The organism is Caballeronia sp. ATUFL_F1_KS39 (genome assembly GCF_023630985.1).
GTDB lineage: Bacteria > Pseudomonadota > Gammaproteobacteria > Burkholderiales > Burkholderiaceae > Caballeronia > Caballeronia zhejiangensis.
Map to the genome: position 1 here is coordinate 1 of NZ_JALQDZ010000003.1, position 113,853 is coordinate 113,853.

Below are 113,853 nucleotides of genomic sequence, written 5' to 3' on the forward strand. Positions count from 1 at the left end.
TGATGCGCGACGGCACAACTTGGAATCCCCCAAAACCATGATCCTTACCAACTCAACCCTTGACGCTCAATACAGTTGCTTTCTTTGCAGCAGCAAAGAAAGTGACTGCCGCCCCGCACAGGGGCAACGCTAATAGACCGACATGAAAACGGGGATCCGGCGAAGAGAAACAAAGCGCCAAACCCCGCACCGCCCACAAGCTTCATAGAAGCTCAATACCAATACAAAATCAAGCCAACCGCGGCCGCGCCGAATCGAACAACGGCCTCACATGCTGATACAGCTCCCGAAACCCCTTCAACCGCTGCCGCAGCAACGCATGCCGTTCGGAATTCGGCGTGAATTCCTGCTTGATCTCGGGCTTCGCGAGCACCGTCGCCGGATCGCCGCCCGCCGCAAGCCACCCGAGCCGTGCCGCGCCGAGCGCCGCGCCGGTCTCGCCGCCGCCGTGCGTGCGCGTCGGGGTATGGAAGGCATCGGCGAACATCTGCGCCCAATACGCGCTACGTGCACCGCCCCCGAGCATCGATAGCGCGCGCGCCTGCGTGCCCGCGGATTGAAGCGCATCGAGGCCATCGGTCAAGGAGAGCGTCACGCCTTCGAGCACCGAATAGCCGAGCAACGCGCGATCGGTCGCGTGCGTCATGCCGAAGAACACGCCCTGCGCATACGGATCGTTGTGCGGCGTGCGCTCACCACTCAGATACGGCAAAAACAACGGCGCAGACGACAAAACATCGACAGGCAAAGATTCGATTTCCGCGAGCAGCGTCGGCTCATCCGTCGATGTCAGCTTGCACACCCAGCGCAAACAGCTTGCCGCCGACAGCACCACGCTCATCTGATGCCACCGATCCGGAATCGCGTGACAGAACGCGTGGACGGCCGAAGCCGGGTTCGGCCGAAAGCGATCGCCGATGACGCACAGCACACCCGATGTGCCCAGCGACAGAAAACCATCGCCCGGATCGGTCGCGCCGATGCCCACCGCGCTCGCGGCATTGTCGCCGCCGCCCGCCGCGACGATCACGCCTTCGCGCAAGCCGAATTCGCGCGCGAGCTCGGGCCGCAAGGTGCCCGAGGGCGCGCTGCCTTCCGCGAGCGACGGCATCTGCCGGCGCGACATGCTGCACGCGGCAAGCAACTCGTCCGACCAGTCGCGGCGCGCGACATCGAGCCAGAGCGTGCCCGCGGCATCGGATGGATCGGACACTTTCGTGCCCGTCAGATGCATCCGCAGATAATCCTTCGGCAACAGCACGCACGCGGTCTGACGGAAGACATCGGGTTCGTTGTGCGCGACCCAGAGCAGCTTCGGCGCGGTGAAGCCAGGCATCGCCAGATTGCCGGCGATCTCGTGCAGGTTCGGCGCGCGCTCGTAGAGCTCGGCGCATTCCTTGTCGCTGCGCATGTCGTTCCACAGGATCGCGGGACGCAGCACCTTGTCCTGCGAATCGAGCAGCACGGCGCCGTGCATCTGACCGGACAGACCGATGCCGCGCACCTGCGCGAACTCATCGGGGAATTTCTCGCGCAGCTTGAAGAGCGCGGCGCGCGTGCCTTCCCACCAGTCGAGCGGATTCTGCTCCGACCAGCGCGGCTTCGGACGCGAAACGGTGAACGGCGTGCCGGCCGTGCCGACGACGCTGCCGTCGCTCGCGAGCAGCAGCACTTTCACTTCGGAGGTGCCGAGGTCGATGCCTAAGTACATGAACGGACCCTTTGTCGTTGCCGGAATCGAACTTGGTCAGAAACCAGGCGGGACGCCATATCGGCGGGAGGCGCTAATTTAACGCCACGCGCGACGCCGCGCCATGAGCACATTACCCGAGCGGCGCGGCTTGCAGTTTCGCGATGCCATTAACGCGGCGATAACAGCGGGCTTATGGCCGCTTATGGCCGCTTGCCGCCTACGGCCGATTGGCGAGCCATGCATCGACTTTCGCAATCGCGCTGCGCATCACGCGTTCGAGGCCTTCGGTCTGCGCCATGCTGCCCCACAGGAGCTTGTCGCTCGTGAAGGCCTTGACCGGATCGGGCGACGTGAAGAAGCCGTGCGCCACCGCCGGATCCATCACGCCATCCTGATAGGCATACGGCAGCTTGCCCTCGTGCCAGCGTTCGAGAAAGCGGAAGAAGAGCGCAGGCAGGATCGCGGTCGAATCGGGATCGACCTTGCGCGCGAAGCATTCCGAGAGCGTCGGCGCGATGAAGCCCGGCAGCTTCGAGAAGCCATCCGCCGCGACGCGCTGGTTCGTGTCCTTGATGTACGGATTGCTGAAGCGGTCGAGCACGACATCGCGATATTTCTCGAGATCGATCGGGCTCGGCGTGAGGCAGGGAATCACGTCGTCGGTGACGTAGGCGTCGGCGAGCGCGCGGATTTCCATGTCCTGCGTGCCTTCATGAATGTATTGCAGCCCGACGAGCGTGCCCGCCCACGCAATGCAGCTATGGCTCGCATTGAGGATGCGGATTTTCGCCTCCTCATACGGATGCACCGATTCGACCATCTCCGCGCCGACCTGCTCCCACGCGGGCCGCCCGGCGATGAAGCTGTCTTCGATCACCCACTGGATGAACTTTTCGCCCATCACGGGCGCTTTGTCGTCGAAGCCGGTCGCGGCCTTCACGCGTTCGGCGACGTCGGGCGTCGGGCGCGGCGTGATGCGATCGACCATCGCGTTCGGACACGACGTGTTCGCGATCATCCACTCGCGCAGCGCGGTCTCGCCGCGCCGTTCGAGAAATTCGAGCATGCCCGCCTTGAAGCGGTCGCCGTTGCTGCGCAGGTTGTCGCAGTTCTGCAGCGATACCTGGCCCGCGCCATTCTTCATGCGCGCATCGAGGATCGCGGCGAGCGCGCCGTAGATCGTGGTTTTTGCGCCCTTGAGGTCGGCGGCGAGATCGGGGTTCGCGGTGTCGAGCTTGTCGTGCTCGTCGAGGTAATAGCCACCTTCGGTGACGGTGAACGACACGATCTTCGTCTTCGGGTCCGCGCCCACGGCGACGAGTTCGGCAAGATCCGCGGACCACGGCACGACCTCTTTGATCGCCCGGATCGTCTCGTATTCGCGCTCGCCCTTCGGCGTGACCGTTTCGAGCGTGTATTCGCCGTTCTGCGCGGCGAGGGCATTGAGCACGGCGTTCATGTCGCCGCGAATATTTCCGACCGCGAGCGACCAGCTTTTGTCGCCCGATTCGTTCAGTCGATGCAGATACCACGCCTGATGCGCGCGATGAAAAGACCCGGCGCCGATGTGCAGGATCACGTTGGCTTCGTTCGTCATGTCGTCTCTTCCTCTGAATGGCGGCGCGCCCGTTCTTCGCGGGCGGCTGGTCGCTTTGGCGCCACGACGGCGGCGGTCAAGGCGGTTTGAGTGAACATTTGCTCGTTCGATGATCGAATGATCGTATTCGGTTCGGCGAAAGTCAAGGTGCGAGGTGGGGTGGGGTTTGCCGCAATGCGGCGCAATTCGCGCGCCTTTGAGCGTTGGGAAGGCGAGTGGTGGAGCGCTCGCGAGCGGCGTTGCAGTGCAACAAGCGATGCGGCAGCGGGAGATCGGGAATAACCCGTAGCGGTGATGCTTTCGGCACTAAGCGAGCCAGATGCCTTCGGATCGGGGGCGGTGTTCGAGCCGATTTCCCAGCGCGTGGATCTGCGCCTTCATGAAATCCTGTCTTCGCGTCGGTCTATTTGCACTGCCCCTGTGCGGGGCGGCACCTACTTTCTTTGCTGCTGCAAAGAAAGTAGGCAAAGGAAGCAGCTTTTCAGGCCCGCGGTCACACGCAATTTGGGTAGTCCTCTCGTCACAGGCGGCACTCGCCTAAAGAGTGCCCTCAAACACCTAATCGGGCTTGGCTCGCGCACGGTCTGACGAGCTAGTTTTCCAAGGACACTGGTTCAGCACGAAACAGCATCGGCACAGCGCTACGCGCTGCCGCCGGGTCTGCAAGGGAAACCATCGGTTTGCGCGCGCAGTGCGCTAAAGATGTTAGGAGCGAAGCGCCTGCCTCCCCGATTGACCGGTCGGCCGCGAAGCGGGCCGGAGCTATTTTGTGCTGAACCCGTTTGGCGTGTGGTGCGATGAGACGGACCGTGCGCGATCCAAGCCCGATTAGGTGTTTGAGGGCACTCTTTAGGCAGCCCACGAACGACGAGAGGACTACCCAAATTGCGTGTGACCGCGGGCGTATCGGAAGCTGCTTTCTTTGCTTACTTTCTTTGCAGCAGCAAAGAAAGTGAGTGCCGCCCCGCACAGGGGCAGTGCTAATAGACCGACACGAATACGGGATCCGACGACAACCAAGACCCCGAAAAAAACACGTCACCGCGCATGCAAACTCGGATGCGCATCAAACACCGGTCCTTGCACGAAATGCACATCGAACTGCTGAAGCGCATTGAACTGCGCCTCATCGCAGACATTCGAAAAGATGAGCGGAATCCTCAACCGATGTGCATACGCCACGAGATGCTTCACCACCGAATCCCGTAAAGCCTGCGCCGCATCCATCTTGATGAAATCGAGCCGCGCCATATCCGACACTGCCATGATCTGCCCGGCATTCGGCAGATTCCCCGCGACCTTGAATCCGTAATGCTGATAGCTCTTCGTGAGATACCCAAGAAACGTCTTGTGCGCGACCGCCGCCGCAGGCAATTCGATCACCACCCGCGACGGGTTCATCCCGAACTCCATCAGGACGGAAGAGAAGTGCAGTCCGTGGTCATACTTCACGCTCTTCAATAGCCGCTCATGCACGCGCAGAAACAAAAGCCCCGGCCGATGCGGCCCGAAGAAATTGAACGCATGCAGCGCGCGCGACAGCCGGTCCAGCACGACCAGCTCGCGATCGTCTTCCAGTTGTCCGAACGGATCGCGCGGCGCATCGCCCTGAATGAGCGTCAACGCCTGCACGCCGAGTTCGTCGCCGAAACGCTCCGCGCTCTCCGGCGATGCGCTCAAAGTCTGCGGAAAGCTGTGCGTGCCGACATCGAAGATCGGCTCGTAGGCGCTCGAAATGCACAGATCGCGGTAATGCGCGATCGCCTGACCGGCGTGCTCGTTCTCGCCAAGCACGACATGCGCGCCAAGAAACGGATGTTCCGCGGCGCGGGCGACGAGTTCAGGCAAGGACGGGGCGATCATGGATGGAGCGTCGAGTTCGTGAGGCGTGCCGTACCGGGCAATTTTCATTCGAATGGTCGATGGTATCAGCGCGCAACGCCGCGTCCAGCACCAAATTCACATATTGATATGCGCGGCGAGGCCCGTCGATTAAGGGTATACGATGGATTTCACTAATCGTAATTGGTTTTACCATCCGTAAATTGCAGCGACGACATGCCGCGCACGGCGCCGTCGCCTGAACCGTCGCACTTTTCGTCGAGGATTCCGACCATGCCAACGTTCGAGACGCACACGGACGCGAACCAGCACTATCAATCGGGTTTCGCCAACGACTTCGCCACTGAGGCGCTGCCGGGCGCGTTGCCGATCGGCCGCAACTCGCCGCAACGCGCCGCTTACGGCCTGTACGCCGAGCAGCTTTCGGGCACCGCGTTCACCGCGCCGCGCGCGCACAATCGCCGTTCGTGGCTCTATCGGATACGTCCGGCGGCCGTGCACAAGCCGTTCACGCGCATTCCCGCCGACACGCTGCGCGCCAAACTCGTGGCCAATTTCGCCGATGTTCCACCGACGCCGCCGAACCAGTTGCGCTGGGATCCGCTGCCGATGCCCGCCGCGCCGACCGATTTCATCGACGGCTGGGTGACGATGGCCGGCAACGGCGCCGCGGAATCGATGTCCGGTTGCGCGATCCATCTCTACGCCGCGAACCGCTCGATGCAGGACCGCTTCTTCTACAACGCCGACGGCGAATTGCTGATCGTGCCGCAGCAGGGACGTCTCGCGATCTTCACGGAACTCGGCAAGCTCGATATCGAGCCGCACGAAATCGCGGTGATTCCGCGCGGCGTGCGCTTTTCGGTGACGCTGCCCGATGGCGAAGCGCGCGGCTACATCTGCGAAAACTTCGGCGCGCTGCTGCAATTGCCCGATCTCGGTCCGATCGGCTCGAACGGGCTGGCGAATCCGCGCGACTTCCTCACGCCGAACGCCGCGTATGAAGACCGCGAAGGCAGGTTCGAACTCGTCACGAAGATGAACGGCGTGCTTTGGCGCGCGGACATCGGTCATTCGCCGCTCGATGTCGTCGCGTGGCACGGCAATTACGCGCCGTACAAGTACGATCTGCGCCACTTCAACACCATCGGCTCGATCAGCTACGACCATCCGGATCCGTCGATCTTTCTCGTGCTTCAATCGCCGAGCGACACGCCGGGCGTCGATTCCGTCGACTTCGTGATCTTCCCGCCGCGCTGGCTCGCCGCGGAAGATACGTTCCGGCCGCCGTGGTTTCATCGCAATGTCGCGAGCGAGTTCATGGGACTCGTGCACGGCGTCTACGACGCGAAGGCCGAAGGCTTCGTGCCCGGCGGCGCGAGCCTGCACAACTGCATGTCGGGGCACGGGCCGGATGCGGAAACGTTCGAGAAGGCATCGAAGAGCGATACGTCGAAGCCCGCGAAAGTCGACGCCACGATGGCCTTCATGTTCGAGACGCGCACGCTCATCAAGCCGACTCAGTTCGCGCTCGAAACCGCGCAGTTGCAGGCGAATTATTACGAGTGCTGGCAAGGTCTCACGAAACACTTCAACCCGGAGCAACGATGATCGACGCGCTGAAGGCCACACTCGCGCCCACTTTGAAGAGCTGGATCGAATCCGCGAACGATCCCGCGAGCGACTTCCCGATTCAGAACCTGCCGTTCGGCATATTCAGCGACGCGGTGAACGCGCAGCCGCGCGCGGGCGTCGCGATAGGCGACTGGATCGCCGATCTCGCCGTGCTCGAAGACGCGCGTCTGATCGATGCGCGCGGCACGTTCCACGCATCGCGCCTGAACGACTTCATCGCGCTCGGACGCGAGACGTGGCGAGGCGTTCGTATCGCGCTGTCCGCGTTGCTCGCGCACGGCAATGCGACGTTGCGCGACGACGAAGCCTTGCGCCGCCGCGCGCTCGTGCCGCGCTCCGATGCGACGATGCATCTGCCGGTCGAGATTCCTGGCTACACGGATTTTTATTCGTCGAAGGAGCACGCGACGAACGTCGGCTCGATGTTCCGCGATCCGAAGAACGCGCTTCTGCCGAACTGGTCGGAATTGCCGGTCGGCTATAACGGGCGCGCGTCGTCGGTGGTCGTGAGCGGCACGCCCGTGCGCCGCCCGAACGGTCAGATCAAGCTGCCGAACGAAGAGCGCCCGATCTTCAGCGCGTGCCGCAAGCTCGATATCGAACTGGAGACGGGCTTCATCATCGGGCGCGGCAATGCGCTCGGCGAGCCGATCGCGTGTGAGGACGCGGAGGCGCATATCTTCGGCATGGTGCTGCTCAACGACTGGAGCGCGCGCGATATCCAGCAATGGGAGTACGTGCCGCTCGGCCCGTTCAACTCGAAGGGCTTCGCGACGACGATCTCGCCGTGGATCGTCACGCTCGATGCGCTCGAACCGTTTCGCACCGCGACGCCCGCGCAGGATCCGCAACCGCTCGCGTATCTGCGTCACGAAGGCGATCACGCGTTCGATATCGAACTGGAAGTCACGCTGCGTCCGGAAGGCGCGCACACGCCGACGACCATTTCACGCACCAACTTCAAGCTGATGTACTGGTCGATGGCGCAGCAGCTCGCGCATCACACGGTTGGCGGATGCAATACGCGCGTCGGCGATCTGATGGGATCGGGCACGATAAGCGGGCCGACGCCGGATTCGTGCGGCAGCCTGCTCGAAAGCACCTGGAACGGCCAGCGGCCCGTGAAGCTGGAAGAGGGCGGCGAGCGCGCGTTTCTACAGGACGGCGATGAAATCACCCTGCGCGGATGGTGCCAGGGCGAGGGATATCGCGTGGGCTTCGGCGAATGCGCGGGGCGGATTTTGCCGGCGCGCGGGTGAAACACCGCGGCCGGTCGTTGCGGGTCAGGCTTTCCTGACGAACTCGGTCTTGAGGCTCATCGCGCCGAAGCCATCGATTTTGCAGTCGATGTCGTGATCGGCGTCGACGAGCCGGATGTTCTTGACCTTGGTGCCCATCTTGACGACGCCACCGCCGCCCTTGAGCTTCAGATCCTTGATGACGGTGACGGTGTCGCCATCGTGAAGAACGTTGCCCGCGGAATCGCGATAGACCTTCGCGGCGGGCTCCGATGCGGTATCTGTCTGCGCGGACCATTCGTGCGCGCATTCGGGACAGATGTACATGCCCGCATCTTCAAAGGTGAATGCCGACTGGCATTGCGGACAGGGAGGTAAAGCGCTCATACGTTTCCTTGATGCCTCGTAGCGGAATTGAAGGCCGGAAAAGTATACCGCCGACCTCGCGCCGAACGACACGCTCGAACTCCTAACCGCGCCGCTCCCACCACGCCGCAGCGAGAAACGCGCACGCGGCCGCCGTCAGCACGCCGATGAGCGCATCGGCGCCGACGCGCTGCATCAGCGTGCCCGCGACGATCGGTCCGCCGAAACTCGCGACGCTCCACGAAGCCCCGACAATCGCCGTCGCCGAGACCAGCGACGGTCCGCGAAAGCGTTCGCCGCACGCGACGAGCGACAGCGTGTACACGCTGCCCGCCGCCGCGCCGGTCACGAAGAGCAGCGGCCAGCAGATCCACGGATACGCGATCGCCCAAGGCAAAAGCGGCAGCAGCAGCGCGACGACCACGCCCGCGCCCGCATGCACCTTCGCGCGCCCGATGCGGTCGGCGAGCCAGCCGATCGGGAACTGCATCGTCGTATCGCCGAGCAGGATCGCCGATGCGAACAGCACGCCGATATCCTCGCCGACGCCGTGCGACATCGCGAAAAGCGGCATCAGCGAGAGCGCGAGCGTGTCGAAGAGCGCGAAAAAGCCCGTGCCGATCACGAGCGCGGGCATGCGCGGCAACACGCTGCGCCAGTCGCCGTGCTCGCCTTCTTCCGATGCCAGCGCGTGCGGCGCGCCGCGTATCGATGCGAGCGCGGGCAACGCCAGCAGAAAGATCGCCCCGCAGATGGCAAAGCGCATCGACGGCAAGCCGCCGATCACGCTGACGAGCACCGGGCCCGTCATCTGGAAGAGCGTGAAGTTGGTCGCGTAGATCGCGACGACGCGGCCGCGCGTGGAGTCGTCGGCGAGTTGCGTGACCCATGCTTCGCCGATCGTGAAAAGCAGCATCAGCGCCGCGCCGCACAGAAAACGCAGCACGGCCCACAGCCACAGGTTCACGGTGAACTGCATCGCGATAGTCGAGAACGCCGCGACGATCACCGTGCCGACGATCGTCTCGCGCGCCCCGAAATGCCCCGCGAAGCGGCTCGCCACCGGCGCGACCATGAGCCCGCCGAGCGCCTGCGTCGCCGTCATCCAGCCGACGATGTCCGTGCCATAACCCGATTGCGTCAGCGCGAGCGACGTCAGCGGCAGCGTCGCGCCGAGCCCCAGGCCGACAACCGCGACGCTCAGAATCAGCGCGAGAAAATCGCGCGAGAGAATGCCTTTCATGCAACGTACCGCCCGAAGCAACTCAGGCGGGTTGTCCGATCGAAAGACGGCGCGCGCGCTTGTCGAGCGTCGCCGAGAGCAGCGTCAGGCCGAACGCGCTCACCGCCATCAGTACGCCGACCCACGGCAGCGACGTGAGCGGTGCGCCCGCGCCGATCACGCAGCCGCCGAGCCACGCGCCCGTCGCGTTGCCGAGATTGAACGCGCCCTGGTTCAACGTCGATGCGAGATTCGGCGCATCGCTCGCGCGGTTCACGATCAGCATTTGCAGCGGCGGCACGATCGCGAAGGCGAGCACGCCCCAGAAGAAGATCGTGATCATCGCGGCGACCGGCTGATGCATCGTGCCGGCGAAGATCGTCAGAACGGCGACGATCGCGAGCAGGAAGGACAGCAGCGAACGCAGCAGCTTCCAGTCCGCGAGCTTGCCGCCGAGCGTGCTGCCGACCGTCAGGCCGAGACCGAACAGCAGCAGCACATACGTGACCGCGTGCGGCGAAAGGCCCGTCACGTCTTCGAGAATCGGCGTGATATACGTGAACACCGAGAAAAGACTGGCCGACGCGAGCACGCTGATGCCGAGCACCATCAGCACTTGCGGGTTCTTGAGCACGTCGAATTCGCGCAGGATGCTGGTTTCCGGCATCTCGATGTGCTTCGGCAGGCACACATGCAGCGCGCCCGCCGCCGCGACGCCGATCAGCGTGACGACCCAGAACGTCGAGCGCCAGCCGGCCGCTTGGCCGAGCGCGGTGCCGAGCGGCACGCCGAGCACGTTGGCGAGCGTGAGGCCGGTGAACATCAGCGCGATGGCCTGCGCGCGGCGGTTCGGCGCGACGAGATCGGCCGCGACCACCGAGCCGATGCCGAAGAACGCGCCGTGACAGAACGCGGTGACGATGCGCGCGCCCATCAGCACCCAGTAGTTCGGCGCGAGCGCGCACAGCAGATTGCCGACGATGAACACGCCGATCAGGCTCATCAGCGCCTTCTTGCGCGGCATCTTCGCGGTGACGACGGCGAGAATCGGCGCGCCGACCGTCACGCCGAGCGCATAGCCGGACACGAGCATGCCCGCCGCCGGAATCGTCACCGCGAGATCGCGCGCGACGTTGGGCAACAGGCCCATGATGACGAATTCCGTCGTGCCGATGCCGAACGCGGCAATGGCGAGAGCGAAAAGAGGCAGAGGCATGGCGGAAGAGAAGGAGATGTCACGTCTGGGCGCATCGTCGGATTGAGCGATGCAGGCGCCGAGGCGGAGTTGAAGGCTCGAATTGTACCGAAACGTCATTTTCGACGCTGGTATAAACCCTTATTCCGATCGGCCGATCCATGCTCCGGCCCGAACGGATATTCTTTCTGACGCGGCAGCGGCGCACGACTCTTGCAAACGCTGCGCCGCCATGCGTCAGATGTTTCCGGTAACACGCTCGCGGCCTCGCATTCCTTGCGCGTCGGGGGCGCCGCGCAGTGTTGGTCGCAGTGTTGGTAAAACGCAGCAACTTTTTGAACGAAAGATGTCACTGACAAAATTCTGTATTCACGCGGCAGCCGCCGGCACGCTGTTCATCGCTACGCTTGCGTTCGCCCAGAGCGACGCCGCCGGGCCCATCGCAACGCAGGCGGGAACGCTGCACTTTCTCCGCGATGAATCCGGCATGGCCGCGGTCATCGACAAAGAGGTATTCGATCGCTTCGACGCGAAGCGCGTCGTCCATTTCGATGAAACTTCCGGCACGAGCGACACCGTCACGCGCATGCTCGTGCAGACCGGTTCAGGCCCGATCCTCTACGATTTCCGCCGCCATCCGCCGCTCGTGCAGCGCGCCGGCCAGCGCATGACGGTCAAGCGCGTGTTCTGGCAAGGCGAGGAGGTGGTGATGCAGTCGAATCTCGGCTGGTACCGCTTGCAGCGCGGCAAGCTCACGAAGCTGCAATCGTCGACGAACGTCTATCACTGAGCGGGAATACGCGCTCGCCCGCGATCACGTAGAGCGCTTCGCCGCGCACGCCGCCGTTGACTTCGAAGCCGCCCGTGAACGCGCCGAACGCCGGCAGCACGCCCGCGCGAGGGCCGAAGCGAAAGCACGGCAGACGCGCGCTGTCGACGCGCGTCGCGAGCCGGTACACCGGATGCTCGTGTCCCGCGAGCGCGTAAGCGCCATCGACCGTCTGCGGATGATGGCAAAGCGCCCACGGTCCGAGCGCGTGCGGTTCCTTCACGACATCGACGCCGAACAGCGCGGGCAGCGCGCCCGCGTGCCTGTCGTGATTGCCTTCGACGAGCACGAGCGCGAGTTCGCGATGCTTCGCGCGCCACGCGGCGAGGGCGTCGAGCGTCTCGTCGGCGTGGGATTCGCGCGCGTGCAGCAAGTCGCCGAGAAAGACGATCGATTCCGGCCGATGAGCCGCGACGAGCGCATCGAGCCGCGCGAGGCTCTCGCCGGTCGTGCCGACGGGCACCGGAATGCCGCGCGCGCGGAACACGGCGTCCTTGCCGAAGTGCGCATCGGCGATGAAAAGGCTTCGGGCGTGCGGATCGAACGCCGCGCGATCGGCGGATAGGACGAGCGCGTGGCCATTCACATCGATGGTCAAAGCTTCCATTTATGTCTTCGCCGCCTTCTCCAGATCCGCGAGCATGCGCTCGACGCGATCCGAGAGCTTCTCCGTGCTCACCTTTTCCCGCAAGCGCGCGACGATCAGCGGAAACGCGAACGGCGTGGGCTTCTTCGGCGCATGCAGCGCGAGGCGGCTCGCGCTCATGCGTTCGAGCGCCGCGCGGATGCGGCCGAGTTCGAGTTCCTGCAGCATCACTTCCTGATCGGCCTGCGCAAGCAGCAGATTGCTGCTGTCGTGCTTGCGAAAGACTTCGTAGAACAATCCGCTCGACGCCTGCAATTGCCTCGCGCTTTTCTGCTGTCCCGGATGCCCCTGATAAATCAGCCCCGACACGCGCGCGATTTCGCGAAAACGCCGCGCCGACAATTCGGATGCGTTGAGGCTCGCGAGAATGTCGTGCTCCAGATTCTCCGGGGAAAAAAGCCCTTCCGCGATGAGCGTCTCCCAGTCGAACGGTTTTGCCGACAACAGTTCGAAGCCGTAATCGTTCATCGAAATCGAAAACGTGCTCGGCTGATCGCGTGCGACGCGCCATCCGATCAGCGATCCCAGGCCGATATGCGCCATGCGCCCAGCAAACGGATAGCAAAAGAAGTGATGACCTTCGCGCGAGCGCACGCGTTCGACGACGAGCACGCCCGGCCCCGGCAGCGCGGACCACTTCGCCTGCAAATCGAGCAGCGGTTTGACGGCGCGCATTTCCGGCTCGTCGTAGATGCCGTCGTTGGCGCGCGCGAGCATCACGAGTGCGGCATCGGCCAGTTCGGACGACAGCGGCATCTTGCTGCCCGCCCATTGCGGCATCGCCCCGCGCGATGAAGTCGCGCGTTTCACATACGCGGTCATGTCGCGCACGCGCACGAGTTCAAGCGCGCGTCCGCCGAAGGTGAAGACATCGCCGGGCTTCAAGCGCGAGATGAACGACTCCTCCATCGCGCCGATGCGCCCGCCCGTCATATAGGCGACGTTGATGGTTGCGTTTGCAACTATCGTCCCGACGTTGTTGCGATGCCTGCGCACGAGGTCTTCGCGCGGCACGCGATACACGCCGTCATCGTCCTTCACTACGCGATGAAAGTCCGGATACGCCGCGAGCGATGCGCCGCCGCGCTCGACGAAAGCGAGCGCCCAGTCGAATTCCCGCTGCGTCAGATCGCGATACGCATACGCGCTCTTCACTTCGTCGAGCATGTCGGCGGGCGTGAAGCCGCCGCCGATCGCCACCGTCACGAGATGCTGGACGAGCACGTCGAGCGGCTTCAACGGCATGTCGCGTCCTTCGATGCGCCGCTCTTCGATCGCCCAGCGCGCCGCGGCCGCTTCGACGAGTTCGAGCGCATGCGTCGGCACGATCGTCACGCGCGATACGCGCCCCGGCGCGTGCCCCGAGCGTCCCGCGCGCTGCATCAGACGCGCGACGCCTTTGGGCGAGCCGATCTGAAACACGCGATCGACCGGCAGAAAATCGACGCCCAGATCGAGACTCGACGTGCACACGACCGCCTTCAGTTGCCCGTTCTTCAAGCCTAGTTCGACCCAGTCGCGCACTTCCTTGTCGAGCGATCCGTGATGCAGCGCGAGCAAGCCGGCCCAGTCGGGCCGCAATTCGAGCAGCGCGCGATACCAGATTTCCGATTGCGAACGCGTGTTGGTGAAGACGAGCGAGCTTTGCGCGCGCTCGATTTCGTCGGCGACGGGACCGACTTGCCGCACGCCGAGATGGCCACCCCACGGGAAGCGCTCGATGGTTTCGGGAATCAGCGTATCGACGACGAGCGTTTTCGGCTGCGCGCCACGCACCACGACGCGCGGCGTCTTCACCGGATGCAGCAACGCATCGTGCGCGAGCGCGAGATTGCCGAGCGTCGCGGACAAGCCCCAGATCTGCAGATCGGGACGCCAGCGCGCGAGCCGCGCGATCGCCAGTTGCGTCTGCGTGCCGCGCTTGTTGCCGAGCAGTTCGTGCCATTCATCGACGACGATCATGCGCAGATGCTTCAGTTCTTCTTGCGCGTTGGCGCGCGTGAGCATCAGCGTGAGGCTTTCGGGCGTCGTGACGAGCGCGGACGGCATCCGGCGACTCTGACGCGCGCGTTCCGTCGATGACGTGTCGCCGGTGCGCAGCCCGACCGTCCACGGCACGTTCAGCGCAGTGACGGCGCTTTGCAGCGCGCGGGCGCTGTCGGCGGCGAGCGCGCGCATCGGCGTGATCCAGAGGAGGGTGAGCGGCGCGGGATTCTTATCGGCTTTCGATGACCGCGCGAAAGCCGCGAGCGCCCCGAGCCACACGGCCCACGTTTTGCCCGCGCCCGTCGTCGCGTGAAGCAGGCCGCTCGCGCCACGCTCGATCTCACGCCACGCTTCGCGCTGAAACTCGAAAGGCTGCCAGCCGCGCTCGTCGAACCAGCGCGCGATGCGTTCGTCGATTGGCTTTGCAGCTTCGTTCGCGTCGTACGCGAAAGGCGCGGGCGTGAAGGATTCGGGGGCGGCATCGAGTTTTGCCTGCGCCGCACGCGTGCGCGGCACGCGTCGAGGTCGCGGCGCGCGGCGCCTGCGCTCGCCGGCCGATTCGGACTCGCTCATGCCGTGGCCCCGTTCAGAAAGCCCTTGAGGATGTCGAGCGTATCGGCGTCTTCGATTTTTTTATCGGTGCGCCAGCGCAGCATGCGCGGAAAGCGCACGGCGATGCCCGATTTGTGACGCGGGCTCGCCTGTATGCCTTCGAAGCCGATCTCGAAGACGAGCGTCGGCGTGACGCTTCTCACCGGCCCGAATTTCTCGATGGTCGTCTTGCGCACGATCGCATCGACCTGGCGCATTTCTTCGTCGGTCAGTCCTGAATACGCTTTTGCGAAGGGCACGAGCGTGCGCGTGCCGTCGGCTTCGTCCCAGACGGCGAAGGTGAAATCCGTGTACAAGCTCGCGCGCCGGCCGTGACCGCGCTGCGCATAGAGCAGCACGGCGTCGATCGCATACGGATCGATCTTCCACTTCCACCACGTTCCCGACGCCTTCGTGCGCCCGACGCCGTACATCGACGCGCGTTCCTTTAGCATGAATCCTTCGACGCCGCGCGCACGGCTTTCGTCGCGCAATTTCGCCAGTGCAGTCCAGTCGGATGCCGTCACGACCGGCGACACGCGCAAGACATTCACCGCAAGCGACGACGCGAGCGCGTCGAGTTGCGCGCGCCGCGCGTGCAGCGGCTCCATGCGCAGATCGCGGCCATCGATTTCGAGCAGATCGTAGGCAAGCAGCGCGGCGGGGGAATCGGCCAGCACTTTCTTCGTGAGCGACTTGCGCGTGATGCGCGGCTGCAGTCGCGCGAAGGGCAAGGGCGCGTTCGCGCCCGGTTCCCACGCGAGGATTTCGCCGTCGATCACGGTGCCGTCGGGCAACGCTTCGCCGAGCGACGCGAGCTCCGGAAAGCGCTCCGTGACGAGATCCTCGCCGCGCGACCAGATCCATACGCGGCCCGCGCGCTTCACGAGCTGCGCGCGTATGCCGTCCCATTTCCATTCGACGATCCAGTCGTCGGGCGAGCCGAGCGTCGCCGGATCGGCCTGCAGCGGATGCGCGAGAAAGAACGGGTACGGCAGGCCGATATCGCTTTCGTGCGGCGTGTCGACGTCATCGCCTTCTGCTGCGGGCGCGATCAGCCGAAGATAGCGCGCGGCGCTCGGTTTCTCGCGCGAATCGGTCCAGCCGACCATGCGTTGCGCGATGCGCTTATGATCGACGCCCGCGACCTGCGCGAGCGCGCGCACGACGAGCTGCCGCGCGACGCCGACGCGAAAGCCGCCGCCGATCAGCTTCGTCAGCAGGAAACGCTCGCTCCAGTTGAGTTCGTCCCAGTAACTCAGAAGCCGCTCGCGCAATTCGGACGGATCCGCGCCGCGCAGCGTGAGGATGCGTTCCTCGATCCATTGCGCGAGTCCGAGCGACGATTCTCCCGACGCCGGCGGCAAAACGTGCGCGATGGTTTCAGCGAGATCGCCGACCGCCTGATACGACTCTTCGAAGAGCCACTCCGGCAAGCCCGCGCGTTCGCGGGCGAACTCGGTGAGCAGACGCGTCGGCACCGACTGGCGCGGCTTGCCGCCTGCGAGAAAGTACGACGCCCACGCGGCGTCTTCGGCTTGCGCGCCCGAGAAATACGCGATCAGCGCTTCGAGCTTTTCGTTCGTCGATGTCGTCGCGTCGAGCGCGGCGTAGAGCGTCGCGAAGCGCTTCATGATGTTTGCGCCATATCGGCTTCGATGGCGTCGTCGCCGTATTCGGTCGTGAACGCGCCCGCATCGAGGCCTTGCTCGTTGAGCCAGCGCACCATCGGCTCGATCTGTCCGTGCGTGACGATCACGCGCTCGGCGCCGCTCGCACCGATGGCGAGCTGCAGGCCGGGCCAGTCCGCGTGATCCGATAGCACGAAGCCGCGATCGACGCCCTTGCGGCGCCGCGTGCCGCGCAGACGCATCCAGCCGGACGCGAAGGCATCGCTGTATTCGCCGAAGCGGCGCATCCAGGTGCTGCCTTGCGCGGACGGCGGCGCGACGATCAGCGCGCCCTTGAACGCGGCCTTGTCTTTCGCGGCGATCTCGCTGACGAGGCGCGTCGGCGGCAACGCGACGCCCGATTCGCGATACGCGCGATTGAGCGGCTCGACCGCGCCGTGACAGAAGATCGGACCGATGGCGGCATCGACGCCCGCGAGCACGCGCTGCGCCTTGCCGAACGAATAGCAGAGCAGCACCGACGCGCGGCCTTGCGCCGCGTTATGCCGCCACCATGAGTCGATGCCGTCGAAGACATCGCGCGAGCTGTCCCATCGATAGATCGGCAGCCCGAACGTCGATTCGGTGATGAACGTATCGCAGCGCACCGGCTCGAACGGCGCGCAGGTCGGATCGGGCTCGACCTTGTAATCGCCGGACGCGACCCACACGCGGCCCTTGTGTTCAACGCGCACCTGCGCCGATCCGAGCACGTGCCCGGCAGGATGCAGCGACACGCGCACACCGTTCACGACGATTGCTTCTCCGTAAGCGAGCGCTTGAACATCGATGCCCGGCAGCCGCGACAGCAACACGCCGACGCCCGGCTCGGCCGCCAGGTAATGCGTGTGCCCGAAGCGCGCGTGATCGGCATGCGCGTGCGTGATGACGGCACGTTCGACAGGCCGCCACGGGTCGATATGGAAGTTGCCCGGCACACAGAAAAGACCCTCGGGCCGCGCGACGATGAGATCGGAAGAAGTGTCCACGAGTCGTTGATCGGTGCCGTGAATGAAAGTCACATGACAAGCGATCTCGCAGGCTATGTCCATGTGTTCGATTCTGGCAACAAAAGCACATGCCGTGCCCGTCATGGCGCTTTCACGAATTGCGTCTAGGGTGTAAAAGTTTGTTTAGCCCGAGCGCCTGTTCAGCGGCGGTCGTTCAGGCTGCTTGTCAGCGAAACACGCGCGCACGGGGCGCGCGCCGCAGTCTTCCTCCTATGCCGAACATGGACACGATGGTTGCGCCGACCGCCGCAGAAGCGGTCTGGATCGTCAGATTGCAGAGCCATCCGCAGTACGACTTCGTGCGGCTGAAGCGGGTGTTCACCGACCATGGCTCGCGTCATCAGGTCGTGCTCGTCGACGTGAGGAAGCTCCTCGCGTGCGCCGATCGCGACGACACCGACTACGTGCTCAAGGCCGTCGACGACTGGCACGCGGGCAAGGTGCGCGGCATCCGCGAGTTTCTCGATCCGGACAATCCGCGCGTACCCGAAATGCCCTACGTGACGATCAGCGTGCGCCGCTCGCCCGGGCTGCTCGGGTTGCTGGGCGTGCATCGGGAAGGTGTCGTGGCGTTTCGCAACGGCCAGCATCGCGCGCGCTACATGGCCTATGCCGGCGCCTTGTTGATGCCGGTTGAAGTGCACGAGCGCGAGGCGTCCTTGCTGCGCGAGATGTGCGCGGCGCCGGATGCGTCGAATGCGGAGTACGGGGAGGGTTGAGCGCCGCCCGATTCGGCGCTGGACGAAGCTTAGTTGTGCGGTGCGATCGGGAGATTGGGTCAGACGGCGGTAAAACGCCGTGCTGGCCCTTGTGCTTGCTATGGCTTCAGTTGGCGGTCGCGGTCGCGTTGCGCAACGCCTGCATCGGCATCATCGCCGGCATGGTCGGGCGGATGATTTCGTCGGGACGCGTGCCGCCTTGCGCGGTGAATTCCCGGCCGAGATAGTCCAGCGCATAGTCGATGAAAAAGCGCGTCTTCGCGGGCAGATATTGCCGCCCCGGATATACGATCGACACTTTCATGTCGGGGTCGTCGATCGAATAGCCGTCGAGCAGGCGGACGAGCGTGCCGCTTTCGATGTCCGCCCGCACGATGCCTTCGGGAAGAATCGAGAAGCCCATGCTTTTCAGCGTGGCGAGACGCACCATCAGCGCGTTGTTGACCGTGTAGACCGGCGCGAGGGTGACCTGATCGGCGGCGCCGTGACGATGCCGGAAATGCCAGGTCTGGCTGCGCATTTCGTTCGGCAGTCCGACGGACGGCAACGTTTGCAGATCGGTCGGCGTGGCGGGCGTGCCGTGCTCGGCGACGAACGCGGGCGTCGCGACCGTCACGAGCGCGCTTGTGCCGACCGGCCGCTCGATGAGCGCGGTGCTCGACACCATGAACGCCGTGACGATGCCGACGTCATAGCCGTCCTCGACGAGATCGACATGGCGCTCCGCGAGCGTGAGCCGCACGTTGACCTTCGGATACACCTTGCGGAAGCCGTCGATGAGCGGCGTCAGCGTGAGCAGCGAAAGCGCGCTGGATGCAACGACGCGCAAAGTGCCGCTCGGCTCGCCTTCGGTGTGCGTGACTGTGGATTCCAGATGATCCAGTTCCTCCAGTAACGCGCGGCAGCCCTCGAGATAGCGTGTGCCCGCTTCCGTGAGAGACAGATTGCGGGTAGTGCGGTTGATGAGACGTGTTCGCAAATGCGCTTCGAGCATCGCGATTGCCCGAGTCACGAGCGCATTCGAGACATCGAGTTGTTGAGCAGCGCGGCGAAAACTCTCCGTGTCTGCCACGCGCACGAACACACGCATTGCATGGATCTGATTCATCATTCAGCCCTCTCAGGTTTTACCACACGGGCCGGACATGTTGTTCTAGGACAACTTTGTGTCCGGGTCTTGAATCTCGCGTTAAGTCGATAATATTTAGAGCTAACCAAATTTGCAATATCAAATTTCCATTGAGCGATAAATTTACCGCATCGTTATTGCCGCTGTTAATAGCGAAGACGCATGTTTCGAAAACTAATTTAGCGCTGTTCGAAATGCAATATGTACGAAATGCAGTATTTCGTAAATCTTTCTCGGATTAGGACTGTATGGTTAATTTGCTTAAAAAACGGCATTTTCTGCGCGCTTTCCGCGTGCCAACGCATCGAAGTAACACTCAAGGCCGAAAGAGATTTTATATATCGCCCGGTAAATGCCGATTAAAACTTTTGATGCAAACCCGTTTCTCTTTTCGGATATTGATGGATATATCGATGCCGCGATTACGTTCGAAATTCGAAAACACGGGTTGACGTCATGATTTGGACTCTGCTTGCGGCGCATCCTGAAATCGCCCTATTTTCGAGCCTCGCTATTGGTTATCTCGTCGGGTCCGTGAAGCTCGGCCCCATTCAGCTCGGCGGCGTTTGCGGCACACTCGTCGTCGCGCTGATTCTTGGACAAAGCGGCGCGCGCATTTCACCCGATCTCAAGAACATCGCATTCGCGCTCTTCATCTTCGCGCTGGGTTTCACCGGCGGCCCGCAGTTCTTCGCGAACATCGGGCGCGGCTGGCGTTACGGCGCGTTGTCGATCGTCGAGATCGTCGTCGTGGTCGCGCTCGTGCTCGGCGCCGCCGTCATATTGAAACTCGACGCGGGAACGGCGGCCGGCTTGCTTGCCGGCGGCGCGACGGAATCCGCGGTGATCGGCACGGCGTCGGAGGCCATCGGGCGGCTCGGCCTGTCCACGACAGATACCGCGCGGCTGCAGGCGAACATCGTCACCGCTTACAGCGTGAGCTATCTGTTCGGCCTCGTCACGATCGTGCTGTTCACGAGCCAGTTCGCGCCGCTCATCCTGCGCGTGAATCTGCGCGACGAAGCGGAGCGCGTGTGGCGCAAGCTGGGCGGCGACGGCGCGCTCGGCACCGGGCAGACGCCCGCCACGCCGCCGCTCGCGGGCCGCGAGCTAAGGGTGACGGCCGCCGCGGGCCTCACCGTCGGCGACCTGGAGAAGCGCTTTCGCGACAACATCAGCGTGCAGCGCGTGCAGCGCGACCGCTCGGTCATCAAGCCGCAAGCGGCGGTCATGCTGAAGGCGGGCGATCTCGTCGTGGTCGGCGGGCGGCGCGAGGCGCTGGTCGAGGCGATTCCCGCGATCGGCGAGGAAGTTTTCGGCAACGGCGTCTCCGATGTCTATGTCGAACGCACGGATGTGATGCTCACGCGGCGCGAACTGCACGGCCTCACGCTCGCCCAGGTGCGCGCCCGCGCCGCGCCCGCGCCGCGCCCGCCGACGCCCACGGCGTCTTCGTCGCGGCCGTGACGCGTCTCGACAGCACGATTCCCGCGCTCGCCGGCACGCAGGTGCATCGCGGCGACGTGCTGACGCTCATCGGCAACAAGGAGGATGTCGCGCGCGGCGCGGCCAGGCTCGGCTACATCATCCGCGCGACGCAGAAAACCGACTTCGTGTTCCTCGGGCTCGGCGTGCTGCTCGGCATCGCGGTCGGGCGGCTGTCGGTACATGCCGGCGACATCGATCTCACGCTCGGGACGGGCGGCGGCTGCCTGCTCGCGGGGCTGCTGTTCGGCTGGATCCGCTCGCGTTATCCGCTGACCGGCTCGCTGCCCTCGGCGGCGGCGCAGATATTGAAGGACTTCGGCCTGTGCACGTTCATCGCGGCGGTCGGGCTGTCGGCGGGCCCGGACGCGTTGCGGCTCGTTCGCGAATACGGCATCGCGCTGCCGGTCGCGGGCATCGTCATCACGCTCGTGCCGGCGCTCGCGTCGCTCTTCATCGGACGATGGCTGCTCAAGCTCGACGTGCCGATGCTGCTTGGCGCGATCGCCGGTCAGCAATGCAGCACGCCCGCGATCAGCGCGCTCGTCGGCGTGACGGGCAACGCGACGCCGATGATCGGCTACACGATCACGTATGCGCTCTCGAACGTGCTGTTGCCGCTGCTCGGCCCGGTGATCGTCGGGCTCGCGAGCAAACTGGGCTGACCGTATGGAATGGCTCCACGACATCTTCCAGAAAGCGCCGGAATCGGCGCTCTTTCTTTCGCTCGCGGCGGGTTATCTGATCGGCCAGATCAGCTTCGGCAAGTTTCAACTGGGCGGCGTGGGCGGCTCGCTGATCGCGGCGGTGATCGTGAGCCAGGCGGGCGTGCAGATCGACAACGGCGTGAAATCGGTGATGTTCGCCGTGTTCATCTACGCGGTCGGCTACGACTCCGGCCCGCAGTTTTTCAGCTCGATCAACCGCCGCACGCTGCGCGAAATCGCGATGGCGCTGTTCCTCGCGGTGACGGCGCTCGCGAGCGTGATCGTCTGCGCGAAGCTGTTCGGGCTCAACAAGGGCCTAGCGGCCGGACTCGCGGGCGGGGCGCTGACGCAATCGGCGATTATCGGCACGGCGGGCGATGCGATCGCGCGGCTCGGATTGCCCGCCGATCAGACCAAGGCGTTGCAGGCCGACGTCGCGGTCGCGTACGCGGTAACGTACGTGTTCGGCTCGCTCGGCGCGATCATCGTATGCGTGAACATCCTGCCGAAGTTCATGGGGCAGAGTCTCAGGGATGCGTCGATCGAAGCGGAGAAGGCGCTCGCGGGCGGGGCGTCCGGTCCCGGACCAGGGCAGATTTCGGCGTTGCCCGCGCTCGTCGGACGCACGTATCGCGTGACGCACGATGGCGCGGCGGGGCGCACGGTCGCGCACGTCGAAGTCGACGACCGGGACATGATCACCGTCGAGCGCATCCGGCGCGGCGGGCGCGCGCTGGAGCCTGCCGCGGACTTCGTATTGCGAGCGGGCGATATCGTGCTCGTCGTCGGGCGGCGCGAGGCGATGGCGGGCGCGACGGCGCACATCGGCGAGGAAATCGCGGACGCCGATGGCAGCAGCGTCGTCATGCAGAAGCGTCAGGGCGTGTTCACGAAGCGCGGGATGAACCACATGAGCATCGCCGATGTGCGCGCGACGGTCGATCGCGACATTCGGCACGGCGTGTATATCCACGGCATCACGCGTGCGGGGCATCCGTTGCCGGTGCTGCCCGAGACGACGCTCGATCACGGCGATGTCATCACGTTCTACGGCGCGCCGCAGGACACGAAGCGCGCCGTCGATGCCGCCGGTTACGAACTGCCGTATTCCGACAAGACCGATTTCATCTACATGGGCGTGGGTATCGTGCTCGGGTTGCTGATCGGGCTGATCGTCGTCGATGCAGGCGGCGTGCCGCTCACGCTCGGCTCGGGCGGCGGCTGCCTGCTCACCGGTTTGCTGTTCGGCTGGATGCGCGGCAAGCATCCGATGTACGGCGTGATGCCGCCGGCCGCATCGCAATTGCTGAAGGATTTCGGACTGGCGGCGTTCGTCGCGGTGGTCGGGCTGAATTCCGGCTTGCAGGCCGTCGTCACGGTGAAACAGAGCGGGCTGACGATCTTCCTGCTCGGCGTGTTCGTCACGCTGTTTCCGCTCGTGCTGACGATGCTCTTCGGCCGCTACGTCCTGCGTTACGACAACGCGGCGCTGCTCGCGGGCGCGCTCACCGGTTCGCGCAGTGCGAATCCGGCGTTCGGCGGCGTGCTCGACAAAGCCGAAAGCGCCGCGCCGACGGTGCCGTTCGCGATCACGTATGCGTTGGCGAACGTGCTGCTGACCTTGCTCGGACCTTTGGTGGTCGGGCTCGTCTGAAGCGGCGGGCGTGCTCCTTGCGCCATAATCGGCGGACCTGCAAGGAGACTTCTTCATGGCTCAATCCAATGCGGCAACCGTCACGCTTCCGTCCGGCGAAGCGATTCCGAAACTCGGCCAGGGCACCTGGGAAATGGGCGAGCGCCCGAACGCGCGCAAGAGCGAGATCGCCGCTTTGCGCGAGGGCGTCGATCTCGGCATGACGCTCATCGATACCGCCGAGATGTACGGCGAAGGCCAAAGCGAGAAGCTCATCGCCGAAGCGCTCGGCGACAGGCGCGACGAGCTTTTCATCGTCAGCAAGGTGTATCCGCATAACGGCAGCGAGCGCGGCGTGCAGAGCGCATGCGAGCGCAGCCTGAAACGCCTGAAGACCGATCGCATCGATCTGTATTTGCTGCACTGGCGCGGCGGCGAGGATCTCGAAGGCGTGATCGCGGGTTTCGAAAAACTGAAGGACGACGGCAAGATTCGCCACTGGGGCGTGAGCAACTTCGACACGGACGACATGGAAGAACTCTTATCGCTCGATGGCGGCGACGCCTGCGCGACCGATCAGATTCTCTTCAACGTCGCGCGGCGCGGGGCGGAGTTCGATCTGTTGCCGTGGCTGCGTGAGCACCGCATGCCCGCGATGGCGTACAGCCCCGTCGATCACGCGCGTCTGCCGCGCGGCGGCGCGCTGGAACAGATCGCGGCGGCGCGCGGCGTGTCGGCGTTTCAGGTGGCGCTCGCGTGGGTGCTACAGCAGCCGCAGGTATTCGCGATTCCGAAAGCGTCGGATGTCGCGCACGTTCGCGAGAATCGCGCGGCGCTCGATCTTCACCTGTCCGCCGACGAGCTCGCGGACATCGATCGGCAGTTCAAGCCGCCGAAGTCGAAGCGCCCGCTCGAAATGCTGTGAAGACGCGCCGGATCACGTGCACGCGTGATGCGCGTGCACCGAGCCGAGCACCGCGACTTCCGCGGGTGTGCGCCTCAGATCGGCTTCGTTGACCTGCTTCGCATCGGCGAGGAAGTCGTCGACGATCGACGACACGGTCGTGTCCGCGAGACACAGCGATACGCGCTTCGTCTCGCCATCGGGCAGCGAGGTGCGCTGCGACAGAAACAGCACGCCGTACTGATAACCGCGCACGATTCCGCGTACCGCGCCCACGCATTGTCCTTGCGCCGTGTTGTCGGACCTCGCGGCGCATTGCTGCGCGAGCGCGTAGGCCGAGAAAGTCGGATCGGACGCGCCGGGCGCCGGAGCCTGTGGTGCGGTCTGCGCCTGCGCGGCCGTCGCGACGCCGAAAGTCAGTGCGCAAAGCGCGGCGGAGAGGGCGGGTTTCATCGGTTGAATCCTCGTTGTTTTGAAGGTTGAACCGATGAGAGGCGCGCAACGCCGCTTTGGTTCCGACGAAAGCCTCAGCGCGCCTGACGCTGCAGCGTACGCAATTCGTCGACGGGAATGTGGCAATGAATCGCGTGACCGTCGCCGGCGTCGCGGCACGGCGGCGTTTCGGTTTCGCAGATTTCGCCGATCTTGCGCGGACAGCGCGTATGGAACACGCAGCCCGAAGGCGGATTCGCCGCGCTCGGCAACTCGCCCGACAGCCGGATGCGCTTCGCGTGCGTCCCGTCGATCGACGGCACCGACGACAGCAATGCTTCGGTGTACGGATGCTGCGGTCCGTCGAAGACGGCGGCCGCGCGCCCGATCTCCATGATGCGCCCGAGATACAGCACGGCGATGCGGTCCGACAGATAGCGCACGACATGCAAATCATGCGAGATGAACACGTAGGAGACGCGGCGCTCGCGCTGCAGATCGGCAAGCAGATTGAGGATCGCGGCCTGCACGGAGACATCGAGCGCGGAAGTCGGTTCGTCGCACACGACGACGCGCGGATCGCCCGCGAACGCGCGCGCGATCGCGACGCGCTGCTTCAATCCGCCCGACAGTTGCCGCGTGCGCGAGCTCAGATAGCGCTCCGGCAGACGCACCGCTTCGGTCAGCGTGTGCAGGCGCTGTTCCTTCGCTTCGCCGTGCAACGCGGCGAGCTTCGACAGCGAACGCGCGATCAGTTGCCGCACGGAATGCGCGCGATTCAGCGCGGAATCCGGGTTCTGAAAGACGATCTGCAGCGACTTCACCTGTTCTTCGCTGCGCCGGGTCACGCGCTCGGGCAGCGCGGCGCCGTCGAGTTCGAGCGACGCGCCTTTGTCGGGCGATACGAGGCCGAGCAGCAGCTTCGCGAGCGTCGTCTTGCCGCTGCCCGATTCGCCGACGAGCCCGAGCGTTTCGCCCTGCACGAGATCGAGCGAGACATCGTGGACGGCGCGCACGTCTTCATCGCCGACGCGGAATGTCTTCGAGAGATTGCGCGCGGATAGCGCGAGCGGCTGATCGACACCGTCGGCATCGGCGACGGGCACCGGCGCTTCGTCGGCCGAGCGCGGCAGCGTTTCCGCGCGTTCGTGATAGTGACAGCGCGCCATCTGATCGCCGTGCGCCGACGCCACGCGATACGGCGGCGGCGCGTCCTTCAGACAACGCTCGTCGGCGAGCTTGCAGCGCGGCGCGAAAATGCAGCCCTGCGTGATCGATCCGGGCAGCGGGAGGGAGCCTGGAATCGTGTCGAGCCGGCCCGTTTCCTTGGCGCGCCCCGCACGCGGCAGACAGCGCAGCAGGCCGACCGTGTACGGATGACGCGGCTTGGCGAACACGTCGGCGGTCGTGCCTTCCTCGACGAGCTTGCCCGCGTACAGCACGCCAACGCGATCGCACATGCGCCCGATCACCGCGAGATTGTGGCTGATGAAGAGCACGGCCGTGCCCAACTCCGCACGCAATTGCGCGATGAGGTCGAGCACTTCGGCTTCGACGGTGGCGTCGAGGCCCGTGGTCGGTTCGTCGAGAATCAGCAGTTCGGGATTGCACGCGAGCGCCATCGCGATGACCACGCGTTGCTGCATCCCGCCCGAAAGCTGATGCGGATAACTCTCCATCACGCGTTCGGGCGATGCGATGCGCACGCGTCTCAGCATGTCGGCCGTGCGCGACAGCGCTTCGTCGGCGGATGCGCCCGTGACTTCGAACGCTTCGGAGACTTGCCGCGCGATCGTCAGCGACGGATTCAGCGCGCGTCCGGGATCCTGATAGACCATCGACACGGCGGTCGCGCGCATGCCGCGCAGCGCGTCGGCGTCGAGCGCGGCGACGTCGCGCCCGGCGATCGACATGCGGCCAGCCTTCACGCGCCCGTTGCGCGGCAAGTAGCGCAGCACCGCGAGCGCGGCGGTCGACTTGCCGCAGCCCGATTCACCGACCAGCCCGTAGGCCTCGCCGCGCCTGACGCGCAACGTGACGTCCTGCAGCACTTCACGTTCGCGTCCGCGCGAACGGTACGCGACCGTGAGGCCGACGACCGTGAGCGCGTCGGCCTGATCGCCTTTCGCGGCGCCGAACGTGGGAAAAGCCGATGGCGGCGGTCCGTTCATCGGTCGAGCACTCCTTGCACGGCATCCGCGACGAGATTCACCGCGACGACCAGCGACGCGATCGCGGCGGCGTCGAAGACGACGGTCCACCACGCGCCGCCCGCCATCAGCGTATAGCTTTCGGACAAGGCGAGACCCCAGTCGGCGGACGGCGGCTGAATGCCGAAGCCGAGAAACGACAGCGTCGCGACGGCGAAGATCGCGTAGCCGAGACGAACGGTCGCCTCGACGATGATCGGCGGCAGCACGTTTGGCAGAATCTCCGCGAACATGATGTAGAGCGCGTTCTCGCCGCGCAATTGCGCCGCGAGCACGTAGTCGAGATGGCGCTCGCTCAGCACGGCGGCGCGCACGGTTCGCGCGGTGATCGGCGCGAAGGTGAGGCCGATGACGAGGATCACTGTCGTGTTGCTCGCGCCGACGGCGGCGAGCGCGAGCAGCGCGACGATCACGAGCGGCAGCGCGAGCAGCGCATCGATCACGCGGCCGATGGCGGCGTCGACCCAGCCGTCGAAATAGCCGACGACGAGCCCGAGCGCCGTGCCCGCCGCCGTGCCGAGCAAGGTCGCGAGCGGCGCGATCGTCAGAATGTCGCGCGAGCCGACGATCACGCGCGCGAACACGTCGCGACCGAGCTGGTCGGTGCCGAACCAGTGATCGCCCGAAGGCGCGACGAGCGAGTTGAGCGGATCGGACGCGTAGGGATCGTGCGGCACGAGCCAGTGGCCGAAGAGCGCGCACAGCACCCAGAAGAGCAGGATCAGCACGCCGATATCGAAGGTCGCGGAACGCACGAGCGCGCTCAACGCTTCGAAGCGGCGCGATTTCGGTGCGATAGCGGCCGCCGTGCTCATTTCGCTTCCCCGGTGCGCAGGCGCGGATTGAGCACGACGTAGAGCGCATCGGCGATCAGATTCGCCGCCGTATAGATCACGCCGATGGTCAACACGCCCGCTTCGAGCATCGGAAAGTCCTTCGCTTTTGCGGCGTTGTAGATCAGCGAGCCGATGCCCTGGTAGTGAAACAGCGTTTCCACGACGACGAGTCCGCCGATCATGTAGCCGAGCTGCGTCGCGGCGACGGTGACGGTCGGCAAAAGCGCGTTGCGCAGCACATGGCGCACGATCACGACGCGCTGCGGCAAGCCCTTCAGGATCGCGGTGCGCGTGTAATCGGCGTCGAGCGCTTCGACGGTGCCCGCGCGCGCCATCCGCGCGATGTAGCCGAAGAACACGAAGACGAGCGGCAGCACTGGCAGGATCAGATGTTCGAGTTGCGTGAAGAAGCCCGCGTCGGCAGGCGCGGTCGCTTCGATCGGCAGCCATTGCAGCCAGACGCCGAAGATCAGGATCAGCACGATCGACGAGACGAATTCCGGCACCACCGTCGCCGTCAATCCGCCGATGCTGATGACGCGATCGATCCATCGTCCCGAATGCAGCGCCGCGTACACGCCGCCCGCGATGCCGAGCGGCACCACGACGACGAACGCGAGCGCGCCGAGCTTCGCCGAATTCCACAGCGCGTTGCCGATGAACGGCGCGACGGGCGCGCGAAACGCGTAGGACTCGCCCATGTCGCCGCGCAGGAAATGGCCGATCCAGCTCGAATACTGCGTGAGAAGCGGCCGGTCGACGCCAAGCTGATGGTTGAGCGCGGCGACCGCGCGCGCGTCGGCGAGCGGGCCGAGAATCGCGCGGCCGACGTCGCCGGGCAGCAACTGGCCGCCCGCGAACACGATCATCGACAGAAGCCACAGCGTGACGAGCGCGAGCAAGAGCCGCACGCCGACGAAGCGCGCGATGCGCTTCATTCGGGCGAAGTCGGCGACGTGCGCCGTGGGCGTGATGGTGCTCATTCGCTTACGCCGAGATCGTCGCGCGGTCGAACCACATCTGCGAAATCGCGTTGAAGCGCACGCCGGAGACATTGGCGCGCGTGACGATCAGCTGGTCGTAGAAGTAGGGGATGACGACCGGCGTTTCGTCGAGCAGCAAATGCTGAATCTGCGCGGACAGCTTCTTCTGCGACGCGACGTCGAGCGCCGCGACGAACTGCGCGACGAGCTTGTCGTATTCGGGATTCTTGAAGTGCGCCGCGTTCCAGGTGCCGCCGCTCGTCAGCGGCGCGTTGAGGAACACGTTCGGCACGCCGCGATGCCCGTAATCGGTGATGCCGAGCGGCGAATCGAGCCAGTCCGACTTGCCGAACGTGCCCGAGCCGTAATAGAGGTCCTGACTCTCGACCTTCAACTGGATGCGTATGCCGATCGCCTTCGCCGCGTTCTGCACGACGACTGCGAGATCGGGGATCTCCATGTACTTTTCGGTCGTGAGCGTGACGTCGAAGCCGTTCGCGACGCCGGCATCGCTCATCAGCTGCTTCGCCTGCGCGATGTCGATCTTGCGTTGCGGCACGCTGAGATCGCTCGACGGAAAAACCGGCGCGAACGGGCTGTCGTTGCCGACTTGCGCGCGGCCGCGGAACAGGCCCTTCACGATGACTTCGCGATCGATCGCGAGCGCGAGCGCCTGACGCACGCGCTTGTCCTTGAACGGCGCCATGTCGCAGCGCATATGCAGTTGCCGATGCGAACTCGACTTCGTGCCGAGCACCTTGAATTGCGGATTCGTCAGCATCGCGACCCCGCCTTGCACCGTGAAGTCGCCCATCACGTCGGCCTGGCGGCCTTGCATCGCGAGAAGCTGCGCCTGTTGATCCGCGTAGAAGGAAAACTGCACGCGATCGGGCAGCGCTTTCTCGCCCCAGTAGTCGGGATTGCGCACGAACGATGCGCCCACTTTCGGCGTGTATTTCTCCAGCTTCAGCGCGCCCGTGCCCATGAACGTCTTCTCGTAAGGGCCGCTGAAATTCGCCGGGAGGATCACGGCGTTATACGTATCCGAGGAAACGTAATACGGGAAATTGCCATTGGGCGCGTCGAGATGAAACTCGACGGTGTGATCGTCGACGGCCTTCGCCGAATCCTTCGACAGCACGCCCTTCAGCACCGAAAGCGCAGCCGAGCCGGTCGCCGGATCGGACAGGCGGTTGAAGGTCGCGACGACGTCCTTCGCGGTCATCGGCTGGCCGTCGTGGAACTTCACGTTCGGGCGCAGCTTGAACGTCCACACGTCGCCCTTGGCATTCGACGACCACGACAGCGCGAGCGCCGGCTTGAGCGTCAGATGCTCGCTGTCGTCGTCGACGAGAAATTCGCCGGTCTGATTGATGAGCGCAAGCCCCGACGCATCCGTCACGGTGAGCGGATCGACGGCGCCCGCGGGCATCAGATGCGCGACGCGGATCGTGCCGCCCGGCTTGCCCGCGCCTTGCGCCCGCGCGCCCGGCATACCGAAGATGCCGCCCGCCGTGAGCGCGATGCCGAGCACGCTCGCATGGCGCAGCAACTCGCGGCGCGTGAGGCGTCCGGCCATGAACTCGTCGATCGCGTGATTGCCCAGTTCGCCCGCGCGAGGGCGGGCCAGTTCCAGAAGATGCGCGTCGGTCGAAGGTTTCTTCATCGTGTGCTTTTCCGTTGTCGTTGTTTGCTGGCCGTCGCCCACGCGCGATCGGCTCGACCGCGCCGTCGAGGTGCATTCGGGCATCGCTAGCAAGGAACGCGCCGCTCCATGACGCGCCCGTGCGCTTTTCAGTGATCGTGTGGATGCTTGTGAATCGGATCGACCCAATAGACTTCCTCGGGCTTCTCGACGGCATCGATGTTCAGATTCACCACCACCGCTTCGTTGTCGCTGCGCACGAGCACGCATTCGAGCGGATCGGCGGTGCTCGCGTTGATTTCCTGGTGCGGCACATAAGGCGGCACGAAAATGAAGTCGCCGGGACCGGCCTCGGCCGTGAACTCGAGATGCTCGCCCCAGCGCATGCGCGCCTGGCCGCGCACGACATAGATGACGCTTTCGAGCGCGCCGTGATGATGCGCGCCGGTTTTCGCATTCGGATGGATCGTGACCGTGCCGGCCCAGATTTTCTGGGCGCCGACGCGCGCCGCGTTGATGGCAGCCGCGCGGTTCATGCCGGGCGTCTGCGGCGTGTTGGTGTCGAGCTGATCGCCCTTGATGACCTTGACGCCGTGTTCGCGCCAATCGATGTGCTGATGTGGATCGCTCATGTCGCTCATGCCCGTGTATCGTCTGCGGATATGAAAAAGTCCGTTGCCGCCATCAAGGAAGCGAGCAACGGACTTCCGATACTACACGGTTCGATCGCGATTATTTCGCTTTCGAATTGATGATCGCTTCCGACACGTTCGACGGCGTCTCCGCGTAATGCTTGAACTCCATCGTGTAGGTCGCGCGGCCTTGCGTCAGCGAGCGCAGCGACGTCGAGTAGCCGAACATCTCGGCAAGCGGCACTTCCGCGCGCACGAGCTTGCCGCCGCCGCCCGCGATGTCCTCCATGCCCTGCACGATGCCGCGCCGGCCCGAGAGATCGCCCATCACGTTGCCCATGAAGTCCTCGGGCGTCTCGACTTCGACGGCCATCATCGGTTCGAGCAGCACGGGCTTCGCCTTGCGCATCGCTTCCTTGAAGGCCATCGAGCCCGCCATGCGGAACGCGTTTTCGTTCGAATCGACATCGTGATACGAGCCGAAGGTGAGCCGCACTTTCACGTCGACGACCGGATAGCCTGCGAGCACGCCGGCCTTCAGCGTTTCCTGAATGCCCTTGTCGACGGCGGGGATGAACTCGCGCGGAATCACGCCGCCCTTGATCTGGTCGACGAACTCGTAGCCCTTGCCGGGGTCCGGCTCCAGCGCGATCACGGCGTGACCGTACTGCCCGCGTCCGCCCGACTGCTTGACGAATTTGCCTTCGACATCCTCGACCTTGTTGCGCACGGTCTCGCGATACGCGACCTGCGGCTTGCCGACCGTCGCCTCGACGCCGAACTCGCGCTTCATCCGGTCGACGAGAATCTCGAGGTGCAGCTCGCCCATGCCGGAGATGATCGTCTGGCCCGATTCCTCATCGGTCGTCACGCGGAACGACGGATCTTCCTGCGCGAGACGGTTCAGCGCGATGCCCATCTTTTCCTGATCGGCCTTCGTCTTCGGTTCGACGGCCTGCGAGATCACCGGTTCAGGGAAGATCATCCGTTCGAGGATGATGACGTTCTGCGGATCGCAAAGCGTGTCGCCGGTCGTCGCTTCCTTGAGACCGACGGCCGCCGCGATGTCGCCCGCGCGCACCTCCTTGATTTCCTTGCGCTCGTTCGCGTGCATTTGCAGAATCCGGCCGAGGCGCTCCTTCTTGTCCTTCACCGGATTGAAGACCGTGTCGCCTGAATTCACGACGCCCGAATACACGCGGAAGAAGATCAACTGCCCGACGAACGGGTCGGTCATGATCTTGAACGCGAGCGCGGAGAACGGCTCGTCGTCGCTCGGATGACGCTCCGCTTCCTCGTCGTCTTCCGTGTGGCCGAGAATCGCGGGCACGTCGACGGGCGAGGGCAGGTAGTCGATCACGGCGTCGAGCATCGCCTGGACGCCCTTGTTCTTGAACGCGCTGCCGCAGAGCATCGGTACGATTTCGTTGGCGATCGTGCGTTTGCGCAGCGCGCCCTTGATCTCGTCCTCGGTCAGGCTGTTGTGGTCTTCCAGATACTTCTCGAGCAGCTCTTCGCTCGCTTCGGCGGCGGCCTCGACCATCTTCTCGCGCCACTCGTGCGCGAGATCCTTGAGGTTGTCGGGAATTTCCTCGTAGGTGAACTTGATGCCCTGGCTCTCGTCGTCCCAGACGATCGCCTTCATCTTCACGAGGTCGACGACGCCCTGAAAGTGATCTTCCGCGCCGATCGGAATCTGGATCGGCACCGCGACGCCCTTCAGCCGGTCGCCGATCTGCCGCTGCACGCGAAAGAAGTCCGCGCCGACGCGGTCCATCTTGTTGACGAACGCGATGCGCGGCACCTTGTACTTGTTCGCCTGACGCCACACGGTTTCCGATTGCGGCTGCACGCCGCCGACCGAGTCGTAGACCATGCACGCGCCATCGAGCACGCGCATCGAGCGCTCGACTTCGATCGTGAAGTCGACGTGCCCCGGCGTATCGATGATGTTGATGCGATGTTCCGGATAATTGCCGGCCATGCCTTTCCAGAAGGCCGTCGTTGCCGCGGAGGTAATCGTGATGCCGCGTTCCTGCTCCTGCTCCATCCAGTCCATCGTGGCCGCGCCGTCGTGCACTTCGCCGATCTTGTGCGTCACGCCGGTGTAGAAAAGGATGCGCTCGGTAGTCGTAGTTTTGCCGGCATCGATGTGAGCGCTGATTCCGATATTCCGATAGCGCTCGATGGGAGTCTTGCGGGGCACGTGAACCTCCTGTGGTTTGAGTCGGCGCGGCGTGTGAAGCCAACGCGAATGCGTCGCGCCGAATCTTTTTAGGATAGCGCGTCGGCAGGCTCTTTGCAGGAATCCTGCCAGCCCGGCGCAAGCGACTTCCCGGACGCAAAAAAACCGGCGTGTCGTGCGACGACGCCGGTTGTTCGGGCGGGCAAGAAGCGCGTTACTGCGCGCGCGGCAAGCCTTTGATCTGCGTGCCCGGCTTGATGCCTTTCGCGGCAAACCATCCCTTCGGCATTTCGAGCGCATACACGCCGTTGTTGCGCGGGCAGTGGTTGTTCTCGGTTTCGGCCTGCATCTCGTCGATGTCGGTGATCGTGCCGTCCGCGCGGATGAACGCGATCGACAGCGGGATCAGCGTGTTCTTCATCCAGAAGCAATGCACGGCGTTTTCATTGAACACGAAGAGCATGCCTTCGTTCGGTGCGAGCTGCGTGCGATACATGAGACCTTGCTCGCGATCGGCATCGTTCGCGGCGACGGCGGCGTCGATCACATACATGCCCGCGGTCAGCTTTGCACGCGGAAAGTCGGACGGCTGCTTGGCGCCGGGCGGCATCGTCTGCGCCTGTGCGAGCGGCAATGCGGCGAAGGGCAGGGCAAGCGCGATCACGCATGCGCGCGCGAGCTTGCCGAGGTTGATTTGTTGATTGAAGAAGCGCGAGACGAGATTCACGGCAAAGCTCCCTTTCTGATCGATGGCTTGCGCCTGAGCCGGACAAACCCCGCGCATGTTACTCGATGCGCAGGCACAAAACAAAAGGGCAGACGCCTTGCGGCCATCTGCCCTTTGAACGCCGTAAGGACGGCGGTAATGCTCGTTCTTGACTTCGCTATACCGCCTCTTACAAAAAACTTACTGAGCTGCCGAAGCGGCTGCCGGAGCCGACGCAGCGGCTGCCTTCTTGTGCGACTTCGACGACTTGTGCGACGTCTTCTTGTGAGCCGACTTGTGAGCCGACGAAGCAGCTGCCGGAGCAGCAGCGGCCGGTGCCGAAGCTTCTTGTGCGAAAGCAGCGGTTGCGAACAGGCCAGCGACGAGAGCAGCGATCAGTTTGTTCATCTGTGAATCCTCAGCTTGAGTTAATTAACCAAACGACCCGGTCATTGAGTCATGTCGGTAAACGAGCCACCTACCTTTCGGTTGACACTCGACATCGATAATTCAAATTCGATGCGACTGTGAACGCTTGAACCTTTCAAACTCCCTGGAGCACACAGGTAGTTGTAATCAGTTATTCGCTCATGCCGGATAGCTTTATGCGGCATCTGACGCCCTTAACGCGTCGCGTGAAGAGTCGGTTGACGCGATTTACAGAGAAAATTGCGCGGCGACAAAAAAATATCGGCGGCGCGATATGCGCTACTCGATCTCGATGACAGCACGTTTAAACACGTCGCACTAAACGATGCACACGGCCGATATTCAGGATAGTTGAATGCGATTCAACGAACGCGTTGCCACGGCGCGCGCGGGGCAACCTCGACGGTCTCGCCCGGCGCGAGGCCGAGCGTGAAGATATCGAGCGCGCCGATCGCGACGCGTACGAGCCGCAAGGTCGGAAAGCCGACTGCAGCCGTCATGCGCCGCACCTGCCGATTCTTGCCTTCGGTGATGGCGAGCTCGATCCACGTCGTCGGGATGGCGGCGCGATAGCGGATCGGCGGATTGCGTGGCCAGAGCGCTTCGATGTCGCGTTCGTCGACGAATGCGCTGCGGCACGGCTGCGTCACGTAATCGCCGAGATCGACGCCTTTCGAAAGACGCGCGAGCGCGGCTTCGTCGGGCGCGCCTTCGACTTGCGCCCAATAGCGCTTTACCAGCTTGTGACGCGGCTCCGCGATGCGGGCCTGGAGCGCGCCGTCGTCGGTGAGGAGGAGCAGGCCTTCGCTATCGGCGTCGAGTCGGCCCGCGGGATACACGCCCGGCGTCTTCACCCAGTCGCCGAGCGACGCGCGCGTCTCGTGCGCCGAAAACTGGCAGATGGTGCCGAAGGGCTTGTTCAGGGCGATAAGTGACATGCGAGGCGCGCGGCGTGGTCGGATGCGGCATCTTAAAGCATGCGCGCGGCGGCTTTCGGGCGCGCCGGGACAAGCCAGCATGGTTAGAATGATGAAGTGAACTTCATCGCGCGGGTTCATCGCCCGCGCATGCTGCATCGCATCGCTCTCTATCCAGTTTGCTTGCTTCCATTCAAGCCCGGCCTTATTTGGAGTCGACCATGCCGTATCAGCACATCAAGGTTCCGGAAGGCGGTGACAAGATCACCGTCAACGCGGACTTCTCGCTCAACGTCTCGGATCAGCCGATCATCCCGTATATCGAGGGCGACGGCACGGGCGTCGACATCACGCCGGTGATGATCAAGGTCGTCGATGCGGCGGTCGAGAAGGCCTACGGCGGCAAGCGCAAGATTCAATGGATGGAAATCTTCGCGGGCGAAAAGGCGACGCGCGTCTACGGCCCCGACGTGTGGCTGCCGGACGAAACGCTCGAAGTGGTGAAGGATTTCATCGTGTCGATCAAAGGGCCGCTCACGACGCCCGTCGGCGGCGGCATCCGCTCGCTGAACGTGGCGCTTCGTCAGCAACTCGATCTCTACGTGTGTCTGCGTCCGGTGCGCTACTTCAAGGGCGTGCCGTCGCCGGTGCGCGAACCGGAGAAGATCGACATGGTGATCTTCCGCGAGAATTCGGAAGACATCTACGCGGGCGTCGAATGGCCGGCGGATTCGCCCGAAGCGAAGAAGGTCATCAAGTTCCTGCGCGAAGAAATGGGCGTGAAGAAGATCCGCTTCCCTGATTCGTCGGGACTCGGCATCAAGCCCGTTTCGCGCGAGGGCACGGAGCGGCTCGTGCGCAAGGCGATCCAGTACGCGATCGACAACGATCGCCGCTCGGTGACGCTCGTGCACAAGGGCAACATCATGAAGTTCACCGAAGGCGCCTTCCGCGATTACGGCTACGCGCTCGCGCAGAAGGAGTTCGGCGCGGAACTGATCGACGGCGGCCCGTGGATGAAGGTGAAGAATCCGAAGTCGGGCAGCGATATCGTCGTGAAGGATGTGATCGCCGATGCGTTCCTTCAGCAAATCCTGCTGCGTCCCGCCGAATACGACGTGATTGCCACGCTCAACCTGAACGGCGACTACATCTCGGACGCGCTCGCGGCGCAGGTGGGCGGCATCGGCATCGCGCCGGGCGCGAACATGTCGGATTCCGTCGCGATGTTCGAGGCGACGCACGGCACGGCGCCGAAATACGCGGGCAAGGACTACGTGAATCCCGGTTCGGAAATTTTGTCCGCCGAAATGATGCTGCGCCATCTCGGCTGGTTCGAGGCGGCGGACCGCATCATTTCGTCGATGGAGCAGTCGATTCTTTCGAAGCGCGTCACGTACGACTTCGCGCGTTTGATGGAAGGCGCGACGCAAGTATCGTGTTCGGGTTTCGGAGAGGTGATGATCGAGAATATGTGAGGACTCACCTCGATTCGATGTGGTAAATAAAAACCCCGGAAGGCCTACGCCTTCCGGGGTTTTTATTTCGCGCACATGCCTCATATGCGTGCAACGCGCGAGGCATGAAAAAACCCGGCGCGAAGGCCGGGTTTCACGAGGCTAAGTCGATCGAACGGTCAGGCAGCGTCCTGAATGTTCGAAGCTTGTTTGCCTTTCGGTCCCTGGACGATCTCGAAGCTGACCTTCTGGCCTTCCTTGAGCGTCTTGAAACCGTTCATTTGAATCGCCGAGAAATGTGCGAACAGATCCTCGCCGCCTTCATCGGGCGTGATGAATCCGTAGCCTTTCGCGTCGTTGAACCATTTGACCGTACCAGTAGACATTCGTACTTCCCCTCTAACTCTTGTCGCACCCAGAGCACGCTCGAAAAGCTCGACGGCACACCCCACAATGTGAACCGCCCCCTCCTCACAAGCTCACCTCGGCCTCTTTTTTCGTCCGTGGTTGGCCCCCGGAAAAAAGTGCCAGTTTGATTGTTAAATCTCTTAAATCGGGTGTCAAGGAATTTTTGGGATAGCCGTTAAGCTCGTTGCAAAGAGCGCATTCGTAGGGTAATTCCTGCTTTGCGTGTGTGCTGCCGTCCAAGCAAGTCATCTTGAAAAGTCGCATAATCGACTCACTTGTGTGATACCCGGCGGCCCGCAGCGCTTGGTGCTCGGTTTGTTTTTTTTGAAGCTGTGCGATACTGGTTTCGACGAGGTGCAAGCGGGCCGCGCCGAAATGTTGGGCAGCGGCAGGATTCGATGGGCGACACCTGTGCGAGTGCGGTTTTCAGCGACACATTCCGACCGGGCGGTCGGTGCTGGAGCGGCGATTGCGAGGACGTCCGTGATGTTTAGAATGGGTGTATGGCGATCAATCCCAACAAGCAGGATGGCACGGTACTGGAGCGGCAGGAGCAGAAGCTCAAGAAGCCGGCCATGTACAAGGTGGTGCTGCTGAATGACGACTTCACGCCGATGGAATTCGTCGTGATGATCGTGCAGGAATACTTCAATAAGGATCGTGAGACCGCGACGCAGATCATGCTCAAGGTTCATCGCGAAGGCAGGGGAGTTTGTGGGGTCTACACGCGAGACATTGCGTCGACCAAAGTTGAGCAAGTCGTTAGCCATGCACGGCAAGCGGGGCATCCGCTGCAGTGCGTGATGGAGGAAGCATGATTGCCCAGGAACTGGAAGTCAGTCTGCACATGGCGTTTATGGAAGCACGTCAGGCGCGGCATGAGTTCATAACGGTCGAGCACCTGTTGCTCGCCCTGTTGGACAATCCGACCGCGGCTGAAGTGTTGCGCGCCTGCGCAGCCAACATTGAAGATTTGCGTCAGAACCTGCGCAATTTCATTCATGACAACACGCCGACCGTGCCCGGCACGGACGACGTCGATACTCAGCCGACGCTTGGTTTCCAGCGCGTGATCCAGCGCGCGATCATGCACGTGCAATCGACTTCGAATGGCAAGAAGGAAGTGACCGGCGCGAACGTGCTGGTCGCGATCTTCGGCGAGAAGGACTCGCACGCGGTGTACTACCTGCAGCAGCAGGGCGTCACGCGTCTCGATGTCGTGAATTTCATTTCGCACGGCATTGCGAAGACGAATAGCGGCGACGCCGCCAAGGCGAGCAGCGAAGCGAATCCGGAATCGGAAGACGCCGCTGCGCAGAAGGAAACGCCGCTCGCGCAGTTCACGCAGAACCTCAACCAGCTCGCGAAGGACGGCAAGATCGATCCGCTGATCGGCCGTGAACTCGAAGTCGAGCGTGTGGTGCAGGTGCTGTGCCGCCGTCGCAAGAATAATCCGCTGCTCGTCGGCGAAGCCGGCGTCGGCAAGACGGCGATCGCCGAGGGCCTCGCATGGCGCATCACGCGCGGCGAAGTGCCGGACATCCTCGCCGATGCACAGGTCTACTCGCTCGACATGGGCGCGCTGCTCGCCGGCACGAAGTATCGCGGCGATTTCGAGCAACGTCTGAAGACGGTGTTGAAGGAACTGAAAGAGCGTCCGCACGCGATTCTGTTCATCGACGAAATTCATACGCTGATCGGCGCGGGCGCGGCATCGGGCGGCACGCTCGACGCATCGAACCTGCTGAAGCCGGCGTTGTCGTCGGGTCAGTTGAAGTGCATCGGCGCGACCACGTTCACGGAATATCGCGGCATCTTCGAGAAGGACGCGGCGTTGTCGCGGCGTTTCCAGAAGGTCGATGTCACCGAGCCGTCCGTCGAACAGACGGTGGCGATTCTGCGCGGCCTCAAGACGCGCTTCGAAGAGCATCACGGCGTGAAGTATTCGTCGGGTGCGCTGTCGGCGGCGGCGGAACTGTCGGCACGATTCATCACGGACCGTCATCTGCCGGACAAGGCCATCGACGTGATCGATGAAGCGGGCGCGGCGCAACGCATCCTGCCGAAGTCGAAGCAGAAGAAGACCATCGGCAAGAGCGAGATCGAAGAGATCATCTCGAAGATCGCGCGCGTGCCGGCGCAGAGCGTGTCACAGGATGACCGCAGCAAGCTCCAGACGCTCGATCGCGACCTGAAAGCCGTCGTGTTCGGTCAGGATCCGGCGATCGACGCGCTGTCGGCGTCGATCAAGATGGCGCGCGCGGGTCTCGGCAAGCTGGACAAGCCGATCGGTGCGTTCCTGTTCTCCGGCCCGACGGGCGTCGGCAAGACGGAGGTCGCGAAGCAGTTGGCGTTCACGCTGGGCATCGAACTGCTGCGCTTCGACATGTCGGAGTACATGGAACGCCATGCGGTCAGCCGTCTGATCGGCGCGCCGCCGGGCTATGTCGGTTTCGACCAGGGCGGTTTGCTGACCGAAGCCGTCACGAAGAAGCCGCATTGCGTGCTGCTCCTCGACGAAATCGAGAAGGCGCATCCGGACATCTACAACGTGCTCTTGCAGGTGATGGACCACGGCACGCTGACTGACAACAACGGACGCAAGGCGGATTTCCGCAACGTCATCATCATCATGACGACGAACGCGGGCGCCGAGGCAATGGGCAAGGCGGTGATCGGCTTCACGTCGCGACGCGAGTCGGGCGACGAAATGGCCGACATCAAGCGCATGTTCACGCCGGAGTTCCGCAACCGTCTGGACCAGATCATCAGCTTCCGTTCGCTGGACGAGGAAATCATCCTGCGCGTGGTCGACAAGTTCCTCATGCAACTGGAAGATCAGTTGCACGAGAAGAAGGTCGATGCGGTCTTCACCGATTCGCTGCGCAAGCACCTGGCGAAGCACGGTTTCGATCCGCTGATGGGCGCGCGTCCGATGCAGCGTCTGATTCAGGACACGATCCGTCGCGCCCTGGCCGACGAGCTCCTGTTCGGCAAGCTGGTCAACGGCGGCCGCGTGACGGTCGATGTCGATGCGGACGACAAGGTGCAGCTGACGTTCGACGAAAACTCGGCGCCGCCGCGCAATCCGAATCCGGAAGCGATCGAAGTGGATTAACGCGTTTAAGGCGGGACGATAAGCGTGGACTCGAAAGAGCCCACGCTTTTTTTTTGCGCGTTTCACAACAAGCCGTTCCATGCTCAAGCATGTTTAATGTATCCGTGTCCCATCCCATGAGTCTCGAAGTCCAGATGATGCGCGCAAACGAGCAAGCGCGTTTCTGTTTGCGTCCTCACGGGTTGAGCGTTCCGACCATGATGTTGATCGAGCTGATGGTTACGATGCGCAAGTCTTTATCTCCAGTTGTACCTGAGAGCCGAAACTTGCCGTGTTCCCCGTTATTGCTGTGAAACGAGACTGCCGATGAGGGTTTTACGAAGTCCGGCGACACTCCGAATATGGTGAAAAATCTCCAGCCGATTCCTTGCATGCACGACGAATCGTGGTGATCGTCGGGGCTCGCCAGTACGGTTTCCAGGGGCGGGGGCGGAAGCGGGCCAAGGATGATTTCCTCGCAGTCATTGCCGTGTATGTCTGCATCTACTTGAATGGCGACAAGGTAGAACAGGCCGTTATACGACGTCGGAAACATTTGCGCGGTGTAGGTGTTGGAGTAGAAACTCACTTGAGCCACATCGAGCTTACTTACTACGGTAGAAGTTGTTTCGCCCAGAAGCGCCTGCCCATCACGGCCGGGGTTGCAGACTGATTGGACGCCAGCGTCATTGGAGTAAAACCAATGGTCATAGAATTTGAATCCGCTGGCAGGCGGTGCAAGGCCGGACAGCGAGACGGTGGGAAATTCCAGTGCGAGCTGGTAGTTGTCTGAAAACATACATTCTTGGGCCATGATGCACTCCTAGAGATATGACTGTGAATCCTAAATAAAGCGGCGCGGATTAATCCAATTGGATCGAGTATTGAAGCGGTCTACATGGCTACCTCCACGGGTTTATTAAGTCAGAGTCGACAACAAACGTTTGAATCGGAATTTCGCAGCGGAGACGTGCGTGAAAACATTGGGCTCATCGTCAAGCGATGAACTCGATGCTGTCTCGAGCAACGCGCCGAGATAGCTGCAGTTATGTTGATGGAGATAGTCCGCGCGTTCTTTTGCTGTAGGGAGTTATAGGTTTGTAATGTCAAAATAACTGTGAAGGTTTGTAATACGCGCAAGCGATTTGATTGCGAGAATTTTCCTATTTGAAAGTTCGATATTTTGGATCGTTAAACAAAAACGCGGATTATCTAAAAGATAATCCGCGTTTCATCGGTAATGGAACTGATCAGTGGGACGATCTATGTCTCGTCCCAGCGCGAGTGCATTCGCTTTCAGTGTTTCCCGGTACTTCCAAATCCACCAAGCCCGCGCTCGCTCGCTTCGAAATCATCGACGATATTGAACTGCGCCTGCACAACCGGCACGATCACCATCTGTGCGAGACGCTCCATCGGGTTCAGCGTGAACGCGGTGTCGCCGCGATTCCACGTCGAAACCATCAGTTGGCCTTGATAATCCGAATCGATCAGCCCAACGAGATTGCCGAGAACGATGCCATGCTTGTGACCCAGACCCGAGCGCGGAAGGATCACCGCGGCATAGCCGGGATCGGCGAGATGAATGGCGAGGCCGGTCGGCACGAGCACGGTCTGATGCGGCTCGATGACGAGCGGCGCATCGAGGCACGCGCGCAGATCGAGGCCCGCGCTGCCGGGCGTGGCGTAGGCGGGCATGAAGTCGCGCATGCGCGCATCGAGAATCTTGACGTCGAGTTTCATAAATCGAGGCGTTATTGAATGGAATGGCCGAGCTCGAAAGCATCGGCGGGAAGTCGATAGGAGCGCGTGCGCGCGGCGTCGAGTTCGGTCACGACAACAGCGTGCCGCCGGTCTTCGGCGCGCGTTTTGCGATCTCCGCGATCAGCGTGCGCGCGAGTTCCTGCTTGCCGGCGCGCGGCAGCGGTGTCGTGCCGCTTTCTTCGAACAGCACGACTTCGTTGTCGTCGCGTCCGAACGTGAGCTGTCCGATATTGCCGATCAGCAGCGGCACGTTCTTGCGCTTGCGTTTCTCATCGCCATGAACCTCGAGATTGCCGCTTTCCGCCGCAAAGCCGACGCAAAAAGGCGGATTCGGCAGCTTCGCCACCGACGCGAGAATGTCCGGATTCTCGATGAAGTTGAACGTCGGCAACGCGTCGGCGGTCTTTTTGATCTTCTGCTCGCTGACGTGATCGACGCGCCAGTCCGCCACCGCGGCGACCGCGATGAAGATGTCGGTGTCAGGGGTCGCGGCCATCACCGCATCGTGCATTTCCTGCGCGGTCTGCACGTCTTCGCGATACACGCCCCACGGCGTCGGCAGGGAAACCGGACCGGCGACGAGATGCACGTCCGCGCCCGCCTGCGCCGCCGCGCGTGCGAGCGCGAAGCCCATCTTGCCCGACGAACGATTGGTGATGCCGCGGACCGGATCGAGCGGCTCGAAGGTCGGACCGGCGGTAATCAGCACGCGCTGGCCGCCCAGAATCTTCGGCTGAAAGAACGCGCAGATCGCTTCGAACGCGGCTTCGGGCTCGATCATGCGGCCGTCGCCGACTTCGCCGCACGCCTGCGAGCCCGAATCCGGACCGAGCACTTCGACGCCATCGGCGCGAAGCTGGCTGACATTGCGCTGCGTCGGCGGGCTTTGCCACATCTGGCGGTTCATCGCGGGCACGACGAGCAGCGGGCAATCGCGCGCGATGCACAACGTCGAAAGCAGGTCGTCGCACATGCCATGCGCGAGCTTCGCCATGAAGTCGGTCGAGGCGGGCGCGATGACGATCGCATCCGCTTCGCGCGAAAGATCGATGTGCGGCATGTTGTTCGGCATGCGCGCATCCCACTGCGACGTGTACACGGGACGGCCCGACAGCGCCTGCATCGTGACGGGCGTGATGAACTGCGTGGCCGCTTCGGTCATCACGATCTGCACGGTCGCGCCGGCCTTGACGAGCAGGCGCGTCAGTTCGGCGATCTTGTAGCAGGCGATGCCGCCGGTCAGTCCTAAAACGAGATGTTTGCCCGCGAGTTCCAACTTGCCTCCATCGCAAAAGAACACGGCTCCGTGAGAGGAGCCGCGTCGTGAATATCAACGTGAACCGCGCACGCGCCGCAGTTCGTCGAAAATCAGCAGGACCGCGCCGACGGTGATCGCGCTATCGGCGAGGTTGAACGCCGGCCAGTGCCACGCGTTCACATGAAAATCCAGAAAGTCGATGACGTGCCCGTACGCAATCCGGTCGATGACATTGCCGATCGCACCGCCCATGATGAGCGACAACGCCGTGCAGAACATGCGCTGCCCCGAATGGCGCTTGAGCAGATAGCAAATCACGATCGCCGCGACGACGCCCAACGCCGTGAACGCCCAGCGCTGCCAGCCGCCCGCCATCGCGAGGAAGCTGAACGCCGCGCCGCGGTTGTAGACGAGCAGCAGATTGAAAAAGGGCGTGAGCGCATGCGGATCGCCATAGGCGAACACGCGCTGCACGGCGATCTTCGTCAACTGGTCGAACAGAATGACGATCAGCGCGACGCCGAGCCACGGCGCGAGCGAACCGCTGCTCGCGGTTCTAACGGAAGTTTGCTTTGCCATCGTTCGAGCCATTTATGCCGCGCCTCGCGTTTCGCCTGCGCCGAAGAGATTGGAGAAGCAGCGGCCGCAGAGGCCCGGATGTTCCGGGTGCGAGCCGACATCGGCGCAATAGTGCCAGCAGCGCTCGCACTTCATGTAGCTCGACGCGGCGACATCGACGCCTTCTTCTGCTTCGCTCGCCACCTTTTCCACTTGCGCCGACGACGTGATCAGCACGAAGCGCAATGCATCGCCGAGACTCGCGAGTGCGTCGTAACGCGCGCCGCTCGCACGAACCACGACTTCCGCCTGCAGCGACGAACCGATCTGATTGGCCGTGCGCGCTTCTTCGAGCGCCTTGGTGACGTCGCCGCGCGCGCTGCGGATGAGCGTCCACTTGTCGAGCAGATCGCCGCCGTTCGCGATCTCCGGATACGTCGCGAAGACTTCCGTGAAGATCGTTTCCTGACCGGGCTTGAGCACCTTGTACGCTTCTTCGGCCGTGAACGACAGATACGGCGCGACGAGACGCAACAAGCCGTGCGCGATATGGAACAGCGCGGTTTGCGCGCTGCGGCGCTCGCGCGAATCGGGCTTCGTGGTGTAGAGGCGATCCTTCAGCACGTCGAGATAGAAGCCGCCGAGGTCTTCCGAGCAGAATGTCGCGATCTTCGCGACGACCGGATGGAATTCGTACTTCTCGTAGTGCGCGAGGGCGTCGTCCTGCAGATTGCGCGTGAGCGCGATGGCGTATCGATCGATTTCGAGCCAGTCCTGAACCGGCAGCGCGTTCTTGTCGAAATCGAAGTCCGACAGATTCGCGAGCAGGAAGCGCAGCGTGTTGCGGATACGGCGATACGTCTCCGTCACGCGCTTCAGGATTTCCTCGGAGATCGCGAGCTCGCCCGAATAGTCCGTCGATGCGATCCACAAACGGATGATTTCCGCGCCAAGGCGATTGGACACTTCGTGCGGATCGATGCCGTTGCCGAGCGACTTCGACATCTTGCGGCCTTCGCCATCGACGGTGAAGCCGTGCGTGAGCAGCGCGTCGTAGGGCGCGCGGCCGTCGAGCATCGACGCGGTGAGCAGCGACGAATGGAACCAGCCGCGATGCTGGTCCGAGCCTTCGAGATAGAGATCGGCCGGAAACTGCAGCGAATCCTTGTGCGAGCCGCGCAGCACGTGCCAGTGCGTCGTGCCGGAATCGAACCACACGTCGAGCGTGTCGCGGTTCTTCTCGTACATGTTGGCTTCGTCGCCGATCAGTTCGCGCGGATCGAGCGATTGCCACGTTTCGATGCCGCCTTCCTCCACACGCTTCGCCACTTCTTCCAGCAACTCAAGCGTGCGCGGATGCAGCTCGCCGGTTTCCTTGTGCACGAAGAACGCCATCGGCACGCCCCACTGACGCTGACGCGAAAGCGTCCAGTCCGGGCGATTCGCGATCATGCTGTAAAGACGCTGCTTGCCCCATGACGGATAAAACGCCGTGTTCTCGACGCCTTCCAGCGCGATCTCGCGCAGCGTGCGGCCGCCGTCCTTCGGCTTCACGTCCATGCCGGCGAACCATTGCGAGGTCGCGCGATAGATGATCGGCGTCTTGTGGCGCCAGCAGTGCATGTAGCTGTGCGTGTACTTTTCGCTCTTGAGCAGCGATCCCGCGCCTTCGAGCGCTTCGACGATCTGCGGATTCGCCTTCCAGATCGAGAGCCCGCCGAACAGCGGCAACGATTCGATATAGCGGCCATCGCCCATCACCGGGTTGATGATGTCCGAGTCCGGCATGCCGTGCGCCTTGCACGACACGAAGTCTTCCACGCCATACGCCGGCGACGAATGCACGATGCCCGTGCCGCTTTCCGTCGTCACGTAATCGCCGAGATAGACCGGCGCCGTGCGCTTGTAGCCCGGATGCGCTGCCGCGAGCGGATGGTGGAAGCGCAGGTTCGCGAGCTTTTCGCCGGTCGTCGTCGCGATGACTTCGCCCGTCAGGCCGTAGTTCTGCAGGCACGCTTCGACGCGCTCCTGCGCGAGGATCAGGAGACCGCGCGGCGTATCGACGAGCGCGTAGACGATCTCCGGATGCACGTTCAGCGCCTGGTTCGCGGGAATGGTCCAGGGCGTCGTCGTCCAGATGACGATGCCGCCTTCCGTCTTCGGCAGCGCGGGCAGGCCGAACGCCTGCGCGGACTTCTCCGGTTCGGCGAACGCGAACATGACGTCGATGGTCGGATCGGTCTTGTCCTTGTATTCGACTTCCGCTTCGGCCAGCGCCGAGCCGCAGTCGAAGCACCAGTTTACCGGCTTCAGGCCGCGGAACACGAAGCCCTTCTCCATGATCTTGCCGAGCGCGCGGATCTCGCCCGCTTCGTTGGCGAAGTTCATCGTCTTGTACGGATTGTCCCAGTCGCCGAGCACGCCCAGGCGCCGGAAGCCGACCTTCTGTTTTTCGATCTGTTCGCCCGCATAGGCGCGCGCCTTCCGCATCACTTCGATGGCGGGCAGCGTCTTGCCGAACTGCTTTTCGATCTGGATTTCGATCGGCATGCCGTGACAGTCCCAGCCCGGCACGTAGACCGCGTCGAAGCCCGCGAGATTGCGCGCCTTGACGATCATGTCCTTCAGGATCTTGTTGACGGCGTGACCGAGGTGGATGTCGCCGTTCGCATACGGCGGGCCGTCGTGCAGGATGAACTTCTTGCGGCCCTTCGACGCCGCGCGGATCTTCTCGTAGATCTTGTTGTCCTGCCACTCCTTGACCCACGCGGGTTCGCGCTTGGGCAGGTCGCCGCGCATCGGGAAGGGCGTGTCGAGCAGGTTGACGGGATACTTCGAGGAGGCTTTTTCTTTCTTGTCGCTCATGGGTGACTCAGTGAATTCGGTGAGACGGCGCTCGTCTTTTAGCGCGCGGTGATTCGGAAGCGGGGCAGCGGACGGCACAAGAACGCGCCGCACGCTCACCTAATTCGGTCGGTCGCCGAGATGGCGAAGCCCGTCGCGCGGCTGCCGGCGTTGCTCGCGGGCGGCAGGCCGAAGTACGCGCGCGCGTTGTCGACGTCTTTCGCGATGGCGCGGCCGAGCGTTTCGAGGTCGACGTACTTCTCCTCGTCGCGCAGCTTTTTCAGGAATTCGACGCGCACGAGCTTGCCGTAGGCGTCGCCGTGCCAGTCGAGCACGAACACTTCGAGCAGCACGCGGCCGGAATCGTCGACGGTCGGGCGCAGGCCGAGGCTCGCGACGGCGGGCAGCGGTTCATCGGCGAGGCCGTGCACGCGCACGACGAAGATGCCCGCGAGCGCCGGCCGTTTGTGCGCGATCGGCAGATTCAGCGTGGGAAAGCCGAGATCGCGTCCGAGCTTCGCGCCGTGCACGACGTGACCGCTGATGACATACGGGCGCCCGAGCGCGACTTGCGCCGCGTCGAGATCGCCCGCGACGAGCGACGCCCGCACCGACGACGACGATATGCGCGTGCCGTTCGGATGCGCGACTGTTGCCATCTGCTCGACTTCGAAGCCGTATTTCTCGCCGGCGGCTTTCAACGACTCGAAATTGCCCGCGCGTTTCGCGCCGTAGCAGAAGTCGTCGCCGACCATGACCCAGCGCGCGTGCAGGCCATCGACGATGACGTTCTTCACGAACGTATCCGGCGATTGTCCCGCGAACGTCTTGTTGAAATGCTCGACCACCACGCGATCGACGCCGTTGGTGCGCAGCGCTTCGAGCTTGTCGCGCAGCATCGCGATGCGCGGCGGCGCGCCCGCCGGATTGAAGAACTCGCGCGGATGCGGCTCGAAAGTCATCACGCAGACCGGCAGGCCGCGCGCGTCGGCGGCTGCCCGCACATGCGCGAGCAGCGCCTGGTGGCCGCGATGGACACCGTCGAAATTGCCGATGGTCAGTGCGCAGGGCGCCCGGCTTTCGGCATTGGGGAGGCCGCGAAAGACTCTCACGATAGGCGATGGTCGGTGGGAGGGGCTGATGCTGCAAAGCGTTAGATTATAAACGCTCGCAAGGAGGACGGGCGCGAGCGCCCCGGCGCGATGCCTGACCGAACCCGTATGGCACGATTTTCGCACCCTTCGAATGATAAAATCCGCGGATGAAAAAAATCGTCATTCTGATCTCCGGACGCGGGAGCAACATGGAGGCCGTCGTGCGTGCATGCGCGCGCGAAGGCTGGCCGGCTCGCGTCTGCGCGGTCATTTCCAACCGGCCCGATGCCGCCGGGCTAGGCTTCGCGGCCGCGAACGGCATCGAAACGAAGGTGGTGGATCATCGTCAGTTCGACGGTCGCGAATCGTTCGATGCCGCGCTCGCGCGTGAAATCGATCGCTTCGAGCCCGATCTCGTCGTATTGGCCGGCTTCATGCGCGTGCTGACCGACGCCTTCGTCGCGAAATATGCCGGGCGCATGCTCAACATTCATCCGTCGCTGCTGCCGTGTTTTCCGGGCTTGCGTACGCATCAGCAGGCGCTCGACGCCGGCGTGCGCGTGCACGGCGCAAGCGTGCATTTCGTGACGCCGACGCTCGATCACGGGCCGATCGTCGCGCAAGGCGCGGTGCCGGTCGTCGCCGGCGACGATGCCGCCGCGCTCGCCGCGCGCGTGCTCAAGGTCGAGCACGACATCTATCCGCGCGCGGTGCGCTGGTTTATCGAAGGGCGTCTTTCTATCGAAGGGGAGCGCGTCGCGCTCACGCCGTCTGAGCCGCAATGGCTCTTTGCCGACATTGCCGGGGAGGGCGTATGAGGCTGCATGGATTTCTGATTGGACAAACCGAAACGCTGCTTGCGGACGTGCTCCGCTTTTCCGGCCCCGCCGATGCCGCGACGAGCCGCTTTTTCCGCGCGCATCCGAAGCTCGGGCACGGCGAGCGCGGCGTGATCGCCGAGGCGGTTTTCGCGGTGCTGCGCCGGAAGATGGAGTTTTCGCATCTCGCGGAAAGCGGCAGCGGCAACCAGGCGCGCCGTCTGGCGCTGCTCGGGCTGATGCAGACGGCCGGGCTCTCCGCGCTGAAGCCGTTCGTCTCGGCCGATGAGTATCAATGGCTCTCGCAAGTCTCGAAGATCGATCCGGCGAGCTTGCCGGTGCGCGTGCGGACCAACCTGCCGCAGTGGATCTACGACGCGATGGGCAAGCGCTTCGAGCCGGAGGAACTCGCGCAGCTCGCCGCCGCGCTGAACTATCCCGCGCCGCTCGATCTGCGCTCGAATCCGATCAAGGCGGATCGCAAGGTCGTGCTGAAGGCGCTGACCGAAGCGGGCATCGACGCCGGCGAAATGCCGTTCGCGCCGTTCGGCATCCGCGTGGACGGCAAGCCGGCGCTTACGCGTCTCGCGCCGTTCCAGGAAGGCTGGATCGAAGTGCAGGACGAGGGTAGCCAGTTGCTCTGCTCGCTGATGGCCCCGCGCCGCGGCGAAATGATCGTCGATTTCTGCGCGGGCGCGGGCGGCAAGACGCTCGCCCTCGGCGCGATGATGCGCTCGACCGGCCGTCTCTACGCCTTCGACGTGTCCGATCGCCGGCTCGCGAAGCTCAAGCCGCGGCTTGCGCGCAGCGGTCTGTCGAACGTGAATCCGGTGCTGATCGACAGCGAGCACGACGCGAAGATCAAGCGTCTCGCGGGCAAGATCGACCGCGTGCTCGTCGATGCGCCGTGCTCGGGCCTCGGCACGCTGCGTCGCAATCCGGATCTGAAGTGGCGCCAGTCGCCCGCGACCGTCGCGGAACTCACGCCCAAGCAGCTCTCGATCCTGTCGAGCGCCGCGCGCCTCGTGAAGACCGGCGGCCGTCTCGTCTATGCGACCTGCTCGATGCTCGAAGCGGAGAACGAAGACGTCGTGAAGCAGTTCCTCGAGACGCATCCGAACTTCCGCGTCGTGCCCGCGCGCGACGTGCTGGCGGAACAGCGCATCGATCTCGATACGGGCGAATTCCTGTCGCTGTGGCCGCACAAGCACGGCACCGACGGCTTCTTCGCGGCGGTGCTGGAGCGCGTGCCGGACGCCGCAAAAGCGCCCAAAGCGGCCGAAGAAACCGCGTAAGCAATGCAGAACCACTTCCTGAACGAACTCTCCGCGCGGCTCTTCCGCGATTTCGGCGAGCCGGAAGTGATCTGGCAGGTGGCCGCGCTCGTCGGCCTGCTCGTAGTGGCGTGGTGGTGCGCGCGTCTGCTTCGCAAGAAGCTCGATGCGCGCCGCCAGTCGCGTTTCGAAGCCGTGCGCTTCGGCGCGGAAAGTCTCAACAAGGCGCTGTTTCCGTTGCTCGGCACGGTTTTCGTGTCGATCGCGCAGGTCGTGCTCGCGCCCTTCATCCATACGTCGCTGTTGCGGCTCGCGCTCGTGCCGCTGTGCGGCATCACCGTCATCTACACGATGCTCTACGTCGCGCGGCGCGTGTTCAGCCGCGGCCAGACGGAGCACGAGGCGAACGCGCTGCTGTATCTCTTCGAGAAACTCGTCACCGTGATCGTCTGGGTGACGATGGTGCTCACCGTCATGGGCATTCAGGACGACGTCGTCCACTGGATGGCGAGCGTGCGCTTCAACTTCGCGAACGCGCACATGACGCTGCTCTCGCTCGCCTCGGGCGTGCTGTGGGTGTGCGTGACGCTGATCGTCGCGATGTGGGCGGGCGCGCTGCTCGACGACCGCCTGATGCGCGCCCGCTCGCTCGACGCGAATCTCAAAGTGGTGCTCGCGCGCGTCGGCCGCGCGCTGATGATCCTCGCCGCCATTCTGGTGAGCTTGTCGATCGTCGGCATCGACATCACGGTGCTCGGCGTGTTCGGCGGCGCGCTCGGCGTCGGGCTGGGCTTCGGCTTGCAGAAGATCGCGAGCAATTACGTATCGGGCTTCATCATTCTGCTGGACCGCTCCTTGCGGCTCGGTGACATGATCAATGTCAGCGGAAATCAGGGCACGGTCACGCAGATTCGCACCCGATACACGGTGGTGCGCGGCCTCGACGGCATCGAAACGCTGATTCCGAACGAAAAGCTCATCACCGACGTGGTGCAGAACCATTCGTCGTTTCTCACGCGCGGCAACGCGAAGATCGCGGTGCAGGTGAGCTATCGCTGCGACGTCGAACGCGCGATGCAGTTGCTCGTCGAAGCAACGCAGGGCGTCGAGCGCGTGTTGCAGGACCCGGCGCCCGCGGCACTGCTCGCGAGCTTCGGCGCGGACGGAATCAATCTCGAACTGAGCTTCTGGATCGAAGAGGCCGCCAAAGGTACAGGCGGCGTAAAGTCGCACGTAAATCGGGCGGTTTGGCGGTTATTCTGCGAGCATGGCATTGAAATCCCGTACGCTCAGCGCGAGATAAGGATTATCGACGGCGTGCCCCGCCCGGGCGGCGAATCGGTACTTAATGCCGGAAGCGGCGGTGAAAGCGCTGCGCCTGCCGCCTGATCGCTGATCGTCAGAACCAATCTTTCGATTTGGCGTCGGAATCAACACCAATTCGGGGCGTGAGTTTTTCCTCGTTTTGGTACGATTCAAAAAATTTCACCTTTAGGACAAAGACTTGGAACGCATGCAGTAGAATGCGATCGAACTTGCGCACGTTCCTTTCATGTGCCCAACGCGTTGTTCGAAGTCTGTTCGACCGGCCATTTTTCCCGAATTTCACAGCTACACAGGTAACTGCCTTGCTGAATTCTTCCCTTGAATTTCTCGCCAACGGATTGCTGGACTTCTCCTGGTGGCAGATTCTGCTGTTCACGCTTGCGATGACTCACGTCACGATCGCCGGCGTCACGATTTACCTGCACCGTTGCCAGGCGCATCGCGCGCTGGATCTGCATCCGGTCGCGAGCCACTTCTTCCGTTTCTGGCTGTGGATGACCACCGGCATGTTGACCGGCCAGTGGGCGGCGATCCACCGCAAGCACCACGCGAAGTGCGAAACCGAAGAAGATCCGCACAGCCCGCAGACGCGCGGCATCTGGAAGGTGCTGCTCGAAGGCGCGGAGCTTTATCGCGCGGAAGCGAAAAACGAAGAAACCATGCGCAAGTTCAGTCACGGCACGCCGAACGACTGGATGGAACGCAACGTCTACACGCGTTATCCGATCCTGGGCATCAGCATCATGATGGTCATCGACGTGGCGCTGTTCGGCATCGTCGGTCTGTCGGTCTGGGCCGTGCAGATGATCTGGATCCCGTTCTGGGCGGCGGGCGTCGTCAACGGTCTCGCGCACTGGTGGGGCTACCGCAACTTCAATTCGTCGGATGCATCGACGAACATCTTCCCGCTCGGCATTCTGATCGGCGGCGAAGAACTGCATAACAACCATCACACGTTCGCGACGTCCGCGAAGCTGTCGAGCAAGTGGTACGAGTTCGACATCGGCTGGCTGTACATCCGCATGATGTCGATGGTCGGCCTCGCGAAGGTCAAGAAGGTCGCGCCGACGCCGAAGCTCGCCGCCAGCAAGGCCGTCGTCGATCAGGACACGCTGCAGGCCGTGCTCGCCAACCGCTACGAAGTGATGGCGCGCTACGGCAAGACGCTCAAGCACGCCTACGCGCAGGAACTGGCGAAGCTGAAGGAGGCCGGCGCGCGCGAGAAGTATCAGTTGATGCGCGGTGCGCGCAAGTGGTTCCACAAGGAAGAAGACGGCCTGAACGAGCCGCAGTTGAAGCAACTGCCGGAGCTGACTTCGGATAATCAGAAGCTGCGCACGTTCATCGAGCTGCGCAAGGATCTGTCGGCAATGTGGGATCGCTCCAACGCATCGCGCGAGCAACTCGTCACGCAATTGCAGGACTGGTGCCATCGCGCGGAAGAAAGCGGCATCAAGGCGCTGCAGGACTTCGCGTTGCGTCTGCGCCGCTACGCCTGACGCGCGATATCCGTTAAAATTTAAGGACGTCACAAGACCCCGCTCTGGCGGGGTCTTTGTTTTTGTGCAGCCGATTCTTGCGTTACGTTGTTGGCACGGAGCAGGGGACAGGGACATGGAAGCGATCAGGAGCGTCGAGTACGACCGGCCGCAAGGCCTGACGTGTGGAGTGGGCGAAGCGTGGGCGCGCGTGCCGGACGCACCGTCGGCCGAACGGAAGCGCGAGTTGAAGGAGCGCATTCGCGCGTTGCTCAAGCGCGAAGAAGCCGTGCTCGTCGCGCACTATTATGTCGACGCTGAGCTCCAGGAACTCGCCGACGAAACTGGCGGCTGCGTTGCCGACTCGCTCGAAATGGCGCGTTTCGGCCGCGATCATGCTGCGAAAACGCTGGTCGTCGCGGGCGTGCGTTTCATGGGCGAGACGGCCAAGATTCTGAGTCCGGACAAACGCGTGCTGATGCCCGACCTCGACGCGACCTGCTCGCTCGACCTCGGCTGCCCGGCCGACGAATTCTCAGCATTCTGCGACGCGCATCCGGACCGCACGGTCGTCGTGTACGCGAACACGAGCGCGGCCGTGAAGGCGCGCGCGGACTGGATGGTCACATCGTCGATCGGGCTTGAAATCGTCGCCGATCTACACGCGCGCGGCGAAAAAATTCTGTGGGCGCCGGATCGTCACCTCGGCAGCTATATCCAGAAGAAGACCGGCGCGGACATGCTGCTGTGGCAAGGTTCATGTCTCGTCCACGACGAGTTCAAGGGCATCGAGCTCGATTTGCTGCGCAACGAATATCCCGACGCGAAAATCCTCGTGCACCCGGAATCGCCGGAAGGCGTCGTCGCGCTCGCGGATGTCGTCGGCTCGACCACGCAACTCATCGACGCCGCGGTGAAGCTGGACGCGAAGCGCTTCATCGTCGCGACGGACCTCGGCATCCTGCACAAGATGCGGCTCGCCGCGCCCGGCAAGATTTTCATCGAAGCGCCGACCGCCGGGAACAGCGCGACCTGCAAGAGCTGCGCGCACTGTCCGTGGATGGCGATGAACGGTCTCGCCAATCTCGCCGACGTGCTCGAACGCGGTCACAACGAGATTCACGTCGATCCGGCCATCGGGCAGCGCGCGCGCGTGCCGATCGATCGCATGCTCGACTTCGCGGCGCGTCACAAGAAACGCGTGCAGGCGAGCGGCGATCTCGCCAAGGACGGAACGCTGTTTTCGAACGTGGGAGCCGCGTGATGACGTATCCGGCGATTTTCGAGGAAGTCCGCAAGCAATACGGCGAAGCATTCGACGATGCGCTCGGCCGCAATGTCGTCGATGCGCTCGAAGAAGACGTCGGCACGGGCGATCACACCGGGCGCCTCGTGCCCGCCGACGCCCGCCGCACCGCGCGCATCATCGTGCGCGAGGAAGCGGTGCTGTGCGGCGCGCCTTGGTTCGACGAAGTCATGCGCCGCGTCGATCCGACGATCGAAGTCGAATGGCAGTATCGCGAAGGCGATCGCATGGCGGCCAACTCGACGGTCGTACTGCTGCACGGCCCGGCGCGCTCGCTTCTGACGGCGGAGCGCAACGGCCTCAACTTCCTGCAATTGCTGTCGGGCGTCGCGACCGCCACGCGCCGCTATGTCGACGCGATCGAAGGCGCGCGCGCACGGATTCTGGACACACGCAAGACGCTGCCGGGCTTGCGGCTCGCGCAGAAATACGCGGTGCGCGTCGGCGGCGGCGCGAATCAGCGCCTCGCGCTCTACGACGGCATTCTCATCAAGGAAAACCATATCGCAGCGGCGGGCGGCGTCGGCGCGGCGATGGATGCGGCGCTCGCGCTGAAGGCGGGCGTGCCGATTCAGATCGAGGTCGAAACGCTGGAGCAACTCGAGACGGCGCTCGCACATCGGGCCGAATCGATCCTGCTCGACAACTTCACGCTCGACATGATGCGCGACGCGGTGCGCATCACGGCCGGGCGCGCGTTGCTCGAAGTGTCGGGTGGCGTGAACTTCGACACGGTGCGCGCGATCGCGGACACGGGCGTCGATCGCATTTCCATCGGCGCGCTCACAAAAGACCTGCGCGCGACCGATTTCTCGATGCGTCTGCTCTAAAGGCTCGTGCGGCGCGCGGCCGGCGGCATCAGCACCGTCGGCAGCGCTTTCGGCAAGGTCGCGGGCCAGTCGCGGCTGTAGTGCAGGCCGCGGCTCTCGCGGCGCGAGCACGCGCTTTCGACGATCAGCGACGCCACATCGACGAGATTGCGCAGTTCCAGCAGATCGCGGCTCACCTTGAAGTTGGCGTAGTACTCGTGAATCTCGTCGCGCAGCAGCGCGATGCGATGTTGCGCGCGCGCAAGGCGCTTGTCCGTGCGCACGATGCCGACGTAATTCCACATCAGGCGGCGCAGCTCGTCCCAATTGTGCGCGACGACGACTTCCTCGTCCGGATCGGACACGCGGCTTTCGTCCCAGTCGGGCAGTTGGGCGTGACAACCATTCGAGAAGCCGTCCGCTTCGATCGCCTGCGCCGCCGCGCGCCCGATCACGAGGCATTCCAGCAGGGAATTGCTCGCGAGCCGGTTCGCGCCGTGCAGACCCGTGTACGACGTCTCGCCGACCGCATACAGCCCCGGACGATCCGTGCGCCCCGCGAGGTCCGTGACGACGCCGCCGCAGGTGTAATGGGCGGCGGGCACGACGGGAATCGGCTCCTTCGCGATATCGATGCCGAATTCGGCGCAGCGCGCGAGGATCGTCGGAAAGTGCTCTTCGAGAAACGCGCGCGGCTGGTGGCTGATGTCGAGATACACGCAATCGATGCCACGCTTCTTGATCTCGAAGTCGATCGCGCGCGCGACGATATCGCGCGGCGCGAGTTCGGCGCGCTCGTCGTGCGCGGGCATGAAGCGCGTGCCGTCCGGCAGACGCAGCACGCCGCCTTCGCCGCGCACCGCTTCGGAGATCAGAAACGACTTCGCATACGGATGGAAGAGGCACGTCGGATGGAACTGGATGAACTCCATGTTCGCGACGCGGCAACCCGCGCGCCACGCCATTGCGATGCCGTCGCCGGTCGCGGTGTCGGGATTGGTCGTATAGAGATAGACCTTGCCCGCGCCGCCTGTCGCGAGAACGGTGTGCGGCGCCTGGATCGTCACGGTGCGGCCCGAGTTCAGATCGAGCGCGTAGAGGCCGTGACAGCGATGGCCGGGCAGCCCGAGACGGTCGGACGTGATCAGGTCGATCGCGTAGTGATCTTCGAGGACGGTGATGTTCGGATGGTTGCGCACGCGTTCGGAAAGCGTCGTGACCACCGCGTGGCCGGTCGCGTCGGCGGCGTGGATGATGCGGCGATGACTGTGACCGCCTTCGCGCGTCAGATGGAAGCCGAGTTCGGCGGAGACATCGCGCGTGAAGGGCACGCCTTCGTCGATGAGCCATTCGATCGCGGCGCGCCCGTTTTCGACGATGAAGCGCGTCGCGGCTTCGTCACACAGTCCGCCGCCCGCGACGAGCGTATCGTCGACGTGATTGTCGACGCTGTCGGCGGAGTCCAGCACCGCCGCGATGCCGCCTTGCGCCCAATCGCTCGCGCCGACGCTCGCCGCGCGCTTCGCGAGAATCGCGACGCGCCGCGTCTCGGCCAGATTGAGCGCGACGCTCAGACCCGCGAGGCCGCTTCCTACGATCGCCACATCGAAATTCATGCTGCCGGTTCTCCGTCCGTGTTCTTCGTCGATAGCCGGCAAGCATAACGCGCATGAACATTCCGTGACAGCGAAAACCCCCGCACGATCGTGTGCAAAGCGTGTTAAAGCGGCGCCGGAAAACAAAAAGCCCCGCGAGGTGCGGGGCTTTCTGCTGTCTTCGTGCAGGCTACTCAAAAATCAAGCGGCTTACTTGATCTTGGTTTCCTTGTACTCAACGTGCTTGCGGACGACCGGATCAAATTTCTTGATCAGCATCTTTTCCGGCATGTTGCGCTTGTTCTTGGTCGTCGTGTAGAAGTGACCCGTGCCTGCGGTCGATTCCAGCTTGATCTTGTCGCGTGCGCCCTTGGCCATGTGCGTGCTCCTTAGATTTCACCGCGTGCGCGCAGGTCTGCGAGCACGGCGTCAATACCGTTCTTGTCGATCAGGCGCAGGCCGGCGTTCGAAACGCGCAGACGCACCCAGCGATTTTCACTTTCAACGAAGAAACGGCGATTCTGCAGGTTCGGCAGGAAGCGACGCTTGGTCTTGTTGTTTGCGTGGGAAACGTTGTTGCCCGACATCGGGCCTTTCCCAGTTACTTGGCATACGCGTGCCATGGTGACACTCCTAATACACGTTGAGTCCGAGACGAACGCTCGAATCGAAAGCACTCGCTTTCAGCTTCGATGCCTCTTATCGCCCAATTTGCCGATCGGGGACTTGGCAGCACGGTTATGCCAATGAGGGCCGCATTCGTTCAGAACAGGCGGGTTGAGAAAAGCAAACGAGGATTCTAACAGGAAAAACGCTGCAATATCAAACGTTTTATGCCGTCACAGCCAGCCATGCCGCGCGAACGAGAAGACCTCGTTCGCCGCCACGACGATGTGATCGAGCAGCCGCACGTCGATGAGCGTCAGCGCGTCCTGCAGCGTCTTGGTGAGTCGCCGGTCGTTCGCGCTCGGCTCGACGCCGCCCGACGGATGATTATGCGCGACGATGAGCCCCGCCGCGTTCAGCGTGAGCGCGCGCCGCACGATCTCACGCGGATACACGGCCACGCGCGTCAGCGAGCCGCGCGCCGACTCCTCGACATGCAGCAACTGATGGCGCGCATCCAGATACAGAGAGATGAACACCTCGTAGGGCCGCGTGCCGATCAAGAGCCGCAGATAGTCTTCCACCGCGCCCGGCGCGTTCAGCAGTTCGCGATCGCGCGCCTTCTCGGCGAGCGCGCGCCGGCACAATTCCGATACGGCGATGAGCGTCGCCGCCCGCGCCGGCCCGATGCCGCGCAGTTCGCGCAATTCCGCCGCCGACGCGTCCAGCACGCCGCGCAGCGACCCGAAACGCAGCAGAAGCTGACGCGCCACATCGACGGCCGTGGCCCCCGGAAGGCCGGTGCGCAGGAACAAGGCGAACAGTTCCGCGTCCGACAGCGACGCCGGGCCTGTATCGAGCAGGCGTTCGCGCGGCCGGTCCGCGCGCGCCCACTTGCGGATCGGCAGGAGAGGCGCGATCGCGGACAAACTGTCGCCGTCGGGTGCGACGAGCGGCGGCACGAGCCGCAGATCGGCGCTCATCGCGGTGCTCCCGGACCGCGTGTCGTGCGGGCAAGCGCACACGGGACTGAGCCGCGTGACGCGTGCTGCCACAACTCTGTCTTACAATAGCGGTTTTGGCGTCCGGTTCGCACGGGCGCCGTGCGGTTCGCTGCCACGCGCCGAAGAGCCGCCCCATGCGGGGCCTGCGCCCTGCCTTCAAACGAACGGCCACATCCAATACTCATGAGCATCATCGATATCTCCGAGGTGAAACCCGGTTCGCACGTCACGCTTCATTACCGGCTCGCGCTTGCCGATGGTGCTGACATCGTCAATACGTTCGCCGACAAGCCCGCGACGCTTCTGCTAGGCGCAGGGCAACTCGCCGAACCGTTGGAAGAGATTTTGCTGGGACTGAAGGTCGGCCACCATTCGACCTTTCAGCTAACGCCGGATCAGGCGTTCGGGCCGCGCAATCCGGAACTGGTCCAGTGGGTGTCGCTCGCGACGCTGCGCGAAAACAGCATGATCGGCGAGGATTTTTCTCCCGGCGATCTCGTCGAATTCAACGCGCCGAACGGCGGACGCTACGCCGGCGTGCTGAAGGAAGTCGGCGAAACGGCGGCACTGTTCGATTTCAATCACCCGCTCGCGGGCCAGGCGCTCGTCTTCGAAGTGAAAATCATCGGGATTCTGTAACCATGATTGAAAGCCTCAACGAAGTTCAGACCGACGTCGAAATCCTGCTCGCGCAGCCGCGCGGGTTTTGCGCGGGCGTCGATCGCGCGATCGAGATCGTCGAGCGCGCGATCAAACTGTTCGGCGCGCCCATCTACGTGCGCCACGAGATCGTGCATAACGCATATGTCGTCGCCGATCTGCGCAAGAAGGGCGCGATTTTCATCGAAGAGCTTTCCGACGTGCCCGAAGGCGCGACACTGATCTTCAGCGCGCACGGCGTCTCGAAAGCGGTGCGCAGCGAAGCGGAGGCGCGCGGCCTGCGCGTGTTCGACGCAACGTGCCCGCTCGTGACCAAGGTGCATATCGAAGTCGCGAAGATGCGTCAGGAAGGCTTCGACATCGTGATGATCGGCCACAAGGGTCATCCGGAAGTCGAAGGCACGATGGGCCAGTCGGGCGAGGGCATGCATCTCGTCGAGGATATCGACGACGTGCTGAAGCTCGATCTGCCCGATCCGCAGCGCATCGCGTACGTGACGCAGACGACGCTTTCGGTCGACGATGCCTCCGCGATCATCGACGCGCTCAAGAGCAAGTATCCCGAGATCAAGGAGCCGAAGAAGCAGGACATCTGCTACGCGACGCAAAATCGCCAGGACGCGGTGAAATTTCTCGCGCCGCAGTGCGACGTCGTGATCGTCGTCGGCAGCCCGAACAGCTCGAATTCGAGCCGTCTGCGTGAAGTCGCTGAGAAGCGCGGCATCCCTTCTTATATGGTCGATTCGCCGACGCAGATCGATCCGCGGTGGGTGGAAGGCAAGAAGCGCATCGGCGTGACGGCGGGCGCATCGGCGCCGGAAGTGCTGGCTCAGGCCGTGATCGCGCGTCTGCGTGAACTCGGCGTGCGCAACGTGCGCTCGCTCGAAGGCATCGAAGAGACGATCTCGTTTCCGCTGCCGCGCGGACTGTCGCTGCCGCAGTAACTAGCGGCCTTCCTCTAAAAAAGCGCCTGCGGGCGCTTTTTTTTTCGCGCTTGAAACCCATCGGGCGCCATCGAAACGGAACCCTCACGCGAGAGATGACACCAAGCGTAAGCACCGATATGGGGCGCGCGCCGCGACGAGCAATTTCGCCGAAAGCCTTCAGGGTTTCCCCGTAAATCGGATAAGCAAACGTAACCGTCGGAACCGATCGATTAAACCTGTTCCCGTTGTGGTGCAACTGCTGCACAAATGCGGATCGCAACCCGGTTGCGCTCTAGCCGGAAAATCGCTCGAAAATGCTGGTTGCAATGCTGGAAAACCCCGCCACGCAAGAATATTGCTCGTCTCATATTTAGCGTTACAATGCGCGCGTCTTGAGGCCAGAAGGGTTCACGACGACAGTTTTTAGAGGCGCAGGAGACCTATTTGATGCGATTCAAGTTTGCTCACGCCGTGTCCATCGCGGCTGCGGTTGCAATGGCAACCGCATGCGGCAAGAAGGATGAAGGCGGGGCGAGCACAGCGGCATCGGCAGCGAGTTCCGCCGCCGTGCCCGTTGCGTCCGCGCCGGCGCCAGCGCCCGCGAGCGAAGCAACTGTCGTGAAGATCGGTCATGTGGCGCCCCTCACGGGCCTGCAGGCTCACCTCGGCAAGGACAACGAAAACGGCGCGCGTCTCGCACTGGAGGAGATCAGCGCGCAAGGCTTGACCATCGACGGGCGTTCCATCCGCCTCGAGCTCGACGCCCAGGACGATGCAGCCGATCCGCGCGTCGGCACCGAAGCCGCGCAGAAGCTCGTCGATGACCACGTGGTTGCGGTGATCGGCCACATGAATTCGGGCGTGTCGATTCCGGCGTCGAAGATCTACAGCGATGCGGGCATCGCGCAGATTTCGCCGTCGACGACGAATCCCGAGTACACGAAGCAGGGCTACAAGACGACGTTTCGCGTCGTCGCGACCGATGCGTTGCAGGGCCCGGTCCTCGCCGGCTACGCGATGAAGACGCTGCACGCGAAGAAGATCGTCGTGGTCGACGACGCGAGTGCCTACGGCCGCGGCCTCGCCGACGAATTCACGAAGAGCGCGCAGGCCGGCGGCGTGAAGATCGCCGCGCGCGAAGCAACGACCGAGAAGGCGCGCAACTTCAAAGCGATTCTCACGAAGATCAAGCGCATCCAGCCGGACGTCGTGATGTACGGCGGCATGGACGTGACGGGCGGCCCGTTCGCCAAGGAAGCGGCGGCGCTCGGCATCAAGGCGAAGATTCTGGCGGGCGACGGCGTCTGCACCGACAAGGTGGCCGAGCTCGCGGGCGACGCGGTGCAGAACATCGTCTGCTCGGAGGCGGGGCTCGCGCTTTCGAAGATGGACAAGGGAGCCGACTTCGAGAAGAAGTACGAAGCGCGCTTTCACACGCCGGTGCAGATTTACGCGCCGTTCACGTATGACGCGATGTACGTGATCGTCGATGCAATGAAGCGTGCGAACTCCATCGAAGCGCCCAAGGTGCTCGCTGCGATTGCCACGACCGACTACAACGGTCTGACGGGGCATATCGCATTCGACGACAAGGGCGATCTGAAGGCGGGGACCATCACGCTGTACGACTTCAAGGACAAGAAGAAGGACGTACTCGACGTCGTCAAGCAGTAGGCAGTCTGGCGGCGCCAGCTATCCGGCGGCGCTGTTTTCGTATCCGTCCGTGAACCGCTCGCAGCCTCATCCGGCCGCGGGCGGACGATCGGCGCTCAACCCTTACCGGTTTTTTAAAAGTACGCGCAGTGCCGCTTCAGATTTCACTTCACACCGGTTTATCGGCCGGTGATAAAGGCGTTATCGAATCGCACGGGGCTAAGGAGCTTTAAATGGATATTTTCATCCAGCAGATCCTCAACGGTCTGGTGCTTGGCAGCGTCTACGCCATCATCGCGTTGGGTTACACGATGGTGTACGGCATTCTCGGCATCATCAACTTCGCGCACGGCGACGTGCTGATGGTCGGCGCGATGGTCGCGCTCTCCGCCATCGGCGTCATGCAGAATCACGCGCCCGGCTTGCCCGGACCGATCATGCTGACGATCGCGCTCGTTATCGCCGCGATCGTCTGCGCGATCGTCGGTTACACCATCGAACGCGTCGCGTACCGGCCGCTGCGCAAGGCGCCGCGTCTCGCGCCGCTGATTACCGCGATCGGCGTCTCGATCCTCTTGCAGACCATCGCGATGATGATCTGGGGCCGCAATCCGCTCGCCTTCCCGCAGCTTCTGCCGACCGATCCGATCAACGTTATCGCCGCCGACGAAACCCGTCCGGGCGCGGTGATCTCGATGACCGAAATCGTCATCATCGTCGTCGCGTTCCTCGTGATGGGCGGCCTGCTGCTCCTCGTGCACAAGACCAAGCTCGGCCGCGCGATGCGCGCGATCGCCGAGAACCCGGGCGTCGCGTCGCTGATGGGCGTGAACCCGAACTTCGTGATTTCCGCGACCTTCATGATCGGCTCGGCGCTGGCTGCGTTGGCGGGCGTGATGATCGCGTCGGAATACGGCAACGCGCACTTCTACATGGGCTTCATTCCCGGCCTGAAGGCGTTCACGGCGGCGGTGCTGGGGGGCATCGGCAACCTGGGCGGCGCGATGGTGGGCGGCGTGCTGCTCGGTCTCATCGAACAGTTGGGCGCCGGTTACATCGGCAATCTGACGGGCGGGGTCTTCGGTTCCAACTACCAGGACGTCTTCGCCTTCGTCGTGCTGATCATCGTGCTCGTGTTCCGTCCGTCGGGTCTGCTCGGCGAACGTGTCGCGGACCGCGCTTAAAGAACGTGTGAGGAGCTCAAAAAAATGACTTCGATTCAACCGATTGAGCCGTCCACGACGCTCATCCCCGAGAAGAACATGACGAAGACGCTCGTCATCGGCATTCTCACCGCTGTGTTCGTGATTGCCGCGCCGATGGTCATCGGCGCAGCGGGCGGCAACTACTGGGTCCGCGTGCTCGACTTCGCGATGCTCTACGTGATGCTCGCGTTGGGTCTCAACGTCGTGGTCGGCTTCGCCGGCCTGCTCGACCTGGGCTACATCGCGTTCTACGCGGTCGGCGCTTACACGGCGGCGTTGTTGTCGTCGCCGCAACTTTCGACGCAATTCGAGTGGATCGCGGCGCTCGCGCCGAACGGATTGCATGTGCCGTTCCTCATCATCGTGCCGATCGCGATGGCGCTCGCCGCGACCTTCGGCGTGCTGCTCGGCGCACCGACGCTGCGTCTGCGCGGCGACTACCTCGCGATCGTGACATTGGGCTTCGGGGAAATCGTCCGGATCTTCATGAACAACCTCGATCGTCCGGTCAACATCACGAACGGTCCGAAGGGCATCACGGGTATCGATCCGGTGCACGTCGGCGGCTACAGCCTCGCGCAGACGCACGAGTTCTTCGGCTTCAAATTCCCGTCGGTGTACCTGTACTACTACCTGTTCGTGCTGTGCGCGCTGTTCGTGATCTGGGTGTGTACGCGTCTTCAGCATTCGCGTATCGGCCGCGCGTGGGCCGCTATCCGCGAAGACGAAATCGCCGCGAAGGCGATGGGCATCAACACCCGCAACGTGAAGCTGCTCGCATTCGCGATGGGCGCGTCGTTCGGCGGTCTGTCGGGCGCGATGTTCGGTGCGTTCCAGGGCTTCGTGTCGCCGGAATCGTTCACGTTCTGGGAGTCGATCGTCGTGCTGGCGTGCGTGGTGCTGGGCGGCATGGGCCATATTCCGGGCGTGATTCTCGGCGCGGTGCTGCTCGCCGTGTTCCCCGAATTCCTGCGCACGACAATGGGTCCGCTGCAGAACGCCATCTTCGGTCATCAGCTTGTCGATACCGAAGTCATCCGCCAGTTGCTGTACGGTCTGGCGATGGTGCTGATCATGCTGTATCGCTCGGAAGGCCTGTGGCCCGCCGCGAAACACGAAGACAAGATCGCGAAGATCGCGAAGCGCAACGGCAAGAAGCCGGTGCGTGCTTAAAGGCGGGGGATTGAAAGATGAGCGATAAGCAAACACGACTTTCCGTCACGGGCGTCAACAAGCGTTTCGGCGGCTTGCAGGCGTTGTCCGACGTACGCCTCGAAATCAAGGAAGGCGAAATCTACGGTCTGATCGGCCCGAACGGCGCAGGCAAGACGACGTTCTTCAACGTGATCACGGGTCTCTACACGCCGGATTCGGGCGAGTTCAAGCTCGACGGCCAGGCGTACACCCCGACGGCGGTTTATCAGGTGGCGAAGGCGGGCATCGCGCGCACGTTCCAGAACATTCGTCTTTTCGGCGGCATGACGGCGCTGGAGAACGTGATGGTCGGACGTCACGTTCGCACGAAGCACGGTCTGGTCGGCGCGGTGTTCCAGACGCCCGCCGAACGCCGCGAAGAGCGCGAGATCAAGGAGCGCGCGCTCGAACTGCTGGAATACGTCGGCGTGCTGCAATACGCGGATTACACGTCGCGCAATCTGTCGTACGGGCATCAGCGCCGTCTGGAGATCGCGCGCGCGTTGGCGACCGATCCGAAGCTGCTCGCGCTCGACGAACCCGCCGCCGGCATGAACGCGACGGAGAAGGTCGAGCTCACTCGTCTGCTCGACAAGATCCGCGCGGACGGCAAGACGATTCTTCTGATCGAACACGACGTGAAACTCGTGATGGGATTGTGCAACCGCATGACGGTGCTCGATTACGGCAAGGTGATCGCCGAAGGTCTGCCGCAGGACGTGCAGAAGGACCCGAAGGTGATCGAGGCATATCTGGGTGCGGGGGTGCACTAAATGGCGACCACAAGCGCAATGTTGAAGATCAAGGGTCTGCAGGTGAATTACGGCGGCATCCAGGCGGTGAAGGGTGTCGATCTCGAAGTCGGGCAGGGCGAACTGGTTACGCTGATCGGCGCGAACGGCGCGGGCAAGACGACGACGATGAAGGCCATCACCGGCCTCAAGCCATACTCGGGCGGCGATATCGAGTACATGGGCCAGTCGATCAAGGGCGTGCCGACGCACGAACTGCTCAAGCGCGGCCTCGCGATGGTGCCGGAAGGCCGCGGCATCTTCGCGCGCATGTCGATTCTCGAGAACATGCAGATGGGCGCGTATCTGCGCAACGATTCGGACGGCATTCAGAAGGACACGGAGCGCATGTTCGGCTTCTTTCCGCGTCTGAAGGAACGTGCGTCGCAGTACGCGGGCACGCTGTCGGGTGGCGAACAGCAGATGCTCGCGATGGCCCGCGCGCTGCTGTCGCGCCCGAAGCTCTTGCTGCTCGACGAACCGTCGATGGGTCTCTCGCCGATCATGGTCGAGAAGATCTTCGAAGTCGTGCGGGAAATCTCGAAGGAAGGGCTGACGGTGCTGCTCGTGGAGCAGAACGCGCGTCTCGCGCTGCAGGCGGCGAATCGCGGTTACGTGATGGATTCAGGCACGGTGACGATGTCCGGCGACGCGAAGGTCATGCTCGATGATCCGAAGGTGAGGGCGGCGTATTTGGGTGAGTGAAGACTTAACCGTCCGATGCTCGAAAGGGAGCCGACTGTCGCGAGACAGTCGGCTTTTTTCTTTTCCGGGATTACGGGTGCTTCGCCAAATCGTTCTCGCTTTCTTGTCATCTGTCGCATTACCCGCTTTCTCAGATTCTTCCCACTATCGAAGCTCAGGATGCCGATCAAGAATCGGGGATTTTGCGCGATGTTCACCTCCAGTCTCAGCCAGCTGCCGAAGCGCGGCCACCTCCTCATCGCAGCCACGATGGCACTGACGGGCTGCGGATTGTTTCCGCAGCCCAGTCATAACGTGACCGTCGCGGCGCCGGAATACGATAGCGCGGTCTCTGCGCGTATCAGACTTCTCTCCGGCAACGGAACGCGCACTGCCTCGTACCTTCCCAATCACGCCTGTTATGGCGGTTCCGTCGAGGGAGCTGAATGGGTGGCCGGTGACGACGGTTTTTTTGCCAATTGGAAATATTCGTCGCGGAGCGAGGTTATCGGCATGCCGCCGAGCCCGCGCGAGTTCATGCGAGTCGACGGCCTGGAGTTCAAGGATTCCATCAGAGAGTATGTGGTGGCGGGCGGCCAGCCGATTGTCCTGAGCATGGGAACGAGCGGCAGTGCGGGTAACGCCCATTGATGGTGTACTCCACCGCGTGTGACTTTCAGTCCGGTTGCGGGCCGTGACTACGATGCGTTTCTCGAGATGAAGGGCAGGCAGTGCTGGATATCCGTTCGTCTTATCGACGGCCATGACATGGATGAACCCGTCGCTGTGACACGCGCTGCCAAATGTGCCGACGCGAGAGTTGACACGGATTCGAATTCAACTTCGCAATGATCGCGAGCCTTGCATCGCCTTTCGCTCGGCCATTCACATTCGAACCTCTCAGATCAGATAAGAATATATGCAACGCTTGAAAATCATACGTTGGCTCTTGGCTGCCTTCGCTTTCCTCTCGATAGCGACGGCGACAGGACAGACTCAACCGATCGCACCCGTATCCGCCGAGACGAGAGACTTGGCGGACTTCAACTCGCGGCTTGCATCATCAGGTATCGACCCGGATTCGCCGCAGGGCGCGATGCTGCGCCAATACTTTTCGAAGCTATGGCGAGGTGGTGCAACGCGGTCTTCCCGCTAAGGGCAGCCAGATTCTTCCCTACAAGCGACTGATCATCGAAGCAGATTGGGTCGATTCACGCTCACCACTGAAGCGTGTGCCCTTCACGTCAACTCTTGTGAACCGTCACGACAATGGTGTCGTTTCGGAGCAAAGCGTCACGACCGCTGGAGATAGTGCGGTTACATGGGCCTATTTCCGGACCTACTACCGAATGGCGGACCTGCGTTCTCAGGAACTGTGGGGCGATAGCCAGATCGGCATGGCGAACCTCAAGGATAGCACTGCGATCCGCGCGACCCCACAGACCCTGGTCAAAGGGGCGGAATTTGATATGTCCGTTCCTCAGCCTTCCCGAAAGGGCGAAAAGCGCATGCAGTGCCGGGTCGGAAACACAAAACCGGCGTTCGACGTGTTTGCTTCGCTCACCGGCTCCGCAGTCGAAACCCACTGCTCAGTAGCGACGCAGAGCGGATTCGTCGTGGAGTACGACGGCGTTTGGCTCACTGATTACAACGTAGACCTGACGCTGAAATACAGGGAAGAAAGCGGCACAACGGACGTGGTCTTTCGCAACATTTCGATCGAACCCAATCCGTCGTTCAAGGTGCGCGGCTCGTCGGTAGAAGATGCGGCGCGCAATCCGCAAAGAAAGCAAAGACGCGCAGCGGCCGTCGACGAGATGCCTCAAATCTGCTTTTCTTGTTGAACCTGGTCGACATCTGAGAAAGATAGCGGCCTTGTCGAAGCGTCCAGCCTGAGTTCGCGCGTCAAAGCCGCTTCCCCAAACTCACCACTTCATCCATCCGATACCCGAGCCTTTCATAGAACCCGCGCAGCTCCGTCTTGAACGACAAAATCTGCAGATTCACCTTCGGGCAGCCGAGCTTCGTCAACGCCGCTTCCGCGTGCTTCATCAACGCACTGCCGTATCCGCGGCCGCGCAGCGCAGGCGTGACAGCAAGCGAATACACCCAGCCGCGATGCCCGTCGTAACCGGCCATCACCGTGCCGATCACTTCGCCATCCATCGAGCCGACGAAGAACAGCTCCGGTTGCGTGCGCATCTTGTTCTCGATCGACAGCGCCGGATCGCGCTGCGGCCGCGATGCGTCCGCGTACTCCGGAAACACATCGCGCCACAGGGCGATCACGGCGTCGCGATCGCCTGCATCGAAAGTGCGGATGATCACAGCGAATCGAGCACCGAACGCAGCATCGTCATCATCTGGTCGATCTCGTCCTTCGTCACGTTGAGCGCGGGCATGAAGCGCAGCAAATTCGGGCGCGCCGCGTTGAGGAGGAGGCCGTCGGGCTGCATCAGACGCGCCTTCTCGACGATTTGCGGACCCTTGTCGCTGTCGAGCAGCAACGCGCGCAGCAAACCTTCGCCGCGCTCGCCCTTGAAGCCGCGCTCGTCCGACAGCTTCAGCAGTTCCTGCTTCAGATACTCGCCGCGCTCGCGCACGCCTTCGAGAAAGCCCGGCGCGACGAGTTGCGAAATCACCGAGTAGCCGACCGCCGTCATCAGCGGATTGCCGTTGTAGGTGCCGCCCTGATCGCCCGCATCGAAGCACGCGACGTCCGCCTTCGACAGGAGCGCCGCGAGCGGCACGCCGCCGCCGATGCCCTTGCCGAGCGTCATGATGTCCGGCTCGACGCCCGACAGCTCGTACGCGAACAGCGTTCCCGCGCGGCCGCATCCGCTTTGCACTTCATCGACGATGAGCAGGATGTTGTGCTTCTTCGTCAATTCGCGCAGTTGCTGCATGAATTCGCGCGTCGCGGGAATCACGCCGCCTTCGCCCTGAATCGGCTCGAGCATCACGCCCACGGTCTTCTCGTTGATGAGCTTCCCGACCGACGCGATATCGTTCAGATCGGCCTTCGGAAAGCCCGGCACTTGCGGTGCGTAGATCGTGTCCCAGCCGGCCTTGCCGCTCGCGGACATCGTCGCGATCGTGCGGCCGTGGAAGCTGTGGTCGAACGTGATGATCTCGTACGCGCCGTTCTTGAACTTCTTGCCCCACTTGCGCGCGAGCTTGATCGCGCCTTCGTTCGCTTCCGCGCCGCTGTTGGCGAAGAACACCTTGTCGAAGCAACTGTTCGCGGTGAGCAGGCCGGCGAGCTGCGCCATCGGCGCGTTGTAGAACGCGGGCGACGGGTTGATCAGCGTGCGCGCCTGCTTTTCCATCGCCTCGATCATGCCTTCGTTGCAGTGGCCGAGCGAGTTCACCGCCCAGCCCTGGATGAAGTCGAGATAGCGCTTGCCCGTGTTGTCGTAGAGCCAGGAACCCTTGCCATGCGTGAACACGATCTCGGGACGGTTCGTGATGTACATCAGCGAATCAACGGGGTACTCATTGAAATTCATGACAGCGGGCTCCACGAAGGCTAGTGCGAGAAAAAGAGGAAAACGATGCGGAAAAAAACAAAAGCCACGGATTTCCGTGGCTTCATTTCGTACGCTTCGACAAGACCGAACCGTGAGCGCAATGCGTGACGAGCCAGCGGCATCCCTAGGGAAGCGGCGAGCGGCGACGTCGAAGTGCGTTCAGGGTTTTGAGCATTCGCGAAGGATACGTTAAGCGGTTGCCGCCTGTAAACCGTGCACGTGGATTTTTTGTCCGCGTGCACGTTGTGTGCAAGCTCACACGGGATGCGCGAGATCTGCCGCGCTCGTGAACGAATCCGCGTAGAACTCGTCCTCCGGCAGCCGATGATGCTGCGTGAAGTCGCGCTGCGCCGATTCCACCATCACGGGCGCGCCGCACGCGTACACCTGATAGCCGCTCAAGTCTGGCAGATCTTCGATGACAGCCCGATGAACGAAGCCCGTGCGGCCCGTCCAGGCGTCGCCGGCGTCGGGTTCGGAGAGCACCGGCACGAACTTGAAATTCGGAATCTCGCGCGCCCACTGTTCGGCGAGCGACATCATGTAGAGATCCTTCTTGCGGCGGCCGCCCCAATAAAGCGTCATCGGGCGATTCAGATTCTTGAAGACCGCATGTTCGATGATCGCCTTGATCGGCGCGAAACCCGTGCCCGAAGCGAGCAGAACGATCGGCTTGTCGGACTCGTCACGCAGGAAGAACGTGCCGAGCGGGCCTTCGAAGCGCAAGATGTCGCGCTCTTTCATCGCGCCGAAGACGTGATCCGTGAACGTGCCGCCCGGCATGTGGCGAATGTGCAGTTCGAGCGGCCCTTCGTGATGCGGCGGGCTCGCCATCGAATAGCTGCGGCGCTTGCCGTCCTTGAGGATGAATTCGATGTACTGGCCCGCGTAATACTGCAGGCGTTCGTTCGCGGGCAGTTGCAGCTTCAGTTCGATGACGTCGTCGGCTTTGCGTTCGAGCGCGTTCACGCGGCACGGCAGCTTTTTCACCTGGACGTCGCCGACGCCCGCGACTTCGCGCACGTCGATGGTCAAATCCGTCTGCGCGGTCGCGCAACAGAAGAGGGCCATGCCGCGCGTCTTTTCGTCGTTCGACAGTGCCGACGACGAATGCGGCGCCTGCTCGACCTCGCCGCTCACGACGGCGCCCTTGCACGAACCGCACGCACCGTTCTTGCAACCGTACGGCAGGCCGATGCCCTGGCGCAACGCGGCGGTCAGCACCGGTTCGTCGGGTTCTACTTGAAACTGCCGGCCGCTTTGCCGGAGCGTTACGTTGAAAGCCATAGATCGATTTCTGCGATGTGTGGAGTTGTCTCGTGAGTCTTTTCGGACGCCGCACGCGGGTTTCAGGCGACGGATAAAATGCTCCGATGATCGCCACTCGAAACCTTCGCCGCGCGCGCGTCCTGATCGTCGGATGCGGCGATGTCGGCATGCGCGCGTTGCCGCTTCTGCATGCGCGCGCCGCTGCGCCCCGCGTCGTCGCGCTCACGCATCATCCTGAACGCGCCGGCGAATTGCGCGCGGCCGGCGCGACGCCCATTTCCGGCGATCTCGATGTGCGCCGCAGCCTCGCAAGGCTCGCCGGCCTCGCACGCGACGTGCTGCATCTCGCGCCGCCTCAGCGCGACGGCGACTCGGACCGCCGCACGCGCGCGCTGATCGCCGCGCTGCGCAGACCGCGCCGCTCGGTGGCGCGCGCCGCCGCAAGCCATTGGCTGCATGCGGATCGCGCCGGAAAAACATCTTTCATTGTACCCGACGGTCTTCGTGCGGCCGCGAAGCGCCGGGACGGGCAGCGCACGCGTTTCGTCTATGCGAGCACGACCGGCGTTTATGGCGATTGCGCCGGCGCGTGGATCGACGAAACGCGGCCTGCGCGGCCTGCGAACGAACGCGCGCGGCGGCGCGTGTCGGCGGAGCGGCAGTTGCGCGCGGCGGGCGTGAAAAGCGGCTGGCGGGTGTCGATCGTGCGGATTCCGGGCATTTACGCGGCCAACCGCCTGCCGATCGCGCGCATCGAAAAGGGCATGCCCGCGCTCGCCGAACCGGACGACGTCTACACGAACCACATTCACGCCGACGACCTCGCGGCCATTCTCGTGCGTGCGCTCGCGCGCGGGCGTGCGCAGCGCGTCGTGAACGCGTCGGACGACACGGATTTGCGCATGGCGGATTACTTCGACCGCGTGGCCGATGCCTACGGCCTGACGCGCGTGCCGCGCATTTCGCGCAGCGAAGCGCAAACGCGCCTGGAGCCGGTCACGCTTTCGTTCATGCGCGAATCGCGGCGGCTCGCCAACACGCGCCTGAAGCGCGAACTGGGCTACGTGCTGCGCCATCCGACGGTCGACGCGTTCCTAAAGCAGAACGCGCGGCGTTAGATCAGCGCCGGAATCGTTTCGAGCAGAACGAAGCACATCAACGCGCCGATCAATGCGCCGATGAGATTCGGCGAATACTTGTGGCGCATGTGCATGACGAAGCCCAGCACCCCGATGAGGACTGCGCACAGCGCGACGAACGCTACCAGCGCAACGGCCGATTGGGAGACCATGATGCCCTCCTGCTTTTTTCGTAATCATTTTGGTATCCGTTAGACCAGTATAAGAGTACGAAACGTGGAAGGCATGCTGCATCGCAGCGTCCGCCGGTGAGGGGATTCACCGATTTGCATGCTCAATGCGAAGTGTTTCGCAACGCGGCGAGATCGGCGTCTTCGAGCCAGCGCCATGCGCCTTCGACGAGCGTGTCGGGCAACGCATAACCGCCGACCCGCTCGCGATGCAGCTTCTCCACGCGGTTGCCCGCGGCCGCGACCATGCGCTTGACCTGATGGTATTTGCCTTCGAGCACGGTGAGTTCGAGCAGCCGTTCGCCGCGTTGTTTGGCGGCGAGCGCGGCGCTCGGTTTCGGCTCGCCGTGCAGCAGCACGCCTTCGCGCAACTTCGCGAGTTGCAGACCGTCGAGCGGATGACGCACGGTCGCGAGATAGACCTTCGGCACCTTGCGCTTGGGCGACGTGAACGCGTGCACGAACGCGCCGTCGTCGGAAAGCAGCAGCAGGCCGGTCGTGTCCTGGTCGAGTCGGCCGACGGCCTGCACGCCGCGCTCGGCGAGTTGCGGCGGCAGCAGATGAAACACGCTCAGATGATGCTGCGGATCGCGCGAGCATTCGTAGCCCGCGGGCTTGTTGAGCGCGATGTACGCCTTCTCGCGATACGTCCAGAGATGATCGTCGACTTCGAATTCGAGACCGGGCGTGACGGGGAGATGGGCGTGCGGATCGTCGCGCACGATGCCCGCGATGCGCAGGCGGCCTTCGGCCACGATGCCGCGGCACTGGCGGCGCGACCCGAAGCCTTGGGAGAAGAGGAGGGTTTCGAGGTCCATCGGATGAGCGGAGTTGAAGCGCGCATTCTAGCAAGCCGCGCTTTCGGTCCGCGCGCGCCGGCGCGCTTCGCATCGCCAAAAAAAGCGCCGCCCGAACCGCGGGCGGCGCCGAGCGTGGCGATGCGCTTTCGGACGGCCATGCGTCCGCGGCCAGCGTCATCGCCCAGGGAATCGTCGCGTGCGCGTCATTGCATGTCGATGCGGCCATACACGCCGTTGGCTTCGTCGTTCGGCCCGGCGGCGAAAAACAGCGTGTTCGACGGCTGCGCGTTCAGGTTGTTGCCGAACGCGATGCCCCACAGACCGTGCTGCACGAGCGGCGCGCCGCCGGTATCCGTGAGCGCGCCGACGAACGCGCCGGTATTCGGATCGAACGCGTTGATGGTGCCGTCGCCGAAATTGCCGATGAGGATATCGTTGCTGAACGTGCCGAAGTTTCCGGGCGCCTGCGCGATGCCCCACGGAGCGTTGAGCGGCCCGTTCGCCGCGAAGCGCTGCATCAGATTGCCGTCGATGTCGAACACGTCGACGAAGCCCAGGCCCGCGCCGGGCACGTCGTCCTCGGCGTCGCCGTCCTGCTTCGCGTAGGTGACGAATATCTTCGAGCCGATCGTCTGAATGCCGAAGGGCGCGAAACCCGCCGGAATCTGCGCGTCCCTGAAGCCGCCGGGCACGGCGATCTTCGTGAACGTGCCGTCGAAGACGTCGACCTTGTTGTTATGGAAATCGGTCGCGTAAAGGCGATGCGCGCCGGTCGACGTCGTGGCGATCGCGAGTCCCTTGTAGATCGCGCCCGACGCGCTCGAATCGACGGCGGTGAACGCGTGCGTCATGTCGACGGCGGGCGCCCACGCGGTGATCGAGCCGCCTTCTCCCGCGAAGACGAACGCGGCGACGCCCGACTTGCCGTTGCGCGAGAGCGTGAGATCCGGTCCCTTGTTGAAGACGATTCCGGTCGGTTTGGCGGGCCCGGACGCGCTCGGAGGGATCGATACGACCAGCGACTGAACGACGCCGTTGCCGTCGTAGAGCGTGGCCGTCTGCGTGCCGTTGTCGGCGACCCAAACGAAGCCGTTCGGGTTGAACGCCACGCCCCAGCCGTTCTTCAGATTCGGGTCGGTGTGAGGCGCGGACACGGCGCCATCGGAGACGACGATCGACATCTTGAAACGTGTCGCCGTCGGCATGTTGTCGTCCGAGCCGCCGCCGCACGAGGCGATGCCCGCGAGCGAGACGACCGCGGCGGCGCAAACCACCAGACGGCGCAACAATCCGGTTTGCATGATGGTGACTCCTTCGGCGCGGTTCGCCGGCAGCTCGTTCGTCACCTTTAAACGGATGTGCGTTGCGGCTTATTCCGTTTGCATCATGCTGAATGGCGCGTCAGTACATCAATGCGCGTCGCCGCGTCCCTTCGATACGGCCGGCACGCCCAGGCCGAAGAGCGTGAAGCGCGAATCGTCGTCATCCGGTATCCCCGAATGATGGGCGTGCGCGTTCCAACGGCCGTCGTAGGTCATCGTCGGGACGACCGGCTTCGGGATGCCGCTCGCCTGGCGGAAGTACTCGGTGTTGCTCTCGTTCTGCACAGCGAGCGCGCGGCGCAGCGTCGCCTGCGCCTGGCCGTTGCGCGGGTCGAGCGCGACCGCGCGGCGTGCGTTGCGCAACGCGCACGCCGCTTCCATGTTGGCGGCGCAGGCGCGCGCGTTCGCTATCGCGCCGTCGCGCGCACGTTCCTGACGCGACAATTCGGCCGCGAGCTGCTGGATTTCCGGACTGCGCGGCTCGCTCGCCGAGAGGCCGCGCATGTGACGGCGCGCCGCCGCGAGGTCGCGCCCGGCGAGCGCTTGCTGAGCCGCCGCGATGCTCCGCGCGACGGCTGCGGGAAGCGGCTCCGGCGCAGGCTGAACGGCGGGCGTGACGGGCGTGGGCGGTTTGTCGATCGAGGCGACCGTCGGCGTGCTGCGCGGCTGTTCGGATTGTCGGGCGACGGGCGCGGTATTTCGAGGCTGCTCGATCGCGCGAGCGACGGGCGCGGGCGCTTGCGTCACCGGTTTCGGCGGCACCGGCGCCGCTGCGGCGATCGTCGCGACCACGCGCGGTTCAGGCTTCTGCAGCGATGCGACGACCGGCGTCGTCGGCTTGGTCGGCGGCGCGACGGCAGCGACCGATGCGGCTGTCGCTGCGGCTGCGTTCGTCGTGGGAACGGGCGTCGCGGGCTTCGCAGTTGCGATCATGGCTGGCGACGCGTTGCTCGCCGGAGCCGCGTTCGCCGCAACGTGCGGCGTCGTCGCCAACATGCTCGATGCCGTGACGCGCGGCGCGACAGACGCGGTTTCCGCTATCGGCGCGGGATTCTTCGCGATCGTCGTTGTCGTCGTCGCTGACGGGACAGGCTGCGCACTCGGCGTATCCGCTTTGGAGCGCGCCAACGATGCGTGCCGCGCGGCATCGGCTTTGAGCGCGCCGGAGGCGCCGTCGCGAATCGATCCCGCCGCGCTGATACCGGGCTCCGCGCTCGGCGACGGCGCGTTGTCGTCCAGACGCGCATAGAAGTATCCGCCGACCGCGATGCTGGCGACCACCCCGCCGACCAGCATCGCCATGCCGGTGCGGGCGGGCTTGCGCTGATCCTGCGCATCGGGCTCGACGAAGTTCGGATAGGACGTCAGCATCCTGCGGCGCACGAGGCGCTGCAGCCAGTGGCTATCGTCCCAGTCGAGGATGTCGAGCGGCGCGGGCACCGGCGCCGCGGCGGCCACGGCGGCTTCGGCCGCGCGGCTCGTGAAAATCGCGCCCTGACGATCGGCGCCGCACGCGGGGCAGGTGTCTTCCAAGGCAGGGGAAACGGTGTTGCAGCGCTTGCAGATGACGGAGTCGAGAGACAGCGAGTGATCAGGTCGATTCATGTCGTACCTTTCTTCGAGTTATGGCTCGGCGCGTCGCGCGAGCGGGTCACGACATCGAGAGGGTCCTAAGCAACCCGAAATGCGGGCGCTGCGCGTGCGAGCATCCCCGCGATGCTCCGCGCGCCGGGGTTCCCGATGCCGATGGAGGCCATTTTTTGCTGACGCGGCAGTGCGCGTCTACGCGAGAGCGCACATAGCCGGACGGACGACTTACGCGCGCTCGCGTCATCGGCGAAATTGCGTGTCATCACGCACATAAGGACGATGACAATGCAATCGAAGGGCTTCGACGCGACGGCGCGGCAACTGATCGTCGGACTGCCGCTATTCATGGGCGCGATCGAATACATCTTGAGGGTGGCGCTGAAGCAGCCGGGCAGGGATGACTTCTTTCCGATTTCGCTCGTCGCGTCGAGCGTCAGTCTGAATCTTGCGTTGACGGTGCTGCCGGGTGAGCTTCGCCGCGGCGCCTATTCTCGATGGTTCTCCGAGCGACGAATCGCTCAAGCGTTTCTTGTCGCGAATCTGGGAATTTTCGCCTCTCTAATCGGGATGCTTCTCTGGATATACTTGCTCGTCGCTTCGTTCAGTGAGGAAGTTCGGGCGATTCTGCCTATGCATCCTCTTCGGGATGCTCTGGTCTACTATGTATTTTCGATCGCGGTGAATGAATGGAAGGCGTGGGTGGAAAAATGTTGAACTTCGTGCTGGGTTTCTTTCGAGAGTATTGGCCTGTCGTGTTGGCTTACGCGATCGCCAGGTTCGTCGTTCCGCCCGTCGTGGGCTGGATTTATCGGAAGACTGCCGGCGATGAGCCGCGCGTCGAAGTCGAGCGCGGTTCAGGCAACGTTCAAACGCAGATTGCCGCGAAACCCGGCGAGATGCCGAAATGACGCCGAAGCCGTGCCCCGAAATGACGCCGAAGCCGTGCCCCAAACGCAAAAAAGCCGCTCACAACGGAGCGGCTTTTTCAACAATCCTGGTGCCCAGGGCCGGAATCGAACCGGCACGCCTTGCGGCGGGGGATTTTGAGTCCCCTGCGTCTACCAATTTCACCACCTGGGCCTGAATCGACTCGTAGCGGAACAGAGCGAACCAACGAGCCAATCGAGTCGGCGATTATGACCGAAAACGCCGTCGCCGGCAAGCATCGACAGCAGCGTTTTCAGAACAAAGGACATTACTGCGCGAGATACGTAAATGCGCCGTTCTTGATGACGCCCATTACGCTCGCGCGCTGATCCAGACCGACGTGATCCGTCGCGCTCGTATTGACGACGCCGTTCGGCACGACCAGTTCGTGCGCATGCTCGAGTTCCGAGCGCAGCGCCACGCGAAACTCCTTCGTGCCCGGCTTGGCCGTCTTCAGCGCGCGCGCCACGGCGTCCTGAAGACGCGGATACACGCCCGCCGCATCGCCCGCGAACTGCGTCACGGTGCCCTTGCCGTACTTCTCCTCATACGCATTCGCGAACGCCAGCGCAGCCTTCTTCGACGGATGATCCGCCGGCAGCGTCCGCGCGACGACGACCGGCTGCGTCGGGAACAGGGTGCCCTCGACGTCCTTGCCGCCGAGCTTGATGAACTCGGGCGTCGCGATGCCGTGCGTCTGATAGATCGCGCCCTTGTAGCCGCGCTCGACGAGCGTGCGCTGCGGCAACACCGTCGGCGTGCCCGCGCCCGCGATCAGCACCGCGTCGGGCTTCGCGGCCATCAGCTTGAGAATCTGGCCGGTGACGCTCGCATCGGTGCGATTGAAACGCTCGCTCGCGACAATCTTGATATGCCGAAGATCGGCGAACTTGGTGAACTCGTTGAGCCAGCTATCGCCGTAGCTGTCCGCGAAGCCGATGAAACCCACCGTCTTCACGCCGTGATTGGCCATGTAGCGCGTCATGACGTCGGCCATCGCGCGATCGGTCTGCGCCATCTTGAACGCCCACACTTTCTTGCCTTCCTGCGGCTCCACGACCGATGCCGAGCCGATCAGCGTGATCATCGGCGTTTCGGATTCGGCGACGGGATCGAGCGCGGCGAGCGCCGCCGGCGTGATGTTCGGCCCGACGATCACATCGACGTGATCTTCGCTGATGAGCTTGCGGATGTTGCGCACGGCCGCGCCCGGATCCGAGCCGTCGTCGAGGATGATGTACTCCGCGCTCTGCCCGGCGATGGTTTTCGGCCACATGAGCATCGCGTTCTTGCTGGTGATGCCGATGGCGGCGGCCGGACCGGTGCTCGACAGATCGATGCCGACCTTCAACTGGGCGTGCGCGGCGGCGGCAACTACGGATAAGGCGACGCCGGCAGCGAGCCGGCGCGTGAACTTCGACAACGTCATCGGATGGTCTCCAAAAGGGCAGGATTTTCTAGGCGGCGGGCGCCGCCGATATTCAAAGCTCGTAACTCTCGTGCTCGCCGGACAGCGCCTGTTCGATCAGCTTGCGATTCAGCGACGGCGACAGCAGTTCGACGAGCGTATACACATAGCTGCGCAGGTACGCGCCCTGTTTGAGCGCGAGCCGCGTGACGTTCGTGCCGAAGAGATGTCCGACCGGCATCGCGCGCAAATGCCGATCGCGTTCCGGATTGAACGCGATATCCGCCAGAATCCCGACGCCGAGCCCCAGTTCGACGTAAGTCTTGATGACGTCGGCATCGATGGCTTCGAGCACGATGTCCGGTGTCAGATTGCGCAGCGCGAACGCCTGATTGATCTTCGTGCGCCCGGCGAACGACGCCTCGTAAGTGATGATCGGGAATTGCGCGAGATCGTCGAGCGTCAGCGTCTTGCGCTCCAACAGCGGATGATCCGGCAGCATGACGGCCAGATGCTGCCACTGGAAGCAGGGCAGCGACACCAGTTCCTTATAGTTGGCGATCGCTTCCGTCGCGATGGCGATATCGGCCTGATCGTGGATGACCATTTCGGCGACTTGCGTCGGACTGCCTTGCAGAATCGAAAGGTGGACCTTCGGGAAGCGCTTCTTGAATTCTGCGATGGCGGACGGCAGCGAATAACGCGCCTGCGTATGCGTGGCGGCGATGACGAGATTGCCCTGATCCTGCGCGGCGTAATCCTTACCGACGCGCTTCAGGCTTTCCACTTCCTGCAAGATTTTCTCGACCGACGCGAGAATGATGCGCCCCGGCTCGGTGAGCGACCTCACGCGTTTCCCGTGCCGCGTGAAGATTTCGACGCCCAACTCGTCTTCCAATTCGATGATCGCTTTCGAGACGCCCGGCTGCGACGTATACAGCGCCTTGGCGGCTTCCGTCAGGTTGAAGTTCTGCCGGACGGCCTCGCGCACGAAGCGAAACTGATGCAGATTCATTTATAGCCTTTGTTTATTACTACCGGGCATATCAAAGTAATTTTTCAGTCGTTTGCAATATATAGCAGGTTCTTTACTATCAGTCCAATTTTTCCAATATCCATATCTCTATCTGTCATAAGCAAATGAGCGTTCAGTCTGAACGGCTCGGGCAATAGCGACTCAATGGATATTCGATGGACGAGACGCGCCGCGTAACCTAGGACGCCGCGCTTTACACAAGAACTTGGGGCCCCCGAATGTACCAATACGATCAGATCGACCAACGTATCGTCGACGAACGTGTCGCGCAGTACGCCGACCAGGTCCGCCGACGTTTGTCGGGCGAATTGAGCGAAGAAGAATTCCGTCCGCTGCGTTTGCAGAACGGCCTGTACATGCAGCGCCACGCGTACATGCACCGCATCGCGATCCCGTACGGCAACCTGCGCAGCGACCAGCTCCGCATGCTGGCCACCATCGCGCGCGAGCACGACCGCGGCTACGGTCACTTCTCGACGCGGACCAACATCCAGTTCAACTGGGTCGAGCTCGAAGAGACGCCGGAAATCCTGCGCAAGCTCGCGTCGGTGCAAATGCACGCGATCCAGACGTCGGGCAACTGCATCCGCAACATCACCGCCGATCAGTTCGCGGGCGTCGCGCCCGACGAGCAGGTCGATCCGCGTCCGTGGGCGGAAGTTCTGCGTCAATGGTCGACGTTCCATCCGGAATTCGCGTGGCTGCCGCGCAAGTTCAAGATCGCGGTGAACGGCTCGGCGGAAGACCGCGCGGCCGTGCAAGTCCACGATCTCGGCGTGTATCTGAAGAAGAACGCGCAAGGCGAAGTCGTGATGGACATTCTCGCGGGCGGCGGCCTCGGCCGCACGCCGATCGTCGGCGCGATCATCAAGCGCGATCTGCCGTGGCAACACTTGCTTACTTATTGCGAAGCCGTGCTGCGCGTGTACAACCGCTACGGCCGTCGCGACAACATGTACAAGGCGCGTATCAAGATTCTCGTTAAGGCGCTGTCGCCGGAGAAGTTCAGCAAGCAGGTCGAGGAAGAGTGGCAACACTTGAAGGACGGCCCGTCGACGCTCACGCAGGAAGAAGTCGATCGCGTGTCGAAGTTCTTCGCGCCGCCTGTCTACGAGAAGCTCGCGGACACCGACGCTTCCTATGAAAAGCATCTGATCGACAGCAAGCCTTTCGCGCGCTGGGTCGAGCGCAACGTGCGTCCGCACAAGGTGCCGGGCTACGCCGCCGTGACGCTCTCGCTCAAGCAGCGCCACATCGCGCCGGGCGACGCCACCGATCAGCAGATGGACGACGTCGCCGCGCTCGCCGATGAATTCTCGTTCGGCGAAATCCGCGTGTCGCACGAGCAGAACCTGATTCTCGCGAACGTGAAGAAGCGCGATCTGCACACGGTGTGGGAACGCGCGAAGGCGCTCGGTTTCGCGACGGCGAACATCGGCCTGTTGACGGACATCATCGCGTGCCCGGGCGGCGATTTCTGCTCGCTCGCGAACGCGAAGTCGATCCCGATCGCGCTCGCCATTCAGGACCGTTTCAACGATCTCGACTACGTGCACGACCTCGGCGACCTTTCGCTGAACATCTCGGGCTGCATCAACGCGTGCGGTCATCACCACGTCGGCAATATCGGCATTCTGGGCGTCGATAAGGACGGCTCGGAGTGGTATCAGGTGACGCTCGGCGGCGAGCAAAGCTCGGGCGCGACCGGCGCGCATCTCGGCAAGGTGATCGGCCCGTCGTTCTCGGCCGAAGAGATGCCCGACGTGATCGCGCAAGTGATCGACACTTTCGTCGATAACCGCGTCGAAGGCGAGCGCTTCATCGAGACGTTCGGCCGCATCGGCATGGCGCCGTTCAAGGAGCGCGTGTACGCATCGCGCCAGGCTCACGCTTAAGGATCTGCAAATGACGTTGATTATCAAGAACCGCGCGGTCGTCGAAGACAGTTTCACCGTTGTGCGCGCCGCCGAAGACGGTACGTTGCCCGCCGTCGATGCGCTGCCGGCCGGCAAGATCATCGTGCCGTTTGCGCTGTGGAAAGAGCACAAGCCGGTGATCGTCGCGTCGCGCGCGAAAGAAGACATCGGCGTGTGGCTCGCGCCGGACGACGAACCCGCCGACATCGTCGCGGATTTCGCGCAGATTTCCGTGATCGCCGTCGATTTCCCGGTGTTCCGCGATGGCCGCGGCTTTTCCATCGGCCGCTTGCTGCGCGAGCGCTATCAGTGGACGGGCGAACTGCGCGCAATCGGCGACGTGCTGCGCGATCAGGTTGCATTCCACGCGCGCTGCGGCTTCGATGCGTTCGCCGTGCGCGCGGACAAGGACATCAACGACGCGCTCAACGCGTTCACCGAGTTCACGAATCTGTATCAGGGCGCGACCGACAATCCGGAACCGCTGTTCCGTCGTCGCGCGACGCTCGTCGCAGCGCTCGGAGCCTGATGTATGACGCCTGAATTGCAAGCCAAGGTTGAACGCCTGGATGCGCTGCTCGATTCGATTGCGGCGCGCCACCAGAACGTCAAGCTAGCCAGCAGTCTCGCCGCCGAAGACATGGTGCTGACGCACGCCATCCTTTCGCGCGGTGTGAAGATCGGCATCTTCTCGCTGAATACGGGCCGTTTGCACGCGGAAACGCTCGGCATGCTCGATACCGTGAAAGCGTGCTACGGCTACGACATCGAGCAGTTTCATCCGCAACAGGACGCGGTCGATGCCTACGTGCGCGATCACGGTCTGAACGCGTTCTACGAAAGCATTGATTTGCGCAAGAGCTGCTGCCATATCCGCAAGGTCGAGCCGCTCAATCGCGCGCTGTCCGATGTCTCCGCGTGGGTGACGGGACAGCGCCGCGAACAATCGGTGACGCGCGCCGAGCTGCACGAGGAAGAGCGCGACGAGCCGCGCAACATCGCCAAGTTCAATCCGCTCGCGGACTGGACCGAAACCGATGTGTGGGATTACCTGAAAGCCTTCGATGTGCCCGTGAATCCGCTGCACGCGCGCGGCTATCCGAGCATCGGCTGCGAGCCTTGTACGCGCGCGGTGCGCCCCGGCGAAGACAGCCGCGCCGGACGCTGGTGGTGGGAATCGCGCGATACGAAGGAATGCGGCTTGCACATCACGAATATCAAGATCGTCGAAGCAGCACCAAGCTCCGCGATCTAAGGCACTACCCCCTGTCACTGAACGCGGCGCTCATAGAAGCGCCGCTAGAAAAAGGATCGACGAACATGAGCACGACGCTCGACTCTAACGTCACCGCACCGGTCGTCAACAAGGCGACTCGCATGGATCACCTGGATTGGCTCGAAGCCGAGTCGATCCACATCATTCGCGAACTGGTCGCGGAATGCAGCAAGCCCGCGCTCCTGTTCTCGGGCGGCAAGGATTCGGTCGTCGTGCTGGCGCTCGCGCTCAAGGCGTTCGGCCTCGGCGGGGGCCGCAAGACGACGCTGCCGTTCCCGCTGGTTCACATCGACACGGGTCACAACTTCCAGGAAGTGATCGATTTCCGCGATCGCCGCGCGGCCGAGATCGGCGCGGAGCTCGTCGTCGGTCATGTCGAGGATTCGATCAAGAAGGGCACGGTGCGTCTGCGTCGCGAGACGGATTCGCGCAATGCCGCGCAAGCGGTGACGCTGCTCGAAACCATCGAGCAATACGGCTACACGGCGATGATCGGCGGCGCGCGCCGCGACGAAGAAAAGGCGCGCGCGAAAGAGCGCATCTTCTCGTTCCGCGATGAATTCGGCCAGTGGGATCCGAAGGCGCAGCGTCCGGAACTGTGGAGCATCTACAACGCGCGTCTGCACAACGGCGAGCATCTGCGCGTGTTCCCGATCTCGAACTGGACCGAGCTCGACGTGTGGCAGTACATCGCGCGCGAAAAGCTCGAACTGCCGAACATCTACTACGCGCATGAGCGTGAGATCGTGCGCCGCAACGGCCTGCTCGTGCCGGTAACGCCGCTCACGCCGGTGCGCGAAGGCGAGACCGCCGAGATCGCGCAAGTGCGTTTCCGCACCGTCGGCGATATCAGTTGCACGTGCCCGGTCGCGAGCGATGCCGATGACGTCGAGAAGATCATCGCGGAAACGGCCGTGACGGAAATCACGGAACGCGGCGCGACGCGCATGGACGATCAGGCTTCCGAAGCCGCGATGGAACAGCGCAAGAAGCAAGGTTATTTCTAAGCATCACGCCACAGGAAGAAACGAGTCATGAGCATCTATCAAGCTGAAGATCTGGGCGTGTTGCGCTTCATCACCGCGGGTTCCGTCGACGACGGCAAGAGCACGCTGATCGGCCGTCTGCTGTACGACAGCAAGGCCGTCTTGTCGGATCAGTTGTCGGCGATTTCGCGCGCGAAGAACAAGCGCACGGTCGGCGATGAAATCGACCTCTCGCTGCTCACGGACGGCCTCGAAGCCGAGCGCGAGCAGGGCATTACCATCGACGTCGCGTATCGCTATTTCGCCACGGCGAAGCGCAAGTTCATCATCGCCGATACGCCGGGCCACGAGCAGTACACGCGCAACATGGTGACGGGCGCGTCGACGGCGCATGCGGCGATCATTCTCGTCGACGCAACGCGCGTCACGTTCGAGGACGGCGTCGCGCAACTGCTGCCGCAGACGAAGCGCCACAGCGCGATCGTCAAGCTGCTCGGTCTGCAGCACGTGATCGTCGCGATCAACAAGATGGATCTGGTCGAGTACAGCGAAGCGCGCTTCAACGAGATTCGCGATGCGTACGTCGTGCTCGCGCGTCAGCTCGGGCTGTCGAACGTGCGCTTCGTGCCGGTGTCGGCGCTGAAGGGCGACAACATCGTGACGGCGAGCGAGCGCATGCCGTGGTACGCAGGCGAGCCGCTGCTCGATCTGCTGGAATCGCTGCCGGTCGCGCAGCCGAACGATCAGGCGCTGCGTTTCCCGGTGCAATGGGTCGCGCGTCAGGACGGCTCGCAAGCCGACGATTTCCGCGGCTACATGGGCCGCGTCGAAGCGGGCGAAGTGCGCGTCGGCGATGCGCTGACCGTGCTGCCCGCCGGCCGCGAAGCGACGGTTGCCGAGATCATCGCGCCGGTGCCGGGTGGTGTCGCGCCGGTGGATCGCGCGTTCGCTGGCCAGACGGTGACGATTCGCCTGACGGAAGACGTCGACGTGTCGCGCGGCGATACCTTCGTGCCCGCCGCGGCGAAGGTCGAGCCGGCGAAGAAGCTCGAAGCGGACCTCTGCTGGTTCGACGAAGAGCCGCTTTCGCCGCAGCGCAAATATCTGCTGAAACAGACGACGAACACGGTGTTCGCGCGCATCGGCGCGGTGAAGCAGGTGCTGGACGTGCATACGCTGTCGCATTCGGTCGATCGCAGCACGCTCGCGATGAACGATATCGGCCGCGTGGCGCTCACGTTGCAGAAGCCGATCGTCGCGGACGAGTACGATACGCATCAGGGCACCGGCGCGTTCGTGCTGATCGATGAAGCGACGCATCACACGGTCGCCGCCGGCATGATTCGTTCGATCGCGGCTTGATCGACATTTAGCGACGGATGATTGCAATGGGTAAGGTCTATCTGATCGGAGCGGGGCCGGGCGCGGCGGATCTCATCACCGTGCGCGGCATGCGCTTGCTCGAGCAGGCGGACGTCGTGCTGCACGACGCGCTCGTCGAACCGGCGATGCTCGACTACGCGCCCAACGCGAAGAAGATTGCTGTCGGCAAGCGCTGCGGACAGCGTTCGACGGCGCAGCACTTCATCAACAAGCAGATCGTCGATGCCGCGCTGGAACACGGTGTCGTGGTGCGTCTGAAGGGCGGCGATCCGATGCTCTTCGGCCGCGCCGACGAGGAAATGCGCGCGCTCGAAGTTGCGGGCATCGAGTTCGAAGTGGTGCCGGGCATCACGGCGGCGCTCGCGAGCGCGGCGACGCTCAAGCGCTCGCTGACCTTGCGCGGTGTGGCGCGCAGCGTCGCACTGGCGACGCATTCGCGTGCGGCGGACAGCGACGAGATTCGCGAGCAGGCGAAGGCCGATTCGCTCGTGTTCTACATGGGCCGCGACAGCGCGCCGGACATCGCGCAGCAGTTGATCGATGCAGGACGTCCCGGCTCGACGCCGGTGGCGATCGTCGAGGCGTGCAGCACGCCGCGCGAACGCACGCTGACGTTGACGCTCGCGCGCATGGCGCTGGGCGAGGCGCAGGAGTGGCTGGATCCGTCGCAGCCGAGCTTGCTGATGATCGGTGAGGCGTTTCGCGAACGGGCGTCGGCGGTGAAGCCGAAGGTGCATTTGAAGGGGATGCAGGCGGCGGCTTGATGTCGTTCGACAGGCTCAAAGTAAGGAGCGCACCGGAGACGGTGCGCTCCTTTTGCTTTGGATCTCGGAATTCAAAAGTCGACGAGCTTGATTTTCTTCTTTTTCGAGTTGTTGGCGCGGGAATGCGTACTGCGAGGCTATTGCCCACTTGGAAATGAGCAGGTTCATACGGAGCCCAATCGGATATACGGAAAAGTCAATCCAAGTAGAGGCGCTCGATTCGGAGGGTGCCATTCGGCCGAACGGCCAGCGATGAACTACGCGCCCATCTGCCGCAAACAATACCCCGCGACCGCTTCCAGCACCGCGTCATCTTCCCCGACTGCCGTCGCGCAGGAAATCGCAACGTCGGGATGTGCCTTCCGGCACTTCTCGACGATCTCCGGCAAGTCGCGACGCACATGCCCGCCTTGTCCGAAAAACACGGGCACGACCGTAATGGCATCGCATCCATCGGCGGCTTGCCGCGCCACTGCGGCCGGCAAATCCGGCGACATCAACTCGAGAAACGCCAGCGCCACCGGCTGATCGCCGCGCGAACCACGCAACTTCTGCGCGAGCCGCTCGAATGGCTCGGCCCAGCGCGGATCGCGCGCGCCGTGACCGAACAGGATGATGCCGTGCTTCTTCATCGCGCGTTCTCCGTCAGAGAAGAAACGTCAGTGCCGCTCGACCCACTTCAGTCCGATCAACCCGACCGCCAGATAGGCGAGCGCGGGCGCGGCCGCCGTGAGCGGCGCGGGCCAGGTATTCAGATTGCCGATATGCGAGAACAGCGTGTTGAACAACTGGAAGCTCATGCCGATCATGATGCCGCCGAACACCTTCACGCCGACCACGCCCGCGCGCGTATGCAGGTACGCGAACGGCAGCGACAGAATCAGCATCACGAACACCGCGAACGGATAAAGAATCTTGCGCCAGAACGCGATCTGATAGCGCTGCGCGTCCTGATGGTTCTCCGTCAGATGCTGGATATAGCGAAAGAGGTTGAACATCGACATCCGGTCCGGCGACACCAGCAGCACCGACAGAATCTGCGGCGTCAGCTCGGAGCGCAACGAGTACTCCGGCAGCGTGGTCTGCGTCGCGCGATACACCGGATTCAACGTGTCGCCGGGATTGACGGCCTGCGGCGGCGCGTCGTTCAGGCGGGTGTCGGTCACGCCGGTGAGCTTCCAGTGGCCGGGCGGCGCGTACACACCCGTCTTGGCGATGCGTACGTTGGTCAGGCGGAACTTCGAATCGAACTCGTAGATTCGCACGTTGGCGATCGTCGTATCGGGGTTCAGCGTGCCGACGTTGACGAAACGCGTGACCTGTTCGCCGTTCTCTTTCGCCGTCAACGTGTCCTTGACCCACACGCCCGACTGAAAATTCGATGACACCGACGATCCGAGCGCCTCAAGCCGCACGCGCTCGGACAACTGGTCCGTGTATGGCCCGATCACTTCGCCGATGAGGTACGTGATGAACACCAGCGGAATGCCGATCTTCATCAGCGAGCGCAGCGCCGCGCCGGTCGAAAGCCCCGACACGCGGAAGATCGTGAATTCCGAGGCTGCCGCCATCTGCGCGAAGACGTAAATGGCCGAGATGAGCGCGGCGACGGGAATGATCTCGTAGAAGCGCGAAGGCGTCTGCAGCCCGACGCGCAGCACCGCGAGCATGAAGTTGTATTTGCCGTGCCCGACCGTGTTCAGCTCGTTGATCAGGTCGAAGAAGAAGAACAGCCCCGAGAACGCGAACAGGATGAAGATGAACGCGAGGTAGATCTGGCGCGCGAAGTATCGTTCGTAGATGCGCAACATGTCAGGCCCCCTTTGAACCCGTCAGCGACGAGAGCCTGAAGAGCGGCCGGTTGCGAATCCGCAGCCAGAAGATGAACGCGACGAGCGCCCCCACGACGAGGTGCAGCCCGACGAGTCCCACGCCGAACGACAGCTTGCCTTGCTCGATCCACGACTGCACGACGTTCAGCAGGTTCGAATACGTGAGATAGATGAGCACGGCCATCACGAGATTGATCGTGCGGCTGCGGCGCGGGTTTTGATACGAAAGCGGAATGGCGAGCAGCATCAGATTGATGGCGATGATCGGCAAGCCCGCGCGCCACGCGAACTCCGCGAGATTTTCCTTGGTCGGATCCGCGAGCAGATCGGGCGTGTAGATGCCCGTGGTCGTCGGCGTGTTGACGACCTGGCGGCTCATTATCTTCACACCATAGCGCTCGAATTCCATGATCCGGAAGTTCGGCTGGCCGGGCTCGCCGTCGTAGCGGCGGCCGTTGTCGAGCACGATGAAGCGGTCGCCGTCGGGACGCGTTTCGGTGTGCCCGTTCTTCGAAACGATCACGTTGACCTTGCCGCCTTCCGTGCTCGTGACGAACACGTTCTCGACGTGCCCCTGATCCTGCGACATCTTCTCGATGAAGAACACGCGATGGCTCGCCGGCGATTCGCGGAACTGGCCCGGCGCGAGCAGCGACACTTCATCGCGCTGCTGAAAGCGCTGCTTGATGAGCTTGCTCTGCTGATTCGACCACGGCCAGCCGACGAAAGCGAAGAATATGATGAGGATGATGATCGGCGTCGAGAACACGGCGATCGGCTTGATGAGCTGCGTCTGACTCACGCCCGACGCGAGCCACACGACCATTTCCGAGTCGCGATACCAGCGCGTGAGCACGAAGAGGATGGAGACGAACAGCGTCACGATCAGCATGACCGCGAGATAGCCGATGACGGTGAGCCCGATCAGCACGACGACGTCTTTCGGGTCGATCTGACCTTGCGCCGCGAAGCCGACGATGCGGATCATCATCGTCGTGAGCATGATCGTGAGCAGGACCATGAACACGGCGCCGGCCGTATACGCGAGTTCGCGCTGCAGGGAGCGTTCGAAGATCATTGAATTTTGCGATTTGCCGGCGGGGATGCGGAATCATGCACGCATCTTGTGGCGAAGGGGAAGGGCATCGTGCTCATCCTCGCTTTGCGCCTGTGACCGCCGCGGAAAAAATAGCGGATAATTGCGGCTTTCATCCTTCAGCCTAGATTTTATCCGAGGATAAGCGCGATGGACTTTAGCATAAAAGCCTGTGATTGGAGCAAAGGCGAGGCAAATGGTTTCCTTACCGGAAAGTCGGATGTCATCGTGCTCGGCATCTTTGAAGCGCAGACGCTCACGGGCGCCGCGCGCGACATGGACGTCGCCACCAAGGGCCTCATTTCGCGCGTCGTGAAAGCCGGCGACATGAGCGGCCGCGCCGGCACGACGCTGCTCGTGCCCGAAGTGACCGGCATCGGCGCATCGCGCGTGCTGCTCGTCGGGCTCGGCAAGCAGGACGCCTTCAATCAGAAAGCCTATGGCGAAGCCGTGCGCGCCGCGTGGCGCGTGCTGCTCGGCTCGAAGATCGGCCAGGCGACCTTCACGCTCGCTCAACTGCCGGTCCAGGAGCGCGACGGCGTGTGGGCCGTGCGCGCCGCGATCCTCGCGCTGCGCGAGCTGACCTACAAATTCACGCAGATGAAGAGCAAGCCCGACAACGGCGCTCGCTCGCTCAGGAAGATCGTGTTCAGCATCGATTCCGCGGACGAGAAAGCCGCCAGGATCGCGGTGAAGCAGGGCGTCGCGATCGCGAACGGCATGGATCTCACGCGCGATCTCGGCAATCTGCCGCCGAACGTCTGCACGCCGACCTATCTCGGCCAGACCGCGAAGAAGCTTGGCCGCGACTTCAAGCTGAAGGTCGAGGTGCTCGGCCAGAAGCAGATCGAGGCGCTCGGCATGGGCTCGTTCCTGTCGGTGGCGAAGGGTTCGGTCGAGCCGCCGCAGTTCATCGTCATGCATTACCAGGGCGCGGGCGTCGAAGCGAGCAAGACGAAGGGCAAGAACGCGCCGATCGTGCTGGTCGGCAAGGGCATCACGTTCGACTCGGGCGGCATCTCGATCAAGCCGGGCGAGGCGATGGACGAGATGAAGTACGACATGTGCGGCGCGGGTTCCGTGTTCGGCACGATGCGCGCGGTCGCCGAAATGGGCCTGAAGCTCAACGTGATCGGCGTGATCCCGACTTGCGAGAACATGCCCGCGGGCAACGCGGTGAAGCCGGGCGACATCATCACGGCGATGAACGGCACGACCATCGAAGTGCTCAACACCGACGCCGAAGGCCGCCTGATCCTGTGCGACGCCTTGACCTACGCGGAGCGCTTCAAGCCCGCCGCCGTGGTCGATATCGCGACGCTCACGGGCGCGTGCATCATCGCGCTCGGGCATCACAACACCGGTCTCTTCTCGAAGGACGACGCGCTCGCGGGCGAGTTGCTCGACGCATCGCGCGAAGCGTCCGATCCGGCATGGCGCCTGCCGCTCGACGACGAGTATCAGGACCAGCTCAAGTCGAATTTCGCGGATGTCGCGAATATCGGCGGACGTCCGGCCGGCAGCGTGACGGCGGCGTGCTTCCTGTCGCGCTTCGCGACGGCGTATCCGTGGGCGCACCTCGATATCGCCGGAACCGCGTGGAAGAGCGGCGCGGCGAAGGGCGCGACGGGCCGTCCCGTGCCGCTGCTTTCGCAGTTCCTGATCGATCGCGCGGGCGCATGACACGCATCGACTTCCATACGAATGTCGGCGATCCGCTCGCCTACGCCTGCCGCCTCGCGCGCAAGGTGTATGCGAGCGGCAAGCCGCTCGTCGTGCTCGCCGAACCGCAGCGTCTCGCCGCGTTCGACGAGCAGTTGTGGACCTTCCAGCCGCTCGAATTCGTGCCGCACTGCATGGCGAAGAGCGCGCTCGCGCAGGACACGCCTGTCGTGCTCACGTCGAATCTGGATGAAGCGCCGCATCATCAGGTGCTGGTGAATCTCGGCGCGCCGGTGTCCGCGCAGTTCGCGCGCTTCGAGCGGCTCGTCGAGATCGTCGGCAGCGAGGGCGACGAACTCGCCGCGGGCCGCGAGCGTTATCGCTTCTATCGCGATCGCGGCTATGCGATCGAGACGCACAATCAGGGCGGTTGAGCGAACAGAAAGCGCGCGTTGCGTGCGCTACGCTGGCAGTGACAAAGGAGACCACCCGAGATGACCGACAAGCCCGAATCCTTCGATTCCTCCATTCCGACGCTGACCGATGTCGTCGTGCCCGGCAAGCCGGAATACGCGCGCGCGCCGTCGATCAACGCCGCGATCGAATACGACGCGGACCAGATCGCCGAGCGGCTGCGCGGCCGCTTCACGAACTTCCTGACAGGCGATGCGCGCGCGCTCATCGAAGAACGCTGCCGCGAAGTGCTGCGCGAACATTCGACGCAACTCGTCTCGGCGATCACGCGCGAAGTCGCGATGGCGCTCGAAGGCCGGATGAGCGAATGGGTGCGCGATGCAGTCGAGGAAGAGTTGCGCCGTCAGCGCGGCGAATGAGTTCTATCGCGGCGACGGTATCTCCGCCCGGCACGCGATAACCTGATCCCGGCGACACCCTGTTTCTCCAGTCGAACGCGCGCGTTCGATTGTTGCGCTATTTCTTTTGGCGAACTGATCATGTTCGCCTGCCACGCATATCGTTACAAAGAGGATGACGCCGAAATTCGACGGGCGTTTACCTATACTGCCAATGCTTCGACCAGATACAGCGATGAGCGCGTGACTCGCAGTCGTGATGCACGCCTTGGGACGTCGGTGGCACGGAGTCGTCCAGCGCATGAGCAAACAACGATATCGCGGGCGGGACCGGCCATTCTTTACTGAACGGCGTCCTCATTACGCCGCCGTGCTCCTTCTTTTCGCGATGTCGGCGCACGCCGTCACGACACTCGGGCCAAGCTCGGCCACGCAGACGGTTTCCACCGACACGTCCTACCTGATCAAGCCCGGCACCGCGATCACGACCTCATCGGGCAACGCCATCAACGTCGAAGGCATTGCGCCCGTAACCATGTCGAACGCGGGTTCGATCATCAGTTCTACGGACAACATCGCGGCGGCAGTTGTGTTCGACGTGCCCGGATCGCTCGTCAATCAGGTGTCCGGCGCGGCGCTGGGCCATACGCACGGCATCCTCTTCAACAACAACGGTGCAGCCAACAATATCGTCAATCGCGGCGATGTCAGCGCGCGTATCAGCCATGCAATTACCTACTTGGGCGCGGCGAGCGGGACCGTCGACAACTTCGGAACGCTCAACGCCAACTCGGCGGTGACGGCCAGCACGGACGGCATTCTCCTCGGATCGACGGGCAACGTGACCGTGGACAATCACGCCGGGGCGGTCATCCGCTCGGGTATGGGCGATCAGGATAACGGCAGCGGGATCCTCGTGAGTGCCGGAACGGCGGTGATCCACAATGACGGACTCATCGATGCCTATCACGAAGGCATTCTCGGCAGAAGCGGCCTTCCCATGGAGGTACGCAATGGCGCCACGGGCGTGATCCGCAGCACGATCGGGGCGGGCGTGCGGCTCCAAAGCGGGAGCACGCTCGATAACGCCGGCGTCATTGCCAGCGGGTCGGAAACGGCCATTCTGCTATTCGGCCCGAACAACGTCGTGACGCTCGGCGCGGGTTCGCGGCTGATAAGCGGCAATGGCAACGCCATCACCAGCCAGAGCACAGACAATTCGATCATCCTGACGGGCACCAACACGGAGTCGGGGAACTTCTTCGCAAGTCCCGAACATGGCTTCGTCCGGCTGAACCCGCGCGCGGGCAGCGACTGGACGCTCAACGGCACGGTGCTGATGGGCGGGACATCCTCAGCGGCGCTCGATGTCGAAGGCGCGCTGACGCTCGGCGGCGCGGTCATTCAGAACGGCGGCGGCACGACGGTAAGGTCTTCGGGCTCGCTCACGCTCGGCACGGGCGGCGCGGCCGGCATCGTGACGGGCAATGTCGTCAATGACGGCCTGCTTCGGTTCAATCGCAGCGACGCCTTTTCGTTCGACGGCGCGATAACGGGAACGGGCACGCTCGTGCAGGCGGGCAGCGGCACCGCCGCGCTGACAGCAGCGGGATCGTCGCAAGGCGCGGTAAACGTGCAAGCGGGCACGCTCGCGCTGAATCAGCCGGGCGCGTTCAATGCGGGCAGCTATGCGACGCAGCCGGGCGCGACGACCGCCATCGCCGCGGATTCGACGCTGAACGTCGCGACGAACTTCAGCCAGGCGCCGGGCGCAGCGCTGACGATCGCCATCGGACAGGCCCAGCCGATCATCACGGCGGCGAGCGCGAGTCTCGGCGGCGCGCTGAACGTGAGCGGCTTCGGCGCGAGCGCGCCGGATTCCGCGAGCGCGCTCACGAGCACGCGCTTTGACATCATCCATACGAGCGGCGGTATCGCAGGCGATTTCGCGAGCGTCGGGTTCGGCGGCACGGCGAGTCCCGTCGATTATCTGACGCTCGCCGGCGCGAAGACCAACAACGGGCTCGACTACGAAGTCGGCTTCGGCCTGCGCTGGCTCGCAGGCGCGGCACAGGGCGACGGCGCGTTCACGCTCGCAGGCGCGGCGGATACCTTCAATGCCGATGTCGCGCTCAACGACCAGACTGGCCGGTTCGCGAGCGGCTGGGACGGCCGGACGTTGACGAAGAAGGGCGCGGGCACGTTGATCCTGTCGGCGGCGAACGGCTATACCGGCGCGACACTGATCGATGCCGGCACGCTCGCCGCGGGCGCGCGCGACGTGATCGCGGGAAGTTCGCAGCTCGCGGTGGCGGCGGGCGCGATCTTCGATCTGCGCGGTTTCGATCAGCACGTCAGCGATCTCGCCGGCGCGGGCAATGTGACGCTCGCCGGCGGTGCGCTGAGCGTGAACAGCGCGGCCGATTCGACGTTCAGCGGCACGATCGGCGGCGCAGGCAGTTTGACGAAGAGCGGCGCGGCCACGCTGACGCTGAGCGGCGACAACACGTTCACCGGCACGACGACGATTGCTTCGGGCGCGCTGCGGCTCGGCGCGGGCGGGACGACGGGCAGCGTCGCCGGGAACGTCGTCGATGACGGCGCGCTCGTCTTCGACCGCGCCGACAACGTGATCTTCCGCAACACGATCAGCGGCACGGGCGATGTCGTTCAGCAAGGCAGCGGCGTCGTCACGTTGACCAACGCGCAAACCTACAGCGGCGCCACGCGCGTCGATGCCGGCGCGCTGGTGTTGACCGACGGCGCGCGGCTCGCGAATACGTCTCAGGTAAGCGTGGCTCCGAGCGCGACCTTCGGCGGCTATGGCTCGGTGGGCGGCGCGGTGCTCAACAACGGCGTGCTGGCCATAGCCGATGCCGCGCCGGGTTTCGCGGGCGGTCCGGCGGGACAATTCCTCATCGGCGGCGCGCTCACGAACAACGGCGAGATTCGCATGGCGAGCGCCGCGCCCGCGAGCACGCTGACCGTCGCGGGCGATTACACCGGCAACAACGGCCGGATGGCGCTCTCCACGGTGCTCGCGGGCGACGGATCGGCGACCGACAGACTTGTCGTACACGGCGGCACGGCGGGGCAGACGCGGGTCGCAATCGCAAATGCGGGCGGCGCGGGCGCGCAAACGGCGAACGGCATCGAGATCGTCCAGGTGGACGGGCAATCGAACGGCGTGTTCACGCTTGACGGCCGCGTGGTCGCGGGTCCGTACGAATACAGTCTGCGGCAAGGCGGCCTGGCGACGCCGGACGATGGCGACTGGTATCTGCGTTCGGCGCCGACGCCGCGCCCGGAGCCGGGCGCTTACCTCGGCAATCAGCGCTCGGCCGAAACGATGTTCACGATGACACTGCACGATCGCGCAGGCTTCGCCGATTCCTACGCCGCGCTACCGCCGGACGCCGATAACGCGACGGCCTGGGCGCGCACGAGAGGCGCGCATACCGACAGCGACGCGGCCAGCGGGCGTATCGGCGAATCGACGGACACCGCGCTCGTGCAGGCGGGCATCGACCTGCTGCATCGGGTGTCGGACGGGCATCGCTGGCAGGCGGGCGTGATGGCGGGCTACGGCTCGTCCACCACCGATGCGACCGCGCAGAACAGTTCCGCGACCGCGCGCGGCAACGTCAACGGGGCGAGCGCGGGCGTCTACGCGACGTGGCGCGGCAATGCCTGGTCAGCCGATGGCCCGTACGTCGACACCTGGCTGCAGTACGCCCACTTCGACAACACCGTGAAGGGCGCGGATCTGCCGGGCGAGAATTATTCGAGCAGCGTGTGGGCGGGATCGCTCGAAGGCGGCTGGGCCTTCGCGCTCGGGCAGACATCGACGGGACCGGTGCTCGTCGAGCCGCAGCTTCAGTTGATCTACACGAACTATCACGCCGGCGATCACGTCGAGCACAACGGAACGGTGATTCGCAGCGACGATGGCGGCGGATTCACGACGCGCGTCGGCGTGCGGATCTTTCACGCGCCAGGCTCGGCGGCGTCGCCCGGATGGCTGCCGTTCGCGGAAATCAACTGGTGGCACGACACGCAGCTTTCCTCGGTTTCGTTCAACGACGTGCGCGTGTCGCAGGACGGCCCGAGAAATCGCATGGAGTTCAAGCTCGGCGCGCAAGGCCAGATCGCGAAACAGTGGCGCGTGTGGGGCAATCTCGGCTATCAGCAAGGCGACGGCGGTTATCGGAGCTACGAAGGGCTGCTCGGCGCGCGCTACATCTGGTGACGCGCGCGCCGGTTGCGCGTCAACCCGTCACCGCGCCCTTGTTCGCCGGCCCCGCGAGCGCCGCGAATTTCGCCAGCACGCCGCGCGTGTACTTCGGCGCGGGCTGCTTCCACGCGGCGCGGCGGCGCGCGAGTTCGGCGTCATCCACGTTCAGTTGCAGAAGCAGCTTGTGCGCGTCGATGGTGATCGAATCGCCTTCCTGCACGAGCGCGATGGTGCCGCCCGCGAACGCTTCCGGCGCGACGTGGCCGACCACCATGCCCCAGGTGCCGCCCGAGAAACGCCCGTCGGTGATGAAGCCGACGGATTCGCCCAGCCCCTTGCCGATGATCGCCGATGTCGGCGCGAGCATCTCCGGCATGCCCGGACCGCCGACCGGCCCCAGATAGCGCAGCACGAGAATGTCGCCAGCTTTGATCTTGTCGCTGAGAATGGCGTCCATCGCGCTTTGCTCGTCGTCGAACACGCGCGCAGGACCCGTGATGACCGGATTCTTCAGGCCCGTGATCTTCGCGACCGCGCCGTCTTCCGCGAGATTCCCGCGCAGGATCGCGAGATGCCCTTCCTTGTAAAGCGCCTGTTGGATCGGGAAGATGACCTTTTGATCCGCGCGCGGCTTGCTCGGCACGTCCTTCAGTTCTTCGGCCATCGTGCGGCCGGTGATCGTGATGCAGTCGCCGTGCAAGAGACCCGCGTCGAGCAGGATCTTCAGCACTTGCGGAATGCCGCCGGCTTTGTGCAAGTCTGTCGCGACATATTGACCGGAAGGCTTCAGATCGCAGATGACCGGCACTTTCTTGCGCATGCGCTCGAAGTCGTCGATGCTCCATTCCACGTCCGCCGCGTGCGCGATGGCGAGATAGTGCAGCACGGCGTTCGTCGAGCCGCCCGTCGCCATGATGAGCGCCACCGCGTTCTCGATCGACTTCTTCGTGATGATGTCGCGCGGCTTCAGATCCCTCTTCACCGCTTCGACGAGTACGCGCGCCGATTCGGCCGCGGAATCGACCTTTTCCTGATCCGGATTCGCCATCGTCGACGAATACATCAGCGACATGCCGAGCGCCTCGAACGACGAGCTCATCGTGTTCGCCGTGTACATGCCGCCGCACGAGCCGGTCGACGGGCACGCGTTCTTCTCGACGCCCTTGAAATCCTCCTCCGACATGCGCCCCGCGGTGAACTCGCCGACCGCCTCGAAAGACGACACGATCGTCAGATCCTTGCCCTTCCAGTTGCCGGGGCGAATCGTGCCGCCATACACATAGATCGACGGCACGTTCATGCGCGCCATGCCGATCATGCCGCCCGGCATGTTCTTGTCGCAGCCGCCGATCACGACGACGCCGTCCATCCACTGGCCTTGCACCGCGGTCTCGACGCAGTCCGCGATTACCTCGCGCGACACGAGCGAGTACTTCATGCCTTCGGTGCCCATCGACATGCCGTCGGAGATCGTCGGCGTGCCGAAAATCTGCGGATTCGCATCGGATTTCCTGATCGATTCGACGGCGGCGTCCGCGAGGCGCTGCAAGCCCGCGTTGCACGGCGTGATCGTCGAGTGGCCATTGGCGACGCCGATCATCGGCTTGTCGAAGTCCTCCTCCTTGTAGCCGAGGGCGTAATACATCGAGCGATTGGGCGAGCGCGCGACGCCCTGAGTAATGTGCTTCGAGCGGCGATTGAAGGCCATGGTGTGCTCCTGAGGGGATGTTCTTGATTTGATGCAGCAAGAATGCAACCGCGCTATGTGTCTGTCCAATATATTATTCAGGGCTTACTAGGTCGCAAAACATATCAATGGAACTACGACTCCTGCGTTATTTCGTGACGGTCGCCGAAGAGATGCACTTCGGCCGTGCCGCCGCGCGCCTCGCGATGACGCAGCCGCCGCTCTCGCAGGCGATCCGCGCGCTGGAAGAATCGCTCGGCGTCGCGCTTTTCGTGCGCACGAAACGGACCGTGGAGCTGACGCCCGTCGGCAAGGATCTGTTGCCGGAAGTGCGCCGCCTGCTCGCATCCGCCGATGCGCTGCGTCCGCTCGCGCAATCGCTCGCGCGCGGCGAGGCGGGCGTGCTGTCGCTCGCGTTCGTCTCCACCGCCGATTACGGGCTTCTGCCGGCGCTGCTGCGCGATTTCGGTGCGCGTCATCCCGGCGTGCGTCTGCAACTGACCGAAGCGACGAGCGACGTGCAGATCGACGAACTCGTCGCCGGGCGCGTCGATGCGGGCCTCGTCATTCCGCCGCTGCCGCCGCGTTACGCGTCGTCGCTCGAGTATGTGCCGATCGCGCGCGAGCCGCTGATGATCGCGATGTCCGAGAAGCAGGCGCAAGAGCTGAACTCGGGCGAAGACGAACCCGTCGACCTGCACGATCTCGCCGCCGCGCCGCTCGTCGTCTTTCCGAGGCGTCTCGCGCCCGGCTTGCACGACATCATCATGGGCTGCTATGGCGCGGCCGGGCTCACGCCGCGTATCGGCCAGGAGGCGATCCAGATGCAGACCATCGTGAGCCTCGTGTCCGCCGGCATGGGCGTCGCGCTCGTGCCGCAATCGCTGCGTCATCTAAGGCGCACGGGCGTCGTGTATCGTCCGCTGCTCGATCCCGGTCCTTTCGTGGAAACGGGGCTGGTATGGCGGATCGCGGAAGTGAGTCCGGTGCTCGCCGGGTTCATCGAAATCGTGCGTTCGAGGGCCGAAAGCGCCGGTTCTGTATGATTCGCCCCTGTAGCCCGCTTAAAGATTCCCACATCAGAATGCTCATACATCCCAATTTCGATCCCATCGCGATTCATCTCGGACCGCTCGCCGTGCGCTGGTACGGCCTCATGTACCTGGTGGCGTTCGTGTCGGCCATCGTCATCGGCCGGTTGCGGCTGCGGCTGCCTTATGTCGCCGCGCAAGGCTGGACCGTGAAGGACATCGACGACATGCTGTTCTACGGCGTGCTCGGCACGATTCTGGGCGGGCGCATTGGCTACGTGCTGTTTTACAAGGCCAGTTATTACGCCGCGCATCCGCTCGATATCTTCAAGGTATGGGAAGGCGGAATGTCGTTTCACGGCGGCTTTCTCGGCGTGACGCTCGCGATGGTGCTGTTCGCGTATCACCGCAAGCGCACGTGGCTGCAGGTGACGGATTTCGTCGCGCCGATGGTGCCGCTCGGTCTCGCGGCGGGGCGACTCGGCAATTTCATCAACGGCGAGCTGTGGGGCCGCGTGACGGACCCGAACGCGCCGTGGGCGATGCTCTTCCAGAACTCGACGAACGACGACGCCGTGTGGCTCTCGAAGAATCCGCAGCTCGACGCGCAGTATCACCTCACGGAAATTTTTCAGCGTTACCACATGCTGCCGCGTCATCCGTCGCAGTTGTACGAAATCGCGCTGGAAGGGCTCGTGTTGTTTATCGTGATCTGGACGTTCTCGCGCAAGCAGCGTCCGGTCGGCGCGATTTCGGCGCTGTTCCTGATCGGTTATGGACTCGCGCGCTTCACCGTGGAATTCGCGCGTGAGCCGGACGATTATCTCGGCTTGCTCGCGCTCAATCTCTCGATGGGCCAATGGCTTTCGCTGCCGATGATCGTCGCCGGCGTGGTAATGATGGTGTGGGCCTACAAGCGCAATCTGCGCCTGCCGCCCGAATCCGCAAAGGCTTGAGGAAAGAGCGGGGCGGTCGAACGCCGCCCCGCGTGAACACCGTGAACGGCGTTTAGCGTCCCATTTGTACGGAGCCGGAAACGTCGACTGTCACCGTGGTCGTGCCGGCTTCCATCGCGATCGGGGCCATCTTCGCATCGGCGCTCATCGCGCGCGATTGCATCATCATGACGGGACGCGGCTGCGCGCCGCTCCGTCCGACATTCACTTCCCGAATCGTGAAATTGCTGTAGCCGAAGCCTTGCGCGGCGCTTTGCGCCTGCTTGCGGAACGAATCGATGGCTTGCGAGACGAGCTTTTGCTCGGCCGCGCGCTGCGCTTCGGGCGACAGCGAGAACGCGACGCTACCCACTTGCATCGACGAACTCATCTTGCCCGCGAGCTTCGATGCCGCCGCGAAGTCATGCGATTCGAGCACGACTTCCGTGCGCCCGCGCCACGCGGAAATCTTGCCGTCGCGATCCGTCGACGGATAGACGGTGAACGAGCCGCTCTTCGCGGTCACGCCGTCGACACCTTTGGCTTCGCGTAACGCGGCCTCGGCGCGCTGATTGAGCGTGCTGGTGAGCGACGACGGATCGGCCGCTTCCTGTTCGTAGAAGAGCGTGATGTTGACGACATCCTGCGGCACTTGCGCGCTCGCTTGTGCGGAGAGCGAGAGCACGCCCGAGGGCTGTGGCTGCGTCATCACCGTCTGCGCAGCGGCGGTTTGAGACAACGTAAGCGCGGCACCGGACATCGCGAGCAGGGCGAAGGCGGCGGCGGTTTTCTTATTGAGCATCGAAGGACTCCGTGACATCGCGTACGTGCGACGGGATTTAGTCGCAGTCGTGAAGTCGTAAGTTCCTTGTTAGACGAGGTGCTCGGTAATAAATCGCCATTGCGCTTCGGTCACGGGCGTGATCGAGAGCCGGTTGCCGCGCGCGAGCACTTGCATGTCGGCAAGCTCTGGATGTTCGCGCAACGCGGCGAGCGATATGAGCGGCGTCTTCTTCACGAACTTCACGTCGACGAGCATCCAGCGCGGCGTTTCCTGCGTCGATTTCGGATCGTAGTAATCGCTCTTCGGATCGAATTGCGTGGGATCCGGATATGCCGTCGAACACACTTTCGCGATGCCCGCGATGCCCGGCTCCGGGCAGCTCGAATGATAGAAGAGCACGCCGTCGCCGATCTGCATCTGATCGCGCATGAAGTTGCGCGCCTGATAGTTGCGTACGCCCGTCCACGGCAAGGTCTTTTTCGGCGCGTGCGCGAGATGATCGATGCTCGCTTCGTCCGGTTCGGACTTCATCAGCCAGTAGCGCATGGTCGTGTGCATGAATCGAAGAGCGAACGGCAGGGACAAACGAAAACGGCATCGGAAAAACCGATGCCGTTTCTTGAATGAGGTCCCCGCCACAGCCGCTAGGCCGGCATCCTGAACCTGGGTTCAAGATTGGTCGCGGTAAGCAACACTTCGGGTACATCGGACTAGCGACGCGCGCGCCCGTGCTGCAAGGTTCCGCAACCGTGCCAATGTAGCATTGGTTCAAGGAATATATGACCTTGGCGTACCAGGCAGGGAAACGTCACTCTACACCAATCGTTTGCCTTCTGCAGCCTCTTCAACCTACTTCGGCAGTTTCTTTTTTCGATTGACATTGCGCGCTGATTGACTCGACGCGCATCTGCCTTATTGCGCTTCGTGTTGCGCAATGACCGCGCCCAATTGCTCGTTCATCGAGTGCATCGTGCGGCGGATTTCTTCGGCGGGGAAGGCCTCGCCGTGACGCACGCTGTCCTGCAGCTTAAGCAATTCCGACGCCAGCGAAAGCGCCGCCATCACCGCGATGCGATCCGTGCCGCGCACGCTGCTTGCATTGCGCACTTTGTTCATTTCGGCGTCGACGCGCGCGACGGCTTCACGCAATGCGCCTTCGGTTTCCGGCGAGCACGCGAGACGATACGGCTGCCCGAGAATGGATACTTCGATCTGCGTGGTCGTCATGCCTTCTCTCCCTGATGATGCTCGCCGTGCAATTCCGTTTCATGTGCTTCCCGGGAATCGGCTTCGAGGAGATCGAGTTGATTGTCGGACTCGGCATGTTGCGCGGACTTGCCGCGCGGCAGCTTTTCGAGAATCGCGTTCAGGCGGATTTGCGCGTCGTCGATTTTCGCGGACAGCGAATCGCGTTCGGACTGCAGCGTATCGCGCTCTTCGCGCACTTGCGCGAGCTCGGCCTGCACGTTCGCATAGTCGGCGCGCAGCTGTTCGAGTTGTTCCTGCAGCGCTTGATGCGCCTGCTTATGGCGCTCGCTGATCTGGATCAGCCGGCCGATGTTTCCTGACAGTGATTCGAGTTCGTTGAGCATGTGCTGCGTCCTCTAAAGACCTCGCATTTTAGCGCGGTTCAACGGAGCTTCCGATAAATGTCTCGTTTCGAGACGTAACAACACGCGATCTAGCGCTTAATCCTTCGAATCAAACGCATGTCGCGATGCATTCGTGTGCAGAAAACGCGAGCGCCCCGCAACGCTCGTGATGACAGGCCGGCCGCTTCTCTTTCGCTTCTCGTTCGATTCGTCATGCGCCGCGCCAGTCTGGCCGCGCGGTTTTCTTGACGGCCCCGAACCGCGCTCCTACACTTGCCGCACTTTTGGTGCTCGCATCCGCGGATCTCGTGGATGCAGTCAAACGGGAAACAGGGAGCGAAGTCGCCGCAATCGACGACGAGCCAACCTGTGCTGCCCCCGCAACGGTAAGCGACCGCAACGCAAGTTGCAAGTCGTCTCATGCGCGTTTTTGCCGCGCGAGCGTGTCGAAATTCGTCGCACGCGCGCGACTGCAAGAAACGTGTCGATGCCACTGCGCGCCATGCGCGGGAAGGCGAGACGATTGATCGCCAGCCCGGATACCGGCCGGAGTCCGACGCATCGGCGCGCATGGCGCGGTGCGTTCGTCGCGCATCGTCCTCGCGGGGAGCGGGGTCGCGCTCACGCGAAACGGAACACTTCACACATGGTATTGCCACTGGCCGCGCTCAGAAGCGGTCTCTCCCGTCATGGCGCGCTCGTTGCGGCCATCGGCGCCTTGCCGTTCGCCGGCGCTGCACAGGCGGCCCAGACGGAAGACGGCACGCAAACGCTTGCGCCCGTCGTCGTCACATCGACGCGCGCGCCGCAGCCGCTTGCCGAATCGATTCCGCAGACATCGCTTTTTGACGAGCAGGACATCGCCGATGCAAACGCAAGCGACGCGCTCGGACTCGTCGCGCTCGCGCCCGGCGTGCAGATCACGCGCAACGGCGGACCGGGCTCGAACTCGGGGCTTTTCATACGCGGTGCGGCGTCGTCGCAATCGCTCGTGCTGATCGACGGCGTGCGCGTCGAATCGGCGTCGCTCGGCGCGGCACAGCTATCGCAATTGATGCTCGACCAGATCGGGCGCGTCGAGGTCGTGAACGGCAACGTGTCGGCGCTCTATGGATCGAATGCGATTGGCGGCGTCGTGCAGATCTTCACGAAGGAAGGCGAGGCGCATCCGCCGCGCTTCAACTTCGAGGCCGAGTACGGCAGCTATCACACGCAGCGGCAATCGGCGGGCGTGAGCGGCGCGCTCGACAAGGACGGCCGCACGACCTTCAGCGTGAACGTCTCGCGCGAGAAAACCGACGGCTTCTCGTCGATCGATCCGGGAATCGCGCCCGGCGCCAATCCGAACGCGAACGGCTATCTGAACGAGAGCGTCGCGGCGACGCTGCGTCACAAGTTCAGCGACAAGTGGGACGCGGGCGTGCGCTTCCTGCAATCGAACGGCATCAACAGTTTCGACGATGCCTATGGCCAGCCGACCGATATCAACGAAACGCACGATCGCGTGCGCTCGGCGTCGGTGTTCGCGAACGGCCGCGTCACGGATAACTGGACGGCGCACTTCACGATCGCGCAGGGACAGGACCGCGCGAACATCGAGCAGAACGGCGTCTATACGAGCCGTTTCGATTCGGAGAACCGGCAATATACGTGGCAGAACGACGTGCGGATCAGCGACGCGCACAAGCTGCTCTTCGGCTACGAGCATCTCGATCAGACGCTCGATTCCGATCAGTTCAGCGCGCCCGACCGTCATGTGAATTCGATGTTCGCGGGTTACGTGGGGCACATCGGCGCGAACGAGTTGCAGGCGAATCTGCGCCGCGATCAGTATTCCGATTTCGGCGGCGCGAACAGCTACTATCTGGGCTACGCGTATAACTTCGACGCGCACTGGAAGGCGAGCGCGAGCTATTCGGCCTCGTTTCGCGCGCCGAGCTTCGACGATCTCTACTATCCGCTGAGCGGCAATCCGTCGATTCAGCCGGAGCGCAGTCATTCGGTCGAGGCGGCGTTGCAGTACGCATCGAATGCGCTCGGCGTGGTGCGCGTGACGCTTTTTGAGACGCGCTATTCGAATTTGATCGATTACGTGTCCGACGGCGGCTTCTACTATGTCGCGCAGAACGTCGGGCGCGCGAAGGTGCAGGGCATCGAGGGATCGTGGGCGGGGCACGTCGGCGCAACGGATGTGCGCGCGGGCGTCACGTTCCAGAATCCCGTCGACGAAACGAATCACGAGGATTTGACGCGGCGCGCGCGGCATTTCGCGACGCTGACGGCGCATCGCACGATCGGGCCGTGGCGCGTCGGTGGCGAATGGATCGTGAGCGGTCAACGCAGCGATTACGATTCGACGCTCGCGGGCTACGGCATCGTGAATCTGTCGGCGCGCTACGACATCTCGAAGTCGTGGTACGTCACGGCGCGCATCGACAACCTGTTCGACAAGGACTATGAACTTGCCTACTCGTACAACACGCCACGACGCGGCGCGTACATCACGTTGGGCTGGCATCCGTCGTGAGCCGCGTGGCTGAACGTCCGCGCGCGATGGACGCGAGCCGCGCCACCGCGATCTGGATCGCGCTCGGCGCAGCGACGCTCGTCGTGCTGGTCGCGTCGCTCGCGATGGGCAGCGTCGCGTTGCCCGTATCGCGCGCGATCGGCGCGCTCTTTCACGCGCACTCGGCGACGCCCGATATCGCCGATGACATCGTGCTGACCTTGCGTCTGCCGCGCGCGCTCGCGGGCTTCGCGTCGGGCGCATTGCTCGCGTTCGCCGGCGCGCTGCTGCAAGTGCTGTTGCGCAATCCGCTGGCGGAACCGTACGTGCTCGGCGTATCCGGCGGCGCGGCGACCTTCGCGCTTGCCGCGATGCTCGGGTCGCTGCCGTGGTGGGGCGTCGATATCGCGGCTTGCGCGGGCGCGTTCGCATCGATCGTTCTGGTCCTCGGACTCGCGCGCAAGGACTTGTGGCAAAGCGGACAGGACGCATCGCCGAGGCTCTTGCTGACGGGTGTCGTGATCGCATCGGGATGGGGCGCGCTCATCACGCTGATCCTGAGCGTCGCGCCCGAGAACCGTTTGCGCGGCATGATCTTCTGGCTGACGGGCGATCTCAACGGCGCGGCGGCGCCATGGCCCGCGCTGATCGCGCTCGCCGTCGTGCTCGCGGTCATCGTTCCCGTCGCACCGCAACTGAACGTGCTCTTGCGCGGCGATACGACCGCGCGCGCGCTCGGCGTGCCGGTCGAGCGCTTGCGTCTGCGCGTGTATCTCGTCGCATCGATCGCGGCGGCGGCCGCCGTGACGACGGCGGGCACCATCGGCTTCGTCGGGCTCGTCGTGCCGCATCTGTTGCGCCTCGCGTTCGGCAACGATCAGCGCATGCTCGTGCCCGCCGCCGCGCTCGCGGGCGGACTCGCGGTGATGGCCGCCGATCTCGTCGCGCGCACGGTGATCGCGCCCGCGCAATTGCCGGTCGGCGTCGTCACGGCATTGATCGGCGTCCCGATGTTCCTGTGGATGCTGCTGCGGAGGCCGCGATGATTTTGCGGCTCGACGCCATCGTGCTTCGCGCGGGTAAGCGCACGCTCATCGACGGGCTCACGCAGTCGATCGAAGCGGGCGAAATGTGGTGCATCGCCGGGCCGAACGGCGCGGGCAAGACGACGCTCATCAACGTGCTCGCCGGGATTGCGAAAGCCGCATCGGGCAGCGTGTCGCTCGACGGCCGCGCGCTCGCGTCATGGCGCGCGACGGAACTCGCGCGCGCACGCGCTTTGATGCCGCAAGCCGCGCACGACGCCTTCAGCGCGAGCGTGCTCGATACCGTGCTGCTCAACCGCTTTCCGCATCTCACCGGCTGGGGCTGGGAGAGCGACGAGGATCGCGCCGCCGCGCACGCCGCGCTCGAAACGTTGGGTCTCGCATCGTTCGCGTCGCGCGACGTGCTGACGCTTTCCGGCGGCGAACGCCAGCGTGTCGCGCTCGCCGCCGTGCTGTGCCAGAACGCGTCGCTGCTGTTGCTCGACGAACCGCTTTCGCATCTCGACCTGCATCATCAGATCGATTGCCTGCACGCGTTGCGCGACGCGGCGCGCGCGCACAAGCGCACCGTAATCTTCTCGTGCCACGATCTGAATCTCGCGCGCCGTTTCGCGACACACGCGCTTCTGCTCGACGGCAACGGCGGCGCTCATGCGGGACTCGTCGCCGACGTGCTCACGGCCGAACGCGCGAGCGCCGCATTCGGCTATCCGCTCGCGTTGATTCGCGATGGCGAGCACGAAGCGCTCGTGCCTTCCATCCCTCGCTCATGAAAGGAATTCCGATGTCCACGAATAACGGCATCCCGATGCCCCGCGCGCTCGACCGCGCCATCGAAGGCGAACTGCGCCGCATCATCGACACGAAGACGAAGCCGCCCGGCAGTCTCGGGCGGCTCGAAGACATCGCGCTGCAAATGGGCCTGATTCAACGCACGGCGAAGCCGCGCATCGAGCGTCCCGCGATGATCGTCTTCGCGGGCGATCACGGCATCGCGAAAGAGGGCGTGAGCTCGTATCCGCAGGAAGTGACCGCGCAGATGGTCGCGAATTTTCTGGCGGGCGGCGCCGCGATCAACGCGCTGTCGCGCTCGGTCGGCATGACGCTCGAAGTCGTCGATGCGGGCGTCGCGACGCCGATTCCCATCGATCATGGATACGAGCGTCTGTCGCTCGGGCTCGGCACGCGCAACTTCGCGCACGAACGCGCGATGTCGCGCGAGACCGCGCTCGAAGGCATCGCGCGGGGCGCGGCGCGCGTGCGGCATCACGCGTCGCTCGGCACGAACGTGATCGGCTTCGGCGAAATGGGCATCGCGAATACGTCGGCGGCGGCATGTTTGATGAGCCGTCTGTGCGTTCTTTCGATCGACGAGTGCGTCGGGCGCGGCACCGGTCTCGACGAGCGAGGACTCGCGCACAAGCGCGAGGTGCTGTCTAAAGCGCTCGCGCTGCATCGCGATGAAGGCGATGCGATCGACACGCTCGCGACCTTCGGCGGCTTCGAAATCGCGATGATGACGGGCGCGTATCTCGCCGCCGCGTGCGCGGGCATGACGATACTCGTCGATGGTTTCATCGCGACTTCCGCGTTGCTGGTTGCATCGAAGATCGCGCCTGACGTGCTCGACTATTGCGTGTTCGCGCATGCATCGAACGAGACGGGGCATCGCCGGATGCTCGCGCATTTCGGTGCCGCGCCGCTGCTGCAACTCGAGTTGCGTCTGGGCGAAGGCACGGGCGCGGCGCTCGCGTTGCCGATCCTGCGCGCGGCCGTCGCGTTCGTCGACGAAATGGCGAGCTTCGAGTCGGCGGGCGTCTCGAATAAAGCCGACTGAGATGCGCCCACTCGACGAACTGCGCTATTTCTTCACCGCGCTCGGCTATTTCACGCGCGTGCCGGTGCCGCGCTGGGTCGGCTTCGAGCGCGACTATCTGAACGCGGCGGCGCGCTATTTTCCGCTCGTCGGCGCGATGGTCGGCGGCGTCGCGGCGCTGGTGTATCTCGCGGCGTTGCGCGTGTTTCCGGCGGGCATCGCGGTGCTGCTTTCGATGGCCGCGACGCTCGTCTTGACCGGCGCGTTTCACGAAGACGGACTCGCCGATTGCGTCGATGCCTTCGGCGGCGCATACACGCGCGAGGACGCGTTACGCATCATGCACGACTCGCGCATCGGCGCGTTCGGCGCGATTACGTTGATGATCGCGCTCGCGCTGAAATGGCAGACGCTCGCCGCATTGCCGCCGCAACGCGTCGCGTGGACGATGATCGCCGCGCACGCCGCGAGCCGCGCGTTCGCAATCAGCTATCTCGTCACGCTCGATTACGTGCGCGCCGAAGGCAAGGCGAAGCCGGTCGCGCAGCGCATGAGCGTGTCGTCGTTCGCGCTGGCGCTCGCGTTCGGCCTGCCGTGGCTCTTCGTGACCGACTGGAAGCTCGCGTGCGTGACGATCGTCGCGCTGATCGTTCTGCGCTTGTTCATCGGACGGTACTTCGTGCGGCGCATTGGCGGTTACACGGGCGATTGCCTCGGTTTCGCGCAGCAAGCGTTCGAGATCGCGATCTATCTCATAGGGCTCGCATGGATCTCGTCCTGATCCGGCATCCGGAAGTCGCCGTCGATGCGGGCGTTTGCTACGGGCAAACCGATGTGCCTTTGCAGCGCGATGCGCGCGAATCGGCGAGCGCGTTGACGGCGCGCATGAAGGCGCTGAACGTGCCCCCATGCGTCGATGGATGGCACGCGAGTCCGCTCGTGCGTTGCGCTTCGATCGCGCGTGCGCTGGGCGGCGACGTTCATCCCGACGCACGTCTGGCCGAAATGCACTTCGGCGCGTGGGAAGGGCGCGCGTGGGACGCGATCGATCGCGCGCTGATCGATGCATGGGCCGACGATATCGCCCATGCGCGTCCGCACGGCGGCGAGAGTCTCGCGCAGTTCGCGCATCGCGTGATCGCGTGGTTCGATGCGACGTGTGTCGATGAACGGGCCGTGCATGTCGTCGCGCATGCGGGCGTCGTGCGCGTGCTTGCTGCGCATCTGCTCGGCGTCGCGCGTGAATCGGCGTTGCAATGGCCGCTCGATTTCGGCGGGATCGCGTGGTTCAGGCGCGTGCGCGGGCAGTGGCTGCTTGTGCGGTGGAACGCCTGACTACTTCGTCCTCCGCTCGCGCGCGATTTCCAAATCGCGGCACAGCTCATCCGCGCCCAGCGCAAGCCGCGGCGTCGGCCGATTGATCAGATCGCCGTCGATGCCGAAGAGATTGCCGCGCGCCACCGCCGTCATCGATGTCCAGCGCCGCCATCTTTCGAGCGCGGGCAACGGGCGATCGGGCTTCGTCGCGCCGGGTGTCGCCATGACGATCGCTTCCGGATTCGCCGCGAGCACGGCTTCGGTCGATATCGTCGGCACGCGCGGTTTCTCAGCTGCGAACACGTTCGCGCCGCCGCACAAGCCGATCACTTCGTCGAAAACGTTGTCGCGATTGAGCGTCATCAACGGATCGTCCCACACCTGATAGAACACGCTCACGCGCGGCCGTTCCGCGTAACGCGCACGCAATCGCGCAATCTCGCGCATGAAGGCATCGGACGCGGCGCGTGCCTCATTCTGCGTGCCGAGCAGCGCGCCGAGCTTGCCGATGCTCGCCGCGATATCGTCGAGATGCTTCGGCTCGCTGAAATAGATCGGCACGCCGAGCGCCTGCAGCCGATCCGTCTGACGCGCCGCATTTCCATGCCGCCACACGACGATCAGATCCGGATGCAACGCGACGATGCGTTCGAGATCGAGCGCCTTGTTGTCGCCGACGCGGGCAATCGCCTGCGCCTCTTTCGGATAATCGCTATACGTCACCGCGCCGACGACGCGCGCGCCGCCGCCCGCCGCGAACAGCAACTCGGTGACATGCGGCGCGAGACTGACGACACGTTCGGCGGGCTTCGCGAGCGTGACGGACGCGCCGCTGTCATCGACGACGGTGATCGCATGCGCTTGCGTCACCGCGAAGCCGATCAGCAGGGCAATCGCACGGCGCAACCTCACGCGCAAATCTCCCGCAGCGCGAGCGACAGGCGCGCCCAGTCGCCTTCCGCGCCTGGCAATCCGATGCGCAGGCTCGGCGTCATGCCGGGCGGATCGAAAAGACGCGTCCAGATGCCGCGCAACGCGAGCGCGTGTTGCAGTTCGGGCGCTTTCGGCGTCGCTGTCCACGCGAAAAGCGGCGTCGCGCGCACGTCGAAACCGTAGATCGCGATCGATGCGGCAAGGCGCGCGCCATCGCGATGCAGACGCTCGCGCATTTCGCGCTGCCACGCGATATCGGCGAAAGCGGCGGCGACCGCATGTCGCGCCGGGCCGCTCACGGTCCATGCGCCGAGCGCGTCGCGCAACGCGTCGGCGAGCGCGGGCGCGGCCAGCACGAAACCCGCGCGAATGCCCGCGAGCCCGAAAAACTTGCCGACCGAGCGCAGCACGACGAGCCCGTCGTGCGCCGTCTCGCTCGCCAGCGACGATGCGGGATCGGTATCGGCGAACGCTTCATCGACGATCAGCGTGCCGCCGCGCGAGGCAAGCTGTTCGTGCCAGGAAAGCAGCGTGTCGCGCGCGACGCGCTCGGCCGTCGGATTGTTCGGATTGGCGACAATGACGTGATCGAACGTAGCGGGCAAATCGTGCTTCGTGATGTCGAGCGTGGCGATCGCGTGGCCCGCGCGTGCGAACGCGGGCGCGTATTCGCCGTACGTGAGCGGCGCGACGGCCGCCGTGCCGCGACGCAAAAGCGCGGGCAACGCGCGTATCGCCGCCTGCGATCCCGCCACCGGCAACGCGAGCGGCGCGCCGTAGTAGCGCGCGGCGTCTTCGGCAAGGCCGTCGTCGTCTTCGGGCAGGCGCCGCCACGCATCGGGCGCGACGGGCGGCACCGGATAGCCGTGCGGATTGATGCCGGTCGACAGATCGAGCCAGTCATCGAGAGATATCGCGTAGCGGCGCGCGGCCTCGCGCAGATTGCCGCCGTGCCGGATGGATTGCGTCATGTCAGTCAGCCACTCGTCGTTACGCTCAGAACCGCGATCATCAATAGCACCGCGAGCCACATCAATGTCGCGCGCTCGACGAGCCGCAACGCCGCGACGACATGCTTCGCCGTCGCCGGATGGCCCGCGCCGAGCGTCGGACGCGTTTCGAGCACGCCGTGGTACACCGCCGCGCCGCCGATCAGCACGTTGAGACTGCCGGCCCCCGAGGCCATCACCGGCCCCGCGTTCGGGCTATCCCACGAGCGCGCCTGCGTGCGCCAGCAGTGCCACGCCATGTGCGTGTCGCCGGCGAGCGCGTAGGTCGCGGCCGTGAGGCGCGCGGGGATGAAGTTGAGCACATCGTCGAAGCGCGCGGCCGCCCAGCCGAAACGCAGAAAGCGCGGCGTGCGATAACCCCACATCGCGTCGAGCGTGTTGGCGAGGCGGAACATCAGCGCGCCGGGGCCGCCCGCGACCGCGAACCAGAAGAGCGCGCCGAAGATCGCATCGTTGCCGTTTTCCAGCGCCGATTCGACCGCAGCGCGCGAGAGCGCGTTTTCATCGGCTTGGGATGTATCGCGCGACACGATGCGCGACGTCAGCACGCGCGCGTGATCGATATCGCCGAAACTCAACGCGCGAGCGATCGGCGCGATGTGCTGGCGCAGGCTTTTCGCGCCGAGGGCGAACCAGAGCAGCAGAACATGCACGAGACACGCATACGTGAACGGCAGCGCGCCGACCAGAAACCACGCGATGCCGACCGGCGGCGCGACCAGCGCGAACCACGCGAGGATGCCCGCCGGCCGCGCGCGAAAGCCGGTGTTCACGCGCGCTTCGAGCTTCGTCGCGAGATTGCCGAAGCCGACGAGCGGATGCCGCGCGCGCGGCTCGCCGAAGATGCGATCGACGATCACGCCGAGCACGGCGAGAAGCGCCATTGCGTAGGCGGAAAGAAGGAGCATCGCGCTAACCCTTGAGCGCGAGCGGAAGGCCCGCGACCATCAGCGTCGCGCGTGTGCTCGCGGCCGCGACGCGCTGATTCAGCCGGCCGAGTTCATCGACATAAAGACGCGTGACGGAGCCGAGCGGCACGACGCCCAGCCCGATTTCGTTGCTCACGACGATCACTTTGCCTTTCGTCTGCCCGAGCGCCGCGTCGAATTGCGCGAAGGCATCGCGGGCGCTGTCGGGCAGAACGGCGACTTCGTCGCTCATCGCTTCTTTCGAAAAAAGCAGATTCGCGAGCCACAGCGTCAGGCAGTCGATCAGCACGCAATGTCCCGCGCGATCCGCTTCGCGCAACGCGCCCGCGAGATCGAGCGGCGCTTCGACGAGCGTCCAGTGTGCGGGCCGGCGCCCGCGATGCAGCTTCACGCGTTCGGCGAACTCCGCGTCGCCGACGCGCGCAGTCGCGATATACGTCACGGGCAGGCCGCTTTCGGCGGCGAGCCGTTCGGCGTGCGCGCTCTTGCCGGAGCGTGCGCCGCCGAGGATGAAAGTGAGGTCGGGGGTCATCGCGATATTGTACTGACGGGCTAAGATAGCGCGTCGCTCTTCATGGGAATCCTCCGATGCCATTCACGCCACGCGGCACGCTGATGATCCAGGGCACGACGTCCGATGCCGGCAAGAGCACGCTCGTCGCCGGATTGTGCCGCCTCGCCCGGCGCGGCGGGGTGCGCGTCGCGCCGTTCAAGCCGCAGAACATGGCGCTCAATAGCGCAGTGACCGTCGATGGCGGCGAGATCGGCCGCGCGCAGGCGCTTCAGGCGATCGCGGCGGGCGTCGATGCGCGCATCGACTTCAATCCGGTCCTGCTCAAGCCGACGAGCGATCGCGGCGCGCAGGTCATCATCCACGGTCACGCGCACGCGAACCTCGACGCGCGCGCGTATCACGCGTACAAGCGCATCGCGTACGACGCCGTGCTCGCGTCGTACGAGCGCTTGCAGAAGGACTTCGACGCGGTGATCGTCGAAGGCGCGGGCAGTCCCGCCGAAATCAATCTGCGCGACGGCGATATCGCCAACATGGGCTTCGCGGAGCGCGTCGATTGCCCGGTCGTGCTCGTCGCCGATATCGATCGCGGCGGCGTGTTCGCGCATCTCGTCGGCACGCTCGCGTGTTTGTCGGAGAGCGAAAGGGCGCGCGTTCGCGGCTTCGTCATCAACCGGTTTCGCGGGGATATCGGCTTGTTGAAGCCGGGGCTCGACTGGCTGGAAGCGCAGACGGGCAAGCCGGTGTTCGGCGTGCTGCCGTATCTGCACGGCCTGACGCTCGACGCCGAGGACATGCTGCCGAGCCAGCCGCACACGCGGGGCGATGCACCCGCGCTGAAGGTGATCGTGCCGGCGCTGCCGCGCATCAGCAATCACACGGATTTCGATGCGCTGCGGGCGCATCGTCAGATCGACTTCAGCTATGTGCGCGCGGGCGTTGCGCCGCCGCCCGCCGATCTGATCGTGCTGCCCGGTTCGAAGAGCGTGCAGCGCGATCTCGCATGGCTGCGCGAAAACGGCTGGGATCGCGCGATCGAACGGCATCTGCGATACGGCGGCAAGGTGCTCGGCATATGCGGCGGCATGCAGATGCTCGGACGCGAGATCGACGATTCCGATGGCGTCGAAGGCGCGGCGGGGTGCGTGGGCGGGCTCGGGCTGCTCGATCTCTCGACCGTGCTAACGCCGCAGAAGCAACTGGAGAATGTCACCGGACGGTTGACCATCGGCGATGCCAAAGCGCCCGTGCGCGGCTATGAAATCCACATGGGCCGCACGCGCGGACCGGCGCTCGCGCGGCCGCTGGTCGCGCTGGACGGCGGGCGTGTCGACGGCGCGGTATCGGATGACGGCCAGATCGCCGCGACGTATCTGCACGGCGTTTTCGATACGCCCGAAGCCTGCGCCGCGCTGCTCGCATGGGCGGGCGTAAAAGACGCGGAGCCGCTCGATTATCCGGCGCTGCGCGAGGCGTCGCTGGATCGCCTCGCCGATTCGTTCGCGCAGTCGCTGGATCTGGACGCGCTACAAGCTGCCTTCGGTCAATAAAGAATCATCTGCGTGCAACGGAACATGGCGATCAGCTTGCCGTCGCCGTTCGTGACCGTCGCGTCCCACACCTGCGTACTGCGCCCGAGGTGCACGGCCGTCGCCTTCGCGACGATCCTGCCTTCGCGCGCCGTCGAAACGTGGTTGCTCTTCAGTTCGAGCGTCGTGAAGTTCTGCGCCTTCTCCGGCAGATGCGCGATGCACGCGTAGCCGCAACACGTATCCGCGAGGCCGACGACCGTCGCCGCATGCAGAAAGCCATTCGGCGCGAGCAATTCCGGGCGGATCGTGAGTTCGCCGCTCAACTGGCCCTGATCGAGCGAGATCAGTTGCACGCCGAGCAGCTCGGGCAGGCGGCCTTTCTGGCGATTGCGAAGGAAATCGAGCGTGACATCGGGGCGAAGGGGCGTCATGAGCGTTCGGTCGGTTGAAATGGAGGAAGGCGTACGGCCGTTCGGGAGAGATGCCGGCCGCGCGAGTTTTGCCGATAATATCAACGCTCGAAATCATGCACCTGTTCTAGTCAAGACGAAATCGTGCGCGGCGCGGAAACACTGCGCGAGCGCGCCCAACAAAATCCAGGACACTTCATGACCGTGATCGTGGTGGCAAATCCTAAAGGCGGCGTCGGCAAAAGCACGCTCGCAACCAATCTGGCCGGCTATTTCGCGGCGCAAGGCGAATGGGTCGCGCTCGCGGATCTCGACAAGCAGCGCTCGTCGCACGCGTGGCTTTCGCTGCGCGTCGATATGCTGCCGAAGATCGAGGAATGGGCCGTCGACGTCGATTCTCCCGCGAAGCCGCCCAAAGGTCTGGAGAAAGCCGTCGTCGATACGCCCGCCGGCGTGCACGGCAACCGCCTGTCGCTCGCGCTGGATCTCGCCGATAAAGTGATCGTGCCGCTCCAGCCGTCGATGTTCGACATCCTCGCGACGCAGGACTTTCTCACGCGGCTATCGAAGGAGAAGGCGGTGAGGAAGGGCGCGATTCAGGTCGGCGTGGTCGGCATGCGCGTCGATGCACGCACGCGCTCGGCCGAACAGTTGCATCGTTTCGTCGAAGGACTCGATTTGCCGGTGCTCGGCTTCTTGCGCGATACGCAGAACTACGTGCAGCTCGCCGCGCACGGCCTCACGATCTGGGACGTGGCCAAAAGCCGCGTCGAAAAGGATCTGGAGCAGTGGGAGCCGATCATCGACTGGGTGTCGAAGAAATGAAAAAAGCCGGCGTCCGTTGAGGAACGCCGGCTTCGTCGGACGAAAACCGCCCGGAAATCAGGTCCAGTTCTGCGTCGGGACGTGATCGCGGCTGCCCTTGATGCGATTGTCCTCGTCGACGAACACGAGGTTCGGCTTCCAGCCCGCCTTGATCTCTTCCTCGTCGACTTGCGCGAACGCCGCGATGATGACGAGATCGCCGAGTTGCGCGCGGCGCGCCGCCGAGCCGTTCAGCGAAATCATGCCGCTGCCGCGCTCGCCCTTGATCGCGTACGTGGTCAGGCGCTCGCCGTTGTTCACGTTCCAGATGTCGATCTGCTCGTTTTCCATCAGGTTCGCGGCGTCGAGCAGGTCTTCGTCGATCGCGCACGAGCCTTCGTAATGCAATTCGCAATGCGTGACCGTCGCGCGGTGAATCTTCGATTTCAACAAGGTGCGCTGCATGATGCTTCCTTCCTTCAGATTTCCAGATTGTCGATGAGACGCGTCGCGCCGAGCTTGGCCGCCGCGACCACGACGAGCGGCGCGTCGCTTTCGTCGGCGCCCGGCGCGATCAGGTTCGAGCGTTTGCGCACGCTGATGTAGTCCGGCTTCCAGCCGCGGTCGGCGAGCGCGTTCATCGCGTCGCGTTCGAGTGCGGCGATATCGCGATTGCCCGACAGCACGGCTTCGCGCACGCGCTGCAACGCGGCGGCGAGCTGCGGCGCTTCGGCGCGCTCGTCGGCGGACAGGAAGCGGTTGCGCGACGACAGCGCGAGGCCGTCTTCATCGCGCACGGTTTCCGCCGCGACGATTTCCGTCGGCAGCGCGAACTGATGGCACATGGCGCGCACGATCATCAACTGTTGATAATCCTTCTTGCCGAACACCGCGACGCGCGGCTGCACGCACGACATCAGTTTCATGACGACGGTGCACACGCCCGTGAAAAAGCCGGGGCGGAATTCGCCTTC

General features: G+C 63.7%; 103 protein-coding genes, 1 tRNA gene, 1 other RNA gene, 1 pseudogene and 1 riboswitch (1 of these 107 only partly in view). Of the genes and pseudogenes, 48 read left to right on the forward strand and 58 right to left on the reverse strand.

The genetic code is table 11. The annotated features are described in order from the left end of the window. Positions 1-229 precede the first annotated feature (229 nt). The 3 genes from xylB to NCR93_RS02940 form a co-directional block, all read right to left on the reverse strand. Positions 230-1,711: a xylulokinase gene (gene xylB, locus NCR93_RS02930; protein WP_175982830.1), complete on the reverse strand. Its 1,482-nt coding sequence runs from the start codon at positions 1,709-1,711 to the stop codon at positions 230-232. 199 nt (positions 1,712-1,910) lie between these two features. Next, complete coding sequence (dalD, locus tag NCR93_RS02935) at positions 1,911-3,290, reverse strand: D-arabinitol 4-dehydrogenase (protein WP_175982829.1); 1,380 nt, start codon at positions 3,288-3,290, stop codon at positions 1,911-1,913. Positions 3,291-4,328: 1,038 nt separating this feature from the next. Next, entirely contained in the window at positions 4,329-5,153 is an 825-nt protein-coding gene (locus NCR93_RS02940) for an EAL domain-containing protein (protein WP_008351242.1), read from the reverse strand. A 252-nt stretch (positions 5,154-5,405) separates the two neighbouring features. Between NCR93_RS02940 and hmgA the strand changes: the two genes are divergently transcribed. Together hmgA and fahA are read left to right on the forward strand one after the other, a co-directional pair. After that, complete coding sequence (gene hmgA, locus NCR93_RS02945) at positions 5,406-6,743, forward strand: homogentisate 1,2-dioxygenase (RefSeq protein ID WP_175982828.1); 1,338 nt, start codon at positions 5,406-5,408, stop codon at positions 6,741-6,743. Beyond that, on the forward strand, positions 6,740-8,026 hold the full coding sequence (gene fahA / locus NCR93_RS02950; RefSeq protein ID WP_175982827.1) for a fumarylacetoacetase: 1,287 nt from the start codon (positions 6,740-6,742) through the stop codon (positions 8,024-8,026). Before hmgA ends, fahA begins: the two co-directional genes overlap by 4 nt. 24 nt (positions 8,027-8,050) lie before the next feature. Here the strand turns inward: fahA and NCR93_RS02955 are convergent, their stop codons facing one another. The 3 genes from NCR93_RS02955 to NCR93_RS02965 form a co-directional block, all read right to left on the reverse strand. Further along, complete coding sequence (locus NCR93_RS02955; RefSeq protein ID WP_175982826.1) at positions 8,051-8,392, reverse strand: zinc ribbon domain-containing protein YjdM; 342 nt, start codon at positions 8,390-8,392, stop codon at positions 8,051-8,053. Between the two features lie 82 nt (positions 8,393-8,474). Next, a complete protein-coding gene (locus tag NCR93_RS02960; protein WP_175982825.1) occupies positions 8,475-9,614 on the reverse strand; it encodes an MFS transporter in 1,140 nt (379 codons plus the stop codon). Between the two features lie 22 nt (positions 9,615-9,636). Then, positions 9,637-10,809 carry an MFS transporter gene (locus NCR93_RS02965; protein WP_033537120.1) on the reverse strand — a complete coding sequence of 391 codons (1,173 nt, stop codon included), beginning with the start codon at positions 10,807-10,809 and terminating at the stop codon, positions 9,637-9,639. A gap of 325 nt (positions 10,810-11,134) precedes the next feature. On the opposite strand from NCR93_RS02965, the gene NCR93_RS32105 reads away from it, so the two are divergent. Continuing rightward, positions 11,135-11,578 (forward strand): hypothetical protein, encoded by a 444-nt coding sequence (locus tag NCR93_RS32105; protein WP_008351236.1) that lies wholly within the window; start codon positions 11,135-11,137, stop codon positions 11,576-11,578. On the opposite strand, the gene pdeM is transcribed toward NCR93_RS32105, so the two are convergent. The 4 genes from pdeM to NCR93_RS02990 are packed head-to-tail and all read right to left on the reverse strand — an operon-like array spanning position 11,541 to position 17,499. Continuing rightward, positions 11,541-12,224 carry a ligase-associated DNA damage response endonuclease PdeM gene (gene pdeM, locus NCR93_RS02975; RefSeq protein WP_008351232.1) on the reverse strand — a complete coding sequence of 228 codons (684 nt, stop codon included), beginning with the start codon at positions 12,222-12,224 and terminating at the stop codon, positions 11,541-11,543. The genes NCR93_RS32105 and pdeM overlap by 38 nt on opposite strands. Next, entirely contained in the window at positions 12,225-14,822 is a 2,598-nt protein-coding gene (locus NCR93_RS02980) for a ligase-associated DNA damage response DEXH box helicase (RefSeq protein WP_239295377.1), read from the reverse strand. After that, positions 14,819-16,474, reverse strand: coding sequence for an ATP-dependent DNA ligase (locus NCR93_RS02985; protein WP_175982823.1), 1,656 nt, complete (start codon positions 16,472-16,474; stop codon positions 14,819-14,821). Before NCR93_RS02985 ends, NCR93_RS02980 begins: the two co-directional genes overlap by 4 nt. Beyond that, on the reverse strand, positions 16,471-17,499 hold the full coding sequence (locus NCR93_RS02990; protein ID WP_175982822.1) for a ligase-associated DNA damage response exonuclease: 1,029 nt from the start codon (positions 17,497-17,499) through the stop codon (positions 16,471-16,473). The genes NCR93_RS02985 and NCR93_RS02990 overlap by 4 nt, the downstream gene beginning before the upstream one ends. Positions 17,500-17,732: 233 nt before the next feature. Between NCR93_RS02990 and NCR93_RS02995 the strand changes: the two genes are divergently transcribed. Next, the gene (locus NCR93_RS02995) at positions 17,733-18,239 is read left to right on the forward strand and encodes a plasmid fertility inhibition factor family protein (protein ID WP_008351228.1); all 507 of its coding nucleotides are present in this window, start codon (positions 17,733-17,735) and stop codon (positions 18,237-18,239) included. A gap of 106 nt (positions 18,240-18,345) precedes the next feature. On the opposite strand, the gene NCR93_RS03000 is transcribed toward NCR93_RS02995, so the two are convergent. Beyond that, on the reverse strand, positions 18,346-19,350 hold the full coding sequence (locus tag NCR93_RS03000) for a LysR family transcriptional regulator (protein ID WP_239295376.1): 1,005 nt from the start codon (positions 19,348-19,350) through the stop codon (positions 18,346-18,348). A 474-nt stretch (positions 19,351-19,824) separates the two neighbouring features. Between NCR93_RS03000 and aspT (NCR93_RS31985) the strand changes: the two are divergent. The 3 genes and pseudogenes from aspT (NCR93_RS31985) (at position 19,825) to NCR93_RS03020 (ending at position 24,118) form a co-directional block, all read left to right on the forward strand. Further along, positions 19,825-21,518 (forward strand): annotated as a pseudogene (gene aspT / locus NCR93_RS31985) (aspartate-alanine antiporter). Positions 21,519-21,522: 4 nt separating this feature from the next. Continuing rightward, positions 21,523-23,214 carry an aspartate-alanine antiporter gene (aspT, locus tag NCR93_RS03015; RefSeq protein ID WP_175982821.1) on the forward strand — a complete coding sequence of 564 codons (1,692 nt, stop codon included), beginning with the start codon at positions 21,523-21,525 and terminating at the stop codon, positions 23,212-23,214. 55 nt (positions 23,215-23,269) lie between these two features. Further along, entirely contained in the window at positions 23,270-24,118 is an 849-nt protein-coding gene (locus tag NCR93_RS03020) for an aldo/keto reductase (RefSeq protein ID WP_175982820.1), read from the forward strand. 12 nt (positions 24,119-24,130) lie between these two features. On the opposite strand, the gene NCR93_RS03025 is transcribed toward NCR93_RS03020, so the two are convergent. The 10 genes from NCR93_RS03025 to NCR93_RS03070 all read right to left on the reverse strand — a co-directional run bounded on the left by NCR93_RS03025 (position 24,131) and on the right by NCR93_RS03070 (position 35,093). Next, entirely contained in the window at positions 24,131-24,550 is a 420-nt protein-coding gene (locus tag NCR93_RS03025) for a hypothetical protein (RefSeq protein WP_175982819.1), read from the reverse strand. 74 nt (positions 24,551-24,624) lie between these two features. Beyond that, complete coding sequence (locus tag NCR93_RS03030; RefSeq protein ID WP_175982818.1) at positions 24,625-26,700, reverse strand: ABC transporter ATP-binding protein; 2,076 nt, start codon at positions 26,698-26,700, stop codon at positions 24,625-24,627. After that, positions 26,697-27,554: an ABC transporter permease gene (locus tag NCR93_RS03035; protein WP_008351220.1), complete on the reverse strand. Its 858-nt coding sequence runs from the start codon at positions 27,552-27,554 to the stop codon at positions 26,697-26,699. Before NCR93_RS03035 ends, NCR93_RS03030 begins: the two co-directional genes overlap by 4 nt. After that, positions 27,551-28,558 (reverse strand): ABC transporter permease, encoded by a 1,008-nt coding sequence (locus NCR93_RS03040; protein ID WP_008351219.1) that lies wholly within the window; start codon positions 28,556-28,558, stop codon positions 27,551-27,553. Before NCR93_RS03040 ends, NCR93_RS03035 begins: the two co-directional genes overlap by 4 nt. Before the next feature lie 4 nt (positions 28,559-28,562). Continuing rightward, on the reverse strand, positions 28,563-30,224 hold the full coding sequence (locus tag NCR93_RS03045) for an ABC transporter substrate-binding protein (RefSeq protein WP_175982817.1): 1,662 nt from the start codon (positions 30,222-30,224) through the stop codon (positions 28,563-28,565). 128 nt (positions 30,225-30,352) lie between these two features. Further along, on the reverse strand, positions 30,353-30,835 hold the full coding sequence (locus tag NCR93_RS03050) for a cupin domain-containing protein (RefSeq protein ID WP_033537126.1): 483 nt from the start codon (positions 30,833-30,835) through the stop codon (positions 30,353-30,355). Positions 30,836-30,935: 100 nt separating this feature from the next. Then, positions 30,936-33,041 (reverse strand): elongation factor G, encoded by a 2,106-nt coding sequence (gene fusA, locus NCR93_RS03055; protein WP_008351216.1) that lies wholly within the window; start codon positions 33,039-33,041, stop codon positions 30,936-30,938. 193 nt (positions 33,042-33,234) lie between these two features. After that, positions 33,235-33,804, reverse strand: coding sequence for a DUF192 domain-containing protein (locus tag NCR93_RS03060; protein WP_008351215.1), 570 nt, complete (start codon positions 33,802-33,804; stop codon positions 33,235-33,237). Between the two features lie 123 nt (positions 33,805-33,927). Continuing rightward, on the reverse strand, positions 33,928-34,134 hold the full coding sequence (locus tag NCR93_RS03065) for a hypothetical protein (RefSeq protein WP_075583544.1): 207 nt from the start codon (positions 34,132-34,134) through the stop codon (positions 33,928-33,930). A gap of 383 nt (positions 34,135-34,517) precedes the next feature. Then, the gene (locus NCR93_RS03070) at positions 34,518-35,093 is read right to left on the reverse strand and encodes a pseudouridine synthase (RefSeq protein WP_008351207.1); all 576 of its coding nucleotides are present in this window, start codon (positions 35,091-35,093) and stop codon (positions 34,518-34,520) included. Positions 35,094-35,293: 200 nt separating this feature from the next. Between NCR93_RS03070 and icd the strand changes: the two genes are divergently transcribed. Next, positions 35,294-36,550 carry an NADP-dependent isocitrate dehydrogenase gene (gene icd, locus NCR93_RS03075; RefSeq protein WP_008351202.1) on the forward strand — a complete coding sequence of 419 codons (1,257 nt, stop codon included), beginning with the start codon at positions 35,294-35,296 and terminating at the stop codon, positions 36,548-36,550. 158 nt (positions 36,551-36,708) lie between these two features. On the opposite strand, the gene cspD is transcribed toward icd, so the two are convergent. Beyond that, positions 36,709-36,915 carry a cold shock domain-containing protein CspD gene (cspD, locus tag NCR93_RS03080; RefSeq protein WP_008351201.1) on the reverse strand — a complete coding sequence of 69 codons (207 nt, stop codon included), beginning with the start codon at positions 36,913-36,915 and terminating at the stop codon, positions 36,709-36,711. A 525-nt stretch (positions 36,916-37,440) separates the two neighbouring features. Between cspD and clpS the strand changes: the two genes are divergently transcribed. Together clpS and clpA are read left to right on the forward strand one after the other, a co-directional pair. Beyond that, entirely contained in the window at positions 37,441-37,755 is a 315-nt protein-coding gene (gene clpS, locus NCR93_RS03085) for an ATP-dependent Clp protease adapter ClpS (RefSeq protein ID WP_008351199.1), read from the forward strand. After that, positions 37,752-40,055, forward strand: coding sequence for an ATP-dependent Clp protease ATP-binding subunit ClpA (gene clpA, locus NCR93_RS03090; RefSeq protein ID WP_008351197.1), 2,304 nt, complete (start codon positions 37,752-37,754; stop codon positions 40,053-40,055). The genes clpS and clpA overlap by 4 nt, the downstream gene beginning before the upstream one ends. 175 nt (positions 40,056-40,230) lie before the next feature. Here clpA and NCR93_RS03095 read toward each other — a convergent pair whose 3' ends face one another. The 6 genes from NCR93_RS03095 to NCR93_RS03120 all read right to left on the reverse strand — a co-directional run bounded on the left by NCR93_RS03095 (position 40,231) and on the right by NCR93_RS03120 (position 47,570). Further along, complete coding sequence (locus tag NCR93_RS03095) at positions 40,231-40,848, reverse strand: hypothetical protein (protein WP_175982816.1); 618 nt, start codon at positions 40,846-40,848, stop codon at positions 40,231-40,233. 482 nt (positions 40,849-41,330) lie between these two features. Then, positions 41,331-41,777, reverse strand: coding sequence for a dUTP diphosphatase (gene dut, locus NCR93_RS03100; protein ID WP_175982815.1), 447 nt, complete (start codon positions 41,775-41,777; stop codon positions 41,331-41,333). 88 nt (positions 41,778-41,865) lie between these two features. Next, positions 41,866-43,074 carry a bifunctional phosphopantothenoylcysteine decarboxylase/phosphopantothenate--cysteine ligase CoaBC gene (gene coaBC, locus NCR93_RS03105; protein WP_175982814.1) on the reverse strand — a complete coding sequence of 403 codons (1,209 nt, stop codon included), beginning with the start codon at positions 43,072-43,074 and terminating at the stop codon, positions 41,866-41,868. Positions 43,075-43,128: 54 nt separating this feature from the next. After that, the gene (lspA, locus tag NCR93_RS03110) at positions 43,129-43,647 is read right to left on the reverse strand and encodes a signal peptidase II (protein WP_033537118.1); all 519 of its coding nucleotides are present in this window, start codon (positions 43,645-43,647) and stop codon (positions 43,129-43,131) included. Further along, positions 43,648-46,479, reverse strand: a complete 2,832-nt coding sequence (gene ileS / locus NCR93_RS03115; protein WP_034472965.1) for an isoleucine--tRNA ligase — start codon at positions 46,477-46,479, stop codon at positions 43,648-43,650. A 95-nt stretch (positions 46,480-46,574) separates the two neighbouring features. Continuing rightward, positions 46,575-47,570, reverse strand: a complete 996-nt coding sequence (locus tag NCR93_RS03120) for a bifunctional riboflavin kinase/FAD synthetase (RefSeq protein ID WP_008351191.1) — start codon at positions 47,568-47,570, stop codon at positions 46,575-46,577. Between the two features lie 149 nt (positions 47,571-47,719). Between NCR93_RS03120 and purN the strand changes: the two genes are divergently transcribed. The 6 genes from purN (at position 47,720) to nadC (ending at position 54,584) form a co-directional block, all read left to right on the forward strand. Beyond that, positions 47,720-48,370: a phosphoribosylglycinamide formyltransferase gene (gene purN / locus NCR93_RS03125; protein WP_175982813.1), complete on the forward strand. Its 651-nt coding sequence runs from the start codon at positions 47,720-47,722 to the stop codon at positions 48,368-48,370. Then, the gene (locus NCR93_RS03130) at positions 48,367-49,665 is read left to right on the forward strand and encodes an RsmB/NOP family class I SAM-dependent RNA methyltransferase (RefSeq protein WP_008351189.1); all 1,299 of its coding nucleotides are present in this window, start codon (positions 48,367-48,369) and stop codon (positions 49,663-49,665) included. The genes purN and NCR93_RS03130 overlap by 4 nt, the downstream gene beginning before the upstream one ends. Positions 49,666-49,668: 3 nt before the next feature. Then, a complete protein-coding gene (locus NCR93_RS03135; protein WP_175982812.1) occupies positions 49,669-51,033 on the forward strand; it encodes a mechanosensitive ion channel family protein in 1,365 nt (454 codons plus the stop codon). Between the two features lie 239 nt (positions 51,034-51,272). Then, entirely contained in the window at positions 51,273-52,469 is a 1,197-nt protein-coding gene (locus NCR93_RS03140) for a DesA family fatty acid desaturase (protein ID WP_175982811.1), read from the forward strand. 115 nt (positions 52,470-52,584) lie between these two features. Further along, positions 52,585-53,712, forward strand: coding sequence for a quinolinate synthase NadA (nadA, locus tag NCR93_RS03145; protein WP_034472958.1), 1,128 nt, complete (start codon positions 52,585-52,587; stop codon positions 53,710-53,712). Continuing rightward, the gene (gene nadC / locus NCR93_RS03150; protein WP_175982810.1) at positions 53,712-54,584 is read left to right on the forward strand and encodes a carboxylating nicotinate-nucleotide diphosphorylase; all 873 of its coding nucleotides are present in this window, start codon (positions 53,712-53,714) and stop codon (positions 54,582-54,584) included. Before nadA ends, nadC begins: the two co-directional genes overlap by 1 nt. On the opposite strand, the gene nadB is transcribed toward nadC, so the two are convergent. The 4 genes from nadB to radC form a co-directional block, all read right to left on the reverse strand. Beyond that, a complete protein-coding gene (nadB, locus tag NCR93_RS03155) occupies positions 54,581-56,179 on the reverse strand; it encodes an L-aspartate oxidase (protein WP_008351184.1) in 1,599 nt (532 codons plus the stop codon). The two genes, nadC and nadB, sit on opposite strands and share 4 nt — an antisense overlap. A 189-nt stretch (positions 56,180-56,368) precedes the next feature. Continuing rightward, positions 56,369-56,536, reverse strand: a complete 168-nt coding sequence (gene rpmG, locus NCR93_RS03160) for a 50S ribosomal protein L33 (protein ID WP_007180630.1) — start codon at positions 56,534-56,536, stop codon at positions 56,369-56,371. An 11-nt stretch (positions 56,537-56,547) separates the two neighbouring features. Next, positions 56,548-56,781 carry a 50S ribosomal protein L28 gene (gene rpmB / locus NCR93_RS03165; protein WP_008351171.1) on the reverse strand — a complete coding sequence of 78 codons (234 nt, stop codon included), beginning with the start codon at positions 56,779-56,781 and terminating at the stop codon, positions 56,548-56,550. A gap of 216 nt (positions 56,782-56,997) precedes the next feature. After that, entirely contained in the window at positions 56,998-57,747 is a 750-nt protein-coding gene (radC, locus tag NCR93_RS03170; RefSeq protein ID WP_008351169.1) for a RadC family protein, read from the reverse strand. Between the two features lie 204 nt (positions 57,748-57,951). Between radC and NCR93_RS03175 the strand changes: the two genes are divergently transcribed. The 9 genes from NCR93_RS03175 (at position 57,952) to NCR93_RS03215 (ending at position 66,725) form a co-directional block, all read left to right on the forward strand. After that, on the forward strand, positions 57,952-58,407 hold the full coding sequence (locus NCR93_RS03175) for an FKBP-type peptidyl-prolyl cis-trans isomerase (protein WP_008351167.1): 456 nt from the start codon (positions 57,952-57,954) through the stop codon (positions 58,405-58,407). Positions 58,408-58,409: 2 nt separating this feature from the next. Then, complete coding sequence (ispH, locus tag NCR93_RS03180; RefSeq protein ID WP_008351164.1) at positions 58,410-59,372, forward strand: 4-hydroxy-3-methylbut-2-enyl diphosphate reductase; 963 nt, start codon at positions 58,410-58,412, stop codon at positions 59,370-59,372. A 429-nt stretch (positions 59,373-59,801) separates the two neighbouring features. Next, on the forward strand, positions 59,802-61,028 hold the full coding sequence (locus NCR93_RS03185) for a branched-chain amino acid ABC transporter substrate-binding protein (protein ID WP_008351162.1): 1,227 nt from the start codon (positions 59,802-59,804) through the stop codon (positions 61,026-61,028). Positions 61,029-61,240: 212 nt separating this feature from the next. Then, a complete protein-coding gene (locus tag NCR93_RS03190) occupies positions 61,241-62,191 on the forward strand; it encodes a branched-chain amino acid ABC transporter permease (RefSeq protein WP_008351160.1) in 951 nt (316 codons plus the stop codon). 24 nt (positions 62,192-62,215) lie between these two features. Further along, positions 62,216-63,385, forward strand: a complete 1,170-nt coding sequence (locus NCR93_RS03195; RefSeq protein ID WP_008351157.1) for an ABC transporter permease subunit — start codon at positions 62,216-62,218, stop codon at positions 63,383-63,385. A gap of 17 nt (positions 63,386-63,402) precedes the next feature. After that, a complete protein-coding gene (locus NCR93_RS03200) occupies positions 63,403-64,179 on the forward strand; it encodes an ABC transporter ATP-binding protein (protein WP_008351156.1) in 777 nt (258 codons plus the stop codon). A gap of 18 nt (positions 64,180-64,197) precedes the next feature. Continuing rightward, positions 64,198-64,902 carry an ABC transporter ATP-binding protein gene (locus NCR93_RS03205; RefSeq protein ID WP_502799846.1) on the forward strand — a complete coding sequence of 235 codons (705 nt, stop codon included), beginning with the start codon at positions 64,198-64,200 and terminating at the stop codon, positions 64,900-64,902. A 159-nt stretch (positions 64,903-65,061) separates the two neighbouring features. Next, entirely contained in the window at positions 65,062-65,532 is a 471-nt protein-coding gene (locus NCR93_RS03210) for a hypothetical protein (protein ID WP_239295373.1), read from the forward strand. A gap of 482 nt (positions 65,533-66,014) precedes the next feature. Continuing rightward, positions 66,015-66,725, forward strand: a complete 711-nt coding sequence (locus NCR93_RS03215) for a hypothetical protein (RefSeq protein ID WP_175982809.1) — start codon at positions 66,015-66,017, stop codon at positions 66,723-66,725. A gap of 61 nt (positions 66,726-66,786) precedes the next feature. On the opposite strand, the gene NCR93_RS03220 is transcribed toward NCR93_RS03215, so the two are convergent. The 3 genes from NCR93_RS03220 to NCR93_RS03230 all read right to left on the reverse strand — a co-directional run bounded on the left by NCR93_RS03220 (position 66,787) and on the right by NCR93_RS03230 (position 69,698). Then, positions 66,787-67,209, reverse strand: a complete 423-nt coding sequence (locus NCR93_RS03220) for a GNAT family acetyltransferase (RefSeq protein WP_175982808.1) — start codon at positions 67,207-67,209, stop codon at positions 66,787-66,789. Then, positions 67,206-68,390: an acetylornithine transaminase gene (locus NCR93_RS03225; protein ID WP_008351147.1), complete on the reverse strand. Its 1,185-nt coding sequence runs from the start codon at positions 68,388-68,390 to the stop codon at positions 67,206-67,208. The genes NCR93_RS03220 and NCR93_RS03225 overlap by 4 nt, the downstream gene beginning before the upstream one ends. Positions 68,391-68,666: 276 nt before the next feature. Beyond that, positions 68,667-69,698: a CDP-6-deoxy-delta-3,4-glucoseen reductase gene (locus tag NCR93_RS03230; protein WP_034472949.1), complete on the reverse strand. Its 1,032-nt coding sequence runs from the start codon at positions 69,696-69,698 to the stop codon at positions 68,667-68,669. An 86-nt stretch (positions 69,699-69,784) separates the two neighbouring features. On the opposite strand from NCR93_RS03230, the gene NCR93_RS03235 reads away from it, so the two are divergent. After that, on the forward strand, positions 69,785-70,798 hold the full coding sequence (locus NCR93_RS03235; protein ID WP_008351144.1) for an NAD-dependent epimerase/dehydratase family protein: 1,014 nt from the start codon (positions 69,785-69,787) through the stop codon (positions 70,796-70,798). Here NCR93_RS03235 and NCR93_RS03240 read toward each other — a convergent pair. The 4 genes from NCR93_RS03240 to NCR93_RS03255 form a co-directional block, all read right to left on the reverse strand. Next, entirely contained in the window at positions 70,795-70,971 is a 177-nt protein-coding gene (locus NCR93_RS03240) for a hypothetical protein (protein ID WP_008351142.1), read from the reverse strand. The two genes, NCR93_RS03235 and NCR93_RS03240, sit on opposite strands and share 4 nt — an antisense overlap. A gap of 122 nt (positions 70,972-71,093) precedes the next feature. Continuing rightward, positions 71,094-71,807 (reverse strand): pseudouridine synthase, encoded by a 714-nt coding sequence (locus NCR93_RS03245; protein ID WP_008351140.1) that lies wholly within the window; start codon positions 71,805-71,807, stop codon positions 71,094-71,096. A gap of 185 nt (positions 71,808-71,992) precedes the next feature. Beyond that, the gene (locus NCR93_RS03250) at positions 71,993-73,090 is read right to left on the reverse strand and encodes a TIGR03118 family protein (RefSeq protein WP_175982807.1); all 1,098 of its coding nucleotides are present in this window, start codon (positions 73,088-73,090) and stop codon (positions 71,993-71,995) included. 108 nt (positions 73,091-73,198) lie between these two features. After that, positions 73,199-74,716, reverse strand: a complete 1,518-nt coding sequence (locus NCR93_RS03255) for a hypothetical protein (protein WP_175982806.1) — start codon at positions 74,714-74,716, stop codon at positions 73,199-73,201. A gap of 270 nt (positions 74,717-74,986) precedes the next feature. On the opposite strand from NCR93_RS03255, the gene NCR93_RS03260 reads away from it, so the two are divergent. Together NCR93_RS03260 and NCR93_RS03265 are read left to right on the forward strand one after the other, a co-directional pair. Continuing rightward, the gene (locus tag NCR93_RS03260; protein WP_175982805.1) at positions 74,987-75,415 is read left to right on the forward strand and encodes a hypothetical protein; all 429 of its coding nucleotides are present in this window, start codon (positions 74,987-74,989) and stop codon (positions 75,413-75,415) included. Then, the gene (locus tag NCR93_RS03265; RefSeq protein WP_175982804.1) at positions 75,388-75,609 is read left to right on the forward strand and encodes a hypothetical protein; all 222 of its coding nucleotides are present in this window, start codon (positions 75,388-75,390) and stop codon (positions 75,607-75,609) included. The genes NCR93_RS03260 and NCR93_RS03265 overlap by 28 nt, the downstream gene beginning before the upstream one ends. An 87-nt stretch (positions 75,610-75,696) precedes the next feature. On the opposite strand, the gene NCR93_RS03270 is transcribed toward NCR93_RS03265, so the two are convergent. From NCR93_RS03270 to NCR93_RS03280, 3 genes are all read right to left on the reverse strand, one after another. Continuing rightward, positions 75,697-75,781 (reverse strand) — tRNA-Leu (locus NCR93_RS03270). 115 nt (positions 75,782-75,896) lie between these two features. Further along, on the reverse strand, positions 75,897-77,057 hold the full coding sequence (locus NCR93_RS03275; protein ID WP_008351129.1) for an ABC transporter substrate-binding protein: 1,161 nt from the start codon (positions 77,055-77,057) through the stop codon (positions 75,897-75,899). 52 nt (positions 77,058-77,109) lie between these two features. Continuing rightward, entirely contained in the window at positions 77,110-78,051 is a 942-nt protein-coding gene (locus tag NCR93_RS03280; protein WP_008351128.1) for a CysB family HTH-type transcriptional regulator, read from the reverse strand. 239 nt (positions 78,052-78,290) lie between these two features. Here NCR93_RS03280 and NCR93_RS03285 point away from each other — a divergent pair, with 239 nt between their 5' ends. The 6 genes from NCR93_RS03285 to cobA all read left to right on the forward strand — a co-directional run bounded on the left by NCR93_RS03285 (position 78,291) and on the right by cobA (position 84,397). Beyond that, positions 78,291-79,967, forward strand: coding sequence for a nitrite/sulfite reductase (locus tag NCR93_RS03285; protein ID WP_008351126.1), 1,677 nt, complete (start codon positions 78,291-78,293; stop codon positions 79,965-79,967). A 10-nt stretch (positions 79,968-79,977) separates the two neighbouring features. After that, on the forward strand, positions 79,978-80,517 hold the full coding sequence (locus NCR93_RS03290) for a DUF934 domain-containing protein (protein ID WP_175982803.1): 540 nt from the start codon (positions 79,978-79,980) through the stop codon (positions 80,515-80,517). A 3-nt stretch (positions 80,518-80,520) separates the two neighbouring features. Then, positions 80,521-81,243: a phosphoadenylyl-sulfate reductase gene (locus tag NCR93_RS03295; protein ID WP_175982802.1), complete on the forward strand. Its 723-nt coding sequence runs from the start codon at positions 80,521-80,523 to the stop codon at positions 81,241-81,243. 65 nt (positions 81,244-81,308) lie between these two features. Next, entirely contained in the window at positions 81,309-82,271 is a 963-nt protein-coding gene (gene cysD, locus NCR93_RS03300; protein WP_175982801.1) for a sulfate adenylyltransferase subunit CysD, read from the forward strand. A gap of 27 nt (positions 82,272-82,298) precedes the next feature. Further along, a complete protein-coding gene (locus tag NCR93_RS03305; protein WP_008351120.1) occupies positions 82,299-83,612 on the forward strand; it encodes a sulfate adenylyltransferase subunit 1 in 1,314 nt (437 codons plus the stop codon). 26 nt (positions 83,613-83,638) lie between these two features. After that, on the forward strand, positions 83,639-84,397 hold the full coding sequence (gene cobA, locus NCR93_RS03310) for a uroporphyrinogen-III C-methyltransferase (RefSeq protein ID WP_008351119.1): 759 nt from the start codon (positions 83,639-83,641) through the stop codon (positions 84,395-84,397). 257 nt (positions 84,398-84,654) lie between these two features. Here cobA and NCR93_RS03315 read toward each other — a convergent pair whose 3' ends face one another. Genes NCR93_RS03315 through lptF form a run of 3 tightly spaced genes read right to left on the reverse strand, consistent with a single transcriptional unit; the run spans position 84,655 to position 87,307 of the window. Next, positions 84,655-85,029 (reverse strand): sirohydrochlorin chelatase, encoded by a 375-nt coding sequence (locus NCR93_RS03315; protein WP_008351118.1) that lies wholly within the window; start codon positions 85,027-85,029, stop codon positions 84,655-84,657. Between the two features lie 27 nt (positions 85,030-85,056). After that, a complete protein-coding gene (lptG, locus tag NCR93_RS03320; protein ID WP_008351117.1) occupies positions 85,057-86,205 on the reverse strand; it encodes an LPS export ABC transporter permease LptG in 1,149 nt (382 codons plus the stop codon). Between the two features lie 4 nt (positions 86,206-86,209). Next, complete coding sequence (gene lptF / locus NCR93_RS03325) at positions 86,210-87,307, reverse strand: LPS export ABC transporter permease LptF (RefSeq protein ID WP_175982800.1); 1,098 nt, start codon at positions 87,305-87,307, stop codon at positions 86,210-86,212. A gap of 168 nt (positions 87,308-87,475) precedes the next feature. On the opposite strand from lptF, the gene NCR93_RS03330 reads away from it, so the two are divergent. The 4 genes from NCR93_RS03330 (at position 87,476) to NCR93_RS03345 (ending at position 94,048) form a co-directional block, all read left to right on the forward strand. Next, positions 87,476-89,008 (forward strand): leucyl aminopeptidase, encoded by a 1,533-nt coding sequence (locus NCR93_RS03330; protein ID WP_175982799.1) that lies wholly within the window; start codon positions 87,476-87,478, stop codon positions 89,006-89,008. Further along, the gene (locus NCR93_RS03335; RefSeq protein ID WP_034472941.1) at positions 89,005-89,421 is read left to right on the forward strand and encodes a DNA polymerase III subunit chi; all 417 of its coding nucleotides are present in this window, start codon (positions 89,005-89,007) and stop codon (positions 89,419-89,421) included. Before NCR93_RS03330 ends, NCR93_RS03335 begins: the two co-directional genes overlap by 4 nt. A gap of 60 nt (positions 89,422-89,481) precedes the next feature. Next, the gene (locus tag NCR93_RS03340) at positions 89,482-89,820 is read left to right on the forward strand and encodes a DUF2486 family protein (RefSeq protein WP_008351113.1); all 339 of its coding nucleotides are present in this window, start codon (positions 89,482-89,484) and stop codon (positions 89,818-89,820) included. 280 nt (positions 89,821-90,100) lie between these two features. After that, positions 90,101-94,048 carry an autotransporter outer membrane beta-barrel domain-containing protein gene (locus NCR93_RS03345; RefSeq protein ID WP_239295372.1) on the forward strand — a complete coding sequence of 1,316 codons (3,948 nt, stop codon included), beginning with the start codon at positions 90,101-90,103 and terminating at the stop codon, positions 94,046-94,048. Positions 94,049-94,067: 19 nt separating this feature from the next. On the opposite strand, the gene ilvD is transcribed toward NCR93_RS03345, so the two are convergent. Then, positions 94,068-95,741, reverse strand: coding sequence for a dihydroxy-acid dehydratase (gene ilvD / locus NCR93_RS03350; RefSeq protein ID WP_175982798.1), 1,674 nt, complete (start codon positions 95,739-95,741; stop codon positions 94,068-94,070). A gap of 107 nt (positions 95,742-95,848) precedes the next feature. Here ilvD and NCR93_RS03355 point away from each other — a divergent pair, with 107 nt between their 5' ends. Both NCR93_RS03355 and lgt read left to right on the forward strand, forming a co-directional pair. Then, positions 95,849-96,766 carry a LysR family transcriptional regulator gene (locus NCR93_RS03355; RefSeq protein WP_175982797.1) on the forward strand — a complete coding sequence of 306 codons (918 nt, stop codon included), beginning with the start codon at positions 95,849-95,851 and terminating at the stop codon, positions 96,764-96,766. A gap of 38 nt (positions 96,767-96,804) precedes the next feature. Continuing rightward, positions 96,805-97,707: a prolipoprotein diacylglyceryl transferase gene (gene lgt / locus NCR93_RS03360; RefSeq protein ID WP_008351107.1), complete on the forward strand. Its 903-nt coding sequence runs from the start codon at positions 96,805-96,807 to the stop codon at positions 97,705-97,707. A 52-nt stretch (positions 97,708-97,759) separates the two neighbouring features. Here lgt and NCR93_RS03365 read toward each other — a convergent pair whose 3' ends face one another. The 5 genes from NCR93_RS03365 to NCR93_RS03385 form a co-directional block, all read right to left on the reverse strand. Beyond that, the gene (locus tag NCR93_RS03365; protein WP_034472932.1) at positions 97,760-98,488 is read right to left on the reverse strand and encodes an SIMPL domain-containing protein; all 729 of its coding nucleotides are present in this window, start codon (positions 98,486-98,488) and stop codon (positions 97,760-97,762) included. A 69-nt stretch (positions 98,489-98,557) separates the two neighbouring features. Next, positions 98,558-99,016, reverse strand: a complete 459-nt coding sequence (locus NCR93_RS03370; protein ID WP_008351103.1) for an EVE domain-containing protein — start codon at positions 99,014-99,016, stop codon at positions 98,558-98,560. Positions 99,017-99,095: 79 nt separating this feature from the next. Beyond that, positions 99,096-99,277: non-coding RNA, 6S RNA (gene ssrS / locus NCR93_RS03375), on the reverse strand. A gap of 105 nt (positions 99,278-99,382) precedes the next feature. Then, the gene (locus tag NCR93_RS03380) at positions 99,383-99,697 is read right to left on the reverse strand and encodes a cell division protein ZapA (protein ID WP_008351102.1); all 315 of its coding nucleotides are present in this window, start codon (positions 99,695-99,697) and stop codon (positions 99,383-99,385) included. Then, positions 99,694-100,062, reverse strand: coding sequence for an ATPase (locus tag NCR93_RS03385; RefSeq protein WP_008351100.1), 369 nt, complete (start codon positions 100,060-100,062; stop codon positions 99,694-99,696). Before NCR93_RS03385 ends, NCR93_RS03380 begins: the two co-directional genes overlap by 4 nt. 267 nt (positions 100,063-100,329) lie before the next feature. Continuing rightward, positions 100,330-100,627, forward strand: a riboswitch (cobalamin riboswitch). Positions 100,628-100,708: 81 nt separating this feature from the next. Here NCR93_RS03385 and NCR93_RS03390 point away from each other — a divergent pair. From NCR93_RS03390 to NCR93_RS03415, 6 genes are read left to right on the forward strand one after another with little or no spacing between them, the layout of a single operon-like run. After that, entirely contained in the window at positions 100,709-102,589 is a 1,881-nt protein-coding gene (locus tag NCR93_RS03390; RefSeq protein ID WP_175982796.1) for a TonB-dependent receptor domain-containing protein, read from the forward strand. Then, on the forward strand, positions 102,586-103,614 hold the full coding sequence (locus NCR93_RS03395; RefSeq protein ID WP_008351096.1) for a FecCD family ABC transporter permease: 1,029 nt from the start codon (positions 102,586-102,588) through the stop codon (positions 103,612-103,614). The genes NCR93_RS03390 and NCR93_RS03395 overlap by 4 nt, the downstream gene beginning before the upstream one ends. Beyond that, a complete protein-coding gene (locus tag NCR93_RS03400; RefSeq protein WP_175982795.1) occupies positions 103,611-104,387 on the forward strand; it encodes an ABC transporter ATP-binding protein in 777 nt (258 codons plus the stop codon). Before NCR93_RS03395 ends, NCR93_RS03400 begins: the two co-directional genes overlap by 4 nt. 11 nt (positions 104,388-104,398) lie before the next feature. After that, a complete protein-coding gene (gene cobT, locus NCR93_RS03405; protein ID WP_175982794.1) occupies positions 104,399-105,451 on the forward strand; it encodes a nicotinate-nucleotide--dimethylbenzimidazole phosphoribosyltransferase in 1,053 nt (350 codons plus the stop codon). Position 105,452: 1 nt separating this feature from the next. Next, positions 105,453-106,211: an adenosylcobinamide-GDP ribazoletransferase gene (locus tag NCR93_RS03410; RefSeq protein ID WP_175982793.1), complete on the forward strand. Its 759-nt coding sequence runs from the start codon at positions 105,453-105,455 to the stop codon at positions 106,209-106,211. Continuing rightward, on the forward strand, positions 106,196-106,765 hold the full coding sequence (locus tag NCR93_RS03415) for a histidine phosphatase family protein (RefSeq protein ID WP_008351088.1): 570 nt from the start codon (positions 106,196-106,198) through the stop codon (positions 106,763-106,765). The genes NCR93_RS03410 and NCR93_RS03415 overlap by 16 nt, the downstream gene beginning before the upstream one ends. Here NCR93_RS03415 and NCR93_RS03420 read toward each other — a convergent pair whose 3' ends face one another. The 4 genes from NCR93_RS03420 to cobU are packed head-to-tail and all read right to left on the reverse strand — an operon-like array spanning position 106,766 to position 110,151. Further along, the gene (locus tag NCR93_RS03420) at positions 106,766-107,659 is read right to left on the reverse strand and encodes a cobalamin-binding protein (RefSeq protein WP_175982792.1); all 894 of its coding nucleotides are present in this window, start codon (positions 107,657-107,659) and stop codon (positions 106,766-106,768) included. Continuing rightward, positions 107,656-108,651 (reverse strand): threonine-phosphate decarboxylase CobD, encoded by a 996-nt coding sequence (gene cobD, locus NCR93_RS03425; protein WP_175982791.1) that lies wholly within the window; start codon positions 108,649-108,651, stop codon positions 107,656-107,658. Before cobD ends, NCR93_RS03420 begins: the two co-directional genes overlap by 4 nt. A 5-nt stretch (positions 108,652-108,656) precedes the next feature. Further along, on the reverse strand, positions 108,657-109,598 hold the full coding sequence (gene cbiB / locus NCR93_RS03430; RefSeq protein WP_175982790.1) for an adenosylcobinamide-phosphate synthase CbiB: 942 nt from the start codon (positions 109,596-109,598) through the stop codon (positions 108,657-108,659). Between the two features lie 4 nt (positions 109,599-109,602). After that, positions 109,603-110,151, reverse strand: a complete 549-nt coding sequence (gene cobU, locus NCR93_RS03435) for a bifunctional adenosylcobinamide kinase/adenosylcobinamide-phosphate guanylyltransferase (RefSeq protein ID WP_034472917.1) — start codon at positions 110,149-110,151, stop codon at positions 109,603-109,605. 56 nt (positions 110,152-110,207) lie between these two features. Here cobU and NCR93_RS03440 point away from each other — a divergent pair, with 56 nt between their 5' ends. Beyond that, entirely contained in the window at positions 110,208-111,683 is a 1,476-nt protein-coding gene (locus NCR93_RS03440) for a cobyric acid synthase (protein WP_175982789.1), read from the forward strand. Here the strand turns inward: NCR93_RS03440 and NCR93_RS03445 are convergent. Next, complete coding sequence (locus tag NCR93_RS03445; protein ID WP_034472911.1) at positions 111,677-112,096, reverse strand: PaaI family thioesterase; 420 nt, start codon at positions 112,094-112,096, stop codon at positions 111,677-111,679. The two genes, NCR93_RS03440 and NCR93_RS03445, sit on opposite strands and share 7 nt — an antisense overlap. Before the next feature lie 177 nt (positions 112,097-112,273). Here NCR93_RS03445 and NCR93_RS03450 point away from each other — a divergent pair, with 177 nt between their 5' ends. Beyond that, positions 112,274-112,900, forward strand: coding sequence for a ParA family protein (locus NCR93_RS03450; RefSeq protein ID WP_008351074.1), 627 nt, complete (start codon positions 112,274-112,276; stop codon positions 112,898-112,900). A 57-nt stretch (positions 112,901-112,957) separates the two neighbouring features. Here the strand turns inward: NCR93_RS03450 and panD are convergent, their stop codons facing one another. Both panD and panC read right to left on the reverse strand, forming a co-directional pair. Beyond that, entirely contained in the window at positions 112,958-113,344 is a 387-nt protein-coding gene (panD, locus tag NCR93_RS03455) for an aspartate 1-decarboxylase (RefSeq protein ID WP_008351073.1), read from the reverse strand. 14 nt (positions 113,345-113,358) lie between these two features. Then, a protein-coding gene (panC, locus tag NCR93_RS03460; protein WP_175982788.1) for a pantoate--beta-alanine ligase crosses the window boundary here: on the reverse strand, positions 113,359-113,853 show its 3' portion. Its footprint extends 339 nt past the window's final position; 495 of the gene's 834 nt are visible here — the last part of the coding sequence; its start codon lies off the right edge, out of view; it ends in the stop codon at positions 113,359-113,361.

What these genes read in the sequence shown, in the direction of transcription:
- NCR93_RS03040 (WP_008351219.1), bottom strand. Translation starts at nt 28,558, where the DNA reads ATGAGCACCATCACGCCCACGGCGCACGTCGCCGACTTCGCCCGAATG.
- NCR93_RS03225 (WP_008351147.1), bottom strand. Translation starts at nt 68,390, where the DNA reads ATGAATTTCAATGAGTACCCCGTTGATTCGCTGATGTACATCACGAAC.
- NCR93_RS03185 (WP_008351162.1), top strand. Translation starts at nt 59,802, where the DNA reads ATGCGATTCAAGTTTGCTCACGCCGTGTCCATCGCGGCTGCGGTTGCA.
- NCR93_RS03380 (WP_008351102.1), bottom strand. Translation starts at nt 99,697, where the DNA reads ATGACGACCACGCAGATCGAAGTATCCATTCTCGGGCAGCCGTATCGT.
- NCR93_RS03285 (WP_008351126.1), top strand. Translation starts at nt 78,291, where the DNA reads ATGTACCAATACGATCAGATCGACCAACGTATCGTCGACGAACGTGTC.
- NCR93_RS03230 (WP_034472949.1), bottom strand. Translation starts at nt 69,698, where the DNA reads ATGGCTTTCAACGTAACGCTCCGGCAAAGCGGCCGGCAGTTTCAAGTA.
- NCR93_RS03190 (WP_008351160.1), top strand. Translation starts at nt 61,241, where the DNA reads ATGGATATTTTCATCCAGCAGATCCTCAACGGTCTGGTGCTTGGCAGC.
- NCR93_RS03345 (WP_239295372.1), top strand. Translation starts at nt 90,101, where the DNA reads ATGAGCAAACAACGATATCGCGGGCGGGACCGGCCATTCTTTACTGAA.
- NCR93_RS03440 (WP_175982789.1), top strand. Translation starts at nt 110,208, where the DNA reads ATGCCATTCACGCCACGCGGCACGCTGATGATCCAGGGCACGACGTCC.
- radC (WP_008351169.1), bottom strand. Translation starts at nt 57,747, where the DNA reads ATGAGCGCCGATCTGCGGCTCGTGCCGCCGCTCGTCGCACCCGACGGC.
- NCR93_RS03050 (WP_033537126.1), bottom strand. Translation starts at nt 30,835, where the DNA reads ATGAGCGATCCACATCAGCACATCGATTGGCGCGAACACGGCGTCAAG.
- NCR93_RS03235 (WP_008351144.1), top strand. Translation starts at nt 69,785, where the DNA reads ATGATCGCCACTCGAAACCTTCGCCGCGCGCGCGTCCTGATCGTCGGA.
- rpmG (WP_007180630.1), bottom strand. Translation starts at nt 56,536, where the DNA reads ATGGCCAAGGGCGCACGCGACAAGATCAAGCTGGAATCGACCGCAGGC.
- cobD (WP_175982791.1), bottom strand. Translation starts at nt 108,651, where the DNA reads ATGACGCAATCCATCCGGCACGGCGGCAATCTGCGCGAGGCCGCGCGC.
- lspA (WP_033537118.1), bottom strand. Translation starts at nt 43,647, where the DNA reads ATGGCTCGAACGATGGCAAAGCAAACTTCCGTTAGAACCGCGAGCAGC.
- NCR93_RS03295 (WP_175982802.1), top strand. Translation starts at nt 80,521, where the DNA reads ATGACGCCTGAATTGCAAGCCAAGGTTGAACGCCTGGATGCGCTGCTC.
- NCR93_RS03265 (WP_175982804.1), top strand. Translation starts at nt 75,388, where the DNA reads ATGGAAGGCGTGGGTGGAAAAATGTTGAACTTCGTGCTGGGTTTCTTT.
- NCR93_RS02995 (WP_008351228.1), top strand. Translation starts at nt 17,733, where the DNA reads ATGCCGAACATGGACACGATGGTTGCGCCGACCGCCGCAGAAGCGGTC.
- NCR93_RS32105 (WP_008351236.1), top strand. Translation starts at nt 11,135, where the DNA reads ATGTCACTGACAAAATTCTGTATTCACGCGGCAGCCGCCGGCACGCTG.
- cbiB (WP_175982790.1), bottom strand. Translation starts at nt 109,598, where the DNA reads ATGCTCCTTCTTTCCGCCTACGCAATGGCGCTTCTCGCCGTGCTCGGC.
- clpA (WP_008351197.1), top strand. Translation starts at nt 37,752, where the DNA reads ATGATTGCCCAGGAACTGGAAGTCAGTCTGCACATGGCGTTTATGGAA.
- dut (WP_175982815.1), bottom strand. Translation starts at nt 41,777, where the DNA reads ATGAAACTCGACGTCAAGATTCTCGATGCGCGCATGCGCGACTTCATG.
- NCR93_RS02940 (WP_008351242.1), bottom strand. Translation starts at nt 5,153, where the DNA reads ATGATCGCCCCGTCCTTGCCTGAACTCGTCGCCCGCGCCGCGGAACAT.
- NCR93_RS03070 (WP_008351207.1), bottom strand. Translation starts at nt 35,093, where the DNA reads ATGTCACTTATCGCCCTGAACAAGCCCTTCGGCACCATCTGCCAGTTT.
- NCR93_RS03175 (WP_008351167.1), top strand. Translation starts at nt 57,952, where the DNA reads ATGAGCATCATCGATATCTCCGAGGTGAAACCCGGTTCGCACGTCACG.
- purN (WP_175982813.1), top strand. Translation starts at nt 47,720, where the DNA reads ATGAAAAAAATCGTCATTCTGATCTCCGGACGCGGGAGCAACATGGAG.
- NCR93_RS03400 (WP_175982795.1), top strand. Translation starts at nt 103,611, where the DNA reads ATGATTTTGCGGCTCGACGCCATCGTGCTTCGCGCGGGTAAGCGCACG.
- dalD (WP_175982829.1), bottom strand. Translation starts at nt 3,290, where the DNA reads ATGACGAACGAAGCCAACGTGATCCTGCACATCGGCGCCGGGTCTTTT.
- rpmB (WP_008351171.1), bottom strand. Translation starts at nt 56,781, where the DNA reads ATGGCACGCGTATGCCAAGTAACTGGGAAAGGCCCGATGTCGGGCAAC.
- NCR93_RS02965 (WP_033537120.1), bottom strand. Translation starts at nt 10,809, where the DNA reads ATGCCTCTGCCTCTTTTCGCTCTCGCCATTGCCGCGTTCGGCATCGGC.
- NCR93_RS03410 (WP_175982793.1), top strand. Translation starts at nt 105,453, where the DNA reads ATGCGCCCACTCGACGAACTGCGCTATTTCTTCACCGCGCTCGGCTAT.
- cspD (WP_008351201.1), bottom strand. Translation starts at nt 36,915, where the DNA reads ATGTCTACTGGTACGGTCAAATGGTTCAACGACGCGAAAGGCTACGGA.
- NCR93_RS03390 (WP_175982796.1), top strand. Translation starts at nt 100,709, where the DNA reads ATGGTATTGCCACTGGCCGCGCTCAGAAGCGGTCTCTCCCGTCATGGC.
- clpS (WP_008351199.1), top strand. Translation starts at nt 37,441, where the DNA reads ATGGCGATCAATCCCAACAAGCAGGATGGCACGGTACTGGAGCGGCAG.
- icd (WP_008351202.1), top strand. Translation starts at nt 35,294, where the DNA reads ATGCCGTATCAGCACATCAAGGTTCCGGAAGGCGGTGACAAGATCACC.
- NCR93_RS03415 (WP_008351088.1), top strand. Translation starts at nt 106,196, where the DNA reads ATGGATCTCGTCCTGATCCGGCATCCGGAAGTCGCCGTCGATGCGGGC.
- NCR93_RS03330 (WP_175982799.1), top strand. Translation starts at nt 87,476, where the DNA reads ATGGACTTTAGCATAAAAGCCTGTGATTGGAGCAAAGGCGAGGCAAAT.
- NCR93_RS03095 (WP_175982816.1), bottom strand. Translation starts at nt 40,848, where the DNA reads ATGGCCCAAGAATGTATGTTTTCAGACAACTACCAGCTCGCACTGGAA.
- ilvD (WP_175982798.1), bottom strand. Translation starts at nt 95,741, where the DNA reads ATGGCCTTCAATCGCCGCTCGAAGCACATTACTCAGGGCGTCGCGCGC.
- NCR93_RS03355 (WP_175982797.1), top strand. Translation starts at nt 95,849, where the DNA reads ATGGAACTACGACTCCTGCGTTATTTCGTGACGGTCGCCGAAGAGATG.
- cobT (WP_175982794.1), top strand. Translation starts at nt 104,399, where the DNA reads ATGTCCACGAATAACGGCATCCCGATGCCCCGCGCGCTCGACCGCGCC.
- nadA (WP_034472958.1), top strand. Translation starts at nt 52,585, where the DNA reads ATGGAAGCGATCAGGAGCGTCGAGTACGACCGGCCGCAAGGCCTGACG.
- NCR93_RS03025 (WP_175982819.1), bottom strand. Translation starts at nt 24,550, where the DNA reads ATGAAACCCGCCCTCTCCGCCGCGCTTTGCGCACTGACTTTCGGCGTC.
- nadB (WP_008351184.1), bottom strand. Translation starts at nt 56,179, where the DNA reads ATGAATTTCGATGTGGCGATCGTAGGAAGCGGCCTCGCGGGTCTGAGC.
- hmgA (WP_175982828.1), top strand. Translation starts at nt 5,406, where the DNA reads ATGCCAACGTTCGAGACGCACACGGACGCGAACCAGCACTATCAATCG.
- NCR93_RS03280 (WP_008351128.1), bottom strand. Translation starts at nt 78,051, where the DNA reads ATGAATCTGCATCAGTTTCGCTTCGTGCGCGAGGCCGTCCGGCAGAAC.
- fahA (WP_175982827.1), top strand. Translation starts at nt 6,740, where the DNA reads ATGATCGACGCGCTGAAGGCCACACTCGCGCCCACTTTGAAGAGCTGG.
- cysD (WP_175982801.1), top strand. Translation starts at nt 81,309, where the DNA reads ATGAGCACGACGCTCGACTCTAACGTCACCGCACCGGTCGTCAACAAG.
- pdeM (WP_008351232.1), bottom strand. Translation starts at nt 12,224, where the DNA reads ATGGAAGCTTTGACCATCGATGTGAATGGCCACGCGCTCGTCCTATCC.
- NCR93_RS03200 (WP_008351156.1), top strand. Translation starts at nt 63,403, where the DNA reads ATGAGCGATAAGCAAACACGACTTTCCGTCACGGGCGTCAACAAGCGT.
- NCR93_RS03030 (WP_175982818.1), bottom strand. Translation starts at nt 26,700, where the DNA reads ATGAACGGACCGCCGCCATCGGCTTTTCCCACGTTCGGCGCCGCGAAA.
- NCR93_RS02960 (WP_175982825.1), bottom strand. Translation starts at nt 9,614, where the DNA reads ATGAAAGGCATTCTCTCGCGCGATTTTCTCGCGCTGATTCTGAGCGTC.
- NCR93_RS03255 (WP_175982806.1), bottom strand. Translation starts at nt 74,716, where the DNA reads ATGAATCGACCTGATCACTCGCTGTCTCTCGACTCCGTCATCTGCAAG.
- NCR93_RS03240 (WP_008351142.1), bottom strand. Translation starts at nt 70,971, where the DNA reads ATGGTCTCCCAATCGGCCGTTGCGCTGGTAGCGTTCGTCGCGCTGTGC.
- ileS (WP_034472965.1), bottom strand. Translation starts at nt 46,479, where the DNA reads ATGAGCGACAAGAAAGAAAAAGCCTCCTCGAAGTATCCCGTCAACCTG.
- NCR93_RS03275 (WP_008351129.1), bottom strand. Translation starts at nt 77,057, where the DNA reads ATGACGTTGTCGAAGTTCACGCGCCGGCTCGCTGCCGGCGTCGCCTTA.
- cobA (WP_008351119.1), top strand. Translation starts at nt 83,639, where the DNA reads ATGGGTAAGGTCTATCTGATCGGAGCGGGGCCGGGCGCGGCGGATCTC.
- NCR93_RS03315 (WP_008351118.1), bottom strand. Translation starts at nt 85,029, where the DNA reads ATGAAGAAGCACGGCATCATCCTGTTCGGTCACGGCGCGCGCGATCCG.
- NCR93_RS03385 (WP_008351100.1), bottom strand. Translation starts at nt 100,062, where the DNA reads ATGCTCAACGAACTCGAATCACTGTCAGGAAACATCGGCCGGCTGATC.
- lgt (WP_008351107.1), top strand. Translation starts at nt 96,805, where the DNA reads ATGCTCATACATCCCAATTTCGATCCCATCGCGATTCATCTCGGACCG.
- NCR93_RS03445 (WP_034472911.1), bottom strand. Translation starts at nt 112,096, where the DNA reads ATGACGCCCCTTCGCCCCGATGTCACGCTCGATTTCCTTCGCAATCGC.
- NCR93_RS03260 (WP_175982805.1), top strand. Translation starts at nt 74,987, where the DNA reads ATGCAATCGAAGGGCTTCGACGCGACGGCGCGGCAACTGATCGTCGGA.
- NCR93_RS03370 (WP_008351103.1), bottom strand. Translation starts at nt 99,016, where the DNA reads ATGCGCTACTGGCTGATGAAGTCCGAACCGGACGAAGCGAGCATCGAT.
- NCR93_RS03045 (WP_175982817.1), bottom strand. Translation starts at nt 30,224, where the DNA reads ATGAAGAAACCTTCGACCGACGCGCATCTTCTGGAACTGGCCCGCCCT.
- lptF (WP_175982800.1), bottom strand. Translation starts at nt 87,307, where the DNA reads ATGATCTTCGAACGCTCCCTGCAGCGCGAACTCGCGTATACGGCCGGC.
- NCR93_RS03065 (WP_075583544.1), bottom strand. Translation starts at nt 34,134, where the DNA reads ATGAACAAACTGATCGCTGCTCTCGTCGCTGGCCTGTTCGCAACCGCT.
- xylB (WP_175982830.1), bottom strand. Translation starts at nt 1,711, where the DNA reads ATGTACTTAGGCATCGACCTCGGCACCTCCGAAGTGAAAGTGCTGCTG.
- cobU (WP_034472917.1), bottom strand. Translation starts at nt 110,151, where the DNA reads ATGACCCCCGACCTCACTTTCATCCTCGGCGGCGCACGCTCCGGCAAG.
- NCR93_RS03365 (WP_034472932.1), bottom strand. Translation starts at nt 98,488, where the DNA reads ATGCTCAATAAGAAAACCGCCGCCGCCTTCGCCCTGCTCGCGATGTCC.
- NCR93_RS03035 (WP_008351220.1), bottom strand. Translation starts at nt 27,554, where the DNA reads ATGAGCACGGCGGCCGCTATCGCACCGAAATCGCGCCGCTTCGAAGCG.
- NCR93_RS03340 (WP_008351113.1), top strand. Translation starts at nt 89,482, where the DNA reads ATGACCGACAAGCCCGAATCCTTCGATTCCTCCATTCCGACGCTGACC.
- NCR93_RS03135 (WP_175982812.1), top strand. Translation starts at nt 49,669, where the DNA reads ATGCAGAACCACTTCCTGAACGAACTCTCCGCGCGGCTCTTCCGCGAT.
- NCR93_RS02980 (WP_239295377.1), bottom strand. Translation starts at nt 14,822, where the DNA reads ATGAGCGAGTCCGAATCGGCCGGCGAGCGCAGGCGCCGCGCGCCGCGA.
- NCR93_RS03450 (WP_008351074.1), top strand. Translation starts at nt 112,274, where the DNA reads ATGACCGTGATCGTGGTGGCAAATCCTAAAGGCGGCGTCGGCAAAAGC.
- nadC (WP_175982810.1), top strand. Translation starts at nt 53,712, where the DNA reads ATGACGTATCCGGCGATTTTCGAGGAAGTCCGCAAGCAATACGGCGAA.
- aspT (WP_175982821.1), top strand. Translation starts at nt 21,523, where the DNA reads ATGGAATGGCTCCACGACATCTTCCAGAAAGCGCCGGAATCGGCGCTC.
- NCR93_RS03205 (WP_502799846.1), top strand. Translation starts at nt 64,198, where the DNA reads ATGTTGAAGATCAAGGGTCTGCAGGTGAATTACGGCGGCATCCAGGCG.
- NCR93_RS03000 (WP_239295376.1), bottom strand. Translation starts at nt 19,350, where the DNA reads ATGATGAATCAGATCCATGCAATGCGTGTGTTCGTGCGCGTGGCAGAC.
- NCR93_RS03335 (WP_034472941.1), top strand. Translation starts at nt 89,005, where the DNA reads ATGACACGCATCGACTTCCATACGAATGTCGGCGATCCGCTCGCCTAC.
- NCR93_RS03290 (WP_175982803.1), top strand. Translation starts at nt 79,978, where the DNA reads ATGACGTTGATTATCAAGAACCGCGCGGTCGTCGAAGACAGTTTCACC.
- NCR93_RS03250 (WP_175982807.1), bottom strand. Translation starts at nt 73,090, where the DNA reads ATGCAAACCGGATTGTTGCGCCGTCTGGTGGTTTGCGCCGCCGCGGTC.
- NCR93_RS03020 (WP_175982820.1), top strand. Translation starts at nt 23,270, where the DNA reads ATGGCTCAATCCAATGCGGCAACCGTCACGCTTCCGTCCGGCGAAGCG.
- NCR93_RS02985 (WP_175982823.1), bottom strand. Translation starts at nt 16,474, where the DNA reads ATGAAGCGCTTCGCGACGCTCTACGCCGCGCTCGACGCGACGACATCG.
- panD (WP_008351073.1), bottom strand. Translation starts at nt 113,344, where the DNA reads ATGCAGCGCACCTTGTTGAAATCGAAGATTCACCGCGCGACGGTCACG.
- NCR93_RS02955 (WP_175982826.1), bottom strand. Translation starts at nt 8,392, where the DNA reads ATGAGCGCTTTACCTCCCTGTCCGCAATGCCAGTCGGCATTCACCTTT.
- NCR93_RS03305 (WP_008351120.1), top strand. Translation starts at nt 82,299, where the DNA reads ATGAGCATCTATCAAGCTGAAGATCTGGGCGTGTTGCGCTTCATCACC.
- NCR93_RS03210 (WP_239295373.1), top strand. Translation starts at nt 65,062, where the DNA reads ATGCCGATCAAGAATCGGGGATTTTGCGCGATGTTCACCTCCAGTCTC.
- NCR93_RS03195 (WP_008351157.1), top strand. Translation starts at nt 62,216, where the DNA reads ATGACTTCGATTCAACCGATTGAGCCGTCCACGACGCTCATCCCCGAG.
- ispH (WP_008351164.1), top strand. Translation starts at nt 58,410, where the DNA reads ATGATTGAAAGCCTCAACGAAGTTCAGACCGACGTCGAAATCCTGCTC.
- NCR93_RS03130 (WP_008351189.1), top strand. Translation starts at nt 48,367, where the DNA reads ATGAGGCTGCATGGATTTCTGATTGGACAAACCGAAACGCTGCTTGCG.
- NCR93_RS03245 (WP_008351140.1), bottom strand. Translation starts at nt 71,807, where the DNA reads ATGGACCTCGAAACCCTCCTCTTCTCCCAAGGCTTCGGGTCGCGCCGC.
- NCR93_RS03060 (WP_008351215.1), bottom strand. Translation starts at nt 33,804, where the DNA reads ATGCGCGGGGTTTGTCCGGCTCAGGCGCAAGCCATCGATCAGAAAGGG.